General features: G+C 64.7%; 112 protein-coding genes and 1 tRNA gene (2 of these 113 running past the window's edge). 53 read left to right on the top strand and 60 right to left on the bottom strand.

The window, feature by feature from the left end; genetic code table 11:
- A protein-coding gene (locus tag AC3A43_RS12420; protein ID WP_487792841.1) for a putative Ig domain-containing protein crosses the window boundary here: on the bottom strand, positions 1-2,466 show its start. The gene continues 4,572 nt to the left of window position 1, outside the view; 2,466 of the gene's 7,038 nt are visible here — the first part of the coding sequence; the start codon lies at positions 2,464-2,466; its stop codon lies off the left edge, out of view.
- 212 nt (positions 2,467-2,678) lie between these two features.
- Positions 2,679-2,840, bottom strand: a complete 162-nt coding sequence (locus tag AC3A43_RS12415) for a hypothetical protein (RefSeq protein WP_487792840.1) — start codon at positions 2,838-2,840, stop codon at positions 2,679-2,681.
- A gap of 50 nt (positions 2,841-2,890) precedes the next feature.
- Between AC3A43_RS12415 and AC3A43_RS12410 the strand changes: the two genes are divergently transcribed.
- From AC3A43_RS12410 to ahpF, 4 genes are all read left to right on the top strand, one after another.
- A complete protein-coding gene (locus AC3A43_RS12410) occupies positions 2,891-3,925 on the top strand; it encodes a hypothetical protein (protein WP_487792839.1) in 1,035 nt (344 codons plus the stop codon).
- Between the two features lie 80 nt (positions 3,926-4,005).
- On the top strand, positions 4,006-4,389 hold the full coding sequence (locus AC3A43_RS12405) for a hypothetical protein (protein WP_487792838.1): 384 nt from the start codon (positions 4,006-4,008) through the stop codon (positions 4,387-4,389).
- 163 nt (positions 4,390-4,552) lie between these two features.
- Positions 4,553-5,116, top strand: a complete 564-nt coding sequence (gene ahpC, locus AC3A43_RS12400) for an alkyl hydroperoxide reductase subunit C (RefSeq protein ID WP_487792837.1) — start codon at positions 4,553-4,555, stop codon at positions 5,114-5,116.
- A 145-nt stretch (positions 5,117-5,261) separates the two neighbouring features.
- The gene (ahpF, locus tag AC3A43_RS12395; RefSeq protein WP_487793047.1) at positions 5,262-6,818 is read left to right on the top strand and encodes an alkyl hydroperoxide reductase subunit F; all 1,557 of its coding nucleotides are present in this window, start codon (positions 5,262-5,264) and stop codon (positions 6,816-6,818) included.
- A gap of 39 nt (positions 6,819-6,857) precedes the next feature.
- On the opposite strand, the gene AC3A43_RS12390 is transcribed toward ahpF, so the two are convergent.
- Positions 6,858-7,157: a TFIIB-type zinc ribbon-containing protein gene (locus AC3A43_RS12390; RefSeq protein WP_487792836.1), complete on the bottom strand. Its 300-nt coding sequence runs from the start codon at positions 7,155-7,157 to the stop codon at positions 6,858-6,860.
- Between the two features lie 357 nt (positions 7,158-7,514).
- Here AC3A43_RS12390 and AC3A43_RS12385 point away from each other — a divergent pair, with 357 nt between their 5' ends.
- Both AC3A43_RS12385 and AC3A43_RS12380 read left to right on the top strand, forming a co-directional pair.
- Positions 7,515-7,862: a hypothetical protein gene (locus tag AC3A43_RS12385; protein ID WP_487792835.1), complete on the top strand. Its 348-nt coding sequence runs from the start codon at positions 7,515-7,517 to the stop codon at positions 7,860-7,862.
- A gap of 282 nt (positions 7,863-8,144) precedes the next feature.
- Entirely contained in the window at positions 8,145-9,017 is an 873-nt protein-coding gene (locus AC3A43_RS12380) for an ROK family protein (protein ID WP_487792834.1), read from the top strand.
- 3 nt (positions 9,018-9,020) lie between these two features.
- Here the strand turns inward: AC3A43_RS12380 and hutC are convergent, their stop codons facing one another.
- Positions 9,021-9,701, bottom strand: a complete 681-nt coding sequence (gene hutC / locus AC3A43_RS12375; protein WP_487792833.1) for a histidine utilization transcriptional repressor HutC — start codon at positions 9,699-9,701, stop codon at positions 9,021-9,023.
- Positions 9,698-11,044 (bottom strand): formimidoylglutamate deiminase, encoded by a 1,347-nt coding sequence (locus AC3A43_RS12370; RefSeq protein ID WP_487792832.1) that lies wholly within the window; start codon positions 11,042-11,044, stop codon positions 9,698-9,700. Before AC3A43_RS12370 ends, hutC begins: the two co-directional genes overlap by 4 nt.
- Before the next feature lie 31 nt (positions 11,045-11,075).
- Here AC3A43_RS12370 and hutI point away from each other — a divergent pair, with 31 nt between their 5' ends.
- The 10 genes from hutI to AC3A43_RS12320 all read left to right on the top strand — a co-directional run bounded on the left by hutI (position 11,076) and on the right by AC3A43_RS12320 (position 20,879).
- Positions 11,076-12,287, top strand: a complete 1,212-nt coding sequence (hutI, locus tag AC3A43_RS12365; RefSeq protein WP_487792831.1) for an imidazolonepropionase — start codon at positions 11,076-11,078, stop codon at positions 12,285-12,287.
- Positions 12,284-13,816: a histidine ammonia-lyase gene (hutH, locus tag AC3A43_RS12360; protein WP_487792830.1), complete on the top strand. Its 1,533-nt coding sequence runs from the start codon at positions 12,284-12,286 to the stop codon at positions 13,814-13,816. Before hutI ends, hutH begins: the two co-directional genes overlap by 4 nt.
- Positions 13,816-14,619, top strand: coding sequence for an N-formylglutamate deformylase (gene hutG / locus AC3A43_RS12355; protein WP_487792829.1), 804 nt, complete (start codon positions 13,816-13,818; stop codon positions 14,617-14,619). The genes hutH and hutG overlap by 1 nt, the downstream gene beginning before the upstream one ends.
- Entirely contained in the window at positions 14,616-16,277 is a 1,662-nt protein-coding gene (gene hutU / locus AC3A43_RS12350) for a urocanate hydratase (protein WP_487792828.1), read from the top strand. Before hutG ends, hutU begins: the two co-directional genes overlap by 4 nt.
- A gap of 74 nt (positions 16,278-16,351) precedes the next feature.
- Positions 16,352-17,515: an acyl-CoA dehydrogenase family protein gene (locus AC3A43_RS12345; protein ID WP_487792827.1), complete on the top strand. Its 1,164-nt coding sequence runs from the start codon at positions 16,352-16,354 to the stop codon at positions 17,513-17,515.
- A gap of 4 nt (positions 17,516-17,519) precedes the next feature.
- Entirely contained in the window at positions 17,520-18,356 is an 837-nt protein-coding gene (locus AC3A43_RS12340; protein ID WP_487792826.1) for an HTD2 family dehydratase, read from the top strand.
- A 192-nt stretch (positions 18,357-18,548) separates the two neighbouring features.
- On the top strand, positions 18,549-19,073 hold the full coding sequence (locus tag AC3A43_RS12335) for a hypothetical protein (protein WP_487792825.1): 525 nt from the start codon (positions 18,549-18,551) through the stop codon (positions 19,071-19,073).
- A gap of 81 nt (positions 19,074-19,154) precedes the next feature.
- Positions 19,155-19,559, top strand: coding sequence for a hypothetical protein (locus AC3A43_RS12330; protein ID WP_487792824.1), 405 nt, complete (start codon positions 19,155-19,157; stop codon positions 19,557-19,559).
- Positions 19,560-19,566: 7 nt separating this feature from the next.
- Positions 19,567-20,301 (top strand): C39 family peptidase, encoded by a 735-nt coding sequence (locus AC3A43_RS12325; RefSeq protein WP_487792823.1) that lies wholly within the window; start codon positions 19,567-19,569, stop codon positions 20,299-20,301.
- An 8-nt stretch (positions 20,302-20,309) separates the two neighbouring features.
- A complete protein-coding gene (locus AC3A43_RS12320; protein ID WP_487792822.1) occupies positions 20,310-20,879 on the top strand; it encodes a hypothetical protein in 570 nt (189 codons plus the stop codon).
- A 95-nt stretch (positions 20,880-20,974) separates the two neighbouring features.
- On the opposite strand, the gene AC3A43_RS12315 is transcribed toward AC3A43_RS12320, so the two are convergent.
- Both AC3A43_RS12315 and AC3A43_RS12310 read right to left on the bottom strand, forming a co-directional pair.
- Complete coding sequence (locus AC3A43_RS12315) at positions 20,975-22,411, bottom strand: hypothetical protein (RefSeq protein ID WP_487792821.1); 1,437 nt, start codon at positions 22,409-22,411, stop codon at positions 20,975-20,977.
- Positions 22,408-23,088, bottom strand: coding sequence for a helix-turn-helix domain-containing protein (locus AC3A43_RS12310; protein ID WP_487792820.1), 681 nt, complete (start codon positions 23,086-23,088; stop codon positions 22,408-22,410). The genes AC3A43_RS12315 and AC3A43_RS12310 overlap by 4 nt, the downstream gene beginning before the upstream one ends.
- 358 nt (positions 23,089-23,446) lie before the next feature.
- On the opposite strand from AC3A43_RS12310, the gene AC3A43_RS12305 reads away from it, so the two are divergent.
- A complete protein-coding gene (locus AC3A43_RS12305) occupies positions 23,447-23,713 on the top strand; it encodes a response regulator transcription factor (RefSeq protein WP_487792819.1) in 267 nt (88 codons plus the stop codon).
- A 4-nt stretch (positions 23,714-23,717) separates the two neighbouring features.
- Here AC3A43_RS12305 and AC3A43_RS12300 read toward each other — a convergent pair.
- The 4 genes from AC3A43_RS12300 to AC3A43_RS12285 all read right to left on the bottom strand — a co-directional run bounded on the left by AC3A43_RS12300 (position 23,718) and on the right by AC3A43_RS12285 (position 25,460).
- Positions 23,718-23,794, bottom strand: a tRNA-Arg gene (locus AC3A43_RS12300).
- Positions 23,795-23,843: 49 nt separating this feature from the next.
- A complete protein-coding gene (locus AC3A43_RS12295; protein WP_487792818.1) occupies positions 23,844-24,311 on the bottom strand; it encodes a DUF1178 family protein in 468 nt (155 codons plus the stop codon).
- A gap of 2 nt (positions 24,312-24,313) precedes the next feature.
- A complete protein-coding gene (gene grxC / locus AC3A43_RS12290; RefSeq protein ID WP_487792817.1) occupies positions 24,314-24,574 on the bottom strand; it encodes a glutaredoxin 3 in 261 nt (86 codons plus the stop codon).
- 4 nt (positions 24,575-24,578) lie between these two features.
- Positions 24,579-25,460, bottom strand: coding sequence for a double zinc ribbon domain-containing protein (locus AC3A43_RS12285; RefSeq protein ID WP_487792816.1), 882 nt, complete (start codon positions 25,458-25,460; stop codon positions 24,579-24,581).
- Between the two features lie 24 nt (positions 25,461-25,484).
- Between AC3A43_RS12285 and AC3A43_RS12280 the strand changes: the two genes are divergently transcribed.
- Positions 25,485-26,336, top strand: coding sequence for a methyltransferase domain-containing protein (locus tag AC3A43_RS12280; RefSeq protein ID WP_487792815.1), 852 nt, complete (start codon positions 25,485-25,487; stop codon positions 26,334-26,336).
- Here AC3A43_RS12280 and AC3A43_RS12275 read toward each other — a convergent pair.
- Positions 26,333-26,761: a (deoxy)nucleoside triphosphate pyrophosphohydrolase gene (locus AC3A43_RS12275; protein ID WP_487792814.1), complete on the bottom strand. Its 429-nt coding sequence runs from the start codon at positions 26,759-26,761 to the stop codon at positions 26,333-26,335. The two genes, AC3A43_RS12280 and AC3A43_RS12275, sit on opposite strands and share 4 nt — an antisense overlap.
- 382 nt (positions 26,762-27,143) lie before the next feature.
- Between AC3A43_RS12275 and AC3A43_RS12270 the strand changes: the two genes are divergently transcribed.
- The gene (locus AC3A43_RS12270) at positions 27,144-27,314 is read left to right on the top strand and encodes a Flp family type IVb pilin (RefSeq protein ID WP_487792813.1); all 171 of its coding nucleotides are present in this window, start codon (positions 27,144-27,146) and stop codon (positions 27,312-27,314) included.
- Positions 27,315-27,413: 99 nt separating this feature from the next.
- On the opposite strand, the gene AC3A43_RS12265 is transcribed toward AC3A43_RS12270, so the two are convergent.
- The 5 genes from AC3A43_RS12265 to AC3A43_RS12245 form a co-directional block, all read right to left on the bottom strand.
- Positions 27,414-28,913: a M48 family metalloprotease gene (locus tag AC3A43_RS12265; protein ID WP_487792812.1), complete on the bottom strand. Its 1,500-nt coding sequence runs from the start codon at positions 28,911-28,913 to the stop codon at positions 27,414-27,416.
- Positions 28,914-29,049: 136 nt separating this feature from the next.
- The gene (locus AC3A43_RS12260; protein ID WP_487792811.1) at positions 29,050-29,997 is read right to left on the bottom strand and encodes an acetyl-CoA carboxylase carboxyltransferase subunit alpha; all 948 of its coding nucleotides are present in this window, start codon (positions 29,995-29,997) and stop codon (positions 29,050-29,052) included.
- Positions 29,998-30,006: 9 nt separating this feature from the next.
- Positions 30,007-30,930: a tyrosine recombinase gene (locus tag AC3A43_RS12255; protein WP_487792810.1), complete on the bottom strand. Its 924-nt coding sequence runs from the start codon at positions 30,928-30,930 to the stop codon at positions 30,007-30,009.
- Positions 30,923-32,743 (bottom strand): hypothetical protein, encoded by a 1,821-nt coding sequence (locus tag AC3A43_RS12250; RefSeq protein WP_487792809.1) that lies wholly within the window; start codon positions 32,741-32,743, stop codon positions 30,923-30,925. Before AC3A43_RS12250 ends, AC3A43_RS12255 begins: the two co-directional genes overlap by 8 nt.
- The gene (locus tag AC3A43_RS12245) at positions 32,740-33,138 is read right to left on the bottom strand and encodes a hypothetical protein (protein WP_487793055.1); all 399 of its coding nucleotides are present in this window, start codon (positions 33,136-33,138) and stop codon (positions 32,740-32,742) included. Before AC3A43_RS12245 ends, AC3A43_RS12250 begins: the two co-directional genes overlap by 4 nt.
- On the opposite strand from AC3A43_RS12245, the gene AC3A43_RS12240 reads away from it, so the two are divergent.
- Positions 33,086-33,571 (top strand): shikimate kinase, encoded by a 486-nt coding sequence (locus tag AC3A43_RS12240; RefSeq protein ID WP_487792808.1) that lies wholly within the window; start codon positions 33,086-33,088, stop codon positions 33,569-33,571. The genes AC3A43_RS12245 and AC3A43_RS12240 overlap by 53 nt on opposite strands.
- Positions 33,559-34,653 (top strand): 3-dehydroquinate synthase, encoded by a 1,095-nt coding sequence (gene aroB / locus AC3A43_RS12235; protein ID WP_487792807.1) that lies wholly within the window; start codon positions 33,559-33,561, stop codon positions 34,651-34,653. Before AC3A43_RS12240 ends, aroB begins: the two co-directional genes overlap by 13 nt.
- A gap of 70 nt (positions 34,654-34,723) precedes the next feature.
- Here the strand turns inward: aroB and AC3A43_RS12230 are convergent, their stop codons facing one another.
- Genes AC3A43_RS12230 through radA form a run of 4 tightly spaced genes read right to left on the bottom strand, consistent with a single transcriptional unit; the run spans position 34,724 to position 38,958 of the window.
- The gene (locus tag AC3A43_RS12230; protein ID WP_487792806.1) at positions 34,724-36,622 is read right to left on the bottom strand and encodes a cation:proton antiporter domain-containing protein; all 1,899 of its coding nucleotides are present in this window, start codon (positions 36,620-36,622) and stop codon (positions 34,724-34,726) included.
- Complete coding sequence (locus AC3A43_RS12225) at positions 36,619-37,047, bottom strand: iron-sulfur cluster assembly scaffold protein (RefSeq protein ID WP_487792805.1); 429 nt, start codon at positions 37,045-37,047, stop codon at positions 36,619-36,621. Before AC3A43_RS12225 ends, AC3A43_RS12230 begins: the two co-directional genes overlap by 4 nt.
- Complete coding sequence (locus AC3A43_RS12220; protein WP_487792804.1) at positions 37,044-37,586, bottom strand: CvpA family protein; 543 nt, start codon at positions 37,584-37,586, stop codon at positions 37,044-37,046. The genes AC3A43_RS12225 and AC3A43_RS12220 overlap by 4 nt, the downstream gene beginning before the upstream one ends.
- A gap of 10 nt (positions 37,587-37,596) precedes the next feature.
- Positions 37,597-38,958 carry a DNA repair protein RadA gene (gene radA, locus AC3A43_RS12215; protein ID WP_487792803.1) on the bottom strand — a complete coding sequence of 454 codons (1,362 nt, stop codon included), beginning with the start codon at positions 38,956-38,958 and terminating at the stop codon, positions 37,597-37,599.
- A 233-nt stretch (positions 38,959-39,191) separates the two neighbouring features.
- Between radA and fsa the strand changes: the two genes are divergently transcribed.
- The 3 genes from fsa (at position 39,192) to AC3A43_RS12200 (ending at position 42,337) form a co-directional block, all read left to right on the top strand.
- Entirely contained in the window at positions 39,192-39,842 is a 651-nt protein-coding gene (gene fsa / locus AC3A43_RS12210) for a fructose-6-phosphate aldolase (protein ID WP_248457362.1), read from the top strand.
- A 196-nt stretch (positions 39,843-40,038) separates the two neighbouring features.
- Positions 40,039-40,833, top strand: coding sequence for a crotonase/enoyl-CoA hydratase family protein (locus tag AC3A43_RS12205; protein ID WP_487792802.1), 795 nt, complete (start codon positions 40,039-40,041; stop codon positions 40,831-40,833).
- Between the two features lies 1 nt (position 40,834).
- The gene (locus tag AC3A43_RS12200; RefSeq protein ID WP_487792801.1) at positions 40,835-42,337 is read left to right on the top strand and encodes an acetyl-CoA acetyltransferase; all 1,503 of its coding nucleotides are present in this window, start codon (positions 40,835-40,837) and stop codon (positions 42,335-42,337) included.
- Between the two features lie 29 nt (positions 42,338-42,366).
- On the opposite strand, the gene amaB is transcribed toward AC3A43_RS12200, so the two are convergent.
- Complete coding sequence (gene amaB, locus AC3A43_RS12195) at positions 42,367-43,866, bottom strand: L-piperidine-6-carboxylate dehydrogenase (protein ID WP_487792800.1); 1,500 nt, start codon at positions 43,864-43,866, stop codon at positions 42,367-42,369.
- Positions 43,867-43,972: 106 nt separating this feature from the next.
- On the opposite strand from amaB, the gene acs reads away from it, so the two are divergent.
- Positions 43,973-45,943, top strand: coding sequence for an acetate--CoA ligase (gene acs, locus AC3A43_RS12190; RefSeq protein WP_487793046.1), 1,971 nt, complete (start codon positions 43,973-43,975; stop codon positions 45,941-45,943).
- 203 nt (positions 45,944-46,146) lie between these two features.
- Here the strand turns inward: acs and AC3A43_RS12185 are convergent, their stop codons facing one another.
- From AC3A43_RS12185 to AC3A43_RS12145, 9 genes are all read right to left on the bottom strand, one after another.
- Positions 46,147-47,334 (bottom strand): serine hydrolase domain-containing protein, encoded by a 1,188-nt coding sequence (locus AC3A43_RS12185; RefSeq protein ID WP_487792799.1) that lies wholly within the window; start codon positions 47,332-47,334, stop codon positions 46,147-46,149.
- 43 nt (positions 47,335-47,377) lie between these two features.
- A complete protein-coding gene (locus tag AC3A43_RS12180) occupies positions 47,378-48,109 on the bottom strand; it encodes a proteasome-type protease (RefSeq protein ID WP_487792798.1) in 732 nt (243 codons plus the stop codon).
- Positions 48,110-48,155: 46 nt separating this feature from the next.
- Positions 48,156-48,959: a transglutaminase family protein gene (locus AC3A43_RS12175; RefSeq protein WP_487792797.1), complete on the bottom strand. Its 804-nt coding sequence runs from the start codon at positions 48,957-48,959 to the stop codon at positions 48,156-48,158.
- Position 48,960: 1 nt separating this feature from the next.
- Positions 48,961-49,902, bottom strand: coding sequence for an alpha-E domain-containing protein (locus AC3A43_RS12170; RefSeq protein WP_487792796.1), 942 nt, complete (start codon positions 49,900-49,902; stop codon positions 48,961-48,963).
- Entirely contained in the window at positions 49,902-51,299 is a 1,398-nt protein-coding gene (locus AC3A43_RS12165; RefSeq protein WP_487792795.1) for a circularly permuted type 2 ATP-grasp protein, read from the bottom strand. The genes AC3A43_RS12170 and AC3A43_RS12165 overlap by 1 nt, the downstream gene beginning before the upstream one ends.
- A 246-nt stretch (positions 51,300-51,545) precedes the next feature.
- The gene (gene secA / locus AC3A43_RS12160; RefSeq protein WP_487792794.1) at positions 51,546-54,281 is read right to left on the bottom strand and encodes a preprotein translocase subunit SecA; all 2,736 of its coding nucleotides are present in this window, start codon (positions 54,279-54,281) and stop codon (positions 51,546-51,548) included.
- 109 nt (positions 54,282-54,390) lie between these two features.
- Positions 54,391-54,636 (bottom strand): hypothetical protein, encoded by a 246-nt coding sequence (locus AC3A43_RS12155; RefSeq protein WP_487792793.1) that lies wholly within the window; start codon positions 54,634-54,636, stop codon positions 54,391-54,393.
- Positions 54,637-54,767: 131 nt separating this feature from the next.
- Positions 54,768-55,400 carry an energy transducer TonB gene (locus AC3A43_RS12150; protein ID WP_487792792.1) on the bottom strand — a complete coding sequence of 211 codons (633 nt, stop codon included), beginning with the start codon at positions 55,398-55,400 and terminating at the stop codon, positions 54,768-54,770.
- Positions 55,401-55,405: 5 nt separating this feature from the next.
- On the bottom strand, positions 55,406-55,921 hold the full coding sequence (locus AC3A43_RS12145) for a hypothetical protein (RefSeq protein WP_487792791.1): 516 nt from the start codon (positions 55,919-55,921) through the stop codon (positions 55,406-55,408).
- Positions 55,922-56,031: 110 nt separating this feature from the next.
- Between AC3A43_RS12145 and AC3A43_RS12140 the strand changes: the two genes are divergently transcribed.
- Positions 56,032-56,835, top strand: a complete 804-nt coding sequence (locus AC3A43_RS12140; protein WP_487792790.1) for an SDR family oxidoreductase — start codon at positions 56,032-56,034, stop codon at positions 56,833-56,835.
- A 170-nt stretch (positions 56,836-57,005) separates the two neighbouring features.
- Here AC3A43_RS12140 and AC3A43_RS12135 read toward each other — a convergent pair whose 3' ends face one another.
- Both AC3A43_RS12135 and AC3A43_RS12130 read right to left on the bottom strand, forming a co-directional pair.
- On the bottom strand, positions 57,006-57,716 hold the full coding sequence (locus tag AC3A43_RS12135; protein WP_487792789.1) for a head GIN domain-containing protein: 711 nt from the start codon (positions 57,714-57,716) through the stop codon (positions 57,006-57,008).
- 43 nt (positions 57,717-57,759) lie between these two features.
- Positions 57,760-58,530: a head GIN domain-containing protein gene (locus AC3A43_RS12130; RefSeq protein WP_487792788.1), complete on the bottom strand. Its 771-nt coding sequence runs from the start codon at positions 58,528-58,530 to the stop codon at positions 57,760-57,762.
- Positions 58,531-58,654: 124 nt separating this feature from the next.
- Between AC3A43_RS12130 and AC3A43_RS12125 the strand changes: the two genes are divergently transcribed.
- The 5 genes from AC3A43_RS12125 to AC3A43_RS12105 all read left to right on the top strand — a co-directional run bounded on the left by AC3A43_RS12125 (position 58,655) and on the right by AC3A43_RS12105 (position 63,514).
- On the top strand, positions 58,655-59,131 hold the full coding sequence (locus AC3A43_RS12125; RefSeq protein WP_487792787.1) for a GreA/GreB family elongation factor: 477 nt from the start codon (positions 58,655-58,657) through the stop codon (positions 59,129-59,131).
- Positions 59,128-59,307 carry a hypothetical protein gene (locus AC3A43_RS12120; RefSeq protein WP_056368868.1) on the top strand — a complete coding sequence of 60 codons (180 nt, stop codon included), beginning with the start codon at positions 59,128-59,130 and terminating at the stop codon, positions 59,305-59,307. Before AC3A43_RS12125 ends, AC3A43_RS12120 begins: the two co-directional genes overlap by 4 nt.
- Positions 59,308-59,313: 6 nt before the next feature.
- Positions 59,314-60,492, top strand: coding sequence for a BaiN/RdsA family NAD(P)/FAD-dependent oxidoreductase (locus AC3A43_RS12115; protein ID WP_487792786.1), 1,179 nt, complete (start codon positions 59,314-59,316; stop codon positions 60,490-60,492).
- A gap of 66 nt (positions 60,493-60,558) precedes the next feature.
- Entirely contained in the window at positions 60,559-62,427 is a 1,869-nt protein-coding gene (locus AC3A43_RS12110; RefSeq protein WP_487792785.1) for a DEAD/DEAH box helicase, read from the top strand.
- 100 nt (positions 62,428-62,527) lie between these two features.
- Positions 62,528-63,514 (top strand): quinone oxidoreductase family protein, encoded by a 987-nt coding sequence (locus tag AC3A43_RS12105; protein WP_487792784.1) that lies wholly within the window; start codon positions 62,528-62,530, stop codon positions 63,512-63,514.
- Positions 63,515-63,543: 29 nt separating this feature from the next.
- On the opposite strand, the gene fghA is transcribed toward AC3A43_RS12105, so the two are convergent.
- From fghA to AC3A43_RS12035, 14 genes are all read right to left on the bottom strand, one after another.
- The gene (gene fghA / locus AC3A43_RS12100) at positions 63,544-64,392 is read right to left on the bottom strand and encodes an S-formylglutathione hydrolase (RefSeq protein WP_487792783.1); all 849 of its coding nucleotides are present in this window, start codon (positions 64,390-64,392) and stop codon (positions 63,544-63,546) included.
- A 100-nt stretch (positions 64,393-64,492) separates the two neighbouring features.
- A complete protein-coding gene (locus AC3A43_RS12095; RefSeq protein WP_487792782.1) occupies positions 64,493-64,639 on the bottom strand; it encodes a hypothetical protein in 147 nt (48 codons plus the stop codon).
- A gap of 13 nt (positions 64,640-64,652) precedes the next feature.
- Positions 64,653-65,150 (bottom strand): prolyl-tRNA synthetase associated domain-containing protein, encoded by a 498-nt coding sequence (locus AC3A43_RS12090; protein ID WP_487793045.1) that lies wholly within the window; start codon positions 65,148-65,150, stop codon positions 64,653-64,655.
- A 12-nt stretch (positions 65,151-65,162) separates the two neighbouring features.
- The gene (locus tag AC3A43_RS12085) at positions 65,163-65,543 is read right to left on the bottom strand and encodes a VOC family protein (protein ID WP_487792781.1); all 381 of its coding nucleotides are present in this window, start codon (positions 65,541-65,543) and stop codon (positions 65,163-65,165) included.
- A gap of 56 nt (positions 65,544-65,599) precedes the next feature.
- On the bottom strand, positions 65,600-66,469 hold the full coding sequence (purU, locus tag AC3A43_RS12080; RefSeq protein ID WP_487793044.1) for a formyltetrahydrofolate deformylase: 870 nt from the start codon (positions 66,467-66,469) through the stop codon (positions 65,600-65,602).
- Positions 66,470-66,477: 8 nt separating this feature from the next.
- Complete coding sequence (locus tag AC3A43_RS12075) at positions 66,478-66,861, bottom strand: VOC family protein (protein ID WP_487792780.1); 384 nt, start codon at positions 66,859-66,861, stop codon at positions 66,478-66,480.
- Between the two features lie 7 nt (positions 66,862-66,868).
- Positions 66,869-67,981, bottom strand: a complete 1,113-nt coding sequence (locus AC3A43_RS12070) for an S-(hydroxymethyl)glutathione dehydrogenase/class III alcohol dehydrogenase (protein WP_487792779.1) — start codon at positions 67,979-67,981, stop codon at positions 66,869-66,871.
- A gap of 465 nt (positions 67,982-68,446) precedes the next feature.
- Positions 68,447-69,826: an L-serine ammonia-lyase gene (locus AC3A43_RS12065; RefSeq protein ID WP_487792778.1), complete on the bottom strand. Its 1,380-nt coding sequence runs from the start codon at positions 69,824-69,826 to the stop codon at positions 68,447-68,449.
- A gap of 229 nt (positions 69,827-70,055) precedes the next feature.
- Positions 70,056-70,670, bottom strand: a complete 615-nt coding sequence (locus AC3A43_RS12060) for a superoxide dismutase (protein WP_487792777.1) — start codon at positions 70,668-70,670, stop codon at positions 70,056-70,058.
- 95 nt (positions 70,671-70,765) lie between these two features.
- The gene (locus AC3A43_RS12055) at positions 70,766-72,334 is read right to left on the bottom strand and encodes a cisplatin damage response ATP-dependent DNA ligase (protein WP_487792776.1); all 1,569 of its coding nucleotides are present in this window, start codon (positions 72,332-72,334) and stop codon (positions 70,766-70,768) included.
- Positions 72,331-73,344 carry a ligase-associated DNA damage response exonuclease gene (locus tag AC3A43_RS12050; RefSeq protein ID WP_487792775.1) on the bottom strand — a complete coding sequence of 338 codons (1,014 nt, stop codon included), beginning with the start codon at positions 73,342-73,344 and terminating at the stop codon, positions 72,331-72,333. The genes AC3A43_RS12055 and AC3A43_RS12050 overlap by 4 nt, the downstream gene beginning before the upstream one ends.
- Positions 73,344-74,771 (bottom strand): UdgX family uracil-DNA binding protein, encoded by a 1,428-nt coding sequence (locus AC3A43_RS12045; protein ID WP_487792774.1) that lies wholly within the window; start codon positions 74,769-74,771, stop codon positions 73,344-73,346. Before AC3A43_RS12045 ends, AC3A43_RS12050 begins: the two co-directional genes overlap by 1 nt.
- Positions 74,768-76,018 carry a putative DNA modification/repair radical SAM protein gene (locus AC3A43_RS12040; protein WP_487792773.1) on the bottom strand — a complete coding sequence of 417 codons (1,251 nt, stop codon included), beginning with the start codon at positions 76,016-76,018 and terminating at the stop codon, positions 74,768-74,770. Before AC3A43_RS12040 ends, AC3A43_RS12045 begins: the two co-directional genes overlap by 4 nt.
- A gap of 60 nt (positions 76,019-76,078) precedes the next feature.
- Positions 76,079-77,554, bottom strand: a complete 1,476-nt coding sequence (locus AC3A43_RS12035; protein WP_487792772.1) for a sensor histidine kinase — start codon at positions 77,552-77,554, stop codon at positions 76,079-76,081.
- Between the two features lie 280 nt (positions 77,555-77,834).
- Between AC3A43_RS12035 and AC3A43_RS12030 the strand changes: the two genes are divergently transcribed.
- Positions 77,835-78,629: a response regulator gene (locus tag AC3A43_RS12030; protein WP_487792771.1), complete on the top strand. Its 795-nt coding sequence runs from the start codon at positions 77,835-77,837 to the stop codon at positions 78,627-78,629.
- 6 nt (positions 78,630-78,635) lie between these two features.
- Here AC3A43_RS12030 and AC3A43_RS12025 read toward each other — a convergent pair whose 3' ends face one another.
- A complete protein-coding gene (locus AC3A43_RS12025) occupies positions 78,636-79,268 on the bottom strand; it encodes a sigma-70 family RNA polymerase sigma factor (protein WP_487792770.1) in 633 nt (210 codons plus the stop codon).
- A gap of 226 nt (positions 79,269-79,494) precedes the next feature.
- Here AC3A43_RS12025 and AC3A43_RS12020 point away from each other — a divergent pair, with 226 nt between their 5' ends.
- The 4 genes from AC3A43_RS12020 to AC3A43_RS12005 all read left to right on the top strand — a co-directional run bounded on the left by AC3A43_RS12020 (position 79,495) and on the right by AC3A43_RS12005 (position 82,371).
- Positions 79,495-79,725 carry a NepR family anti-sigma factor gene (locus AC3A43_RS12020; protein WP_487792769.1) on the top strand — a complete coding sequence of 77 codons (231 nt, stop codon included), beginning with the start codon at positions 79,495-79,497 and terminating at the stop codon, positions 79,723-79,725.
- Positions 79,725-80,357, top strand: a complete 633-nt coding sequence (locus tag AC3A43_RS12015) for a sigma-70 family RNA polymerase sigma factor (protein ID WP_487792768.1) — start codon at positions 79,725-79,727, stop codon at positions 80,355-80,357. The genes AC3A43_RS12020 and AC3A43_RS12015 overlap by 1 nt, the downstream gene beginning before the upstream one ends.
- Positions 80,358-80,435: 78 nt before the next feature.
- Entirely contained in the window at positions 80,436-81,614 is a 1,179-nt protein-coding gene (locus AC3A43_RS12010; protein WP_487792767.1) for a PQQ-dependent sugar dehydrogenase, read from the top strand.
- Between the two features lie 10 nt (positions 81,615-81,624).
- The gene (locus AC3A43_RS12005; RefSeq protein WP_487792766.1) at positions 81,625-82,371 is read left to right on the top strand and encodes an esterase/lipase family protein; all 747 of its coding nucleotides are present in this window, start codon (positions 81,625-81,627) and stop codon (positions 82,369-82,371) included.
- Between the two features lie 138 nt (positions 82,372-82,509).
- Here AC3A43_RS12005 and AC3A43_RS12000 read toward each other — a convergent pair whose 3' ends face one another.
- Positions 82,510-83,028: a GNAT family N-acetyltransferase gene (locus tag AC3A43_RS12000; RefSeq protein ID WP_487792765.1), complete on the bottom strand. Its 519-nt coding sequence runs from the start codon at positions 83,026-83,028 to the stop codon at positions 82,510-82,512.
- A 245-nt stretch (positions 83,029-83,273) separates the two neighbouring features.
- Here AC3A43_RS12000 and AC3A43_RS11995 point away from each other — a divergent pair, with 245 nt between their 5' ends.
- From AC3A43_RS11995 to AC3A43_RS11980, 4 genes are all read left to right on the top strand, one after another.
- The gene (locus AC3A43_RS11995) at positions 83,274-83,732 is read left to right on the top strand and encodes an RrF2 family transcriptional regulator (RefSeq protein ID WP_487792764.1); all 459 of its coding nucleotides are present in this window, start codon (positions 83,274-83,276) and stop codon (positions 83,730-83,732) included.
- On the top strand, positions 83,725-84,420 hold the full coding sequence (locus AC3A43_RS11990) for a class I SAM-dependent methyltransferase (protein WP_487792763.1): 696 nt from the start codon (positions 83,725-83,727) through the stop codon (positions 84,418-84,420). Before AC3A43_RS11995 ends, AC3A43_RS11990 begins: the two co-directional genes overlap by 8 nt.
- A gap of 389 nt (positions 84,421-84,809) precedes the next feature.
- A complete protein-coding gene (locus AC3A43_RS11985) occupies positions 84,810-86,102 on the top strand; it encodes a S41 family peptidase (RefSeq protein ID WP_487792762.1) in 1,293 nt (430 codons plus the stop codon).
- Positions 86,086-86,565 (top strand): MarR family winged helix-turn-helix transcriptional regulator, encoded by a 480-nt coding sequence (locus AC3A43_RS11980; RefSeq protein WP_487792761.1) that lies wholly within the window; start codon positions 86,086-86,088, stop codon positions 86,563-86,565. Before AC3A43_RS11985 ends, AC3A43_RS11980 begins: the two co-directional genes overlap by 17 nt.
- Here AC3A43_RS11980 and AC3A43_RS11975 read toward each other — a convergent pair whose 3' ends face one another.
- Genes AC3A43_RS11975 through AC3A43_RS11965 form a run of 3 tightly spaced genes read right to left on the bottom strand, consistent with a single transcriptional unit; the run spans position 86,566 to position 88,684 of the window.
- Entirely contained in the window at positions 86,566-87,048 is a 483-nt protein-coding gene (locus AC3A43_RS11975; RefSeq protein WP_487792760.1) for an N-acetyltransferase family protein, read from the bottom strand.
- Positions 87,045-87,437, bottom strand: a complete 393-nt coding sequence (locus AC3A43_RS11970) for an acyl-CoA thioesterase (protein ID WP_487792759.1) — start codon at positions 87,435-87,437, stop codon at positions 87,045-87,047. The genes AC3A43_RS11975 and AC3A43_RS11970 overlap by 4 nt, the downstream gene beginning before the upstream one ends.
- A complete protein-coding gene (locus tag AC3A43_RS11965) occupies positions 87,434-88,684 on the bottom strand; it encodes a threonine ammonia-lyase (protein ID WP_487792758.1) in 1,251 nt (416 codons plus the stop codon). The genes AC3A43_RS11970 and AC3A43_RS11965 overlap by 4 nt, the downstream gene beginning before the upstream one ends.
- 57 nt (positions 88,685-88,741) lie before the next feature.
- Between AC3A43_RS11965 and AC3A43_RS11960 the strand changes: the two genes are divergently transcribed.
- The 4 genes from AC3A43_RS11960 to AC3A43_RS11945 are packed head-to-tail and all read left to right on the top strand — an operon-like array spanning position 88,742 to position 93,723.
- Positions 88,742-89,620 (top strand): NAD(P)-dependent oxidoreductase, encoded by an 879-nt coding sequence (locus tag AC3A43_RS11960; RefSeq protein WP_487792757.1) that lies wholly within the window; start codon positions 88,742-88,744, stop codon positions 89,618-89,620.
- Positions 89,617-91,281, top strand: a complete 1,665-nt coding sequence (locus AC3A43_RS11955) for an amidohydrolase (protein ID WP_487792756.1) — start codon at positions 89,617-89,619, stop codon at positions 91,279-91,281. Before AC3A43_RS11960 ends, AC3A43_RS11955 begins: the two co-directional genes overlap by 4 nt.
- The gene (locus AC3A43_RS11950) at positions 91,271-92,554 is read left to right on the top strand and encodes an FAD-dependent oxidoreductase (protein WP_487792755.1); all 1,284 of its coding nucleotides are present in this window, start codon (positions 91,271-91,273) and stop codon (positions 92,552-92,554) included. The genes AC3A43_RS11955 and AC3A43_RS11950 overlap by 11 nt, the downstream gene beginning before the upstream one ends.
- 20 nt (positions 92,555-92,574) lie before the next feature.
- Positions 92,575-93,723: an alpha-hydroxy acid oxidase gene (locus tag AC3A43_RS11945; RefSeq protein ID WP_487792754.1), complete on the top strand. Its 1,149-nt coding sequence runs from the start codon at positions 92,575-92,577 to the stop codon at positions 93,721-93,723.
- A 135-nt stretch (positions 93,724-93,858) separates the two neighbouring features.
- Here AC3A43_RS11945 and creD read toward each other — a convergent pair whose 3' ends face one another.
- Positions 93,859-95,337 (bottom strand): cell envelope integrity protein CreD, encoded by a 1,479-nt coding sequence (gene creD / locus AC3A43_RS11940; RefSeq protein ID WP_487792753.1) that lies wholly within the window; start codon positions 95,335-95,337, stop codon positions 93,859-93,861.
- A gap of 164 nt (positions 95,338-95,501) precedes the next feature.
- Positions 95,502-96,251, bottom strand: coding sequence for a TorF family putative porin (locus AC3A43_RS11935; RefSeq protein ID WP_487792752.1), 750 nt, complete (start codon positions 96,249-96,251; stop codon positions 95,502-95,504).
- Between the two features lie 251 nt (positions 96,252-96,502).
- On the opposite strand from AC3A43_RS11935, the gene ispG reads away from it, so the two are divergent.
- A complete protein-coding gene (gene ispG / locus AC3A43_RS11930) occupies positions 96,503-97,654 on the top strand; it encodes a flavodoxin-dependent (E)-4-hydroxy-3-methylbut-2-enyl-diphosphate synthase (protein WP_487792751.1) in 1,152 nt (383 codons plus the stop codon).
- 59 nt (positions 97,655-97,713) lie between these two features.
- Complete coding sequence (locus tag AC3A43_RS11925) at positions 97,714-98,145, top strand: hypothetical protein (RefSeq protein WP_487792750.1); 432 nt, start codon at positions 97,714-97,716, stop codon at positions 98,143-98,145.
- 20 nt (positions 98,146-98,165) lie between these two features.
- Here AC3A43_RS11925 and AC3A43_RS11920 read toward each other — a convergent pair whose 3' ends face one another.
- Positions 98,166-99,062: a beta-1,6-N-acetylglucosaminyltransferase gene (locus AC3A43_RS11920; protein WP_487792749.1), complete on the bottom strand. Its 897-nt coding sequence runs from the start codon at positions 99,060-99,062 to the stop codon at positions 98,166-98,168.
- Between the two features lie 269 nt (positions 99,063-99,331).
- Here AC3A43_RS11920 and AC3A43_RS11915 point away from each other — a divergent pair, with 269 nt between their 5' ends.
- Positions 99,332-99,811, top strand: a complete 480-nt coding sequence (locus tag AC3A43_RS11915) for an N-acetyltransferase family protein (protein ID WP_487792748.1) — start codon at positions 99,332-99,334, stop codon at positions 99,809-99,811.
- A gap of 102 nt (positions 99,812-99,913) precedes the next feature.
- On the opposite strand, the gene AC3A43_RS11910 is transcribed toward AC3A43_RS11915, so the two are convergent.
- The 4 genes from AC3A43_RS11910 to AC3A43_RS11895 all read right to left on the bottom strand — a co-directional run bounded on the left by AC3A43_RS11910 (position 99,914) and on the right by AC3A43_RS11895 (position 104,063).
- Positions 99,914-101,020: a S41 family peptidase gene (locus AC3A43_RS11910; protein WP_487792747.1), complete on the bottom strand. Its 1,107-nt coding sequence runs from the start codon at positions 101,018-101,020 to the stop codon at positions 99,914-99,916.
- Positions 101,021-101,095: 75 nt separating this feature from the next.
- Positions 101,096-101,296, bottom strand: coding sequence for a hypothetical protein (locus AC3A43_RS11905; protein ID WP_487792746.1), 201 nt, complete (start codon positions 101,294-101,296; stop codon positions 101,096-101,098).
- Between the two features lie 7 nt (positions 101,297-101,303).
- A complete protein-coding gene (locus tag AC3A43_RS11900) occupies positions 101,304-102,437 on the bottom strand; it encodes an acyltransferase family protein (RefSeq protein ID WP_487792745.1) in 1,134 nt (377 codons plus the stop codon).
- Between the two features lie 93 nt (positions 102,438-102,530).
- The gene (locus AC3A43_RS11895) at positions 102,531-104,063 is read right to left on the bottom strand and encodes an acyl-CoA carboxylase subunit beta (RefSeq protein WP_487792744.1); all 1,533 of its coding nucleotides are present in this window, start codon (positions 104,061-104,063) and stop codon (positions 102,531-102,533) included.
- A 20-nt stretch (positions 104,064-104,083) separates the two neighbouring features.
- Here AC3A43_RS11895 and AC3A43_RS11890 point away from each other — a divergent pair, with 20 nt between their 5' ends.
- The 3 genes from AC3A43_RS11890 to AC3A43_RS11880 are packed head-to-tail and all read left to right on the top strand — an operon-like array spanning position 104,084 to position 106,310.
- On the top strand, positions 104,084-104,608 hold the full coding sequence (locus tag AC3A43_RS11890) for a thioredoxin family protein (RefSeq protein WP_487792743.1): 525 nt from the start codon (positions 104,084-104,086) through the stop codon (positions 104,606-104,608).
- Positions 104,609-104,618: 10 nt separating this feature from the next.
- Positions 104,619-105,398, top strand: coding sequence for an SDR family NAD(P)-dependent oxidoreductase (locus AC3A43_RS11885; RefSeq protein WP_487792742.1), 780 nt, complete (start codon positions 104,619-104,621; stop codon positions 105,396-105,398).
- Positions 105,399-105,407: 9 nt separating this feature from the next.
- A complete protein-coding gene (locus AC3A43_RS11880; RefSeq protein WP_487792741.1) occupies positions 105,408-106,310 on the top strand; it encodes a DMT family transporter in 903 nt (300 codons plus the stop codon).
- Positions 106,311-106,414: 104 nt separating this feature from the next.
- Here the strand turns inward: AC3A43_RS11880 and AC3A43_RS11875 are convergent, their stop codons facing one another.
- Positions 106,415-107,350 (bottom strand): L-threonylcarbamoyladenylate synthase, encoded by a 936-nt coding sequence (locus AC3A43_RS11875; RefSeq protein ID WP_487792740.1) that lies wholly within the window; start codon positions 107,348-107,350, stop codon positions 106,415-106,417.
- Positions 107,351-107,424: 74 nt separating this feature from the next.
- Between AC3A43_RS11875 and AC3A43_RS11870 the strand changes: the two genes are divergently transcribed.
- The 3 genes from AC3A43_RS11870 to AC3A43_RS11860 all read left to right on the top strand — a co-directional run.
- Positions 107,425-109,167, top strand: coding sequence for an acyl-CoA dehydrogenase family protein (locus AC3A43_RS11870; protein WP_487792739.1), 1,743 nt, complete (start codon positions 107,425-107,427; stop codon positions 109,165-109,167).
- 115 nt (positions 109,168-109,282) lie between these two features.
- The gene (locus AC3A43_RS11865; RefSeq protein ID WP_487792738.1) at positions 109,283-111,574 is read left to right on the top strand and encodes an EAL domain-containing protein; all 2,292 of its coding nucleotides are present in this window, start codon (positions 109,283-109,285) and stop codon (positions 111,572-111,574) included.
- A 720-nt stretch (positions 111,575-112,294) separates the two neighbouring features.
- Positions 112,295-112,619, top strand: the beginning of a protein-coding gene (locus AC3A43_RS11860; RefSeq protein ID WP_487792737.1) for a ribonucleoside-diphosphate reductase subunit alpha. The gene runs 1,628 nt beyond the window's last position; only the first 325 of its 1,953 coding nucleotides appear in the window; the start codon lies at positions 112,295-112,297; its stop codon lies beyond the right edge, outside the window.

Raw genomic sequence — 112,619 nt, 5'->3', positions numbered from 1 at the left:
GGCGTTGCCCGCCGCGACCGGCGTTCCCGACAAAGTGCCGTCCGACGCAAGCGTCAGCCCGCTGGGAAGCGTCCCTACGGTCACCGAATAGCGATAGGGGAAGACGCCGCCATCGGTCGTCAGGATCGCGCTATAGAAAACGCCGACCGTTCCGTTCGGTACAGTTTCGGGCAAAATATTGAGCAGCACGTCGTCGTTGATAATCGTCGCCGTCGCGGTACCGGTCGCGATGGTGACGTTCAACGCGCCCGACAAGACGGCGGTGAAGCTCTCGTCGCTTTCCGGAGTCGTGTCGCCAAGGATCGTTACCGGGAAACTCTTGGTTGTTTCGCCGGGCTGGAATTCGAAGGGTGCCGTGGTCGCATTATAGTCGGTACCCGCGATCGCCGTCCCGTTAGCGGTTGCAGCATCGATCGACACCGGCTGGCCGCTGGGTGCGTCGAGCGTAATCACGAAGTTCCGGACCGTGGCCCCGCTGTTGCCTTCGACCACCGAAAAGCCGTTGATCGAAACCGAGGGCACCGGATCGTCATTGACGATCACACCGCTGCCCTGTGACCCGTTGACGAACGCCCCGGTCACATTGGCGATATTAACAAAGAACTCTTCGTCGGGTTCGTTCAGCGCGTCGCCGTTCACGACGACGGTGAAGGTCGCGGATGTTGCGCCCGCCGGAATAACAAACCCGGTCTGGCTGTTGGCGACATAATCCTGACCCGCAAGCGCGACGCGGTTGGCGGTCGCGATATCGAGGGTGACGCCCCCCGTCGCGGCAGGCGCCGACAGCGTCAGAGTGAAGACCGCGTTGGTCGTCCCGCTATTGCCTTCGGTTACCGTGGCATTGCCGACCGCGATGCTGGGGAAATCGTCGTTGGTGATCGTGCCGGTCGCGCTCGCCGGCGTCCCGACGACATAGCCCGCGCCGGCGGCAAGGGTGATGATGACCGTTTCGTCGGGTTCGATCGTCCCGTCCGAATTGGGGTTGATGACAATCGTCTGGCTGGTTGCACCTGCGGCAATGACAACCGACGTTCCCGTCGAGGCATAGTCGCTGCCGTTAATCGCCGTTCCGCCCAGCGTGAAGTTCACGGTCAGCGCCGAGGTCGGTGCGGCGTCGAGCGCGACCGTATAGACCAGGTTCGGAGCGCCATTCTCCGGCGTGCTGGCCGGCGACACGGTGATCGTCGCGGTCGGCACATCGTCGTTGAGGATCGTTCCGGTCGCCGAAGCCGGCGCGCTGACGAGATATCCGGCACCTGTCGCAACGGTAAGGATGACCGTCTCATTGGCTTCGACGGCGCTGTCGGCGGTGGGATCGATCGTCACCGTGGCGGTGGTGGCATTGGCCGGAATCGTGACGGTGGCCACGCCGCCCGCATAATCGGTTCCCGACGTCGCGGTGCCCGACGCCGTGAGGTTGACCGACAAAGGACTGGCGCTCGCGGTGCTGCGCGTGACCGTATAGACCAGATTGGTCGCGCCATCTTCGGAAACCGACGCCGGTGCGACCGCGATCGACACGGTGGGCAGCGCGGCGACGTTGATCGTCAATATTTCGAGTTCGAAATAGGGCGCGTTTGACGGCGTACTGGCGTCGGTGACGCGCAATTGCACCGTGGCACTGCCGGTGGTCGCCGGCGTACCCGTTATCAGGCCGCTGGACGACAGGCTAAGGCCGAACGGCATTGGCGTGCCGGGTGGTTCGGTGGCATAGATATGGGGCGACAGGCCGCCGTTGGTCGCCAGTTGCGCGGATGCCGGAACGCCCGCGGCCAATGTTACGGTCGGCGTCGCCAGAGACAGGGAGGGGTTCTGCACCGAGCCCGAATAGCTTTTGACCGAAAAGGCACCCACCGAATCCTGCGACCGGACGCTGAAGGAATATAGCCCGCGTTGTGTCGGTGTACCCGACAGCGCGCCCGCGCTGCTCAGCGACACGCCGAGCGGGAAAGCTCCGCTGGCGAGCGAGTAGGTGTACGGCGCCGTTCCCCCGGTCGATGACAGGGCCTGGTTGAAAGGCGTGCCGGCGGTCAGCGTCGGCAGATTGGCCGGCGCCACGACGATCGCCGACGACGGCGGCGTGATCGTAATCGTGAACCGGATCCACCGCAGGTCCAGATCCTCCATCTCGAAGGTGTCCTGCGTCGCCGCGTTGCCATTGTGGGTATAGATCAGCACCGATTTTGCGGTGCTTGGTGGCACAAAATCCTGTCGGACGGTCGCCTGGCCATGCGAAGGCCCGTTCCGCGTCTGTGCAGGTCCGTTGCCGTAACCGAAATTATAGTCGTCGCAGTCGGTAATATCGATTTCGATCGAACCGCCATTGCCCACGGTCGCGGTCTGCGGCGGACAGGCGAGCGATGTATGCTGCGCGCTGGCGGGCTGCGAAATCAGTGCACCGACGAATATCAGGACCGCAATAGCGAACCAGCGCGCAATCAACGTACGCAAAACCAGCAATTTCATAATAACCCGTTCCCCGCAACGCTCGCCAATTAAACGAGGTCGCCCATACACCGGTCTAAAGCGGGGGCATGGGCGCCGCCAGAAGGTGCGATGTACCAGGTCATATTGGGGTTGGGGATGATCGAGGTCCGCGCTTCCGCCTTCATCGGCCGTTCCTTACATCGGGAATCATTGCAGATTCCTTTGAAGAGATGCGCTTGCGTGGCGGCAGTTCAGGCCCGGGCAATCCGGCGTTCGGCGCCATTGCCGAGGCAGACGGTCAACTCGTGGAACGGCCCCAGCTTTACCGCTCGCAGCCGGTACGAAGACGACATGAACCAGTGCACCGCAGAATTTGCGGCGCAGATTTCGACCCGGTACGTTGTACGCTTCACATGCGATTTGACAAAGGTGATCGCGCCAGGCTCTCCGCCAAAGGAAAACGATGCGTGCTCGATTGAATGCTCTTCGCCAAATTGCCGTTATTGCGATATTGTTTTTCTTAACGGACCCGGCGCAGGCCCAATATCCGTGCGGCAATGGTCCCGGCCCGGGCGAGGTCGTGGTCGGTCAGACGCCGGGCAGTCAGGCACACGCGCCGGTGCTGCTTTGCCAATATGTCGGTAGCGAGGGCAGCGCGGAGCCAGAACAGGAGGTGCGGCCGGTGCTGGCACCCATGGTCCCGAGCTATATGGCCGCCGCCTATCACATGGACACGTCAGCAGTCTGGATAACGAACGCACACTGGTCCGCCGATTCGGCGACGAAGCGCGTGATGAGCGCGTGCGCCGCAGCGATGGGGGGTGGCTGCATCCTCGGCGCCACGGTCTATGACGTGGGTCATATCGCGGTTGTGCACGATGCCATGGGGCTAACCTGGGTAAAGGGCGCACGCATCGATATGAAGCTGCCGTGGAATCAGCAGGACAATACCGTCGCGCCGAAGCAAGCGCTTCTGCTTTGCCTGGAAAGCTCTTTTGGCTGCGAGCTTTCGGACAAACGCGGTGGCGGGATTTTGCGGAGCAACCACGACCCCGGCACCGATCATTCCAAAGACTATTTTCCCGCAGGCCCGGTCAAACGGCATCATTGGATCATGGTCGCACGGCCCGATAAAACGGCGCCGGCCGCATGGCAGAACAAGAGCTGGCTTGATAGCGGAAAGCAGGATTCTGAGGGAGCGAGAAAGGCGCTGTTAGGACGTTGCCGTCAGGATTCCGGTGTCGCGTGCGCCATAACCGACTACGCGGCCAATGGCGTTCTTGTCCATTTTGTTGACGGCAAGGGCCAGAGCCACTGGACGAGCGCGGTAGCGGACCGCCCGGCACAGGAGGACAAAAAAAGGGGACGGGCGATGGATCGGACATCGATCGCGGCGCGTGTCGATCGCCTCTGCCTCCCGTCCATCAAGCCATGCCGGGTCGTTGCCACCTATGATGCCGCAACGCCACGGCTGGTCGTGATTGCCGATATTCCGTGATGCCGGGCTGATCCGCGCCAGGACGAACCACGCCGGCATCGATGCCCCTTCCGGGTCGGCCGGCGAATTCAGCCCGCCCCTTGCTGCTCATCGATTCCGGCAAAGCGAATGGCGGCGCCTGTTTCGATATGATATACGGTCCGCAAGCCTGCGTAACAGCCATGAGGTTGATTATGACGGACGAGTGGAGAGTTGACGATCTGGCGCTGTGCATCAGCCGCCATGGGCGATATCCGCCCGAGGTCCGGCCGGGCGCGGTGCTCACGGTGAGCGCCGTGTTGAACGACATGCCCGACGTGATCACCGATCATCAGGGGACCGCGCTCCGTTTCAAGGATGCGCCCGATCTGGGCCCCCGCGCCGCTTATTGCGCAAAGCGGTTCCGAAAGATCACGCCGCCGCCCGCGGATGCATTCGATCTCGAAATCATCGGCCTGATGAACGGCACGTCGGTGTCTTCCTAACCTCTGATTGCAGACGCAAACAGGGAGATTACCGGACGTTTCGGTTTGATTGATTTTTACGATAAGTCTCCGAGGAAGAATTGATTTGATGGCGGCCGCCTCATCTCATACCTGCCCCGTGCACTGACTTATTGCACCGCAACATAAAAGGACAAACTCTCCCATGGGTATCATCGGAAGCTCGATCAAGCCGTTCAACGCCACCTCCTACCATCAGGGCAAGTTTGTCCCCGTGACCGATGCCGATACCGCGGGCAAGTGGGCGGTTTTCTTCTTCTACCCCGCCGATTTCACCTTTGTCTGCCCGACCGAGCTCGAAGATCTCGCCAATCAATATGCAACGCTGCAGGGCCTCGGCGTCGAAGTCTATTCGGTATCGACCGACACGCATTTCAGCCACAAGGCATGGCACGACAGCTCGCCGGCGATCGGCAAGATCAACTATCATATGCTGGGCGACCAGAACCACGTTCTTGCCAACAATTTCGGCGTGCTGCGTGAAGATTCGGGCCTCGCCGACCGCGCGACCTTCGTCGTCGATCCCGACGGCGTGATCCAGGTGATGGAAATCACCAGCGAAGGCGTCGGCCGCAACGCCGAAGAACTCGTCCGCAAGATCAAGGCCGCGGTCTATGTCCGCGCCAACCCCGGCCAGGTCTGCCCGGCGAAGTGGGAAGAAGGCGCCGAAACGCTCGCGCCCTCGATCGAACTCGTCGGCAAGATCTAAGCCGCTTCGATCTGATTTGCAGGACCGGGCGGGCGGCGCTCGCCCGGTCTTCGCATCCCGACAATCAAGAATTTCATCGTCGTGCATCGCGCGGCGACTGCGGCTTCGTGCCCGAAGCCCTGCCCGAAAGGCTCTCCCCATGCCGATGCTCGACGCCAACACCACCGCCCAGCTCAAAACCTATCTCGGCAACCTTCGCCGCCCGGTCGAACTGGTCGCAAGCCTCGACGCCTCGCCCAAGTCGGCCGAGATGCGCAGCCTTGTCGAGGAGGTCGCGGCGCAGTCGGATCTGGTCAGCGCCCGCTTCGACGGCGAGGACGCGCGCAAACCCTCTTTTGCCGTCCGCGGCGACGACGGGCGGGCCGAAGCCGTGTTCGCGGGCCTGCCGATGGGGCATGAATTCACGTCGCTGATCCTCGCGCTGCTCCATGTCGGCGGCCATCCGCCCAAGGAAGACGCCGACCTGCTCGACGCCGTGCGCGCGCTCAAGGGTGACTTTGCGTTCGAGACCTTCTTCTCGCTGTCGTGTCAGAACTGCCCCGAAGTCGTGCAGGCGCTCAACATCATGGCGGCGCTCAATCCCAATATTCGCCACACCGCGATCGACGGTGGTCTGTTCCAGGACGAGGTCGAACGCCGGAAGGTCATGGCCGTACCGGCCATCTTCCTGAACGGCGAACCCTTCGCCCAGGGCCGGATGGACCTCGCCCAGATCGTCGCGCGGCTCGATACCGGCGCGGTGGCGCGCGCGGCCGAGAAAATCGCGGCGAAAGAACCGTTCGACGTGCTCGTCGTCGGCGGCGGGCCGGCCGGCGCGGCGGCGGCCATCTATGCCGCGCGCAAGGGCATTCGCACCGGCATCGTCGCCGAACGCTTTGGCGGGCAGGTGCTCGACACGCTGGGAATCGAGAATTTCATTTCGGTTCAGCACACCGAGGGTCCGAAGCTTGCAGCGCAGCTCGAGGCGCATGTGCAGGATTATGACGTCGACATCATGAACTTGCAGGAAGCGGCCGAACTCGTCCCCGGCGGCGCGTCGGGTCTGCACGAAGTGAAGCTGAAAAGCGGCGCCAGCGTGAAGGGCAAGACGATCATCCTGTCGACCGGTGCCCGCTGGCGCCAGATGGGAGTTCCCGGCGAGGCAGAATATCGCAACAAGGGCGTCGCTTATTGCCCGCACTGCGACGGTCCGCTGTTCAAGGGCAAGCGCACTGCGGTGATCGGCGGCGGCAATTCGGGCGTCGAGGCGGCGATCGACCTCGCCGGGCTGACGGCGCATGTGACGTTGATCGAATTCGACAACGAACTGCGCGCCGACGCGGTCCTGCAACGCAAGCTGCGCAGCTTGCCAAATGTGACAATCATCACGTCGGCGCTGACGACCGAAGTTCTCGGCAATGGAGAAAAGGTGGTCGGGCTGCGCTATCGCGATCGCGATACCAGCGACGAACATCGGGTCGAGCTCGATGGCATCTTTGTGCAGATCGGGCTGATCCCGAACACCGAATGGCTGGGAAGCGCGGTCGCGCTCAGCGATCGCGGCGAGATCGAAGTCGATGCAAGGGCCGCAACGAGCCAGCCCGGCATCTTCGCAGCGGGCGACGTCACAACGGTCCCCTTCAAGCAGATCGTCATCGCGATGGGCGAAGGGTCGAAATCCGCCCTGTCCGCTTTCGATCACCTCATCCGGTCAGGCGGCTGACAAAAGGCCGGACCGACAACGCCAGCCCGGCCCCTCATATCAGTCGAACAATTCTTCCAAAAACGATTTCCGCCGCTTTGGATAACCTTTGCCATAGCCCTGATGCTCGCGCCCCCATGATTGTCCGGCGGGCGGTTGCGCATAATTTTGCTGGTGGGGCGCGGGTTGCGGCGCAGGTTCAGGCCCGCGACTCCGCTCGATGATCTTGTCGAGCTCGCCGCGATCGAGCCAGACGCCACGGCACTGCGGGCAATAGTCGATCTCGACGCCCTGCCGGTCGCTCATGACGAGCGGAACCGCGCAAACAGGGCAAGGCATGCCGGCGCCGGGGTTCGTCATGCGCTTTTCCCTTCAACGAAACGTCGGCGCGATGAAAATATCGATGATTTTGCCATGTGCAAAACTCCCAAGAGGTAAGCCTATCGAGATCAGGATGCAGCCGCGAGATGGTGTTTGGCCGAGCCGACATCGAGAAATCTCGATGCGGTCCGACATCACGATGAGATCATCGCCAGAGGGGCCCGGCCCGCATCACCTATCTAAGCCTCCACGCCCGGCGTTCAAGGGAGAAGAACTGCAGATGGCAGTCAGATCGGCTCTTGCTGATCGAACGCTCGCCCGGCATGGTCGCCTTGGGGAGCTACCCGAAAGAGGTAGATGCCGCCGAAAACCGGGTTGCAACAGAGGAGGATGCCAATGAATGTCCCTGCCAGGGGCGACGCCGCAGCACGCGAGCGTCACCGGACTTTGGACTTCATCGGCCTTCGCGCGCACGCGACGGCCGTGGGGTTGATCCAGCTTTGCGAGGAATTGTTGAACGCGGGCGTATTGAGCGCCGATGGGCTCGACCGGATCAAGGACGCGATCTGTTCGGAACTGGCCGTCGGGAAACGAGCCCGCGTATCCGATCAACGCGAATTCGACGATATGCTGCGGCGCCGGATCGACGCGGTCTTTCCGCTCGCACCCGGTGAACCGGCGCGCGACCATGTGGGATCGCTGGAAGAATTCGAAGAGGCTCTGGGCGGTTACCACGGCGCCTGATTTTCGTCGGCAGGGCAAATGTTTATGCGAAAGCCACCGTTCGGGATGTTTGGCAAAGAGACAATGTGCGCACCAGGCTAAGCATCTGCAAAAAGAAGCTCTCCTATCGAACGGAGGAGGACGCACTCATTGCCATCTGGCGTTCTGAATTGCAGCTTCGGACATATCGATGCGACCGTTGCCGGCTGTTTCATTTGACGAGCCGGACGAAGGGCAAGCTTCTCCCTCGCTAGGGTGAAAGCCCGCCTCCACGGCGCCAATGCAACAGGGGATCGATCAGTGATGAGCGGCAAGATTGCGCTGATCGAATCGGGCGGAACCAAATTCATAGTCGGAGTGGGAAATGCAGCGCGCCGGATTTTTGCGCGGACACGAATCGACACGACCGTTCCCGAACGAACGATCCCTGCGGCTATCGCCTGGCTTCAGCAGCAGGGGGCCGAATATGCTGCGGTCGGCATCGCCTCCTTTGGTCCACTCGACCTTGATCGCGCTTCGCCGACATGGGGGCATGTTACCCGCACGCCAAAACCGCACTGGGGCAACGCCGATATCGCTGGCCCGTTCGTCCGCGCACTGAATTGCCCGGTCGTAATCGACACCGACGTCAATGGCGCAGCGCTCGCCGAGTGGAAATGGGGCGCCGGCGCCGGAACGAACGCGATGCTGTACCTGACGGTCGGGACCGGCATCGGTGGCGGAGCCGTCGTTGGCGGACAGCTGATCCATGGCGTCGGCCATCCGGAGATGGGCCACATCCGTATGCCGCGTCACCCCGCCGATACCGATTTCACCGGGCATTGCCCCTTTCACGGCGACTGCCTTGAGGGGCTGGCCGCGGGTCCGGCGATCAAGGCGCGCTGGGGGGCGTCGTTGTCCGATCTGCCGTCAGACCATATCGGCCACCAGATCATTGCCTGGTATCTGGCGCAGGCGTCGGCGACCTTCCAGGCGATCCTCGAACCCGCCCGGATCATCCTGGGTGGCGGCGTGATGGGGACGCCGGGGCTGATCGAGCGCGTCCGCGCCGAGGCCGTGGCCGCGTCGAACGGCTATTTCACGGGCGACCCCGAACAGGTGATCGTGCCGCCGGCCCTGGGCGACGATACCGGCCTGCTCGGCGCGCTGGCGCTGACCGGGATCGAGCCCGCCTGACACTCACGGTCCCGCGTTAAACTCGGCCACCAGATCGAAGCGATCGCCGCGAAACAGCTGCCGGACATGGGTCACTACCCGCCCCGCGCGCCACGTCGTGCGGTCGAGGTCGAGACAGGCCGCACCGGCGCCGATCGCAAGAATCCCAGCTTCCTTGCGCGTCGGGTTTACCGCTCGAATCACGTGCCGCGCCTGCGTCCACGGGATATGCCCGAGCAGCCATGTGCCCGGAGCGACCCTGGCAAAATCGGCGTCCGCCGCCTCGGGCACTTCGCCGAGCGCGATAAAGCGCCGTTCGAGCGCGAAGCCTTCGCCCGCAGCCATATGCACGCCCTCGATGCGCAGTGCGGGTCCGGGGCACAGGTCCTCGCCCGCATCCGCCCTCTCGACCGAGGTCAGGTCCCAACGATAGGCCTCGCCGCGCGCTGCGATAAGCTCGGCGAGATCGGGCACCGTCATCACCGCCGAATGGACCGGCGGATGCGCAACGAACGTCCCCGCCTTGCGGCGTCGTTCGACCAGCCCCGATGCGGCGAGTTCGCCCAGCGCCTTGCTGACCGTCGCGCGCGCGCAGCCATAGCGCGCGGCGAGTTCCTGTTCGGTCGGGACGCGGTCGCCGGGGCGCCATTCGCCCGACTGGATCGAGGCGGTGATCTCGTCGCGGATACGGCGCGCGGGGTTCATGCGAGCAGCCGCGCGACACAGGCGCGATAGGTGGCGCCGATCGTCTCGGCATCGATATGGCGGCCTTTTTCGACGCGCTTGAGGCCCGCGCGCCAGACGCTGTCGATTGCACCCGAGCGCGCCGCGAAGATCCAGCGGTCGAGCAAGGTCGCATCGTCGGTGCCGGCAAAAACGGGGTGATCAAGGTCGAGCGTGACGAGGTCGGCGGCGTGACCGACGGCAAGCCCCGCAGGCACATTCAAGGCCTGTGCCCCGCCCTGCACAGCGCGCGCGAACAGATTGGCGCCAACGAAGGGCGCCTCCTCATTCGCGAGCAGCGCGCGAGCGCGTTGCGCGAGACGCTGCGAATATTCGAGCGCGCGGAGTTCCTGCGCCGCGTCGACCAAGATATTGCTGTCGGTGCCGATCCCGAAGCGGCCGCCCGCGGCAAGATAATCGACCGCCGGAAAAATGCCGTCGCCCAGATTGCCCTCGGTGATCGGGCACAACCCCGCGACCGCTCCACTCGCGGCGAGGCGCCCGGTTTCCCGCGCGTCGAGATGGGTCGAGTGGATCAGGCACCAGCGTTCATCGACCCCGGCGTTGTCGAGCAACCATTCGACTGGCCGCGCGCCACTCCACGCGACGCAGTCGGCGACCTCCTTCACCTGTTCGGCGGCGTGGATATGCACCGGGCCCGTCGGCGACAATTCGAGCAGCGCCGCCAGTTCGTCGGGCGTCACGGCGCGAAGCGAGTGCGGCGCGACACCCATATTGGCGTCGCCGGAGAGCTTGGACCGCGATGCATCGAGCAACGCCGCAAAGCCGTCGACGTCGTTGAGGAAACGCCGCTGCCCCGCGCTCGGCGGTGCGGCGTCGAAATTGCCATGCGCGTAAAAGACGGGAAGCAAGGTCAGACCGATCCCGGTTTCACCGCTCGCCCGCACGATCGCGCCCGCCATCTCGGCAGGATCGGCATAGGCGGCGCCCGCCGGATCGTGGTGCAGATAATGAAACTCGCCGACGCGCGTGAAGCCCGTCTCGAGCATCTCGGCATAAGCCTGCGCGGTGATCGCCGCGACATCCTCGGGGGTCAGCCGGTCGAGGAAGCGGTACATGATCTCGCGCCAACTCCAGAAATTATCGTCGGGCCGACTGCGGCGCTCCGAAAGCCCCGCCATGCCGCGCTGGAAACCATGGCTGTGAACATTGCACAGCCCGGGCAGCGCAACGCGGTGACGATCGTCGCCCGGCTCTGCCGCAACGCCGGTTTCGATCGACGCGATCCGGCCGTCCGTGACAGCCAGCCGCACATCTTTCGCCCAACCATTGTCGATCCACGCACGTTCGAACCAGAGAGCCATCGTCTTCGTCCTCATATTATGTCTAGACATAATGGCGCATTCGAACGACACTGTCCAGATGGAGCAACGCTGGAAGAACGCCCGACTCGCAACGATGGCCGATGGTGACCTCGGCCTGATCGACGATGGCGTGGTGGACGCGAAGGACGGCCGGATCGTCTATGCCGGACCGGCCGATGGCGCGCCAACCGCAGCGGGAACCGTCCATGATTGCAAAGGCCGGCTGATCACCCCCGGCCTGATCGATTGCCACACGCACCTCGTCCACGGCGGCAATCGCGCGAACGAATGGGCGATGCGGCTGGCGGGCGCGAGCTATGAAGAGATTGCGCGTGCGGGCGGCGGCATCGTATCGACGATGCGCGCGACGCGCGAGGCGAGCGAGACCGATCTGGTCGAGTCCGCGCTACCCCGTCTCGATGCGCTGATCGCCGAGGGGGTTACGACGATCGAGATCAAATCGGGGTACGGCCTGTCGACCAAGGACGAACTCAAGATGCTGCGCGCCGCCCGCGCGCTTGCTGGCCAGCGGGATATCCGCGTCGAGCCGACCTTCCTCGGCGCGCATGCGCTGCCCCCCGAATATAAGGGCGACAGCGACGCCTATATCGATCTCGTCGTGGGAGAAATGATCCCCGCCGCCGCGCCGCTCGCGACCGCGGTCGATGCCTTTTGCGAAGGCATCGGCTTCTCGCCCGCGCAATGCGCCCGCGTGTTTGCGGCGGCGCAGGCACACGGCCTCGCGGTCAAGCTTCACGCCGAACAATTGTCCGCGCTTCACGGCAGCGCGCTCGCGGCGCTACACGGCGCGTTGTCGGCCGACCATCTGGAACATGCCACCGACGACGATGTTCGCGCGATGGCTGCGGCGGGCACCGTCGCGGTGCTGCTGCCCGGCGCTTATTATTTCATGCGCGAGACCCAGCTGCCCCCGATCGACGCGATGCGCCGCCACGGTACGCGCATCGCGCTCGCGACCGATTGCAACCCCGGCACCTCGCCGACGACTTCGCTGCTGCTGATGCTCAATATGGGCGCAACGCTGTTCGGACTGACCGTGGTCGAGGCGCTGCGCGGGGTGACGGTCCATGCCGCCGCCGCGCTCGGCCTCGGTGCCGAGATCGGGACGCTCGAGCCCGGAAAGGCCTGCGACCTCGCCATCTGGGACGTCACCGACCCCGCCGAGCTCGTCTACCGCATCGGCTTCAACCCGCTTCACCAACGTATCAAGGACGGACAATGATCATCACCCCCGGCGCCATGACGCTCGCCGACTGGCGCGCGATCTACGAAGGCGCGAGCGCGACGTTGAGCGCCGATGCATGGACCGCGATCGACGCGAGCGCCGCCGCGGTCGCGCGGATCGTCGCCAAGGGCGCGCCTGTCTATGGCATCAACACCGGCTTCGGAAAGCTCGCGAGCGTGCGCATAGCCGACGACGATCTGACGACGCTCCAGCGCAACATCGTGCTCAGCCACGCCGCAGGCACCGGTGCCCCCTCGCCCGTTCCCATTGTGCGGCTGATGATGGCGCTGAAACTCGCGAGTTTCGGCATGGGCGCGTCGGGTGTGCAGCGGACGACGGTCGCGATGATCGAAGCGATGCTGGCAAAGGGCCTGACTCCCGTTGTTCCGTCGCAGGGTTCTGTCGGCGCAAGCGGTGACCTCGCGCCCTTGTCTCACATGGCGGCGGCGATGATCGGCGTCGGAGCAATCGAAGTCGGCGGCAAAACCCTGCCCGCCGCCGACGCGCTCGCGCAGGCGGGCCTTGCCCCGCTCGACCTCGGCCCCAAAGAAGGCCTCGCGCTCCTCAACGGCACGCAGTTTTCGACCGCCAACGCGCTCGCGGGCCTGTTCCGCGCCGAAACCGTGTTCCGCTCGGCGCTGATCACCGGCGCGCTGTCGACCGAGGCCGCAAAAGGCTCCGACGCGCCCTTCGACGCGCGTATCCATGCGCTGCGCGGCCACGCGGGGCAGCGCGAGGTCGGCGACACGCTGCGCACATTGATGGCAGGATCGGCGATCCGCGCCTCGCATGCCATCGACGACCCGCGTGTGCAGGATCCATACTGCCTCCGCTGTCAGCCGCAGGTGATGGGCGCGGTGCTCGACCTGCTGCGGCAGGCTGCGACGACGCTCGGGATCGAGGCGAACGGTGTATCGGACAATCCGCTGATCTTCGCCGGCGCTGGTCCGTTTGGGGACGAAGCGCTGTCGGGCGGCAATTTCCACGCCGAGCCCGTCGCCTTCGCCGCCGACATGATCGCGATGGCGCTGTGCGAGATCGGTTCGATTTCCGAACGCCGCATCGCGATGCTCGTCGATCCCGCGCTCTCGGGCCTCCCCGCCTTCCTGACCCCGCGCCCGGGCCTCAACTCGGGCTTCATGATCCCGCAGGTCACCGCCGCCGCACTGGTCAGCGAGAACAAGCAGCGCGCCTATCCCGCCAGCGTCGATTCGATCCCGACTTCGGCTAATCAGGAGGATCATGTCTCGATGGCGGCGCACGGCGCGCGCCGCCTGCTCGAGATGGCCGACAATGTCAGCGCGGTGATCGGCATCGAACTGCTCGCCGCGTGCCAGGGCATCGACTTCCACGCGCCACTGAAATCGAGCGATGCGCTGGAGGCGGCGCATGAACATCTGCGCGCCAAGGTGCCGACGCTCGAAGACGACCGGCATTTCCATCCCGATATGGAGTCTGCCACCGCGCTGATCCGTTCGGGCAGCCTCGTCGCTGCGGTCCCGGCAGACCTGCCGGGCCTCGCCTGATGGACTGGCTGCGCGTCCATCGCGGCGACGCGCCGCTCGTGATCGCCTTCCCGCACGGCGGCACCGACCTCGCCGGGCTCGACGAGCAGTTCGTCTCGCTCTGGCATGCGCAGATCGACACCGACTGGTGGATCGCCGAGCTTTACGCCTTCGCTGCCAACCTCGGTGCGACGCTTGTCGCGACCGATATCTCGCGCAGCGTGATCGACATGAACCGCGATCCGTCGGGCGCTTCGCTTTACCCCGGGCAGGCGACGACCGAACTGTGCCCGACGACGACCTTTGACGGCGAGCCGCTCTATCGTTTCGACGCGCCGGACGAGGCCGAGATCATGCAGCGGCTGCATCTCTATCACCGGCCCTATCACGATACGCTGACTCAGGAACTCGACCGGCTGAAAGCCGCGCACGGCCGCGTCGTCCTCTACGACGCGCATTCGATCCGCAGCCACGTCCCGCGCCTGTTCGGCGGCGAACTGCCGCAATTCAACATCGGCACCAACGACGGCGGGACCTGTGCGCCCGAACTCGAAACCATCATCGCGAACATTTGCGCCGCGAGCGGCAGGAGCCACGTCGTCAACGGCCGCTTCAAGGGCGGCTGGACGACGCGCCACTACGGCCGACCCGACGACGGCATCCATGCGATCCAGATGGAGCTGGCACAGCGCGGCTACATGGCCGAGCCCGCTGAAATCACCCACGCCAACTGGCCCTCCCCCATCGATCCGACCCCCCCGATCCGGCCCGTGCTGGAGCAAGTGATCGCCGCGACCCTCGATTTTGCGAAAGGACAACAATGACCCGCCTCGATAATAGCCGCGTGATCCGCCCGGCAACCGGGACCGAGATCAGCGCGAAAAGCTGGCTCACCGAAGCGCCGATGCGGATGCTGATGAACAATCTCCATCCCGATGTCGCCGAAGCGCCGCACGAACTGGTGGTCTATGGCGGCATCGGCCGCGCTGCGCGCGACTGGGAGAGCTATGACAAGATAGTCGAAACGCTGAAGCGGCTCAATGACGATGAGACCCTGCTCATCCAGTCGGGCAAGCCCGTGGGCGTGTTCCGCACCCACACCGATGCGCCGCGCGTGCTGCTGGCCAACTCGAACCTCGTCCCCGAATGGGCGAACTGGGATCATTTCCACGAGCTCGATAAAAAGGGCCTGATGATGTACGGCCAGATGACCGCGGGCAGCTGGATCTATATCGGCAGCCAGGGCATCGTCCAGGGCACTTACGAAACCTTTGTCGAGATGGGCCGCCAGCATTATGGCGGCAGCCTTGCGGGCCGCTGGCTGCTGACTGCCGGCCTCGGCGGCATGGGCGGTGCGCAACCGCTCGCAGCGGTGATGGCGGGCGTGAGCTGCCTCGCGATCGAATGCCAGCCGAGCCGCATCGAAATGCGCCTGCGCACCGGCTATCTCGACAAGCAGGCATCGAGCATCGACGAGGCGATCGCGATGATCGAGGCGAGCCATGCCGAGGGCAAGCCTATATCGGTCGGCCTGCTCGGCAACGCCGCCGAAATCCTGCCCGAGATGGTCCGCCGCGGCATTCGCCCCGACCTGCTCACCGACCAGACCTCAGCGCACGACCCGGTCAACGGTTATCTCCCCGCGGGCTGGACCCTCGATGAGTGGTTTGCAAAGCGCGAGAGCGATCCGGCCGCGGTCGCCAAAGCCGCGAAAGCTTCGATGGCGGTACATGTTCAGGCAATGCTCGATATGCAGGCGGCGGGCGTGCCGACGACCGACTATGGCAACAACATTCGTCAGGTCGCGAAGGACGAGGGCGTCTTAAATGCCTTCGATTTCCCGGGCTTTGTTCCCGCCTATGTCCGCCCGCTCTTCTGCCGCGGCATCGGCCCGTTCCGCTGGGTGGCGCTGTCGGGTGATCCCGAGGATATCTACAAGACCGACGCCAAGGTGAAGGAGCTGCTGCCCGACAATAAGCATCTTCACAACTGGCTCGACATGGCACGCGAGAAAATCCAGTTTCAGGGCCTGCCCGCGCGCATCTGCTGGGTCGGGCTCGGCGACCGCCATCGGCTCGGCCTCGCGTTCAACGAAATGGTGGCGTCGGGCGAATTGAAAGCTCCCATCGTCATCGGCCGCGACCATCTCGACTCGGGCTCGGTCGCCAGCCCCAACCGCGAGACCGAAGCGATGCGCGACGGTTCGGATGCGGTCAGCGACTGGCCTTTGCTCAACGCCCTCCTCAACACCGCATCAGGCGCAACCTGGGTGTCGCTGCATCATGGCGGCGGCGTCGGCATGGGTTATTCGCAGCATAGCGGGATGGTGATCGTTGCCGACGGCACGCCCGAAGCCGCGAAGCGTCTCGAACGCGTGCTGTGGAACGACCCCGGCACCGGCGTGATGCGCCACGCCGACGCGGGATATGATATCGCAATCGATTGTGCGCGCGAGAAGGGCCTCGATCTGCCGAGCATCTAACGTTTGTTTCAGTTGCACCGAAACAGCTTCGCATTCTAAGGCTCTCCCCGACGATCAGGGGAGAGCCAGACGCCGTGTCCGAAGCCCAGCCGCAAAGCCATCCCGAAATCCGCGAAGCCGTGCGCCGCCTGTGCGCGGGCTTTCCCGGCGAATATTGGCAAAGGCTCGACCGCGACCGCATCTACCCCACCGAATTCGTGCGCACGCTGACCGAAGCGGGTTTCCTGTCGGTCCTGATCCCCGAGGAATATGGCGGCTCGGGCCTCGGCCTCGGCGCGGCGACCGCGGTGCTCGAGGAAATTCATCGTTCGGGATGCAATGGTGGCGCTTGCCATGCGCAGATGTACACGATGGGCACATTGCTCAAACATGGGTCGGAGGCGCAGAAGCAGGCCTATCTACCCGCCATTGCCAGCGGCGAGCTCCGCCTGCAAGCGTTCGGCGTGACCGAGCCGACTGCCGGCACAGACACTACGCGCATCCGCACCTTCGCCAAAAGGGTCGGCGACAAATATGTCGTCAACGGACAGAAAATCTGGATCAGCCGCGCCGAACATTCGGACCTGATGGTCCTGCTGTGCCGCACCACTCCGCGCGATGAATGCGCGAAGTCGTCCGACGGAATGAGCGTCTTGCTCGTCGATATGCGCGCGGCGCAAGGCAAGGGCCTTACCATCCGCCCCGTGCGCACGATGCTGAACCATGCGACGACCGAACTGTTCTTCGACGATCTTGAGGTGCCCGCCGCGAGCCTGATCGGCGAGGAAGGCAAGGGCTTTCGCTATATCCTGTCGGGCATGAACGCCGAGCGCATCCTGATCGCGTCCGAATGTATCGGCGACGGGCGCTTCTTCATCGACCGCGCCACCGCCTATGCCAAGGATCGCGAAGTCTTTGGCCGCGCGATCGGCGAGAATCAGGGCGTCCAGTTCCCGATCGCGCGCGCCTATGTCCAGATCGCCGCCGCCGCCGAAATGGTCGACAAGGCCGCGGGCCTGTTCGATGCCGGGCAGGATGGCGGGACCGAGGCCAATATGGCCAAGATGCTCGCATCCGAAGCGAGCTGGTATGCCGCCGACATGTGCGTGCAGACCCACGGCGGCTTCGGCTTTGCCGAGGAATATGACATCGAGCGCAAGTTTCGCGAGACGCGCCTCTATCAGGTCGCGCCGATCAGTACGAACCTGATCCTCAGCCACGTCGCGACCCACGCGCTCGGCCTGCCCAAAAGCTTCTGAGCCGATGGACGATTTTTCCGCCTGGGTGGGCCGCCGCGAAACGCGGCACGACACCGCCACCGCTGCGCCGCTCGCAGGCTTCGCCGCGCTGCTCGATCAGGACATGTCCGTCTGGAACGGCAAGGTTCCACCGCTCGGCCACTGGCTCTATTTCCTGCCCGACGCGCTTCAGTCGGCAATCGGCGCGGATGGCCATCCGCGCCGTGACGATAAAGGCTTGCTGCCTCCGGTCCCCCTCCCCCGCCGCATGTGGGCGGGCGGGCGCGTCGAATTTCTGTCGCCTATCCCCGTCGGTGCCGCGCTGACCCGCGTGACCACGATCGATGCGATCAAGCCCAAGCGCGGCGCGAGCGGCGACCTGCTGTTCGTAACGCTGCGCCACGAGATCACCGCCGACGGCGTGGCGGCGATCCGCGAGGAACAGGACATTGTCTATCGCGAACCTGCGACAAGCGCGCCAGCGCCAGCGCCAGACGCCCCAACCCGGGCCGAACCCGCCGACGCGGTCCGCCGCATCGTGCCCGACCCGGTGCTGCTGTTCCGCTACTCGGCGCTAACCTTCAACGCGCACCGGATCCATTACGATCGCGACTATGCCCGCGATGTCGAGGGTTACGCAGGGCTGGTGGTCCACGGCCCGTTGATCGCAACGCTGTTGATCGACCAGGCGCAGCGCATCGCACCCGACATCGCTCCGCGTCATTTCAGCTTCCGCGCCGAGGCACCATTGACCGACGGCGCACCCTTCGATCTTTGCTTCGTCCGAGCGGGGGACGGCGCACGGCTGTGGGCGCGCGATGCCGCAGGCCGGACGACGATGCGCGCCGACATGGCGGGCTGACGCCGGGCAAATCAACCCACCGAGATCATCTGGGTATTTCTCCACCCCCGACATTGCCAATTCGCAAAGCGGCCCCTGCGCCGACGGATCATGATCGCCTTGTTCGCACCGATGCGGACGGAGTCGGGGAGGATCCGCAACAGCAATGCCATTCGGCATCGCGCGCCATCCCCTTTTTTAAGGAGAGAAGTCATGATCAAGAAAGTCATGCTGGCGGTGTCGACGCTGGCGCTCGCCGCGACGGCCGCACCGGCCTTCGCGCAACAGAATCAGGACAATGACAACGCCACCAATGGCGCCGCAGGCGGCATCGGCAACGACACCACTGTCGTCAATGACCTGATCGACCTGTTCGTTCAGGACAATGCGGCCGACACCTTTTCGGACGACGATCAGGACAATGACGGCAATGGCTCGGGCAACGGCAACACGGCCGTCGTTGCGATCCAGGCGCTGACCGCGACCAACAGCAACAGCCAGCTCGACGAAGTCGTCGATCTGGACGGCGAAGACGGCACCGAAACGGCCGTTGGCTATAACAGCGGCGGCAACAACGTCAGCGGCAACGCTTTCGCGGCCTATGCCGGCATCCTCAATGCCGCCTGGAATACGGGCATCAACTCGAACGCCCAGGCAGCCACCAACATCGCGGCGCAAGGCACCGTCAGCTTCGGCGACAGTGCTCCGGCTGCTGCTGGCGGCGGCGACCCGGACTAATAAGTCCCCCCGGATGGCCGGCCCGGCACCACTGGCGGGCCGGCCATTTCCCGACGTTTCGCCCTCAAGGAGCGCCTAGTCATGAAACCCCCGATCGTCCCGGTCCTGCTCGTCCTGGCAGGCTTGTCCGTGCCTGTGTCGGCGCAGATGCCTCCCCCCGATGCGGCTCCGCTCGTAACCGAGGCCGTCCCGGTCGACGCCTTGGTGGTTCCGGCAATCGCGGTGCCGCTCGAGCGCAAATCGCCGATGCTGAACGATAACGAGCTTGAGACGCTGCGCGGTGGTCAGTCGCTCGTGATCACCAACCAGACGATGGAGTCAATCGTCAGCGGCAACGTGCTCAAGGGCGACTATACGGCAGGCGCGGTAACCCTGAGCGATTTCGCCCTGTCCAATTTCAACGGTGTCGGCAACCTGCTGATCAACACCGGCGCCCAGGTCAGTGCCCAGAGCGGCATGAACCTGACGATCAATCTGGGCGACTGAGCGCGCCATGCGGGCCCTGCGCACCTTGATCGCGGGCCTGCTGTGCGCTGTCGCCGCGGCGCCTGCCGCCGCCGAGGTCCGGCTGACCGGACCCGAAACCGGCGGCAACTATCAGCTTCATGTTATGACCTGGTGGGATATTCCGTTTCGTACCGTCGTTCGCCAGCGCTATGATTTCAGCTGCGGCTCGGCAGCGGTCGCGACCTTGCTCACTTATCATTATGGCGCTCCGACGTCGGAGGCGATGCCGTTCCGCGAGATGTGGAAACTCGGTGATCGCGAAGCGATCCGCAAGGTCGGCTTCTCGATGCTCGACATGAAAAATTATCTCGCGTCGCGCGGCTATCGCGCCGAGGGCTTTCGGCTCACAGCGGAGCAGCTCAAGCAAGTAAAGCGCCCGACGATCGTCCTGATGGACCTGAAGGGCTTCAAGCATTTCGTCGTGATCAAGGGGGTGCAGAACGATCGCGTGCTCACCGGCGATTCGGTGCTCGGCCTGAACGAATATTCGCTTAAGGATTTCGAAGAACATTGGAACGGAATCGCGCTGGCAATCGTCGAGGGCGGACAGAAGCGCCCTTCCTTCAATCTCGCCGGCGACTGGGGTCCCTGGTCGCAGGCACCGCTCGAAAAAGACGGGTCGCTCCATGTTTCGGCGGGCGACCTCACGAACCACCTCCCCCCCCAGTATCAGCTGTCGCCGCAGGTCCTGCTCGATGTGCGCGTCGGTACCGTGAAATGAGATTGACCATGTCCCCACGCTTTCTCCTCCTCCTCGCCGCTGCCCCCGCGCTGCTTGCAGCGAGCGAGCCGCCGGGCGACGATCCGCTTCTCGTTGCGGCGACGGTGCCGGACGAGGTTCTTGCCACGCAGCGGGGTGGTTTCGCCTTTCAAGGCATGGTGATCGCGTTTGGCGCTGACATCCGAAGCTTCGTGAACGACGAACTCGCATTGCGCACGGTCGTCAGCTGGACCCCGCAGGGGTCGACGATCGAGCGCTTCGTGTCGCCGGCGCTGACCGCGGTCGACGCGGCGCAGATCCAGGGCGGCATCCTGACCAGCGGCGGCATCACCATGCGCGTCGGCAACGAACAGGTGTTCCTCGCCAACAACGGCCAGACCGCCCTGATCCAGAGCACCGACGCGATCCAGAATGTGCTGATCAACACCGCAAGCAACGTCTCGCTGAACCAGCAGGTCGATGCCGTGCTCGACCTCAGCGGCTATGAAGGCTTCCGCGATGCACTGGCATCCACGCGAATGAGCGATGCGATCGGCGCCGTGATGGGCGCGCAGACGGTCGGCGCACTCGGCAACTGAACGACCCCCCGTCCCCGTTTCGACGGGGACGGTTCACCTAAGCCCCGCCTTTCGTTGGCGGGGCTTTCTTTATATTGGCTGGGTCAGCTTGGGAATTATAGCTTCCCGCCGAACGGCATGCGCAGCGTGATCGACACATCGGGCGCATCCTCGGTCACCCCGATTTCGAAGCCAAGGTTGATCACGTCGCGCTGCGTCAGGCGGTACGACATGCCGAAATTGAGCGAGCCGACGTGGAGATAGTTGGATTTCTGGTTCGTATCGCCGACTTCGGTCTTGGTCGGAAAGATATAATTATGCCGGTATCCGAGCGAGAAGGAGAAGCGCGGGTTGAGCGCGAACCCAAAGCCGATATTGGCCGAAACTGCATCGCCCGGATCGACGCGCCCGATCATCACGTCGCCGACCAGTTCGTTTACGTCGCGCGGAATGTGATAAAGATAGGCCACCCCGCCATAAATCACCGCGGGATCCGACGGCATCAGGAAATTGAGCCCTGGCTGAACCGCCCAGAAACCCGACCCGGTGGCCAGCCCGGTCGCAACGCCGAATTCGTCATAGCCGACTTCGAAGGGTCCTTTGCCCGTGTCCGATTTGACGCGCAGCGTCCCGACGAAGATCGGCTTTTGCCCGATCGGACGATTGAATTGATAGCGCAGCGAGAATTCGGCATCGCCAATTCCGTCCTCGCGCAGCGCGATCGACCGGACAATACCCTCATCGCGCTGCTGGACGACCTCGATCCGGTCGTTGCGATAAAGATAGGGTATTCGCACTTCGGCCTCGAGGCGGTCACTGATCCCGTAACGTAACGACGCTGTACCGACCAGCGTGTCGCGGTCGGCGTCGGTTGCCTCGATCAGGCCGATCTGGATGCCGGGGATCAGTTCGATTCCGCGGAAAACCAGGCGGTTGGTCGACGAGCGCGTATATTCGAAAGAGGGTTCGAAAATCAGATGGCCGGCGCGCGTCAGCACCCCCTGCCCTTCGGGAACCGCGGCAACACGCTGTTCGGGCGACTCGCTTGGTGGCGGCGCTTCGCCGACAGGCGCGTCGGGGAGTGCGACCGTGTCGCTGCCCACGCCGGGCAACGCCGGGCCGGGTCCGACGCCTTGTCCCATACCGGTTCCGCGGAAGAGATCGAGCGGTGCCTCGGCGAGCGCGAAGGACGATAGCCGATCGACCTGCGCCTGTTGGGTAATAAGCTGTCCCTGCATCTTCACTATCTGTTGCCGTTGCTCGGCCAGCATCACGTTTTGCTGATCGATCAGCGCGCGCTGTTCGGCAATGATCCGGCGTTGTGCGTCGATCTCGCTCTCGACGTTCGCAGCGGGCGGCGCGTCGGCAATTCCTGACGCCTCAGCAGCCGCATTCCAGGTCGGTGCGGTGTCGAGGAAGGGAAGCGTTTCGCACAGACATTCGAGAGCTGGGGCTTCATGCGCCTCGGCTTGCGCAGGCATGAAAACGGCCGACAGCCCGGCCGCCGCAACGCCCATATGGCGCAGTACGAGTGGGGACGACAGGTTGCTCATGCGCCCGCCTCCTGCCCGGAGAATGTTCGCCGCGGCCGTATGGCACCCATATGGTCGATCGCCACCCCCATCTCCTCGCCCGCGATCGCGCGCAGCCCGTCGAGGTCGACCAGCCGACACAATTGCGGCCCTTCCAGTTCGATCAGCCCCTGACGGACAAAGCCCGAGATCGTGCGGCTGACCGTATGGATGGTGAGGCCCAGATGATCAGCGATATCGCCGCGCGTCATCGGCAAGGGAATGCTGCCCAGCGAGGACAATCGTTTCGCCGCGATCAACAGAAACGCCGCCACGCGTTCATTGGCGTTGCGGCGGCCGAGCAGGAAGATGCATTGATTCGCGCTGTCCAGCGCACGTTCGAGCGCGCGGTTCTGCCCGAACGAATCGGGGTCGCCGTTCAGCGCCGGACGGCGGCTCAGGATCGTGTTAGTGACTGCTTCGGCCGCGGCGTCGCGCGACCCATATTCGACTCCGAAAACATCACCCTGATAGAAAAAACCCGTCAGCTGGCGGTGCCCGTCGACATGAAAATGACAGGTTCGGACGGTGCCAGAGATGACTTCGAACCAGCAATCGCCAGGATCGCCCTGCGAGAAGATGATCTCGCCCTTACGAAATTTTAGGATGGTATCCTGCGGTATAGACCCGCGCTGAAACTCTGCCGATAGACCTTGCACGCCACGTCTCCAATCTGGAATTGGTATTTGCGGCGACCCCATTTGCGAGTCTCATCTGCCTTTGCGCCTGACGAATCCATCCGGGTAAAGACCTAGGAATTCGTGTGTATGAATGGCGTAGCAAAAACACTTACGTAAATTTTCTTAGCATTTTCGAATAGATTTAGACTGAATTTCAGTAGTATAGACGTATTGGCACAGAAAGTGTCTGCATATACTTAATTAGCTTAGCTTAATTGCTAAACAGCGCGCAAAGGGATATCATCGAAGCCAGAGCAGGTGGGTTGCGGCGTTGCCGCACAAAAGATGCTCGTCGGTCGCACCGTGTCTACGCCTTGGGGTATCAGGGGATTGCGCCGTGCATCAAAACGCTTTGAACGTCGAACCGCATTTGACCTTTCGTGAGCATCAAATACTGGAATTGGTCGCTGTAGGCTGCTCGGCCAAGCAGATCGCGATCGAGATAAATATAGCGCCGCGAACCGTCGAACGGCATATCGAGAATGTGCGTCTGAAACTGAATGCCCGGAACCGGGCGCATCTGATTACCCAAGCCATGCATCTGGGGCTGCTGGTCATCGAAACGCCGTCGCCGGAAGAACCGACCCTCTTCGCACTCAAATGACCGGTGGTGCACCCGACTGGATTCGAACCAGTGGCCCCCAGATTAGGAATCTGATGCTCTATCCTGCTGAGCTACGGGTGCGCCGCCGTTCGTGTAGCGGCGGCGGATGCAAAGCGTCAATCGGGATGGGTCAATTGGTCGCCTCTGGCGGCACGATCGGCACGAGCAAAGGCATCGCGGCAATCCCGTCGTCGCGCAGCGCCTCTGCCTCCTCGGGCGAGGCCTGCCCGTGGATCAGCTTCTCGGCCGCACGCCCTTCGTGCATTGCGCGGGCGGCGTCGGCGAAATCGCGCCCCACCCATCGCGATTGCGGCAGCATTTCGGCCTGCTTCGCGGCGATATCCGCGAGCAGCTTGCGGACCAGTTCGGGGGACGGTCCGCCGGCATCGGACGGCTTGGCGGGCGTCTGAGCGATAGCCTGGCGGTTGGACTTGGCGCCGACCCGCGGCGCCATCACCGCCTTTTTGACATCGTCATCGCCGCACACCGGACAGGCAATCAGCCCGCGCGCCTGCTGGTCGGAAAAGCTTTCGCTGCTCGCGAACCAGGCTTCGAAGCGATGGTCCCCCACGGCGCAACAAAGGTCGAAGACAATCAAGCTCAGCCCAGCCCGAGCAGCGGATCGAGCCCGCCGCGTGCATCAAGCGCCGCCAGATCGTCGCTGCCGCCGACATGTTTGCCGTCGATGAAAATCTGCGGGACGGTGCGCGCGCCTCCCGCACGTTCGACCATCGCGTCAAACCCGGGCCGATCCATCGTCAGGTCGATTTCCTGATATTCGACGCCCTTGCGCTCGAGCAGCGCCTTCGCGCGCGAGCAATAGGGGCAAAGGAATTTGGTAAAAACTTCGATCTTGGCCATGCGGCTATCCTGTCATCTGTTGGTCTGTCATATCGGAATCCAACGAAGCAAAGTCAAATATGTTGCCCGTCATCAGCGCGTCCGGAACGACCCGGGCCCAGGTCAGCGCGGAAACCCGCGTCGCGCCGCTGCGACGTAAGGCGCGCGCAGCCGCACGCAGCGTTGCGCCGCTGGCATGGACGTCGTCGACCAGCACCAGATGCCGGCCCGCCACGCGCGTTTTTGCGTCACCCGCCAGCGCGAATGCCCCGGCAACGATGCGATCGCGTTCGCGCCGCCCTTTCCCGCGCAGCGATGCGGTCGCCTTGATCCTGAGCAGCAGATGATGGTCGCGCGGCGCGCCCGTGAGGCGCGCGAGTTCGTCCGCCACCAGCGCCGCCTGATTGAAGCCGCGCGACCAGAGCCGCCAGCGGTGCAGCGGGACCGGCACCAGCAGCATTGTGTCGGCCTCCCCCAGTGTCGCCAGCTGTCGCGCCATCAACTGCGCCATCAATCGGGCATGCCCTGTCCGCCGGCCATATTTGAGCCGCAGCGCGACGGTGCGTGCGACAGGACCATAAGCAAGCGCAGCGGGCGCGCCGTCGAACGGCGGCGGAGTCGCAAGGCACGCCCCGCAGGCGATCGGCGCGCCCGCGAGCGCGGTGGGAAGCGGGATCGAGCAGTGCAGACAGGACGGCCCGCCCATGAAATCAAGCGACGACCAGCAGGTCAGGCAAAACTGGCGATCTTCGCTGACGATGATGCCGCAACCGGGGCAGCGCGGGGGCAGCGCATAATCCACGATCGCACGCGCTGCGACGCGCAAGCCGCCGAACAACCTGCCGGTCGGCGCATCTTCTTTTCCGGCATCCCCCGTCGCACTCGCCATCCCCGACTTGTGAAGCATCGCCGGGGACGGCACAAGCGGCGCATGTCGCAATCCCCCCGCCCGCTTTTCTCTGCCGCCCGCCACCGTGCCCAGCGCGACCGCCTGGCGCGCCTTCCCGCATCCGCCAATTTCCTGGCGCCGATCATCGCCGAAACCCTGCTCGATCGGCTGGCGATGGTGACGCGCGAATTTCCGCGCGCCTTGCTCATCGGTGCGCATGATGGCGCGCTCGCGCACCATCTGCGCGCGCTCGGCACCGACCTGACCATCGCCGAGGCAGGACCGCGTCTTGCGGCCCAAAGCGGCGCCATCATGGTCGAGGCCGACGCCATCGACCTGCCCTTTGCCAGTTTCGACCTCATCGTCTGGCCCGGCGGGCTCGACAGCGTCAACGACGTTCCCGGCGCGCTTGTCCGCCTGCGCGCCCTGCTCGCGCCCGACGGCTTGCTGCTCGGCACCTTTGTCGGCGACGGCAGCCTCCCCCGGCTTCGCCGCGCGGTGATGACCGACGGGGTGCGGTCGATCGCGCGGCTGCATCCGCAGATCGACCTCGCCGCGATGGGCAATCTGCTCCAGCGCGTCGGCTTCACCATGCCCGTCGTCGACGTCGAGGCACTGACGGTGCGATATGGCGACTGGTTTGCGCTCGCGCGCGATTTGCGCGCCGCGGGTCTTTCCAGCCGCCTCGCACCCGCTCCGCCGCCACTGACGCGCGAAGAGTCCGTACGGATCGCCGCTGCTTTCGAAAGTCAGGCCGATCCCGATGGCCGCATCGGCGAAGCCTTCCGCCTTGTCCATTTCAGCGGCTGGGCGCCGCATCCCGACCAACCGCAACCGGCGCGGCGCGGCAGCGGCACCGCTTCACTCGCCGAAGCCTTAAAGCCGAAGACCTAGATCAACGCCTCCAGCAGGCCGATCAACGGCTTGTCGGCCGGCGGCATGTCGAGGGCGTGCAGTTCGACCGGACGCACCCAGCGCAGCGCGCTGGCGTGCTGCGCGACCGGCGTTCCACGCCATTTCCGGCATACGTATAACAGCAACAGCAGATGCTTGTCGCCGAGTGCCTCGCTCGCGAAACAGGCCGGCGCCAGGCAGGCATGATCGACATCGATTGCCAGTTCCTCGCCCAGTTCGCGGATCAACGCTTGCTCCGGCGTTTCGCCGGGTTCCAGCTTGCCACCCGGGAACTCCCACAGCCCGGCCATCGACAGGCCCTGGGGACGCTGCTGGACCAGCAGTCTTCCGTCGCGATCGACGAGCGCCGCCGCGACGACAATGAGCAAGCTTTTTGGCGGTTTTCCGGGTGTAAGCGCGGACAAATTATTAACCTTCCTGTGTGAATATGGGCACCCTCGGGAACTATAATTTCAGTCAGGGGTGGAACAATGCGAAAGTTTTACAGGCTGATGCGGTCGACCAGGGCCGCCACAGCCGTCGAATACGGGCTGATCCTGGCCCTTGTCTTTCTGGCGGCTGTCGTTGCCGTGGGCAATGTCGCCAATTCTACAACCAACATGTGGGGCAAGGTCTCAACCGCCGCCGAGACGAATATGTAGCGTTGCGGCGGCTGTCCCTTTTCAGGACCGCGGCTCCGCAGCGCCCTCGGCGCCATTAAGATTTTCAAAACCTATTCGCCCTAAACCCCCAGATGTTGACCAAGACCAGACCGTCAACAGGGTAAGTGAAATCAGGAGACCAGTCATGAAGTTCATCAAAAAGTTCGTCCGCAACACCGAAGCCGCCACCGCCATCGAATATGGCCTGATTGCGGCCCTGATCGCCGTCGCCGGCATCACCGCAATGGGCGCAGTCGGCAACAGCGTCAGCAACACCTTCACCGACGTTTCGTCGGAACTCGACAAGGAGCGTTAAGCTCATTGCCTCGCGCACCGCTTATCGCGATGCGCGGGCAAGTCGGAAAGGGCGGTGGAGCAATCCACCGCCCTTTTTCGTGCATCCTGTAAAAAGCCGCTACCGGCTGGCGTAAACGACGATCTTGACCTTCTGCCCGGGGGTCAGCCGGCTCGACGCGCTGAGCCGGTTGAGCACCTGAAACCGCTCAGCCTGATAATTGCTGTACGCCATCCGCCGGGCAAGGCTGGCCATCGTATCGCCGCGGCCGACGGTCACGACATCGATCCGCCGCGGCTTGATCGCCGCGGCTTCCGCGACGCTCAGGCGCCGGACGCTGTTGAACATCGAATTGAACGCGCTCGCGCCGCCAGCCTGTGTCAGCGTGACGAAATGGAACGCGCTGCTGCGCGAGAATTCATAAGCAAAAATGGTGACGTCGACCTGCCCCGACTGGGTGTTGACCCGCGCCGTCGAATAGGACGCCGGGATGCCGCCGACGGTGGTACGCTGGATCGCACCGGGGCTGATCGTCGCATTGCCCGCCACCGCCTTGAACGCGGCGGTGATATAGGCGTTCATGTCACCATTATATGGACCGGTCGTAAATTGCGCCTGGCCGCCGTTGCCGCTGATCGATACCGCGTCGACGCCATTTTGCATGCCATAGCCGTTTGGCACCGTAAATTTGAGCCGCAGGTCGGGATGCAGAAACTCATTGCCCTCGACCACACCCTGCGCGGGATCGTCGCCGTAAAGAATATTGTCCACCGACGCCAGAAAGGCCTCGGCATTACGCGTCCCGCCGCTTCCGCCAACGCGGCTCGCCAGCGTCTGCGCATTGCGGACGCGCGATGCGGGGTCGGGGTGCGTACTGGCCCACGCGGGCAGCGAGCGCGCATCGCCGCCCGAAAGCCGCGCGTCGAGGGTCGTCTGGTTGGCGAGACTCGTCAGCATCGTCGACAGCGCCAGCGGGTCATACCCCGCGCTGCGCAGATACTGGACGCCAAGCTGGTCGGCCTGCAATTCCTGGGCGCGCGAAAAGCCGAGTGTCGCCATTTGCGCAACCTGCATCGAATTATTCTGGAGCAACCCGCCAAGCCCGCCGAGCAGGCCGCCATTGTCGCCGATCGCGCCGCCCAGCACCGCGCCGAGGACGCCGAGAATCTGGTTGCGCGTCGCCGCCGACTGGCGCTTTTTGCTGTGCTGCGCAGCGACATGGCCGACCTCGTGCCCGAGCACCCCCGCCAGTTCGGCCTCGTCGTTCATCAGCGCCATCAGTTGCCGCGTGACATAGACATAGCCGCCAGGGATCGCGAACGCGTTGTTCACCGGCGAGTTGAGCAGGGTTACGGTGAAATCGCTCGGAGAGCGCGACAGGCCCGACTGGACCGCGATATTCTGCCCGATGCGGTTCACATAGGTCGCCTGCGGCCCGTTATAAGCACCGCCGAATTCGGCCATCAGCTGCGGGTGCGCGTCGGTGCCCTGCTTGCGTTCGGCCGGCGAAATATTCGTCGCGGTCTTGATCGCCTTCAACTGCGCGTCGGCGGCGCCGGCGACCGCAATTCCGCCCATCGCCAGCATCGCTGCCAGTCTTTTTCCGGTCTTCCAGCTCATCGAAATGCCTCCCACTCTATTCTTTGGTCAGGGTATCCCCGTCGCACGACAACGCAAGCCACGCGGTGAATCGCGGTCGGCCGATTTTCGAAAAGGGAACGCGATAACCCGCGATCGGGTTCCACGAGAGCCGCGTCTAAGCGCGGCCCATCGCAAGGAATTTTTCCTCGCGCGCGGCAAGGATCTTGTCACGCGGCAGGCCCGACAAAGCGTCGAGTTCCTGCGCAATCGCGTCGCCCAGCGCCGCAATCGCGACTTCGGGGGCACGGTGTGCGCCACCGACGGGTTCAGGGACGATCCGGTCGATGACTTTCAGGCCCATCAAGTCCTGCGCCGACATCTTCATCGCCGCGGCGGCATCGGCCGCCTTGTCCGACGTGCGCCACAATATCGACGCGCAGCCCTCAGGCGAAATCACCGAATAGACCGCATGTTCAAACATCAGCACGCGGTTCGCGGCCGCGAGCGCGATCGCGCCTCCCGAGCCGCCCTCACCCACGACCGCGGCGACCATCGGCACGCCCAGCGCAAGGCACTGCTCGGTCGAGCGCGCAATCGCCTCGGCTTGCCCGCGCTCTTCGGCCTGAATGCCCGGAAACGCGCCCGACGTGTCGACGAGCGTGACGACGGGCAGGCCGAAGCGGTCGGCAAGCTGCATCAGGCGGATCGCCTTGCGATAGCCCTCGGGCTTTGCCATCCCGAAATTATGCTTCATCCGCGACGGGATATCGTCGCCCTTTTCGTGGCCGATGACCATGACGCGGCGGCCGCGAAAACGCGCCATCCCGCCCAATATCGCCTGATCGTCGCCGAAATTGCGGTCGCCGGCGAGCGGCATCCAATCGTCGAACAGGCCGGCGACATAATGTTTGAAATGCGGACGGTCCGGGTGGCGCGCGACCTGCGTCTTTTGCCAAGGCGTCAGTTTTGAATAGATTTCGCGCAGCAATTTCGAGGACTTATCCTCGAGCCGGGCGATATCATTGTCGATGTTGAGCGTGGGATCGTCGCCCATTTCGCGCAGTTCGGCAATCTGGCGATCGAGCGCCGCGACCTGTTTTTCGAAGTCCAGAAAGGCTGTCATAGGGGAGCGCTAGGACGATGGCGTCTCAAGGTCAACGCTGGCTGTACGGTCGGGCATCTGCGCGAGCGGGTGACGGCGGTTGACCAGTTCGACGAGGCGGCGGCTGTCGACATGGGTATAGATTTCGGTCGTGGCGATATCGGCGTGGCCGAGCATCAGTTGCAGCGCGCGCAGATCGGCTCCCCCCTCGAGCAAATGGGTCGCAAAGGCGTGGCGCAGGACATGCGGGCTGATCGCGGTCGGATCGAGCCCGGCGCGCGCCGCCAGCTCGCGCAGCATCTGGAACAGCCGGACGCGCGAGATATGCGCCTTGCCCGATGGGAACAGCCACGGCGACGCATCGGTCAGAAGCGGCAACCAGCGATCGAACGCATCGCGCGCGCGCTCGGACAGCGGCACCAGCCGCTCCTTCTCGCCCTTACCGCGGACGATCAGATATTCGCGTTCGCCGGCGACAGCCCGCCGCGGCAGCGAGACCAGCTCGGTCGCGCGAAGCCCCGAACCGTAAAGCAGCTCGAGCAGTAACAGCATGCGCACGGCATTGGCAGGCGCGGCCTCGCCGTCGGCCTCCCCGCCCGCCTGCTCGAACAATCGTTCGACGTCCGAGTGCGTCAGGATTCGCGGCAGCGGACGACGCGTTGCTGGCCGCGCGATATCTAGCGCCGGATTGTCGGCGCGCTCGCCTTCATCGAGCAAGAAAGCGAAGAACTGGCGCAGCGCCGACAATTTGCGTGCTGCGCTGCTCGCGGCCAGCGACTGATAATCCGCCATTAATTTGCGCAAGGCGGCCGCATCTGCCTCGAACAGCGGCCCCTTGCCCCACTCGGCCGCCTGCTCCAGATCGCGGCGATAGGCGGCCAGCGTATTGCGCGAGGCCCCGCGTTCAGCCGCCATCATTTCGAGAAAGCGGTCGATCAGCGCTTCGTCAGACACGCACCAACGCTTCGGCGGCGATCATCCGCGCTTCGGCCGCAAGCCCCACCTCACGCAGCGCCCGGACAATATAATAGAGATGATAGGGCGGCACATTCGACCATTCGCCCTGCATTCCCGCTGCCGCAAGCAAGGCGACCATCCCCGGCTCGCGGCGCTCGGCCGCCGCCATGATCGCACGCGACCAACGCGTCTGCTTGCCAAGGTCGACCTCCAGATCGCTCGCCGCCGACGCTGCCGCGCTCGCATCGAGCCGTCCAAGACCGGCGAGACCCGCCAAGAGGAACTTCGACCGCAGCGCATCGGCGCTGTCGTCGTCGCCCGCAAACTGTCCGACCGCGCCCGCGCTCATGCCCGTAAGCGGCCGCGGCGACCCCACGGCGAGCACGCCCCACGCCCGGCTGCCGATCGAAACGGTCGGGACCCATGCGATGGCATTTTCGTCGTAACCGCCAGCGAGCATCGATCCCATCAGCTGCCAGGGGTCGGCCCCGACATCGGTATTGGCTGGCAAAGCCGCCGCGGCGCGCGCGGTGGCGACCATCGCGGCATAACGCTGCGTCGGGTTGCCCGTGTCCGTACCCCAAAGGCGCTCCATCGCCGCATAACGATCGACGCCGCTTGCGAAGCGAAACGCACCGCGAAGCTGGTCGGTCTGGTTTGCGAGCGCCTCGGCGGGTTCTTCCTCGCTCGCCGCGGCGCTCAACAGCGACACATAGGCCTCGCTCGACAACACGCCGCGCGCGGCCGCTTCGGGCGCCGCGGCGACACGGCTTGCCATATCGGTCATGGGCGCCAGCACCGCCCAGCTTTTGATATTGGATGGCGCCGATGTCCGCAGCGCCTCGGGAACCGGGATCGCAGTCGCGGTGGCCATACCGAAACGCCAGCTCGTCAGACGGTCGACATTGTCCCACTCGATCGTCGTCGAGCGGCGGCCGCTGCCCGTCGCGCCGAGCACGCGTTCGGCGAGCAAGATATCGAAGTTCGAGATTTTGCCGCTGGACCGCACCCGGCCGATCGCCCAGCCCGCAGGGCCCGCTTCGCCCGACAGGCCCGAACAGATCGCGGCCGACAACCGCCATGCCTGCTCGTCGCCATGGGCGAGGCCTGCAGGCACATAGGGGCACATCCCCGCCGGATCGGCATTGGCAAGATAGGTCTGCTGTGCCGCGGCGACGAGGCGCGGGCTCGCGCGATCATAATCGACCGACTGGACGATCCAGCGCGCGGCAATCGATTCGCCCATGCGAAGCAGCAGCGAGGCGCGATCGGCCGCCAGATCGGCGCCGTTGATCGTGACCGGCGTATCGATCGCCGAGGCGAGCGAGCGGCGAAGCAATATCTGGCCCCAGCGCGATGCGAACTGGCCATTGGTCTTGCGCATGATCGCGGCGGCATATTGGCCGCGCACGCCGAATGCATCGGGAGCAAGCCCGCCGGTTTCCGGGGTCAGCGGCCCGATGCGGGTGAGCAGGCGGCGCGCACCGGGCGGCAGGTCGTATTTCAGCCCGCCCGATGCGACCTCCTCGCCTTCCTCGGCATCCTCGCCCTCTTCGGCGGACGCGCTCACGGTGGTGGTGCTCAGCGTCGGGGCAACCGGCGGCGGCGAGGCGCCATTTTTGGGGGTCGAGCCGGGTGTCGGCGTCGCACTGGGCGACGGCGTCGGCGACGGGCGCGGAGCGGGCGTGTCGGCGGGGTTGCCGAAGCCTTCGGGCAACAGCGATTCCTGCGCGAGCGCGGGCAGTACCAGCGCGGCGGCCATGGCGGTTCCCGACAAGCCCAGCGTGAGCGACAGTGTTTTCATCTTCATTGCGGTGCGCTTTCGGCAATCTTGTCGGTCACGTCCACCTCAATCGTTCGCGGCTCGATCGGCCGACCCAGGAACAGCAGGAACAGAAAGAAAGCCACCAGAACCAGCGCCAGCACGATCAATCGTGCAATCCAGCGCCCTTTTCCCGATCTGCCTTTCGCGCGCAATGTCCAATGCCTGCCGTTCGTCCCATTACGCGCGTGCAGCAAAAACATTGTCCCGCGCGCCTTGGGCGGTATAGCCGCGCGCACCATGTCGCGAAACCCGAAAAGCCCGGGCCCAATTTCTTCTGGGGCCATCCCCGCGTCGATCCGCGAACGGTCGATCGTGCTCGTGGGGCTGATGGGGTCCGGGAAATCGACGATCGGCCGCCGTCTCGCGCAAAGGTTGGGCATGCGGTTTGCCGATGCCGACGACGAGATCGAACGCGCCGCCGACACGACGATTTCGGATATTTTCGCCAGGTTCGGCGAGGCGCATTTTCGCGATGGCGAGCGGCGGGTGATCGCGCGCCTGCTGGCGGGCAAGCCGATGGTGCTCGCGACCGGCGGCGGCGCCTTTATCAACGACGAAACGCGCGCGCTGATCTTGCAGGACAGCCTCTGCATCTGGCTCGACGCCGATATCGCAACGCTGGTCGAGCGCGTCGGACGCCGCAGCCATCGCCCGCTGCTCAAGAACCGCGACCCCGGCGAAGTGCTGCGCGAGCTGGCAGCGGTCCGCAACCCCATCTATGCCGAGGCGCATCTGCGCATCAGTTCGGCGAGCACGCCGCACGACCATACGGTGCGCAACATTCTGGAGGCGCTGTCGCAATGGAAAGCCTGACCGTCGAACTCGGCAGCCGCAGTTACCCGATCCTGATCGGCGATGGTCTTATTCGCGGCATCGGCGAGCATGTCGCACCGTTGCTCAAGCGCCCGCGAACGATGATCGTCACCGACAGCCATGTCGCCGAACAATATCTGGTCCCGCTCGGCACCGCGCTGGGGATAGAGAGCATATCCTTCTCCTCCTTCGTCCTCGAACCCGGCGAAGGCACGAAGAGCTGGGCCGGCCTGGCGCGCCTGACCGAATGGCTGATCGGCGAAGGCGTCGAGCGCGGCGACCATGTGATCGCCCTCGGCGGCGGCGTGATCGGCGACCTCGTCGGTTTTGCGTGCAGCATCGTCAAGCGCGGCTGCAACTTCATCCAGGTGCCGACCACTTTGCTTGCGCAAGTCGACAGCAGCGTCGGCGGCAAGACCGCGATCAACGTCGCCGCGGGCAAGAATCTGATCGGCGCCTTTCACCAGCCCGCGCTCGTCGTGATCGATCCGACGACGCTCGAAACGCTGCCGCGCCGCGAACTTGGCGCTGGCTATGCCGAAGTCGTAAAATATGGCCTGATCGACGACGCGGACTTCTTCGCCTGGTGCGAGGCGCACGGTGCCGCCCTGCTCGCCGGAGACAGCGCGGCTCGCCACAAGGCGATTTCCCACAGCGTCGCCGCCAAGGCGCGCATCGTCGCGGCCGACGAGCGCGAAACGCAGGACATTCGTGCGTTGCTCAACCTCGGCCACAGCTTCGGCCATGCGCTCGAGGCCGAGACCGGCTATTCGGACCGGCTGCTCCATGGCGAGGCGGTCGCGGCGGGCATGGTGCTCGCGCACCAATTCTCGGCCGCGAAGGGCCTCTGCTCTGCCGAAGACGCGGCGCGCGTCCGCGACCATCTGGCCAGCGTCGACCTGCCGCACAGCCTTGCCAGCGCGGGCGTCAACACCGACGGCGCGACTTTGGCCGGCCATATGGCGCACGACAAGAAGGTTCGCGGCGGAAAGCTGCCGCTGATCCTGACGCGCGGCATCGGACAGAGCTTCGTCACCGAAGACTATGGTCTTGAGGCCGTCGCGGCCTTTCTGGACGGGTAAGGCGCCCACTGCCGATCCCGATCTCATTGGGTAACCCCCACCGCGCGTCTTTGGAGCGGCGGCAGGGTAGCTAGCTTTCGCCCGTCAGGCCCATTGCTTCATTTTCTTCGCGGGCAGCTTTTGCCGCGAGCCGCTTGCGACGGAATGTCTCGAGCACGCTGTCGGCCTCGCGCCCGCCGCCCGGCTTGAACCGATGGTCCATGCCCGCCGAAATATCGCCTTCGTCGATCTGTGCCTGCAGCCGCGTCTCGTCGAGATGGCGGAGCGCCGCCTCGACATCGTCCATCTCGCGCGGATCGACTTCCAGGTGGCGAAGCGCGCTTAACCCCATCGCAATCGAACTTTCGAACACTTCGCGGACGACCCCGTCGATCCCCGCCCCTTCGACCGCCAGCAATTGCCGCCGGTCGAACACGCGCATCAAGATCTTCGCGTGCGGAAAGGCATCGACGATCGGCTTCATCGCCGCGGCATCGACCGACGCATCATCCATGCAAAAGATGATCAGCCGCGCCTCTTCGGCCCCCGCGCGGCGCAGCAGGTCGATGCGAAGCCCGTCGCCGAAATAGACTTTGGTGTCGAAGCGGCTCGACAGCTCGATCTGGCTCGGCTTCTTGTCGATCAGCGTCACCGAGCATGCGACGCCGTGCAGCATCTGCGACACGATCTGGCCGAACCGTCCATAGCCGACGATGATCGCCGACCCGCGCGGCGCGCCCTCGGGATCGTCCATGTCAAACGGCTCGGCGGCGGGTGAAAATTCGAGGTTGCGCGCGAACAGCATCAGGAACGGCGTCGTCACCATCGACAACGTGACCACCGCGCTGAACAGGCTCGCCGCCTCGGGCTGGATCAGCAGCGCATCGGCGGCCTGCGCAAACAGCAAGAAGCCGAATTCGCCGCCCTGGCTGAGCAGCAGCCCGAGCCCGAGCGCGACTGGCCACGGTTTCCCGAACAGCTTCACGATCAGCGTCAGGACGACGACCTTCACGGCGACCAGCCCGAGCGCGAGGCCGAGCACCATCAGCGGACGTTCCAGAACCGCGCCGACATCAAGCACCATGCCGACAGCGAGGAAGAAGAGGCCCAGCAGGACGAGGCGAAACGGCTCGACGTCCGATTCGATCTCGTGCCGATAAGGCGAATCGGCGAGCATGACGCCCGCGATAAAGGCGCCCAGCGCGGTCGACAGATGCAGGCTGTGCATCAGCGCGGCGCTCGCCAGGATGGTGAGCAGGCCGACGACGACGAACAATTCGCGCTCGCCGTAACGGCCGATGATCCGGAGCAACGGATTGACGACGAAGCGGCCCGCAAGAACCAGGACGATGATCGCCCACACCGTGAAGAACGCCATCTTCCACCCCGACGGCGCCGAAGGATCGGCTGGCGCGCGCGACAGCACCGCGATGATGGTGATCATCGGCACGATCGCCAGATCCTGAAACAGCAGGATCGAGAAGGCCTTCTCGCCAAAGGGCGAATTGATCCGCCCCGAGCTTTTGAGGCCGGGCAACACCTGCGCGGTCGACGACAGTGCCAGCGGCAAGCCGAGTGCCAGCGAAGCCGCGGGGCTGAACCCCAGAGTCAAATGGATGAGCCCCGTTAGCACCAGCCCGGTGATCACGACCTGCGCCATGCCGAGCCCGAAAATCGCGCGGCGCATCTGCCACAGCCGGTTCGGCGAGAGTTCAAGTCCGACGAGGAAAAGCAGGAAAGCGATGCCAAGCTCGGCAAAGGCAAGCTTCGATTCGCCGCCCCCGACAAGCGCTAGGCCGTGCGGCCCGACAACCGCGCCCGCGATCAGGTAACCGAGCACGGCGCCGAGGCCGAGGCGGCGGAAAATCAGCACGAACAAGGTCGCGACCCCCAGCAGGATCGCGCCCTCGACCAGCGCGGTATCGGTTGCGGTTTCGGCTACCTTTTCAGCCGCTTCCGAAGCCGCCGCGGTGAGCGTGAGCAGGGTCATGCGGCCGCGGCCCGCTCCTCGAGCGCCGCAATCGCGGCGTCGAAGGGCAGCAGGATCGCGCCGTGTCTCGCGGGATAATCACGCGCCGGCGCAAGCAGGTCAAAGCCCGGCCAGTCGGGCTGGCCGCCCGTGCCCCCGAACCAGCCCGCGATCGCGGCGCGCGCATCGCGCAGATCGGCAAGGCTGCGTCCCCGCGCATGGCGCGCCAGCAGCGCCGCCGACGCCTGCCCCAGCGCGCACGCCTCGACATGCATGCCGACATGGGTGACACGGCCGGCGTCATCGGTGTCGAGGTCGAGGATGATGGCACTGCCGCACAGCGGTGCGCGCTTGCTCACCCGGAAACGCGCATCGGGATTTGGCAGATGTTCGGCGGTCGCGACCGCCAGCGCCAGAATATCGCGATTATAGAGCGGCGCACTCATGGCTTGTCTTTGCCGGCTTCAGCTTCGGCCTCGCGCGCTTCGGCGCGGCGATCGGCGATCACCTTGCTCATCGCGGTGCTGGTGGCGTTCAGCGCCGGATAGGTGCGGCTGTCGGTTATCCACGCCGGACGCTGCGCATTGCCATAGCCGATGTCGTAAAGCAGCGAGACGAGCATGAAACCGATCGAGGCGATCAGCAGGCCTTTGACGGCGCCGAACCCAGCGCCCAGCCCACGGTCGAAACCGCCGACCAGCGATGCGCGGCTGCGCTGTCCCATGGCGCGCGATCCCCATTTGGCAAATGCGAACACGCCGCCGAAGAGCAGGACGAAAGCGAGCGCCGCAGCGCCGCCTTCGGTCCCGACCCAGCCCGCGAGCAGGTCGGTCACCAGCGGGTGAAAAAACCGCACCGCCGCAATCGCCAGGACCCAGGCGAGCAGCGTCGTCAGTTCCTGCACGAGGCCGCGCGAAAAACCGAGTACCGCGCCGCCGCCAACCAGCACCAGCACGACGATATCCAGAGCCGTCAAACTTCCCATTTTGCGGTCGCTAGTCGCGACCGAGCATCAGGTCAACGAGTTCGCCGAGGCGTTCGAAACCGGTGACCGAGATCCCGCCGACCGCTTTCATGCCCTTCGGCCCCCAACCGCGCGAGAAACCAAGCTTCGCCGCCTCACGCAGCCGCAGCCCATCGTGCGAAACCTGCCGCACTTCGCCCGACAGCGACAATTCCCCGAACACGATGGCGTCGGCGGGCACCGGACGTTCGCTGAACGCCGATATCAGCGCCGCCGCGACCGCCAGATCGGCGGCGGGATCGGTCAACCGGTAACCGCCCGCGATGTTGAGATAGACCTCAGCGGCGCCCATTTGCAGCCCGCAGCGCGCTTCGAGGACGGCGAGCACCATCGCGAGCCGCCCGCTGTCCCAGCCAACCACCGCTCTCCGGGGAGTCGCGCCGCTCGCCAGCCGCACGGTCAGCGCCTGCACCTCGACCAGCACCGGCCGTGTGCCTTCCAGCGCCGGAAACACCACCGAACCCGGCACGTCGCGGCTGCGATCGGTCAGGAACAGGCTCGACGGGTTCGAAACCTCGCCCAGCCCTTCTTCGCCCATCGCGAAGACGCCGATTTCGTCGGTGCCGCCAAAGCGGTTCTTCACCGCGCGCAGGATACGATATTGATGGCTGCGCTCGCCCTCGAACGCCAGCACGGTGTCGACCATATGTTCGAGCACGCGCGGTCCCGCGATCGTCCCGTCTTTGGTGACATGACCGACGAGCACGATCGCGGCGTCGCTATCCTTGGCATAGCGGATCAGCTCCTGCGCACTCGCGCGGACCTGGCTCACTGTCCCCGGCGCACTGTCGATCAGGTCGCTGTGCATCGTCTGGATCGAATCGATCACGACGAAATCGGCGGTCTGCCGGTCGAGCGTCGCAAGGATATCGCGCACCGACGTCGCGCTCGCCAGCGCGACCGGCGCGTTGCCGAGCCCCAGCCGCTGCGCGCGCAGCCGCACCTGCGCCGCCGCTTCCTCGCCGCTGATATAAACGACCGACTTGCCCGCCTGCGCTAGCCGCCCTGCCGCCTGCAGCAAAAGCGTCGACTTGCCGATCCCCGGATCGCCGCCGATCAGCGTCGCCGACCCGGCAACGAACCCGCCACCCAGCGCGCGGTCGAACTCCGCAATTCCGCACAGCATCCGCTCAGGCATCTTGCTCTCGGCATCGAGCGATTCGAGTGCGATCGTGCGCCCGCCCTTGCTCAGGTCGTGCTTTGCCGAAAAGACCGTTTCGCCAGCCTCCTCGACCAGCGTGTTCCACTCGCCGCAATCGGCGCACTGCCCCTGCCAGCGATAGGTGGCGGAACCGCAATTCTGGCAGACATATTGACGTTTCGCTTTGGCCATAGCTCGCGCTTAATAGGAACAAAGAAAGAACTCCAGTGCTTTCCTTGTTCGTCATGCCGAACTCGATCCGACGTTCATCACCGCCCGGTCGTCATGGACCCCGGATCAAGTCGAACGAGCCACGAGTCTCGTTCGAGGGTGACGAAAGACGGTGAGGACGGTTCAGTTTTCTCCGCCGTTGCTCTAGGGCGATGGCCAACCCGAATCACCTTCCCACAGGAAAGCCCCGCGCCATGAAATTCTTCGCCGACACCGCCGAAATCGCCGACATCCAGGAACTCGCCGCGACCGGCCTGCTCGACGGGGTCACCACCAACCCGTCGCTGATCGCCAAGTCGGGCCGCGATTTCAAGGAAGTGACGAAGGAAATCTGCGCGTTGACCACCGGCCCCGTATCGGCCGAAGTCGTCGCGCTCGACCATGCGACGATGATGAAAGAGGCCGAGATCCTCCGCAAGATCGCGCCGAATGTCTGCATCAAGGTGCCGCTGACGATTGACGGGCTCAAGACCTGCAAGGCGCTGACCAGCGACGGCACCATGGTCAATGTCACGCTCTGCTTCTCGGCAGCGCAGGCGCTGCTCGCGGCGAAGGCCGGCGCGACCTTCGTCTCGCCCTTCGTCGGCCGTCACGACGACAATGGCTTCGACGGGATGCAGCTGATCTCCGATATCCGTCTGATCTACGACAATTACGGCTATGAAACCGAAATTCTCGTCGCGAGTGTGCGCCACGGCATCCATGTGCTCGAGGCCGCCAAGATCGGCGCCGACGTGATGACCGCACCACCGTCGGTGATCAAGGGGCTGTTCAAGCATATCCTGACCGAAAAGGGCATCGAAGGCTTCCTCGCCGACTGGGCAAAGACCGGCCAGTCGATCTGATAAAACTTCCTCCCTGTGGCACAGCCATGGGGAGGTGGCAGCGCGCAGCGCTGACGGAGGGGCCAAGGCGCGAACGTCCCCGCCCCTCCGCCATCCTGCGGACGGTCCCCCTCCCCATCGCCGCGCGACAGGGAGGATTACAGTTGACGTAAACGTCAACCAACCGCGATACTCCCGCCAAAGGGAGAGATTCGCGATGACCGACACCACCATCCTCACCGAACGCCGCGGCCATATATTGATCGTCACGATCAACCGGCCCGAGGCGCGCAATGCGGTCAATGCCGCGGTCCACATCGGCATCGGCATCGCGCTCGAAGAAGCCGAAGCAGACCCTGAAATCCGCGTCGTCTTGATCACCGGCGCGGGTGACAAAAGCTTCTGTGCGGGCGCAGATCTCGTCGCGCTCTCTCGCGGCGAAAGCCTCTATCCCGACGATCCGGCGCAGCAGGCGTGGGGTTTTGCCGGCATGGTGTCGCACCCGATCTCGAAGCCGATCATCGCTGCGGTCAACGGCTTCGCTTTTGGCGGCGGCTGCGAGATCGCGCTGATGAGCGACATCATCATCGCCGCCGACCATGCGCAATTCGGGCTGCCCGAGGTCAAGGTCGGACTGTTCGCCGCGGCGGGCGGCGCGTTCCGCCTCGCCCAGCAACTGCCGCGCAAGCTCGCGATGGAATATATGCTGACCGGCGACCCGATCCCCGCGGCGCGCGCCGCCGAGTTCGGGCTCGTCAACCATGTCGTCCCGCTCGCCGACCTGCTGCCCACCGCGATCGCACTCGCCGAAAAGATCGCCGCCAACGCGCCGCTGTCGGTGCAGGCGTCGAAACGCGTCGCGCTTGGCATCGACGACGGCCGCATCGCCGCCGACGCGCCCTATTGGGAGCATAACACCCGTGAGCGCGGCGTATTGATGCGCAGCGAAGACGCCCGCGAAGGCCCGCTCGCCTTCGCACAGAAGCGCAAGCCCGAGTGGAAAGCCCGCTGACATGACGATGACCGACCCTGAGCGTATTCCCGTCATCATCGGCGTCGGCCAGATTAACGACAGGCCAGAAGACCCCGATCAGGGACTGGATTCGCTCGGGCTGATGGTCGCGGCGTTGAAGGTCGCAGCAGAAGATGCGGGCGTATCGCTGGCTGAAATCGACAGCCTCGCGATCGTCGACCAGATCAGCTTCCACAGCCTCGGCAAGCTGTGCGATCCGCTCGCCGCCGCGATCGGCGCCACCCCCGCGATCAACTATCAATCGGCGGCCCCCCATGGTGACACCCCGGTGCGCCTGCTCAACGAGGCCGCGAACCGCATAGGCGCGGGCGAGGTCAAACTCGCCGCGATCGTCGGCGCCGAGGCGCTGCGCACCGCCGCCGGCCGTGCCGCCAAAGCCGCGAGCGGTGAGGACAAAAGCTATAACGCGATCCGCAAGGTCGCGACGCGGCGCGAGCCGAACTATGCGCAAGCCCACGGCCTCGCCGCGCCGGTCGACGTCTATCCGCTTTACGAGAATGCAACGCGCGCCGCGTGGAACCAGAGCCTTAAAGAAGCGCAATTCGAAAGCGCCGAAATCTGGTCGCGCTTTTCCGAAGTCGCTGCCGCGAACGACGGCGCGTGGATCCGCAAGCCCGCCTCGCCCGAGGACATCCTCAGGGTCGACGAGCGCAACCGGCCGATCGCCTTCCCCTATTCGAAGCTGATGGTCGCCAATTCGTCGGTCAATCAGGGGGCGGGCTTTATCGTCGCCAGCCTCGCCGAAGCGCGCCGCCGCGGGATCGCCGAAGACCGGCTGATCTACGTGGGCATGGGCGCCGCGGCGAAGGAGCCCGCCAGCATACTCCACCGCGACCGTTACGACGGCAGCGTCAGCATGGAGACGTCGATCGCGCGCACGCTCGAACTCAATGATATGGCCGCCGGCGATTTGGATTTCGTCGAACTCTACAGCTGCTTTCCCTGTGTGCCCAAAATGGCGCGGCGTATCCTCGGCTGGCCGTGGGATCGCCCCGCGACGGTGTTCGGCGGCCTCACCTTTGGCGGCGGCCCGATCGCCAATTATATGAGCCATGCCATCGTCTCGATGGTCGACAAACTGCGCGGCGAAGGCCGTTATGGTTTCCTGTTCGCCAACGGCGGCTTCGCGACCGACAATCATTGCATCATATTGGGAAGCCAGCCGATCGCGGCGGCAAGTTTCCCGCAGGATTTCGACTATCAGGCCGAAGCCGAGGCGAAGCGCGGCCCGGTGCCCGGCCTGGTCGAGGATTATGCGGGTCCGGCGACGATCGAAAGCTATACGATATTCTACGGACGCGACGGCGCGCCGAAGGCCGGCGTTGTCGTGGCGCGCACGCCCGCGGGGGATCGTACGCTGGCACATGTCGATGTCGGCGATGCCGCGATGCTGGCGTTTCTGACCGACGGCACGACGGAACCTGTCGGAACGGGAGGACAGATCGTCGCGCTCGAAGACGGCTTCGGCTGGCGCGCAGCCTGATCTCCCCTCCCGCAAACGAGGGGAACAGGTCAAATGTCGAACGAAACCCCCTGCGCCAGCGGCAGCGCGTCCGAGTAATTCAGCGTGTTCGTCGCGCGCCGCATATAAGCCTTCCAGCTGTCTGACCCCGACTCGCGTCCGCCCCCCGTTTCCTTCTCGCCGCCGAACGCGCCGCCGATCTCGGCGCCCGAGGTGCCGAGATTGACGTTGGCGATCCCGCAGTCGCTCGCGACCAGAAACCGTTCGGCTTCGCGCATGTCGGTGGTGAAGATCGCCGACGACAGGCCGGCGGCGACGTCATTGTGCAGGCCGATCGCCGCATCGAGGTCGTAGTAGCGCATGACGTACAGGATCGGCGCAAAGGTTTCTTCGAGCACCAGGCCAATCTGCCCCGGCATTTCGACCAGCGCGGGCTTCACATAAAAGCTGGCCCCCGCACCGACCCGCTCGCCGCCATGAACGACGCCGCCCGCACCCTTGGCGGCGATCAACGCCGCTTGCATCGCCTCATAGGCCGCACGGTCGATCAGCGGTCCGACGAGCACCTCGCCGTCCAGCGGGTTGCCGATCGCAACGCTCGCATAGGCCGCCTTCAGCTTGGCGACGAAGCCATCGTAAATGCTGTCGTGCACGAACAATCGCCGCGTCGTGGTGCACCGCTGCCCCGCGGTCCCCATCGCCCCGAACGCCACCCCGCGCAGCGCAAGCTCCAGATCGGCCGAGGGCCCGACGATCGCGCCATTGTTGCCGCCAAGCTCGAGGATCGCGCGCGCAAAACGCTGCGCCAACCGCGGCGCCACCGCGCGTCCCATCCTTGTCGACCCGGTCGCCGACACCAGCGCGACGCGCCTGTCGTCGACCAGTGCCTCGCCGACTTCGCGCCCGCCGATCAGCAATTGCGACAGCCCTTCGGGCGCATCGCCGAACCGCGCCACCGCCCGTGTGAAAATCGCCTGGACGCCCAGCGCCGTCAGCGGCGTCTTTTCGGAAGGCTTCCACATGACGCTGTTACCGCAAACGAGTGCCAGCGCCGCATTCCACGCCCACACCGCAACCGGGAAGTTGAACGCCGAAATGACCCCGACAGGTCCAAGCGGGTGCCAGACCTCCATCATTCGGTGCCCCGGCCGTTCGGTTGCGATGGTGAGGCCGTAAAGCTGGCGCGAAAGCCCGACCGCAAAGTCGCAGATGTCGATCATCTCCTGCACTTCACCCGCGCCCTCGGACGGGATTTTTCCGGCCTCGATCGTTACCAGCTTGGCCAGATCGTCCTTCGCCGCGCGCAATTCCTCGCCCCACAACCGCACCAGCTCGCCGCGCCGCGGCGCGGGTATCTGGCGCCAGGCGCGGAAAGCCGCACTCGCCCGATCGATCGTTTCGTCGATCGCCGCCGCGTCTGCGACCCGCACCATGCCCAGCTGCTCGCCGGTCAGCGGCGTTGCCGACGGCATCGACCCCTCGGTCCACAGCGCGCGGTCGACGCCCAGCCTGTCGAGAAGCGCGCCGGTCTCCTGGCCCAGTTGAACCATCGTCTGTCCCTTCATAAACGCCTTCGCGCCTTGCAACTTGTGGCTCGCGGGTTATCGCAGCGGGCGAACAATGCAAACCCGAATGGGAGAGTCGCCCGTGTCTGAACTGCAGCCATCCGAATTGCCGCCGTCCGAGCCCTTTGTTGCCGTTCCGGCCGATGCCGCGGCGAACACGCATTGCAGCGCCGCCGATTATGATCGGCTCTATGCGCAGAGCATCGCCGATCCCGACGCCTTCTGGGCAGAACAGGCGAAACGCATCGACTGGATCACCCCGCCGACAAAGATCGGCAACTGGTCCTATGATCCGGTCGAGATCAAATGGTATGAGGATGGCGTCCTCAACCTCTGCCACAACGCCGTCGACCGCCATGTCGCCGCGGGTCACGGCGACCGCACCGCGATCATCTTCGAACCCGACGCCCCCGACGGCGAAACGCGCACGATCAGCTACGCCGCGCTGCTCGCCGACGTCATCCGCTTCGCGAACACGCTGAAGAAAATGGGCGTCCAAAAGGGCGACCGCGTCACCATCTATATGCCGATGATCCCCGAAGGCGCGGTCGCGATGCTCGCCTGCGCGCGGATCGGCGCGGTCCACAGCGTCGTCTTCGGCGGCTTCTCGCCCGAGGCGATCCACGGCCGGATCGAGGATTGCGCGAGCGACTGGGTGATCTGCGCCGACGAAGGTCTGCGCGGCGGCAAGCATGTGCCGCTGAAAGCCAATGTCGACAAGGCACTCGAGCGTGTCGATGTGAAGGCGGTGCTCGTTATCGCGCACACCGGCGGCGATGTCGCGATGAAGGAAGGGCGCGACCATTGGTACGACGCGCTCTCGGCCGATGTCGGCAACACCTGCCCGTGCGAGCCGATGAATGCCGAAGACCCGCTGTTCATCCTCTACACCTCGGGCTCGACCGGCAAGCCCAAGGGTGTGCTCCACACCGTCGGCGGCTACAGCGTGTGGACAGCCAGCACCTTCTATTATGGCTTCGACTATCGCCCCGGCGAAATCTTCTGGTGCAGCGCCGACATCGGCTGGGTCACCGGCCACTCCTATGTCGTCTATGGCCCGCTCCAGAATGGCGCGACGACCTTAATGTTCGAGGGTGTGCCCAATTATCCTGATCACGACCGTTTCTGGCAGGTCGTCGACAAGCATCGCGTCAACATCCTCTATACCGCCCCGACCGCGATCCGCGCGCTGATGCGCGAGGGCGACGATTATGTGACGCGCCACGACCTCAGCTCGATCCGCCTGCTCGGCAGCGTCGGCGAGCCCATCAATCCCGAGGCGTGGCGCTGGTATCACCAGCTCGTCGGCAAGGGCCGCGTTCCGGTGATCGACACATGGTGGCAGACCGAAACCGGCGGGATCATGATCACCACCCTTCCCGGCGCGCATCCGATGCAGCCGGGCAGCGCAGGGCGCCCCTTCTTCGGCATCCGCCCTGAGCTCGTCGATGCCGAGGGCGCCGTGCTCGTCAATGAACAGACCGGTGGCGCGGCCGAAGGCAATCTGTGCATTACGCACAGCTGGCCGGGTCAGGCGCGGACCATCTACGGCGACCATGGCCGTTTTGCCGAGACCTATTTCTCGACCTACAAGGGCAAATATTTCACCGGCGACGGCTGCCGCCGCGATGCCGATGGCTATTGGCGGATCACCGGGCGCGTCGACGATGTCATCAACGTCTCAGGGCACCGCATGGGCACTGCCGAGGTCGAAAGCGCGCTCGTGCTGCACGATCTTGTCGCCGAGGCGGCGGTCGTCGGTTTCCCGCACGACATCAAGGGTCAGGGCATCTACGCCTATGTGACGCTCAATGCGGGGGTCGAGCCGACCGACGAGGTCGCCGCGGCGCTGAAACAGCAGGTGCGTACCGAGATCGGCCCGATCGCGACCCCCGACCATATCCACCTGACGCCGGGCCTGCCGAAGACCCGCTCGGGCAAGATCATGCGCCGCATCCTTCGCAAGATTGCGGAGAATGATTTCGGGTCGCTGGGCGATACGTCGACGCTTGCCGATCCGGGCCTGGTCGACGGATTGATCGAAGGGCGGAAGAACCGGTAACGCACCCCTTCCCCCTCGATGGGGGAAGGATACGCAGCCTTGCCACGAATGTGGCTAGGCGAAGTTGGATGGGGGTGAGGGTGCGTCCATGCACCGTCACTTCAGGACGACACCACACCCCTACCGCTGCAACTAGCCAGCAAGCTGGCAAGTTTCGCTGCCTCCCCCATCAAGGGGGAGGTGGTTGATGGCTCGATGGCATCCTATTCCGCCAGCGCCTCGCACAAGCGATCAGTCGCGAGCGCAATCCGCGATTCCGCCGTATCGCGATTGGCAGGACTGTTCTGAACCCCGCGGGTTTCGGTGTTAAACGCCAGCAGGCTCCCGACCCCTTGCCCGGGACAAAAGCTCAGATAAGCCCGAAAGCCGTTCTGGTCGCCATTGTGCCCGACGAACCGCACCGCGGCGCGGCGGTCAATGAAGAAGGACAGACCGCTCTCGGTCGTCTTCGACATCCGGCCCTGCGTGAAGTCCTCACCCGCCGAAATCTGCGGCACCCACATTTCCTCAAGTGACGACCGCTTCAGCACCAGGTCGAATTCGGGCTGGCGCGCCGGATCGCCAAGCAGGAACACCGCATATTTGGCCATATCGGGCATCGGGGCGTTGAGCCCGCCGTTCGATACCGTCACCCCGGTATCGACATCGAACGGCGCGGCGACCCGCCGGCCATCCTTGATGGTATAGCTGTGCGACCGGTGCGCCAGCAGATGCGGCGGTGTGCGGTCGAAATAGCTGGCGTGCATCGCCAGCGGCTTCAGGATATATTTGTCGACATAGACTTCATAATCTTCGCCCGACAGACGCTCGATGACCTGGCCCAGATAGACGATGCCGGGATTAGAATAGCCAAAGCGCGTGCCGGGTTTGAACTCGACCTGCGTATAAGGCAGCATCGCCGCGAGCTGCGGCCAACCCTTCGGCTCGAACGGCTGCCAGTCATGGTCGCGCCACGGCCACGTCCCGCTGCGAAATCCCGCGCTGTGGCTCATCAGCTGGCGCAGCGTGATCGCGCCCGTGTCGCCATAAGGGTTATGCACGGCCGCCAGTTCCGGAACATACCGGACGATCGGATCGTCGAGCGAAAGCAGACCGCGATCGCGCAATTGCATGATCGCGATCCCCGTCATCGTCTTGGTGATCGACGCCCAATGATAGATCGTCCGGGCATCGACCGGAACATGCGCATCGGCATCCTGCTCGCCCAGATGATCGGCGGCGACGGTCTGCCCATCACGCACCACATAAAAACTGCTGCCGACGATGCCCGACCGGCTCAATTCGGCCCGGTGCAGTTCGCGAAAATCGCGCAGCGCCGTATCGAAGCCCGACTCTTCCGCCGCGGCCGGGCTGGCCATCAAAAACAGTGCGACAGCAAACCAGCGCGACATGGCGACCCTTTCGCATACATTAGCGGGACCGCCCCGAGGACGATCAGAAATGAAAGTCGGGCAACTCGGCCAAGGCGATCCCCAGCGCTTCGGCCCAACCGTCGGCGACGCTCTCGAAATAGGGATCATTCCGCTCGAAACGCCGTTCACGCACCGTCGTATAATCGTCGCGCTCATGGATCTTGAGGTCGATCGGCAAGTCGACGCCGGCGTTCGCGCGGATCGTCGAATCGAACGAAACGCACAGCAGCTTCACCGCATCCTCGAACGACATCGCAGGATCGTACGAGCGCACGATGATCGGCCGGCCGTATTTGGTCTCGCCGATCTGGAAGAAAGGGTTGTCCTCGCCCGCCTCGATGAAATTGCCTTCGGGATAGATCAGGAACAGCCGCGGTTCAGCACCCTTGATCTGCCCGCCGATGATCAGCGAGGCGCGGAACAGCGACTCCGCCGCCGGCCCCTCGGGATTGTGGCGCATCACGATGTTGCGCAGCGTTTCGCCGACCAGCGTCGCAATCTGGAACATCGACGGCGCTTCGAGGATCGACGGGTGGCGGTCTTCGGGCGCCTTGGTGCGTTCGTCGAGCAGGCTGACGACCGCCTGCGTCGTTGCCAGATTGCCCGCCGACATCAAGGTGATCACGCGCTCGCCCGGCACGTGCCAGCTGCGCATTTTGCGGACCTGGGCGATGTCGTCGACACCCGCGTTGGTGCGGGTGTCCGACATGAACACCAGCCCTTTGTTCAAACGCATGCCTACGCAATAAGTCATCGAATCCCGTTTCCCCGCCCCGGAAAGTCCTGATCGTCCAGTCCGCTTATTGCTGGACCTGCAATTGAACAACCAGATTTTCCCGCGCTGCGCCATAGCGCATGCCGCGAACAGGGGCGGCATCGCGGTAATCGAGCCCCGTCGCGACGCGGATATAACGCTGGTCGGGCGAATGGCCGTTGCTGACGTCGAAGCCGATCCAGCCGATATGGTCGAAATGCGCCTCCGCCCACGCATGGGTCGCGTCCTGCTGCGTCCGGTCGTTCATCATCAGATAGCCCGAGACATAGCGCGCCGGGTGCCCGAGGTGGCGCATCGCGGCGATGAAGATATGGGCATGGTCCTGACACACCCCGCCCTCGCTGCCCAGCGCCTGTTCAGCCGTCGTTTCGGCATCGGTAAAGCCGATCCGGTACGCCAGCCGGTCGATGATCAGCGCCGACAAAGCATGCGCGCGCTCGATCTCGCTCGCATGGTCGCGGCCGAGCTGCGCGGTCAGCGCGCGCACCTGCCGCCCAACGCGCGTCAACGGCGTTGGGCGCAGGAAGGTCCACAGCGGCATCGCACCACGGTGCGGCCCGATCACGCCGTCCCAGGTTTCGAGTTCGATCGCGCCGTGGCAGCGGATGACGAGCTCGGTCGTCCCGCCATGCACCGCGATCAGATCGACGCCATTGCCGTGATGATCGGTGTAATGCAGTTGCTGCGCCCCGCCCTCGATGTCGATCGCCCAGTCGAGGATGCGCTGCTGCCCCGGCCGGTCCTTCGGCGTCAGTTTGAGCTGCTGCAGCGCATAGCTGACCGGCGCATCATATTGATAGCGGGTGGTGTGTTCGACGCGCAGTTTCATGTCATTCCACAAACCGGTAGTCGCGCTCGATCTGCCGCGCGAGCGCGGCGTTGGCGCGAAGGAAAGAGGTCACATATTGGTGCAGCCCGCCATCGAAGATCGACTGGATCGGCCCGGCGAGCTTTTCGTGAGCGAGGCTGTGCGCCAGCCGCCACGCCTCGGTCTCCTCGCCATAATGGCGTTGGAGCTGCGCCAGATTATCCTCCATCCGGTCGCCGCAAAAGGCGAGGCTGCGCGGCATCTGTTTATAGAGGATCAGGAATTCGGCGATCTTCAGCGCGCTGATCTCCGCCCCGTACAGCCAGCGATAGGCGCGGTGCGCAGATACTGATCGCAGGATCGTCTCCCACTGCACATTGTCGATCGTCGTGCCGATATGCGCGACCGACGGCAGCAGCAGATAATATTTGACGTCGAGGATGCGCGCGGTGTTGTCGGCGCGTTCCAGAAAGGTACCGAGCTGCACAAAATTATATCCGTCATTGCGCAGCATCGTGCCGTTTAGCGATCCCCGAACATAGGCACTTTGCTGGCGGATCGTCGCGAGCACGTCGGGCAGATCATCCTCGCGCACCGGCCGCTTGAGCAGCGCGACGAGCGTCATCCAGCTGGTGTTGACCGCCTCCCATGTCTCGCGGGTCAGCGCGGTGCGCGCGGTGCGCGCATTGTCGCGCGCCAGCTTGATAACCGAAAGGATGCTCGACGGGTTCGCCGAATCGCGGAGCAAAAAGTCGATCACGCGCGCCGAGCTATAATCGCCGTGCGCAGCCTTGAACGCCTGGTTGACCCCAGCGGTGACGAGCACCGATTTCCATTCGGCGGCCGCGGTGCTCGAGCGGGTCAGCGCGATGCGAAAGCCCGCGTCGATCAGTCGCGCATTATTCTCGCTCCGTTCAAGGTAGCGCGCCATCCAGAAGAGGCTGCCCGCGGTCTTGCCCAGCATCAGTCTTCCAATACCCAGGTGTCTTTGGTGCCGCCGCCCTGACTGCTGTTCACGACCAGCGACCCCTTGGTCATTGCAACGCGGGTCAGTCCCCCCGGGGTGATCGTGATCCCCTGCGGCGACATCAACACGAAGGGGCGGAGGTCGACATGACGCGGCGCCAGCCCTTTCTTCGTGAAGATCGGCACGGTCGACAGCGACAGCGTCGGCTGCGCGATATAATTGCCCGGGTTCGCTTCCAGCTTGGCGCCGAACGCCGCGAGTTCCTTCTTGCTCGCCGCGGGACCGACGAGCATCCCGTAACCGCCCGACCCATGGACTTCCTTGACCACCAGCTCGGGAAGCCGATCGAGCACCTCGCGCAGATGCTCGGGGTCCGAGCAGCGCCACGTCGGCACATTCGGCAGCAACGCCTTTTCGCCCGTATAAAATTCGATGATGTCGGGCATGTAGCTGTAGAGCGCCTTGTCGTCGGCGATGCCGGTGCCCGGCGCGTTGGCGATGGTGATGCCACCAGCGCGATAGACGTCCCAGATGCCCGGCACGCCCAGCATCGAATCGGGACGGAAGTTCAGCGGATCGAGGAAATCGTCGTCGACGCGGCGATAGATGACGTCGATCGCCTTATATCCCTGCGTCGTGCGCATCGCGACGCGCCCGTCGACTACGCGCAGGTCATGCCCCTCGACCAGCTCGGCGCCCATATGGTCGGCGAGGAAGCTGTGTTCGTAATAGGCGCTGTTGTGGATGCCCGGCGTCAGCACCGCGACGGTCGGCGTGCCGCCGCACGCGGGTGGCGCGCACGCCGCGAGCGATTTCAGCAGGTTGATCGGATAGTCGCTGACCTCGCGCACCGGCACTTTCGCGAACAGCTCGGGAAACATCTGGAGCATCGTCTCGCGGTTTTCGAGCATGTACGACACGCCCGACGGGGTGCGCGCATTATCCTCGAGCACATAAAATTCATTGGCCCCGGTGCGCACGATGTCGGTACCGCTGATGTGCGTATAGATGCCGCCGGGCGGATCGAGCCCCATCATCATCGGCAGAAAGGCGACGTTGCCCGCGATCAGCTCGGTCGGGACGCGCCCCGCGCGCAGGATCTCCTGCCGGTGATAGATATCGTAAAGGAAGGCGTTAAGCGCGCGCACGCGCTGTTCGATGCCGCGCGACAGGCGGCGCCATTCGCTGGCGGAGATGATACGCGGCACGACGTCGAACGGGATCAACCGCTCGTCGGCGTCGGCAGCGCCATAGACGTTGAAGGTGATCCCGGTGGTGCGGAACAGCGCTTCGGCTTGCTGCGCCTTGTGCTGGATGCGCGCTGCTTCCTCGGCCTCGAACCACCCGCAATAATCTTGATAGGGCGACCGGGTTTCGCCCTCATGGCTCGTCATTTCATCGAAAAAGGAAATGCGCCTACCCTTTCCACGCAACATGCCAACTTCTACCACGCGCCCGACGTATTCGGCCTGCGCGGCGCATCCTGTTCCAGCTGCTGCGTCACTTGCCGACTGCTTGGCCGTCAAGCTTATGCACGCGATGCTAATCGCGCCCGCGCGGCTTGGCAAGCGGGCTCGTGAAGCACGGTGTTACCGTAACATCAAGGACTTGCCGCGCGCCCGAAGGCGCGCGGCAGCGCGTCAGATCGCACCGTGGCAGTGCTTATACTTACGGCCCGACCCGCACGGGCACGGCGCATTGCGGCTGATGTCGAGCGCCGCATAGGGATTCTCGCCATCGGGCAGGTCGGGGCGCGGGATCTGCATAGGCGGCAGCGTATTGGCAATCACGCCCAGATCGCCGCCGTCGATGTCGGCGCTGTTGTCCTCGCCCGTGAACGGGTCGATGTGCGTCGTCAGGAAGTCGGGCAGATCGGGCAGCGGCATCGCTTCGGGCTCTTCGAAGCGCAGGTCGATGCGCGCGACGGTGCGCGTCACATCCTCGCGGATATTCGACAACATGCGCTCGAACAGGGCAAAGGCTTCCTGCTTATATTCGTTGATCGGCTGCTTTTGCGCATAGGCGCGCAGGAACACGACCTGGCGCAGCGCGTCGAGCGTAGCGAGATGCTCTTTCCAATGATGGTCGAGCGTCTGGAGCAGCACCGATTTCTCGATACCCTTCCACGTCTCCTCATCGACCAGTGCCGCCTTTTCGGCCGCGACCGCATCGGCCAGCGCCTGAATGCGCTCCTCGAACATTTCGGCGTCGACCGCATCCTCTTCCATCCATGCGTCGATCGGGGGCGACAGGTCGAGGATATTCTCCACCCGCTCCTTCATCTGCTCGATGTTCCACTGCTCGGGATAGCTTCCCGGCGGGCACGCGTCGGCGACGATCGCGTTCACCGTCTCGGCGCGCATCGCCAGCATCACCTCGTCGACGGTCTCGCTGTCGATGATCTCTCCGCGTTGTTCATAGATGACCTTGCGCTGGTCGTTCATGACGTTGTCATATTCGACGACCTGTTTGCGGATGTCGTAATTGCGCGCTTCGACCTTCTTCTGCGCGGTCTCGATCGCCTTCGACAGCCACTTCGACCCGATCGCCTCGCCATCCTCCAGATTCTTGTTCATCATCTTCGAAAACAGCGTGTCGGGACCAAAGATGCGCAGCAGGTCGTCGTCGAGACAGAGGTAGAATTTCGACAGACCCGGATCGCCCTGACGCCCCGAACGGCCGCGCAGCTGATTGTCGATGCGGCGGCTTTCGTGGCGTTCGGTCGCGAGCACGAACAGCCCGCCCGAAGCCAGCACCGCCTCGCGTTCGGCGGCGACTTCGGCGTGGATACGCGCGATGCCGGCCTCGCGCTCGGAGCCGTCGGGCAAATCCTTCAACTCGTCGTCGATGCGGAATTCTTCGTTTCCGCCCAGTTTGATGTCGGTGCCGCGGCCCGCCATGTTCGTCGCGATCGTGACCGCTCCGGTGCGACCCGCCTGCGCGACGATATGCGCCTCGCTTTCATGGAAACGCGCGTTCAAAACGCTGTGCGGGACGTTTTCCTTTTCGAGGAAGGACGACAGGAGTTCGGACTTTTCGATCGACACGGTGCCGACGAGCACCGGCTGGCCGCGCTCGTTCGCTTCGCGGATCGTCTTGGCGATCGCACCGAACTTGTCGGTGATATTCTTGTAGAATTCATCCTCGTCGTCCTGCCGCGCGATCGGGCGATTGGTCGGGATGTTGACGACATTCATCTTGTAGATGTCGAAAAATTCGGCCGCTTCGGTCGCCGCGGTGCCCGTCATCCCCGAAAGCTTGGGGTACATGCGGAAATAATTCTGGAAGGTGATCGACGCGAGGGTCTGGTTCTCGGGCTCGATCTGCACGCCTTCCTTGGCCTCGACCGCCTGATGCAGGCCATCGGACCAGCGGCGCCCGTCCATCATGCGGCCGGTGAATTCGTCGATGATCACGACCTTGCCGTCCTTGACGATATAGTCGGTATCGATGCGGAACATCACGATGGCCTTCAGCGCCTGATTGACGTGATGGACGACCTGCGTGTTCTCGATGTCGTAGAGATTGTTGCCCTGAAGCAGCCCGGCATCTTCGAGCAGCCGCTCGACATGCTCGGTACCGTCTTCGGTCAGGTTGATCGACTTCGACTTTTCGTCCTTCTCATAATCATCCTCGGTCAGTTTGTGGACGACCTCGTTGACGCGGATATAGAGTTCGGACTTGTCGTCGGTCGGCCCCGAAATGATCAGCGGGGTACGCGCTTCGTCGATCAGGATCGAATCGACCTCGTCGACAATGCCGAAATTGAAGGTGCGATGGACCATCTGCTGACGGTCGAACTTCATATTGTCGCGCAGATAGTCAAAGCCGAGCTCGTTGTTCGTCGCGTAAGTGATGTCGCTGTTATACGCATCGCGGCGCTGCATCTCGTTGAGGTTCGGGACGATGATCCCGGTGGTCAGTCCCAGAAAACCATAGACGGTGCCCATCCATTCGGCATCGCGGCGGGCGAGATAGTCGTTGACGGTAACGACGTGAACGCCCTTGCCCTCGAGCGCGTTGAGGTAACAGGGCAGCGTCGCCATCAGCGTCTTGCCCTCACCCGTCGCCATCTCTGCGATTTCGCCGCGATGAAGGACGACGCCGCCGACCATCTGCACGTCGAAATGGCGCATACCCAGTGTACGGACCGCCGCCTCGCGCACCGTTGCAAAGGCTTCCGGAAGAATGTCGTCGAGCGTTTCGCCTACGGTCAGGCGATCGCGGAATTTCTGCGTCTGCGCCTGCAATGCGGCGTCATCGAGCGCCTGCATCGCGGGTTCGAAGGTGTTGATCTTGTCGACGATCTTGCGGATCGAGGCGACATAACGGTCGTTGGACGAGCCGAACAGGCTCTTGGCAAGGCCAGCAAACATGGATTTTCCCTCGGGATTAGAATGAAATGGCGCCGCTCAGCGCGACGCGGATATATGAAAAAGGCCCCACGATGAGGCGGCGCCCTCGAAAAGGCGCGGGACGTTCACGCTATTCGAGCGCGCGATCGCTGCCGGTGAGCAGGCCGGGAAGATGCGGCGGGGCCGCCTTGCGCGGCTTGCCACCGCCGCTCGCAACGCGCCGCGTCGGCGCGGTGGCCGTCGGACGGCGTTCAACCTCGCTGGTCTCCGCCTTGCCCGCCGTTTCGGCGAACATGACCAGAGCCCCCATCGCCGCCGGTACGGCAGGCGCGGCAACGGCCCGGTCGGCGGTAGCCAGACCGGTCAGTAATGCCAAAAGGGTCAGCAATAGCCGCAAGAATCGCCCCTCATACCGTTCGGAGCCCAGATTATTGCGCCCCGTTCCCTGAACATAGGGTGAAAGCCGCGCGACGTCTAGGGTCTGCAACGTGAATTCAGGGAACCACCTTAGGACGCGATATCGTCTATGGCGACTTCGATATTGACGCGATAGCGCCGCGCCAGCGGCTGGCCTTCCTTGTCGCGCGCGGGCTGATATGGCGCCATTCGCTGGATTTCGCGGCAGGGATCGGTCGCCCCCGCGTCTCCGCCGGCAAGGTCCGCGAGGCCTTCGACACGCCCCTGGCACGCGATGACCGCGCCATGCGCATCGACGGTATATGCGACCGTCATCTGCCCCGGGCTGGAGAATGGGAGCGGACCGGGCGCCGCGTCGGGAATGCTCCAACGCACGCGGTTGCTATATGTGCCGCCGACCGGTTTGCCGGCAGCGTCCTTGCCCGGCTGGAAACGCGCGCGCAGCATCGCCAGGTCGCACGTCGTCGTATCGAGGTCGACATGGCCGCTACTCGAAACAATCTCGCATTTTTGCACCTGGCCGGTCGCGTCATAGGTCAGGCGAAAGCCCGTCGTCCCCTCGCGCCGTTCGCGCATCGCGCGCGCCGGATACTCGCCGCGCGTCACCCAGGTCGCGGGATTGGTCGCGGGCGCACCGGGCTGCTCAAGCCCGGCGCGCTCTGCTGGCGGGGCTACTTTTTCTGGCGCCGCAAGCGCCGCCATCACGATCGTCAGCAACATCATCGGCGCTATTCCACCCCCGGGTTCAGGCCCTTCACCTCCAAAAGAAAGCTCTTGGGCTTTTTAAACAATTTGCTCTCGCGGTCGACCTTCAGCCCGGAAATTTCAGCCAACTCCATCACGAAATGAACGCAGTTATATTTGTTCAAGCTGTAGCTCGGCTGCTTGCGGTCACGCCATTCGGCGACCTTTGCCATCAGCCGCGCATAGGTTGCATCGTCGATCGTCACGTCGAACTGGCGATCGCTCTTGGCGATATAGTCGGGTTTCGAGGTCTGCACCTCGCCCCTCACCGATCCGAACAGGATCGCCGGGCTCACCGACGTTGCGGTAAAGCCGTAATTGGCGTCGACCACCTCGCCCGTCGCGTCGATCTTGCCCTTCAGCACGACGAAGGCATGCGGAAAACGGTCGCCGAAATCATGGCTGTAAAAACTGACGACCACCTCGGCACGCGCCGGGGCGGTCAGTCCGGCGCACAGGAGCAGCAGGGACAGGAGGATCAATCGTACGCCGCGGGTCATCGCCGCTCTCTTAGCCAGCGGCACTTCGATTTGCCAAGCCGCGATTGCCGCTTGACGTGAACGTCAGCTTCGCATCATGTCCCGCTGACATGAATGTAAGGAGAGGCCCTATGGCACGGAAGGCGATTTTCATCACCGGCGGCGGATCGGGCATCGGCCGCGCCGTTGCGCGCCATTTCGCCGGGCAAGGCTGGTTCGTCGGCATCGCCGACGTCAACACTGCCGGGATCGATGAAACCGCCGCCTTGCTTCCGGCGGGTGCCTCGTCGCGCCACGTCATGGACGTACGCGACCGCGACCAGTGGAACGCCGCACTCGACGTCTTCGCTTCGCAAAGCGGCGGCCGTCTCGACGTATTGTTCAACAACGCCGGCATCGGCACCGGCGGCCAGTTCGCCGACACGCCGCCGGCCGAAGCCGACCGGCTGATCGCGATCAATTTCGGCGGCGTCGTCAACGGCATCTATGCCGCGCTGCCGCTCCTCCGCGCGACCCCGGGATCGACGATCCTCAACACCGGATCGGCATCGGGATTCTACGGCGTCGCCGGTCTCGCCATCTACTCGGCAACCAAATTCGCAGTCCGCGGCCTGACCGAGGCGCTCGAAATCGAATTCGCCAAGCATGGCATCAAGGTGCGTTCGCTGATGCCCGGCTTCATCGACACGCCCTTGCTCGACCAGGTCAGCGCCGACAGCAACGAACCCGCGCGCAATCGCCTGTCACAAAGCGGGTTCGAGATTGTCCCGGTCGAGCGCGTCGCCGAGGCGGCGTGGGCTGCGGTTCACGGCAGCGAGGTGCACACTACGGTCGGCAAGATGGCCAAGCGGCTGTCACGCCTCGCGCGCTGGTTCCCCGGACTGATCGTCCGCCAGTCGAAGAAGATCGACGCTCTGGGTAATGCGGGGCACTGAGCCCTTCGAAGCGCAGGGTCCAAGTCCGCTTTTGGAAGCGGACGTTGCATAACCAAATTTCGTCATCCCGGATTTGATTCGGGATCCACTGCGGCGCTGAAGTCATGGACCCCGGATCCGGTCCGGGGTGGCGATGATGGACAGGTCTGCTTCTGGTCGTTCTCTGTCGATTATTTTGCCGGCCCGCAGGTCACCGACCCGCTGCCGACATTGCGCACGGTACAAACCGGCTTGCCGAGCACCACGGTCTTGCCGATTCCGCGCGAAGTGATCGCGGCGCTTTTGACCGCGCGCAATATGTGATCGCCCGCGCCTTCGCTGTCGCTGATCAATTCGTCGACGGTCAACGCGCCGGCATCAACCATGCCCGCGCCCGACAAGGTCATCTGCGCGTTTTTCGCGGCGCCGGCGAGGGTCATGGTGCCGTTGCCGATCATCGCGACCTGCAACCGATCGGCGCTGATCTGTCCGACGGTCAGCCGTCCGGGTCCGCGAATGCCGACCATCGCGCGCTGTCCCTTCAATTTGTCGATCTGTAGCGACCCCGCGCCCGCAAGCGTCGCCGAGCGCAGGTTGGCGGCATAGACACGAACCGTCACCGGCCCGCGCGGCCCGCGGCGCTTTTCGTCGCCCGCGAACTGACGTTCGCTGATCACCAGCCTGCCGCTAGCCGCTTCGACGCTCAGGCGGTCGAGCGCATCCTGCGGCCCGGTGGCGACGGCGCTGACGGGTGCCCGCGTCACGACCTCGACCGTCACATCGGCGGTCACGTCAATCGCCTCGAAACTGGTCAGGCCATATCGCTTCTCCGCCCCTGATGCGGAACCGGCGGCAAGCAGGGCGGCGGCCGCGATCGCGGCGCATCTGTGGACAAGCGTCATGGTGCCGCCTTACCCGCTTCGGGCAGGCGGCACCAGCATGGCATCATTTGCAGGTCGCGGTGCCCGAACCCATCTGACGCGTCGAACAGGTCGCCCCGCCGCCCAGCGTTACATCGCCCGATCCAAGGATGCGGATGTCGGCCTTGCCGGTCGCCTGCGCGTCGATATTGCCCGACCCGGTCACCGACACCTCCAGCGTCGTCGCAACCAGCCCTTCGGCATCGATATCGCCCGAACCCGTGACGCTGAGCTCGCCCGACCCGATTGCGCCGCCGCGAATCTCGATATCGCCCGATCCCGACACGGTGACGTCGGCACGTTTTCCGGTCAGCTTGGCCACCTTCAGGTCGCCCGATCCGGTCACCACCGCCTCGACCGCGTCGCCATCGACATTGTCGGCGTCGATCGTTCCCGACCCGGTCAGGCGCACCTTGGCCAACCTCGGAAGGGTAATCGCGATATCGATATCATCATCGTCGTCGTTGCTCGAAAGGCTAAAACCCTCACGCTTGCGACCGATCGACAGGTCTGGTCCGTCGAGCTTGATCTCGAGCCGGTCAAGCGCCTCCTTGCGTCCGCGCGCGGTGATCGAGAAGGCGTCGCCCTGACGGATGGTGACATCATCGGGACCCGCGACCTCGACAGCGGTGAAGCCGGTAAGGTCATAGGATTGGGTCGTTATCGGACCAACATGAGCCGGCGCGCCGGTTTCGCTTTTGCCTTGCTTGTCGCCGCCTTTGTGATCGGCGCCGTTGCACGCCGTTACCGTCAGCCCCAAAGCCAGCGGCAAAACCGCCATCGTCCAGTTACGCATTGCAAATCTCCTCTGTATTGCTCGCATAACACACATTCGCCGGACCTGTCCAGAGCGCCTGCCATCTTGTCGCCACCTTCGGCGCGCAGGGGGCGGGTTTCCTCTTCAACCAGCGAGCCAGACCATGAGCGTAGCCTTTCGCCGCGAGAGCGACGACGAGCACAAGGAACCCGAGTTCGAGCTGCCCATCGCGGTCGGCCCGAATCTCGTGACCCCGCGCGGGTTGCGTCTGCTCGGCGAGGAGGTCGCGCGGCTCGAAGGCGAAATTGCAGCGGCCGCCGACGAAGACGCGCGCAAGAAATTGCAGCGCCGCCTGCGCTATTTCCATACACGCCAATCCACGGCGGACGTCCAGGCACCGCCCGCCGACGGCAGCGTCGGCCTTGGCAGCCGCGTGACCTATTGCCTGAACAAGGCCGAAAAGACGATCACCATCGTCGGCGGTGACGAGGCCGACCCGGCGCTTGGGTTGATCGCCTTTTCCGCTCCGCTCGCCCGCGCGCTGATGGGCGCCGAGGCGGGCGAGGGCGTCGAATATCAGGACCGCGAGGACGCGATTACTATCCTTGCCGTCGAGACCGACCCGGAGACGCAGGCATGAAAGACAAGTTCGAACGCCACAAACAGCCGTGGACACCCGCCGAAATCGACAAGCTCCACACGCTTGCCAAGAAAGGCATGCCGCTGAAGTCGATCGCCAAAGCGCTCACCCGTAGCGAGGAATCGGTGAAGGCCCGGGCCAAGGCCGACAGCCTTCCGATCGCAAAGCTGCACTGAGCCATCATGTCAACCAATGAATTTGATGCCATCGTGCTGGGTGCCGGCGCGGCCGGGCTGATGTGCGCCGCGGTCGCGGGGCAGCGCGGCCGCCGCGTGCTGCTGCTCGATCATGCCGATCAGGTCGGCAAGAAAATCCTGATCTCGGGCGGCGGGCGCTGCAACTTCACCAATGTGAACACCGCGCCTGACCGATTCATCTCGGCGAACCCGCATTTCGCCAAATCGGCGCTCGCCCGCTACACGCCCGCCGACTTCATCGCGCTCGTGAACGCCTACGGCATTGCGCATCACGAAAAGACGCTCGGTCAGCTCTTCTGCGACGGATCGGCGAAGCAGATCGTGGCGATGCTGCTCGACGAAGCGGCAAAAGGCGGCGTCGATGTCCGTACCGGCCAGCCCGTGAGCGACGTCTCCCACGCAGACGGCAAATTCACCGTCCGGTTCGGCGACGCCAGCTTCACCGCTTCCAGTCTGGTCATCGCCACCGGCGGGCCGTCGATTCCCCAGATGGGCGCGACCGGCTTCGCTTATGATCTCGCGCGCCAGTTCGGATTGAAGGTCGTCGAGCCGCGCCCCGCGCTGGTCCCGCTGACATTAGGCGGCGACGATGTCCTGTTCCGCGAATTGTCGGGAATCGCCGCACCGGTCGAAGCGCGCGCGGGCAAGGCCGCCTTTCGCGAAGCCGCGCTGTTCACCCATCGCGGCCTCTCGGGGCCCGCGATCCTGCAGATCAGCAGCTATTGGCGCCACGGTGAACCCGTGACGATCGACCTCCTCCCCGATGCCCCGCAAGGCTGGCTTCTCGAGGCCAAGCGCACCCGGCCGCGCGCCACCGTGCGCGCCGCGCTGGGTGCCTTGCTTCCTGACCGCCTCGCCGAAACGCTCGCCGAACGCCTCGCGCTTCCCGGCGAACTCGCCGCCCAGACCGACCGCAAACTCGCCGACGCCGAGTCGCGCCTCGCACGCTGGACTTTCCACCCCAACGGCACCGAAGGCTTTGCCAAAGCCGAGGTCACAATCGGCGGAATCGCTACCGCCGGACTGTCGTCGCAAACAATGATGGCCAAAACCGTTCCAAACCTCTATGCGGTCGGCGAGGCCGTAGATGTCACAGGGTGGTTAGGCGGCTATAATTTTCAATGGGCCTGGGCTAGCGGACACGCTGCCGGACAGGTGATTTAAGCCCATTGAGCCCCTTTCTGTCGGCCTGTCACCGCACCGGTGACCGCCTAATCTATTGAGATAAAAATGCCTTTCGAAAATCTTTCCCCCGTCCTTTCGGACGCCCTTGTCGCGCGCGGCTATGAAGCGCTCACCCCCGTCCAGACGCAGGTCAGCGAAGATCAGGCCAAGGGCCGCGATCTGCTCGTTTCTGCGCAGACCGGGTCGGGCAAGACCGTCGCGTTCGGCCTCGCAATGGGCGACGAACTGCTCGAAGACGGCCGTATGCCCTACGCGACCTCGCCGCTGGCGCTGATCATCGCGCCGACGCGCGAACTCGCGTTGCAGGTCAGCCGCGAACTGAGCTGGCTTTACGCCAAGGCCGGCGCGCGCATCGCGACCTGCGTCGGCGGTATGGACGCCAGCAAGGAACGCCGCGCGTTGGGCCAGGGCGTGCAGATCGTTGTCGGCACCCCGGGCCGTCTGCGCGATCATCTCGAACGCGGCGCGCTCGACCTCTCAGCGCTGCGTGTCGCCGTCCTCGACGAAGCCGACGAAATGCTCGACATGGGCTTTCGCGACGACCTTGAGGAAATCCTCGACGGCACCCCCGCGACTCGCCGCACCCTGCTCTTCTCCGCCACGATCCCCAATCCGATCGTTCAGCTCGCCAAGCGGTATCAGAAAGACGCGCTGCGCATTTCGACTGTTGGCCAGGACCGCGGCCATGGCGACATCGCCTATCAGGCCGTCACCGTCGCCCCCGCCGATATCGAAGGCGCGGTCGTCAACCTGCTCCGCCTGCACGACGCCGAAACCGCAATGTTGTTCTGCGCGACGCGCGATAACGTCCGCCGTCTCCACGCCAGCCTAGTCGAACGCGGTTTCGCCGCGGTCGCCTTGTCGGGCGAGCATAGCCAGAATGAGCGCAACGCCGCGCTGCAAGCGCTCCGCGACCGCCGCGCCAAGGTCTGCGTCGCGACCGACGTCGCCGCGCGCGGTATCGATCTGCCGACGCTCAGCCTCGTCATCCACGTCGAAATCCCGCGCGATGCCGAAGCGCTCCAGCACCGTTCGGGCCGCACGGGCCGCGCCGGCAAAAAGGGCACCGCGGTCATCATCGTCCCCTATCCGCGCCGCCGCCGCGTCGACGGCATGCTGCGCGGTGCACGGATCAATGCCGAATGGATGGAGGCCCCCACCGCCGCCGACGTGCGCAAGCGCGACCAGGAGCGGTTGATGGAGAAGCTGCTTACGCCCGTCGAGCATGAAGCCGAAGATATCGAACTCGCGCAGCGCCTGATGGCCGAGCGTACGCCCGAGGACATCGCCGCATCGCTCGTCCAGGCGCACCGCGCGCTGATGCCGCCGCCCGAGGATCTGCTCGACAACAGCCCGCGCGGCCGCGACACCGCCGGCCGACCCGAGCGCGGCGAACGCTTCGAACGTCCCGAACGCGGCGCCGGTGGCGATCAGCGCGAAGGCTTCGAAGACAGCGTCTGGTTCCGCCTCAACATCGGCCGGCACCAGAATGCCGATCCGCGCTGGATCCTGCCTTTGCTCTGCCGCCGCGGCCATGTGAGCAAGAACGAGATCGGCGCGATCCGCATCGGTCCCAAGGAAACGATGTTCAACATCCCGCGCGCGATCGCCGACCGCTTTGCCGAAGCCGTCGTGCGCAGCGCCAACGAGGATGGCGAGGACGACAGCGGCGTCTCGATCACCCCCGCACCCGACGGCCCGAGCTATCCGCCGCGCCGCGACAAGGCCGGCCATGGCGGCGGCCATAGCGGCCCGCGCGATGGCGCCCCGCGCAGCACGCTTGGCCGCGCGCCCGGCGGTGACCGTGGTTTCGGCGATCGTCCGCGTGGCCCTGGCGGCCCGGGCGGCAAGCCCACCGATCGCTACAAGCCCAAACCCTTCGGCCAGCGCAGCCCGCGCCGTCCGTCGAAATAAGCTATAAACCCCTCCCCTTCGCGGGAGGGGCTTTCATCGCACCGCCCTTGCGCTCGCCTGCCCGGCCCACCAGATGGACCGGACAGCAGGAGACAGGCGCATGCAAGCGATCGAAGCCTTTATCGAAAGCCAGGGCGGACCCGAGGTCATCGACTGGCGCGAGGTGACGCTCGGCGAACCCGGCCCCGGCCAGGTCCTGCTCCGCCAGACTGCGGTCGGGCTCAACTATCTCGACACCTATCATCGCGACGGCACCTACCCCATCCCCCTCCCCAGCGGGCTTGGCGTGGAATCCGCCGGCGAGGTCATCGCGGTCGGCCCTGACGTCCACGGCATCCAGCCCGGCGACCGTGTCGCCACCTTCGGCCCCGAGCGCAATGCCTATGCCAGCGCGCGGCTTGTCGGCGCTGCATCGCTGTTCAAGCTCCCCCCCGATATCGACGATGAAACCGCCGCCGCCGCGCTGCTGAAAGCCTGCACGGTCGAGATGCTCGTCGAACGCTGTGCGAAGGTTCAGGCGGGGTCGCCCGTGCTCGTCCATGCCGCCGCGGGGGGCGTCGGGCTGATCCTCGTCCATTGGCTGAAGGCGATCGGCGCGACCGTGATCGGCACGGTCAGCACGGAAGCCAAGGAACATGCCGCGCGCGAGGCCGGCGCCGACCATGTCATTCGCTACAAGGAAGACGACGTCGCAGCGCATGTCCGCGAGATCACCGACGGTCAGGGCGTGCCCGTCACCTTCGACGGCATCGGCATGGCAACGTGGGAGGCTTCGCTGAAAGCCACCGCGCGGCGTGGGCTGATCGTCAGCTATGGCAACGCCGGCGGGCCGGTCACCGGCGTGAATCTGGGCGTCCTCGCCCAGCATGGGTCGCAGTTCGTTACCCGGCCGACCCTTTTCGACTATTATCTCCACCCCGGCGAACGCGCCGCCGGCGCGGCGCGCGTGTTCGAAATGATCGCGTCGGGTGCGGTGAAGATCACCGTGGGTCAGCGGTATGGGTTGCAGGATGCGGCAAGAGCGCATGCCGATTTACAGGCCGGACGGACGACAGGGTCAACGCTGCTGATTCCGGAGCATAATTAATTCCCCTTCCGCCGGCGGGAGGGGAGCTGTCAGGCCTTCAACCGCTCCGCGTGCCACGCGACATGCTCGGCCAAAAAGGTCGAGATGAAATAATAGCTGTGGTCATATCCCGGCTGCATCCGGATGGTCGCCTTTTGCCCGGCCAACTCGCACGCCTCGACCAGCAAATGCGTCTTGAGTTGCTCGGCCAGAAAATTGTCCGCATCACCCTGATCGACGAGCAGGTCGGGCACGCGCGCTCCGCCCGCGATGAGCGCGCAGGCGTCGTAAACGCTCCACGTTTCGCGATTGGCGCCCAGATAATTGCCCAATGCCTTCTCGCCCCACGGGCATTGCAGCGGCGCGACGATCGGTGAAAAGGCGGATACCGACTTGAAACGGTCGGGGGTGCGCAGCGCGACCGTCAGCGCGCCATGCCCGCCCATCGAATGGCCGGTGACCCCCTGTCGCGTCATGTCGGCGGCGGCGAATTCGCGCAGGATCAGCGACGGCAGTTCGTCCTCGACATAGGAGCGCATCCGGTAATTGGCCGCCCATGGTTCCTCGGTCGCATCGACATAGAAGCCGGCGCCCAGCCCGAAATCCCATGCCGCGTCGGGATCGTCGGGAACGCCGTCGCCGCGCGGACTGGTGTCGGGCGCGACGAAGATCACGCCCTGTTCGGCGCAGGCGGCGCGATATTCGCCCTTCTCCATCACATTGGCGTGGGTACAGGTCAGTCCCGACAGGTACCAGAGCACCGGCAGTTTGGCGCCCGGTTCATGATCGGGGATGAACACGGCAAAGGTCATGTCGGTGCCCGTCGTCGTGCTGGCATGCCTGTACACGCCCTGCGTGCCGCCATGGCTGCGAACGGTGGAGAGGGTTTCTATGGTCATACGGCCTTGTGCCGCGCACGCCCGAACCGTGCAAGCCCGCCGTCCTCGCAGACGACGATCCACATGCTCGAACGGCGAGACGCCCCGCGCTTAAGTCGCTTTACTCGCGGTCGACGCGGGCGCCGTCATGATCCTCGCCCGGGAAATAACGGACATGGGCATCAAGGTCCTTTTCGGCGTCGTCGCGGTCGTCGCGCGCGGCGCCTTCCCATTCGTGCGAATCGCATTTGGCGCGATATGTCGTCATGCTTGTCCTCCCCCTACGGCTGGACCGGTATTGCGGCCACCACCGGATGATGCCCCCAATTGCGCAACAGGTCCAGTATCGCACTGCCGGCCAAGCCAAGCGTCGCGGTGTTGCGGAGCGGATGGACGTTGACCGTCCGGGCCACTGCCAGCGCCTCGTCGAGCACCACCGTGATGCTGCCGGGCAGGGCGTTGATCGCCGCGAGCGGCGTCACCGACCCCGGCGTGATGCCGAGCAGCCGCTCCATATCCTCGGCCTTGCCAAAGCTGACATGCTTGCACCCGATCGCGCCGGGTAAGGCCTTCAGATTGACGCGCGCATCCGACGGCACGGTGACGAGCCAAAAGGCGCCGCCCTTGTCCTTCAGGAACAGATTCTTGGTGTGCGCTCCCGGCATCGCGGCGTGTACCGCATCGCTCTCGGCCACGGTAAACACCGCGTCATGCTCGTGCGCGGCGAAGGGGATTGCAAGCACGCCCAGATCGGACAGCAATCCCGCTTCGCCTCGCATCATTATATCAGTTCAGACGACGCGGTGGAGCGCGCAGAGCTTGTTGCCCGACGGATCGCGCAGATAGGCGAGGTAAAGCTGGCCGAAACCCCCTTCGCGCACGCCCGGCGGGTCCTCGATCGAGGTGCCGCCAGCCGCAACGCCGGCGTCGTGCCAGGCCTTCGCCTGCTCTGGGCCTTCCATCGCAAAGCCGATCGTGCAGCCGTTGCCCACCGTTGCGGGCTCGCCATCGATCGGCGCCCCGACCAGAAACAGCCCGCCATTGTGCATATAGATCAGGCGGCCCTTGTCGTCGGTGATCGCGGGCTTGCCACCGATCGCCTGGAAGGTCGCGTCATAGAATTTCTTGGCGGCTTCAATGTCGTTCGCCCCGACCATATTGTGACTGTACATCGCCTTGTCGCTCCTCTTGTTTTGGTTGCGAATCGGAACCTATCTTGTTCCCGCGGCTAGCGGAAGACCACCGTCTTGCGTCCGTCGATCAAAACCCGCTGTTCGGCGACCCACCGCACCGCGCGTGCCAGCACCTGCGCCTCGGTATCGCGGCCGATGCGGATCAGCTCCTCGACCGAATCGCGGTGATCGACACGCTCGACCGCCTGTTCGATGATCGGCCCTTCGTCGAGGTCGCTCGTCACGAAATGCGCGGTCGCGCCGATCAGCTTGACCCCGCGTTCGTGCGCGCGGTGATAGGGCTTGGCGCCCTTGAAGCCGGGCAGGAAACTGTGGTGAATGTTGATGCAGCGCCCCGAAAGCTTCGCCGACAGATCCTGCGACAGCACCTGCATATAACGCGCGAGCACCAGATGCTCGGCGCCGGCATCGGCCATGATCTGCAGGATCGCCGCCTCTTGTTCGGCACGATTGGCATCGCTGACCGGCAGGTGATGGAATGGCAGGCCGTGCCATTCGGTCAGCCGCCGCTGATGCTCGTGGTTCGACACCACGGCGGCGATGTCGATCGCGAGGTTCCCCGTCGACCAGCGGTGGAGCAGGTCGTTGAGGCAATGGCTGCCCTGCGACACCGCGATCACGAAGCGCGGTTTGACCTGGCTGTCGCTGATCCGCGCTTCCATCGCGAACCGCGCGACGATCGGCGCAAAGGCCGCTTGCACAGCGGCCAGCTCGCCGGGAAAACGCGGCCCTGCCCCACGAAATTCGACGCGCATGAAAAAGCGCCCCGAATCGAGGTCGGCATATTGCTGGCTGTCGAGGATGAAGCCGTCGCGTTCCGCGAGCAGCCCGGTGACCGCCGCCACGATGCCGACGGCATCGACGCAGCTGAAGGTCAGGACAAAGACCGGCTCACCCTTTTCCATCTTTTCCATCAGGCGATCCGGTGCGTCGCGCACAGCTTGTTGCCGGCGGGGTCGCGCAGATAGGCGAGATACAGCGTCCGCCCCTCGGTTCCATGGCGGACGCCCGGCGGATCTTCGATCGTCGTGCCGCCGTTCGCCGCGCCCGCCGCGTGCCATGCGTCGACCGCTTCGGTCGACGCGGCGGCGAACCCCAGCGTTCCGCCATTTGCGCCATTTGCCGTTTCGCCATTCAGCGGCTTCGTGATCAGAAAGCGCCCCCCGGCGTGCGAATAGATCAGCCGGCCCCATGCATCGACGGCGCCCGGCGGAACCCCGAGCGCGCCCAGCGCTGCGTCGTAGAAACGGCGCGAGGCTTCGATATCGTCGGCGCCCAGTGCGACATGGCTGAACATCGCGGCCTCAGAAGACCACGACGGAACGGATGGATTCGCCCGCGTGCATCAGGTCGAAGCCCTTGTTGATCTCCTCAAGCCCCATGACGTGGGTGATCATCGGATCGATCTCGATCTTGCCGGTCATATACATGTCGACGATCTTGGGCACGTCGGTGCGGCCCTTCGCGCCGCCGAACGCGGTGCCGCGCCAGTTGCGCCCGGTGACCAGCTGAAAGGGACGCGTCGCGATTTCCTTGCCCGCCTCAGCCACGCCGATGATGATCGAAGTGCCCCAGCCGCGGTGGCAGGCTTCCAGCGCGGTACGCATCACGTCGGTGTTGCCGGTGGCGTCGAAGGTATAGTCGGCGCCGCCGTCGGTCAGCTGGACGATCGCGGCGACCGTGTCTTCGCGGCTCATGCCCTTCGTATTGAGGAAGTCGGTCATCCCGAACTTGCGGCCCCATGCTTCGCGGTCGGGGTTGATGTCGACGCCGATGATCTTGTCGGCACCCGCAAGCCGCGCGCCCTGGATCACGTTGAGCCCGATACCGCCGAGGCCGAAGACGACGACGTTGTCGCCGACCTGCACCTTCGCGGTGTTGATCACCGCGCCGACCCCGGTGGTGACGCCGCAGCCGATGTAGCAGCTCGACTGGAACGGAGCATCCTGACGGATTTTCGCGACCGCAATCTCGGGCAGCACGGTGAAGTTCGAGAAGGTCGAGCAGCCCATATAATGGAAGATCGGCTGGCCCTTGTAGCTGAACCGCGTCGTACCATCGGGCATCAGCCCCTTGCCCTGCGTCGCACGGATCGCGGTGCAGAGGTTGGTCTTGCCGCTGAGGCAGCTTTTGCACTGGCGGCATTCGGGGGTGTAGAGCGGGATCACATGGTCGCCGGGAACGACGCTCGTCACCCCGGCGCCGACCTCGCGCACGATGCCGGCACCCTCATGGCCGAGTACGCTCGGGAAGATGCCCTCACTGTCGAAGCCGTCGAGCGTATAGGCGTCGGTGTGACAGATCCCCGTCGCCATGATCTCGACCAGCACTTCGCCCGCCTTCGGGCCTTCGAGGTCGAGTTCGACGATCTCGAGCGGCTTCTTTGCTTCGAATGCAACGGCGGCACGGGTCTTCATGGCGGGTCTCCTTCTCGGCGCTCCCAATCAGGCAAACGCGGCGGCAATGCAAGATGCTCCTGATCCTCCCTGTGACCGAAGGTCATGGGGAGCGGGACCGCCGCGAAGCGGTGGTGGAGGGGCGGCAAAGTCGCGCCAAAGGCCCCTCCGTCAGCGCTTCGCGCTGCCACCTCCCCATCACTACGCGACAGGGAGGATTTTGTCGGTACTTCGCCTTGGCCCTTAAGGAGACAAAAGACTCGCACGCACAGCGCAGAACTGTCTCCTTTGTCGCCTTAAGCAAGGCGCGAATATCGACGAGGTCAATGAGCGGGACCGCAGGCTGGCACAGCGCAATATTGTAGGAAAGCACCATCTGCCGGTCACCTTCCCTTCATCGCCGCCCCGGACTTGATCCGGGGTCCATGCCTTCAGCGCCGCCGTAGATCCCGGATCAAGTCCGGGATAGCGATGGTGAGGGTGCGCTCAACACTCCACCACGCTGACGGCAAGCCCGCCTTTCGACGTTTCCTTATATTTGTCGCGCATATCACGCCCGGTCTGCAGCATCGTCACGATCACGGTGTCGAGGCTGACGACATGCGTGCCGTCGCCGATCATCGCGATGCGGCTGGCGTCGATCGCCTTGATCGCGCCCATCGCATTGCGTTCGATGCACGGGATCTGCACCAGCCCGCCGATCGGATCGCAGGTGAGGCCGAGGTTATGCTCCATGCCGATCTCGGCAGCATTCTCGACCTGCGCGTTGGTGCCGCCCAATGCGGCGGTCAGTCCCGCCGCCGCCATCGAGCAGGCGACGCCGACCTCGCCCTGGCAACCGACCTCGGCGCCCGAGATGCTCGCGTTGCGCTTGTACAATGCGCCGACCGCGCCGGCGGCGAGCAGGAAGGTGCGAACCCCCGCGTCGTCACCGCGATAGCCGCGCCGGTAGAAACGGATGACCGCCGGTATGATCCCCGCCGCGCCGTTGGTCGGCGCGGTGACGACCTTGCCGCCTGCGGCATTTTCTTCGTTCACCGCCATCGCCCACAGGTTGATCCAGTCCATCATCGCGAGCGGATCGGTCAGATTCTGTTCGTGGCGGTTGCGGATGTCGGCGGCGATCTGCGGCGCGCGGCGCTTGACCTTGAGCCCGCCGGGCAGGATCCCGGTGCTGCAGCAGCCCGCCTCGATCGAGGCGTCCATCGCGCCCGCGATCGCATCGAGCCCCGCCTCGACCTCTTCGAGGCTGCGGTGCGCGAGTTCATTCTCGAGCATCATTTCGGCAAAGCTCTTGCCCGACGCCGCGCCCATGCTGAGCAAATCGGCGCCCGAGGTGAAGGCGTAGGGCAGTTCGACCTCGTCCTCGGCGCCGCGGCTGTTGCGTCCCGCCTCGTCCTCGTCGACGACGAAGCCGCCGCCGATCGAGAAATACATCCGCTTGGCAAGGATTTCGCCGTCGCTGTCGCGCGCGGTGAAGCTCACCGCATTGCTGTGAAAGGGCTGGCGCTGGCGCATCTGGAAATGCAGGTCGCGCGCCGGCTGGAAGCGCACCCGCTGGCGGCCGAGCAGGTAAAGAAAGCCTTCGCTTTCCGCCCGGTCCCAATGCGCCTTGATCGCGGCGAGGCTGGTCGATGCGGGGATTTCGCCGGCCAGCCCCGCGACGATCGCGGTGTCGGCGGCGTGGCCCTTGCCCGTCAGCGCGAGCGAGCCATACAGGTCAGCTTCGACATGCACGGTCTTCACGAGCAACGCCTGCTCGTCGAGCCAGACCGTGAAACGCCGCGCCGCAACCATCGGACCCACGGTGTGTGAGCTCGAAGGTCCGACGCCAATTTTGAAAAGTTCGAAAAGGCTGATCGTCATGGCGGCCCTATAGGAGAAGCGCCGGCATCGGGATAGGCCCGGGCGGGCCAAAAACTTCCCCCTTGATGGGGGAAGGATACGCAGCCTTGCCGCGACAGCGGCTAGGCGAAGTTGGATGGGGGTGAGGGTGCGGCGTAGCCCGAGGCCGAGCCCGCACCCCCTCCGCTGCGACTAGCGAACAAGTTCGCAAGTCTCGCTGCCTCCCCCATCAAGGGGGAGGGGTTCAAGATCAGGCCGGATAGGTCCAGGTCGTGTCGCGCGCGAAATTCTCCGCGGCGAAATCCCAGTTGAGCAGTTCATCGACCACCGCATCGACATAGGCCGGGCGCAGATTCTTGCGGTCGATATAATAGGCATGTTCCCACACATCGACGACAACGAGCGGCTTGATGCCCGCTGTCAGCTCGGTGCCGGCGTCATGCGTGTCGGTGACCGACAGCGTGCCGTCGCGCGAGACAAGCCAGGCCCAGCCCGACGCGAAATGGTTGACCGCGGTTTCCTTGAGCTTCTTCTTCAGCTCGTCCACCGAACCGAAATCGCGTTCGATCGCGGCGAGCAGGTCGCCCGTGGGCGCAGTCTTTTCCGGGCTCAGACTGTTCCAGTAAAAAGCGTGGTTCCACGACTGAGCCGAGTTGTTGAAAAGACCCTTGTTTCCCGCGCCCTCGGCGTGGTGGACGATTTCCTCAAGCGGCTTGTCGGCCAGTTCGGTGCCTTCGATCGCCGCGTTGACCTTGTCGACATAAGCCTTGTGATGCTTTCCATGATGCGTCGCGAGCGTGTCGGCCGAAATATGCGGCTCGAGCGCGTCCTGCTTGTAGGGCAGCGGGGGAAGAGCGATCGTCATGGCAGTCCATCCTTTTTATAGAGGGTTTGGGGCCTTTAACTCGGTATCGACCCCACCGGTTGCAACCCCGCGACGGCAATTTTTCCGGTGACCGCTCAAGTCACCATCGCCTGAAGCGTTGCGATCCGGTCGGCCTCTTCGGCGGGCTTGTCGCGCCGGATCCGCGAAATGCGCGGGAAGCGCATCGCGAGCCCCGACTTGTGGCGCTTGCTGCTGTGGATCGAGTCGAAGGCGACTTCGAGCACGAGCGACTTTTCGACCTCGCGCACGGGGCCGAAGCGATTCAGCGTGTTGTCGCGCACGAACTTGTCGAGCCATTTCAGTTCCTCGTCGGTGAAGCCCGAATAGGCTTTCCCGACGGGCAGCAATTCACCCGCATCAGACCAGCAGCCGAAGGTATAGTCCGAATAAAAACTCGCGCGGCGGCCGTTGCCGCGCTGCGCATACATCATCACGCAATCGGCGGTGAGCGGGTCGCGCTTCCACTTGTACCAGAGGCCCGCGCGCCGCCCGGCGACATAGGGCGCATCGCGCCGCTTGAGCATCACGCCTTCGATCGCCGCATCGCGCGCACCCGCGCGGCGTTCGGCGAGATCGTCGAAATCCTTCGCGTCGATCACCTGCGACAGGTCGAAATGGCTGTCGGCAAGGCGCGGCACAAACGCCTCCAATTGCCGCCGGCGTTCGGTCCACGGCAGGCCCCGCAGGTCGTTGCCGTCGACCGCGAGCAAATCATAGACCCTTACGAAGGCCGGATAGTCGGCAAGCATCTTCTTCGACACGACCTTGCGTCCCAGTCGCTGCTGCAGCGCGTTGAAGCTCGCCGCCTCACCGCCCTGCACCTCGCCGCGCACGAGCAGTTCGCCGTCGATTACCGCGTCCTGGTCGAACGCCGCGACCAGCTCGGGAAACGCGCCGCTGATCTCCTCGCCGCCGCGGCTGTAGATGCGCGTTTCGGCGCCGCCACGGACGATCTGGACGCGGATGCCGTCCCATTTCCATTCGGCGGCATAGTCGGCAAGGTCGACGCTCGCCTCCTCGAGTGGATGTGCGAGCATGAAGGGGCGGAAGAAAGCGACGTCTTTGAGGTCGGGCCGCTCCGCTCGCCCCTCGCCCCACGCAAACAGCGGCGCATAGGGCGGCGCGATCGCGTGCCACAGCTCCTCGACATCGTCGACGGGCACATCGAACGCCTGCGCGAACGCCTGTTTCGCAAGCCGCGCCGACACCCCGACGCGCATGCCGCCGAGCGCGAGCTTGAGCACGGCATAGCGTCCATCGGCGTCGAGGCGATCGAGCAGCGACGCGACGACAGCGGGGGCGTCGCTACGAGAAGCCGCCGATAGCGCGTCCACCGCTTCCGAGACGCTGAGGTCCGCCTTCGCGCCCGGTGCCTCGGGCCAGAGCAGGGCCGCGGTCTCGGCCGTATCCCCGACGAAATGCCGCGACAGCCGGAACAAGTCCTCATCGACCCGCGTCGCGAGCAAGGTTCGCACCGTTCCCGCCTTCACCGCCGGAAAATCAAGACTCTCGGTCAGCGCCGCAATCGCCCAGCCGCGATCGGGATCGGGGGTATGCCGCAGATAATCGACGATCAGCGCCAGCTTGCTGTTTCGCGAGCGCGTGTAGATCAGTCGGTCGATCAGGGCTGCGAAGCGCTTCACGCCTCCTCCTCCAGATCGCGGCCCACCAGATGCAGCGCGCGGGCTTTGCGTTGATGCAGCTCGCACCAGCGCAGCAGCCCATCCTCGCTGCCATGGGTGATCCAGCTTTCCTTCGGATTCACCTCCGAAATAGTCGTCGTCAGTTCGTCCCAGTCGGCATGGTCCGAAATGACGAGCGGCAGTTCGACCATCCGCTGCCGCGCCCGCTGGCGCACGCGCATCCAGCCCGACGCCATCGCGGTCAACGGATCGGGCAGCCGCCGCGACCAGCGGTCGTTCAGCGCCGAGGGCGGTGCGAGGACGATCTGCCCCGCCATCTCGGCCTTGTCGGTTTCTGAAACCAGCCGCAGTTCGCCAAGATCGACGCCATGCACCGCATAAAGCTGGCACATCTTCTCGAGCGCGCCGTGGATATAGATCGGCGCATCCCACCCCGCGCCGCGCAATTCGGCGATCACCCGCTGCGCCTTGCCCAGCGCATAGGCGCCGACGAGCACCGAGCGATCGGGTTCGGCCCGCACGGCGCCGATCAGCTTGGCGATCTCGTCGGCGGTCGGCGGATGGCGAAACACCGGCAATCCAAAGGTCGCCTCGGTGACGAAGATATCGCACGGCACAACCTCGAACGGCGCGCAGGTCGGATCGGAGCGCCGCTTATAGTCGCCGGTAACGACGATCCGCGCGCCCCGATATTCCATCAATATCTGCGCGCTGCCGAGCACATGTCCGGCGGGATGGAAACTGAACCGCACTCCGCCGCGCTCGAAGCCGTCGCCATATTCATACGCCTGATTGTGACTCGCCTCGACATCGACGCCATAGCGCAGCGCCATGATCGCGAGCGTCTCGGGGGTCGCGAACACCGCGCCATGGCCGCTGCGCGCATGATCGGCATGGCCGTGCGTCACCGCGGCGCGCTCGACCGGGCGCGACGGGTCGATCCACAGGTCGGCGGGCTTGACGTAGATGCCGCTCGCATGCGGTTCGATCCAGGATTTACCCTTTGCCATCAGGCGGCGAGTTCCCGTGCGTGGATCAGGTCGGCAACAAACGCGCTGCGTTCCTCGGCGGCGCGTTCGCGGTCGGGCAGCCGCAGCAGGAAGGAGGGATGGATCGTCGCGATCAGCTTGGCGCCGTCCTCCAGATCATGCACCGCGCCGCGCATCGACGCGATGCTTGCGCTTTTACCCGTCACGCCGCGCAGCGCGCTACCGCCCAAAGTGACGATCAGGTCGGGTTTTACCAACGCGCGCTCCTTGCCGAGCCACCAGCGACAGATGTCGATCTCGCCCGCCGTCGGATTCTGGTGCAGGCGGCGCTTGCCGCGCGGTTCGAATTTGAAATGTTTGACCGCGTTCGTGAGGAACAGGCGCGTGCGGTCGAGCCCTGCCTCCTCCAGCGCCTCGTTCAGCACCTGCCCGGCGGGTCCGACGAACGGCCGTCCCTCCAGATCCTCGCGGTCGCCCGGCTGCTCGCCGACAAGCATGATGCGCGCAGTCTTCGGCCCCTCACCCGCCACAGCCTGCGTCGCGTTGCAATGGAGCGGGCAGCGCGTGCAGCCGCCGACAGCGCGCGCGAGTTCATCCAGCGTGTCGATATCGTCGGTCAGGGCCAGTTCGTCGGGCACGCGCGTCCGCCATTTCTCGGTTCGGGGATTTGCCAAAGAAACGGCCGCTGCGCGCATGCGTTCCACCCGCGCCTCCGCACCGGCGAGCAAGGGCGCGATATCCTGCGCCTCGGGCAGGTTCTTCCAGTATTTCTTCGGCATTTCGGCGCGCATCGCGTCGATCTTCACCCGCGCGGGATTGAAGATCGCGCCATAATAGGTGCGCCACTGATCCTCGACCACATCGCTATCCGGCACTTCGTCCTTCGTTCCGGCTGCGCCATAGCTGAGCGTTTCGTCCTGCCAGATCGCGCGCGCGTCGGGCGTCACGATCGCCCAGTCCATGCCGTAGAAGCGGCGCTGGAAAAAGGGCGCGGTCAGCCGCAGGATGCGGTGCGATGGCTCGAACCAAGCCGCGAAACTCTCGCGCCCCGCCTCTTCGCCGAGCCGCCGGAAGCGCACGAAGGCGTGCATCTTGTGCACGTCGCGGCGGATCGCCTTGTCGGCCTTCATCAACCAATCGACATCGGCGTCTGTCCGTCGCGCCAGCAATTGCCGGTCGGTCGCTGCGCGCCAGATGATCCGGTAGAGCCGCGCCGGAACTTCAGAATCGCGGACACAAATCACCCGCTCAGCAATTTCCAGTAATTCGCGCGGCAACGAAACCGCACCTCTGGTCGTCGCGGCGGCCTCCACCCCAAATAACGATGCCCCCTCGTCATTGCCGCGCCAGCTTACATCCTCGGGCGCCACGCCATCCACGAGCAGTCCGCGCGCAGCGCTTCGCCATTCGGCGAAATCGCCGGGCTCGTTGAGGACGACCTCTCTCACAGCGCGAGCACCAGCTGTTCGGGCGGCGGCGCAAAGCGCGCGCGCAGGTCGGCGCTGTCGGTCAGCATCCCCGGCCGCCAATCGAGCGCGACGACAAAGGGCAGCAGTTTCTTCACCGACGCGGTCAGCTTCGCCAGATCGCCGAGCCGCAGCTTGCCCAACCGCCGCGCCGCGACGATGCGGTCGACCGCGCGCGTACCGAGCCCCGGCACGCGCAGCAGCAGCTCGCGCGGGGCGCGGTTGATATCGACCGGAAACGCCTCACGCCGCATCAGCGCCCAGGCCAGCTTGGGATCGATCGTCAGATCGAGCATCCCGCCGCTCGCTCCCTCCATGATTTCGGCGCGCTCGAAGCCATAGAAACGCAACAGCCAGTCGGCCTGATACAGCCGATGTTCGCGCATCAGTGGCGGGCGCACCGGGGGCAAATCGCTGCTCGCGTCGGGGATCGGACTGTACGCCGAATAATAGACGCGGCGAAGCTGATAGCCCGAATAGAGGTTCGTCGCGGTCTTGAGGATGTCGTCATCGCGCGACGCGTCGGCGCCGACGATCATCTGCGTCGATTGCCCCGCGGGGGCGAAACGCGGCGGTATCGCCTTGCCGATCAGGCGGCTTTTGGCGGCGTCGATCGCATCGTCGGCACCGACGCGCACCGACGCCATCGTTTTGCGGATCGTCTCGGGCTTTTTCTCGGGCGCAAAGCTTTGCAATCCGGCCTCGGTCGGCAGTTCGACATTGGTCGACAGCCGGTCGGCGTAAAGGCCCGCGAGCGCGATCAGGCCGGGGTCGGCCCCCGCAATGGTCTTGAGATGGATATAGCCCTGGAAATGATGCTCTTCGCGCAGGATGCGCGCGACCTCGACCAGTTGCTCCATCGTGTAATCTTCGGATCGGATGATCCCCGACGAGAGGAACAGGCCTTCGATATAATTGCGCTTGTAGAAATCGAGCGTGAGCCGAACGACCTCCTGCGGACTGAAGCGCGCACGCTCGACATTGCTCGACGCGCGGTTGATGCAGAAGCGACAGTCGTAGATGCAGAAATTCGTCAGCAATATCTTGAGCAGCGAGATGCAGCGGCCGTCGGGGGCATAGCTGTGGCAAATACCCATGCCCTCGGTCGACCCGATGCCTCTGGTGCCCGTCGAGTCGCGCGTCACCGTCCCCGACGAGGCGCAGGACGCGTCATATTTGGCGGCATCGGCCAGAACGGCGAGCTTTTCCAGAATCGGTTTAGCGGACATGCCCCATGCCTAACATGGGAACATATAAAGAACAAATATCCTCGGTTAAGTTGTCGCGCTTTACGCGTCGCGCCACCGGGCGGGCAGCGCAATCTCGACAACAAGGCCCGTCGGCTCCCAACGCCGCTCGATCGTGCCGCCCAGATTGTTGCGCACGCTGCGCTCCATCAACAACGTGCCGAAACTTGTCCGGTCGGGGGGGCCGATCAAGCCAGTGCCGCCGCTCTCGGTCCAGATAAGGCGGAACATGCGCGCCTCGCTGCCTTCGTCGTCCTGCGACCAGCTGACGTCGACACGTCCCGCATCGACGGTCAGCGCGCCATGCTTGACCGCGTTGGTCGCCAGTTCGTTGAAGAGCAGCGCCATCGCGACGAGCGCATTTTCGGGAAGCAGCAGATCGGGGCCCGACCAGCGGATACGCGGGAAGGCCGCTTCGACCTCGCGCATCAGCGCATGCATCGACCCGGTCATGAAATTGGCGCCGAGCAGGACATTCTGCGCGCGATTGAGCGCGTCGAGCCGGCTGCTGATCCGTTCGACATAATCGTCGACGTCGGTTGCCGCATGGCGGGTCAGCGAGATGATCGCGCTGACCGTCGCGAACAGGTTGCGCATCCGGTGATGCAGTTCACGCATCAGCAGGTTGGCATTTTCCTGCCGACTCTTCTGCTCGGTAATATCGATGCTGACCCCGGTCAGCATCGCATCGTTCGACCGCACATCCCAGTCGCCGCGCACCGCATTCCAGCGCACGCCTCGCTCGGGATTCAGGACGCGATACTCGGCGGAATAAGGGGTGCCATTCGCGACCGCTTCCTTGAGGATCGCGCGTAGCGTCGCCCGGTCGTCGGGATGGACGAGGTCGAAAAACCCGTTGCCGGTTGCAAGCATCGCCTGGAATTCGGAGCCCCATAGTTCGGCGCCGGCGCCCTGCGTAAGCAGACGATCGGTCCGGGGATCATATTGCCATGCTGCGATGCCCGAAAAATCGAGCGCGCGTTCCAGCGTACGGCGCGCCTCGTCGCGCTCGGCACTGATCCGGCGCAGATCGGCTTCGGCCATGATGATCCCGGCGAAATCTTCGAGCCGCGTCAGCTCGCCCTCGGTCAGCGCTTCGCGCTCTTCGCGATCGATGATGCAAAGCGTACCAAGGATCGACCCGTTATAGGCGCGCAACGGTACTCCGGCATAGAAGCGGATGTGAAGATCGCCGGTGACCAGCGGATTGTCGTGAAAGCGGGGATCGCCGGTCACATCGGTCACCATCACGGGCCGGTCTTCGGCGATGACATATTGGCAGAAGCTGATTTCACGCGGGGTTTCGGGGGTGTCGAGGCCATAGGCCGATTTGAACCATTGCCGGCAATCGTCGACCAGCGACACGAGCGCGATCGGCGTGCGATACAGATCGGCGACCATTTTCGTCACGCGGTCGAACGCCTGTTCGGGCGGGGTATCCATGATGCGATATTCGCGAAGCGTGTCGAGGCGCAGCTTTTCGGCGCGCGCAGCTGCTTCGTCGTCCCCGTCTGCCAAATGCCGCCCCTCGCTGCCTTGCGATGCCGATGGCCCCGCATCGCTCATTTCCCCGGGGCGCCGCTCTGCCATGAATATGGTCCCTGTAAAAGCATGCTTGCCAGACGATAGGAAAGTGGCGTTATTCCACTCACTTACACCATGGCATCTTCGCGTCCCGGCTGACTCTACGCTCCAAGGCGCGACAAGTTGCAGCCCGCCACGCGGCTTTTCGGCTCATGATGCGGGAACCGACCCGCGCCGGGACGCGTATGATGACTCTCAAGAGGGAGCAATATGAATGACATTGGGTGAAGAGCTTCGCGGACATCTTCCCTTCCTGCGCCGTTACGCGCGGGCTTTGACGGGCAGCCAGCAACATGGCGACAATTATGTCCATACCACCCTCGAAGTCATCGTTGCCGCACCGGACGAATTTCACAGCGGCGACGGCACGCGGATCGACCTCTACCGCAATTTTCACCGCATCTGGGAAAGCGCCTATATCGATGAGGGTGAAGACGGCGATGACGGCGAACATCCGCTCGTGCGCGCCGCGCACCAGCGCCTTGTCCAGATCACCCCGCTCGGACGGCAGATCCTGCTGCTCACCGCGCTCGAAGGCTTTTCGGTCGAGGAAGCCGGCCTGATCACCGGCACCGACGGCGTGACCGTCGAAACCCTGCTCGCCGATGCGGTCGGTGAACTCGACCGCGAATCGCGCACCTCGGTGCTGATCATCGAGGACGAACCGCTGATCGCGATGGAACTCGAACAGATCGTGCGCGACCTCGGCCACCACGTCGCAGGCATCGCGACGACGCATGAGGATGCCGTTGCGGCTTTCGAAAGGACCGACGCCGGGCTCGTCCTCGCCGACATCCAGCTCGCCGATGGATCATCGGGGATCGATGCGGTGCAGGATATATTGGCGATTGCACCCGTGCCCGCGATCTTCATCACCGCCTTTCCCGAAAGGCTGCTCACCGGCGGCCGGGTCGAGCCGACCTTCCTGATTTCGAAGCCGTTCCGCGAAAACACGGTGCGCGCTGCGATCAGTCAGAGCCTGTTGTTCACGCCGCAACTCGCGGCATAAGGCGCGTTATTCCCCTACGGGGCCGTTCGCGGTCAGCTGGTCGACATTGTCCATGATCGTGCGAAATGCCTCGCTCGACGGCATGACGTCGGTGCTACGCCGCGGCATTTCACCGCTCTCCAATATCGTCTGGAGCGCAGCGCGGCCGCGCGAGACGCGGCTTTTCATCGTGCCGACCGCGCAGCCGCAGATCGCCGCGCCTTCTTCATAGGATAGCTGCCCCGCGCCGATCAGCACCAGCGCCTCGCGCTGGTCGACCGGAAGCAACAGCAACGCGCGCTGGACGTCGGCGAGGTGAAGGCTGTCGTCCTGATCGTCGGGTGCGACGAGCAGCCGCTCGGCAGCCTGTTCATCATATTCGGCGGTGAATTTCTTGCGCCGCATCTGCGACAGGAAACAGTTGCGCAGGATGACGAAAGCCCAGCTTTTCATGCTCGCCGGGCCCGGCACATATTGCGCGCGCGCCTTCCACGCCTTCAACATCGTTTCCTGAACGAGGTCGTCGGCCTGATCGGCGTTGCCCGTCAGGCTGCGCCCGAACGCACGCAGGTGCGGCAACATCGCCGCCAATTCCTGCTTGAAGCTGGCATCGTCAAGCGGTTGGGGGTCGAGCCTTTGGGGCGTTTCGTCGCTAGTCACACGGTCCTGATCACTTGGGCGCCCTGAAGCGTCGCTGAATGGATATAGGGCTTAGCCGGTTGAATCCCTTATGGGAACCGAAAGCGCATTCAGAGAGCCGTAAGCACCTCCCCGCACCCGGCGCTGTGCTTTCGCCGCAACACCGTTCGTCGAAAAAACCAACAGTGCGGGAACCCGCAGCCGTTTTCCTCGTTGCTCCTCCATGGCTACGCAAGGCAACAACCGGATGAACGGCAAGGGCACCCCGCACCCGATGACCGATACATCGCATCGAAACCAGGGAAGCTTTCCCGGCACGAACGGCGATCATTGGCACCGAACGCTGACCGGCAGACAGGCGCCCGAACCGGTGAGCGCAAAGTTGCGCATGATTTATGGCAAAGTCGTCGCGGAACAACTGCCCGACAATATGCTCGATCTCCTCTCGCAGCTCGATCAGAAAAGCCCGAAGCAATAATGACCGGCCCCACCGCTGCGGCCGAGCCGCAGGCAGAAACCCTGTCGGACGGCGAATTCAAGACGTTGCTCGCGGGCGTCATTCCGCATCTGCGCGCCTATGGCCGCAGCCTGTCGGGCAACCCCGATCTCGCCGACGATCTGACGCAGGACACGATGGTCAAGGCGTGGGCCTCGCGCGAGCGGTTCGAGCGCGGGACGTCGATCAAGGCGTGGACCTTCGTCATCCTGCGCAACACCTTCCTGTCGCAGATGCGCCGGAATAAATTCGTCGGCGAATATGACGAAACCGCGGTCGAACGCACGATGTCGACCCCCGCCAGTCAGGAAGACAGCGGCGAAATGGCCGACCTGCAACGCGGCCTGATGGAATTGCCGCAGGATCAACGCGAGGCGCTGATCCTCGTCGGCGCGGGCGGCCTGTCCTATGAGGAAGCCGCGAGCATCTGCGACTGCGCGCTCGGCACGATGAAAAGCCGCGTGTCGCGCGCGCGCGCCGCGCTCGAAGAAATCATGAACAGCGGTCAGTTTTCGCAAAAGCGCGCCGACGCGCCGCCCGCGAGCGAAGCGGTCGATGCGATCATGGACAGCGTCGAGACGATCACCGCACGGCGCGAGGCGGCAAGCCGCTAAGGTCCGCTACCCCTCTCGACTTTGCCGCGCGACCACGCCAGATGGATGCACCCTTCCCCAGCAAAGCGAGCCCCCCCGATGAAAAATCTGCCGCATCTTGCCCTGATCGCCGCGCTTACCGTCGCCGCCTGTTCGGCCGCGCCCGCGTCGACCGAAGCCGCGCCCGCCGACACGGGCAAGCTCGACGCCTCGGGCGCACAGCCCGCAACGCCGCTCGCCGACGCGCCGTTCACGGTCAAGGACGTCGCCAGCTTCAACGAACCCTGGGCGATGAGCTTTGTCCCCGGCACGCGCGCTGCGCTGATCACCGAGCGATCGGGCAAGCTCAAACTCTGGCAGGAAAACGGCCCGACGCTCGACGTCGCGGGTGTTCCCGCAGTTGCCTATGGTGGCCAGGGCGGTTTCGGCGACGTCATCGTCGCCCCGGACTTTGCGACCAGCGGCACGGTGTATCTTAGCTGGGTCGAGCCCGGCGCCGGAAAGACCTATGGCGCGGTCGTCGGCAAGGCGAAGCTGAAACAGGGTGCAGCACCGGCGCTCGAGGGGCTTCAGATCATCTGGAAACAGGACCCCAAAGTCACCGGTCAGGGCCATTTCTCGCACCGTCTCGCTTTCTCGCCCGACGGCAAATATCTCTTCATCGGATCGGGCGAGCGCCAGAAATTCACGCCCGCGCAGGATATGACCGCCAACCTCGGCAAGGTGCTGCGGCTCAATCCCGACGGCAGCGTCCCCGCCGACAATCCCTTTGTCAGCGAAGGCGGGGTGACGGCGCAAATCTGGTCGCTCGGCCACCGCAACATCCTCGGGCTCGCCTTCGACGGCACCGGGAAGCTGTGGAATCAGGAAATGGGTCCGAAGGGCGGCGACGAGGTCAATCTCGTCGAGGCGAAGGCCAATTACGGCTATCCGATCGTGTCGAACGGCGACCATTATGACGGCAAGGATATCCCCGATCACCCGACGCGCCCCGAATTTGCGGCGCCGAAGCTCTGGTGGAACCCCTCGGTCTCGCCCGCCGGTCTCGTCTGGTACGATGGCGATCTGTATCCGGGCTGGAAGAACAGCCTGTTGATGGGCGCGCTGTCGGGCGAAGGACTGGTCCGCATGGCGGTCGATGGCGACAAACTCCACAAGTCCGACCGGTGGAATTTCGGCCAGCGTATCCGCGAGGTCGAGGTTCGCGACGACGGGTCGGTGTGGCTGCTCACCGACGGCGAGAACGGCAAGCTGGTGAAGCTCGTCCCGAAACGGTAAAGGCGGCCGCATGATCCGCGGTCTCCTCACCCGGCGCGCTGAATGGCCCGCACGCATTCCCGATCCCGACGCCCTGCCGCCGCTGAAGCTGCTGTGGCGCGAGATCGGGTCGCTGGCGCGCGCGATGTCGGGACGGATCCGCGCGATGCCGCCCGAGCCGAACCCCGACAGCGAGCATCCGCCGGTGATGGTCCTTCCCGGATTCCTGTCGGGCGACTGGGCGACCAAGGCGCTGCGCGCCGATCTCCGCCGGTCGGGCTTTCGCTGCTACGCCTGGGGCCTTGGCTTCAATCGCGGCGCCACCCCCGACATCATCGAGCGCATCGACACCCGCGTCCAATGGATCATCGACCGCACCGGCTACGCCCCCGCGCTCGTCGGCTGGAGCCTGGGCGGCATTTACGCGCGCGAATATGCCAAGCATCACCCCGGCAAGGTCGCGCGCGTCGTGACCCTCGGCTCCCCCTTTTCGGGCAGCCGCCGCGCCAACCGCGCCTGGCGGCTCTACCACCTCGTCGCACGCCACCCGGTCGACAATCCGCCGATCGACTTCCACCCCGCACCGCGCCCCGAAATGCCCACCTTCGCGCTATGGTCGAAGCATGACGGCGTCGTCGCGGTGAGCAGCGCGCGCGGCCAGCCGCACGAAAGCGACCGGCAGGTCGAGGTCGACTGCGGCCATATGGGCTTCGCCTATGCTCCCACGTCGGTCGCCGCGATCGTCAAAGCACTGACCGAAGAGGTTGTACCCGACTAAAATCCTCCCTGTGGCGAAGCCATGGGGAGGTGGCAGCGGCGCAGTCGCTGACGGAGGGGCTTTAACGCGGCCCCTCCACCATCCGCTACGCGGACGGTCCCCCTCCCCATCGCTTCGCGACAGGGAGGATCCAGTTCGTCAGCAAACGTCTATGCGATAAGCGGGCGCCGCCCGCCACGACATCAACATCCGCCCAGGACGCTTTCCCGCGCGCCCCGTCGACACAAAGCCGATCCGGCGCAGCAACGCGCGCGACCGCTCATTGTCGGGGTGGCATTCGGCGACGATCGAACAGCCCGGCCGCGACGACGCGAGCGCCGCGACGACCGCGCGCACCGCCTCGGTCGCGAAACCCTTGCCGCGCGCACGGGCGGCGAACCAATATCCGATCTCATATTCCTGTCCGAGGCGGCGATGAACGCCGATCACGCCGTTGAGGTCGAGGCCGCTTTCGTCGCGCACCGCGTGAAACACGTCGCCGCCGCCCGAACCCGCGATCAGCGCGCGGGCGTCGGCTTCGGTAAAAGGCGCGGGCAGGAAATGGACCTGCGACGTCACCGTCTCGTCGGTGATCGCGGACAGCGCACGCGCATCGTCGGCAAACAGCGGCGTGATGCGGCAATGGTCGGTCGACAGGGCAAGCAAGGTATCGGTCATGTCGCGTCTTCTTCAAAAAGCGCACGCCGTGACGGGGGGTGGTGGTGTGATGATGACCATTCGCCTTGTCCGAACACGGCGGCGATGGTCACAGGTGATGCCATGCCGCTCCTATGTAAAGGAGCGCCAATACGCCTTGAATCGCAGGGATTGGTCGTTGGTCATCGCGGGCAGGCCTAACAGCGCCGCGCGGCACGATCAAGTCCCGCCTTGACGATGGCGCTTCATGCACTATTTAAAGTTACATGAAACGCGACAGCCGACTCTCGGGCGTGCTCCACGTCCTCCTCCACATGGCCGAACAGCGGGCGCCGATGACGTCGGACCAGTTAGCCAAAGCGATGCAGACACATCCCGTCGTGATCCGCCGCATTCTCGGCGGGCTGCGCGATGCGGGCTTCGTGCATAGCGAAAAGGGCCATGGCGGCGGCTGGACGATTGCACAGGATCTTGCGGCGATCACGATGCGCGACGTCTATGACGCGATCGGCCGGCCCAGTCTGATGGCGATGGGCAACCGCACCGAAGCACCCGGTTGCCTCGTGGAACAGGCGGTCAACGCCGCGCTCGACACCAGTTTTCAGGAGGCCGAAGCGCTGCTGCTGGCGCGTTTCGGCGAGGTGACACTTGCCCGGCTTGCGGCCGATTTTCACGCACGCATGGCCGCGCGATCAAACCACATACAGGAGCATATCCATGGCTGAAGGCGCCCGGCATTTCCTCGACAGCTTCAAGGACCCGGCGGCGGTCGCGCGCTACACCGACGGGCCGCGGCGCTTCGTGCCCGGTCTCGACGGCCTGCACCGCATGACCGGGCTGCTGCTCGCCGAGCGCGTCCCCGATGACGCGCATATCCTCGTCCTCGGCGCGGGCGGCGGGCTCGAACTGAAAGCGATGGCCGACGCGCATCCGGGCTGGCGCTTCACCGGGGTCGATCCCGCGAAGGCCATGCTGGATCTCGCCGCAACGGTCATGGGGCCGGACGCCGGCCGTGCCGAGCTGATCGAGGGCCTTATCGACGACGCGCCCGCCGGCCCGTTCGACGGCGCGACCTGCCTGCTCACGCTCCATTTCCTCGCCGTCGAAGAGCGTATCCGTACCATCGCGGAAATCCGCAAGCGGCTGAAACCCGGCGCGCCCTTCGTCGCCGCGCATGGCAGCTTCCCGCAAGAACCGGCGACCCGCGACCGCTGGCTCGACCGCTACGCCGCCTTTGCCATCGCCTCGGGCGGGGACCGCGATCAGGTCGCAAAGGGGCGCGAGGCGGTCGCGACCCACGTCGCGATGCTCAGCCCCGAAGCCGACGAGGCCGCGCTGCGCGCCGGGGGGTTCAGCGACGTCGAACAATTCTACGCCGCCTTCACATGGCGGGGTTGGGTGGGGTACGCGTGAGGGCGGCTAACGACCATTTCCGGACGAAAAGCCCTCTCCCTTTGGGAGAGGGTTGGGTGAGGGTGAGTGGAGTTTCGTAAAGCGCGGTTTTCGCGGTCGAAGGGCGATCCCCTCACCCAACTTCGGCTAGGTTGCTTTGCAACCAAGCCTGCATATCCCTCTCCCGACGGGAGAGGGCGAACGTCTGCCTCCCACCCCAAAACCGACATCATCGCCGGAATCTGACCTCCATCACGCTTCGCTCCTCGCGCGCGCCTGCCCGGTTGCTGCCCTCAAAAATCCATCATGCCCTCTTGTGTCACAGATTATTACAATATATTGCGCAATATATTGTATAAAACGAATCACAGGCAGGAAATCGGATGAACAACAAGCGCTGGAGCCTTTTTTTGACCGCTGCGACCCTGTGGCTGGCGCCCGCCGCCGCCGCGGACGAAGCCCCGCTCACCGCAGCCGACAGGCGCGCGGTGGTCGAGCAGCTCGGCCAGACGCTCGAGGCAAATTATGTCTATCCGGACAAGGCAAAGACCATCGCCGCGACCTTGCGCCGCAACCTCGACGCCGGCGATTATGACGCCGCGTCCGACCGGAGCACGCTTGCGAGTGAGCTGACCGACGATCTGATTGCCGCGAGCAACGACCTGCATTTCTCGGTGGGGGTCGATCCCGAATGGGTCGCCAGCTACGCCGCGCGGCAGGACCCCGTCCGCGCCGCGGCGCTGCGCGAGGACGAACGGCGCAACGAAGCGCGGCGGAATTTCGGCTTTGCCGGCCTCCGCTACCTCGACGGCAATATCGCCTATGTCGACCTGACGCATTTCGCCGACCCCGAACTCGGATATGATGCCGCCGCCGCCGCGATGCGCTTTATCGAAAATGGCGACGCGGTGATTTACGACCTGCGCTACAACAATGGCGGTTATCTCGAGATGGCGCAGCTGCTTGCGAGCCAGCTCTTCCGCGGCGACAAGGATCAGGAGCTGTTCGATTATTATTATAGCCTCGACGGCCGCCGCGTCGAACGCGGCCAGTGGGTGCTCCCCGCGCTGCCCGCGAAACGCCTGACCGGAAAACCCGTCTATGTCCTCACCGGGTCGACGAGCTTTTCCGCCGCCGAATGGTTCGCCTACACGCTGAAAAAACTGGGCCGCGCGACGCTGGTGGGCGAGCGCACCGCGGGCGGCGCGCATCCGGTCGATCGCAAGCCCGTCGGCCGCGATTTCTTCCTGCAGGTGCCGATCGGCCAGATCCGCGACCCCGTCGACCGCGGCGATTTCGAGGGACAGGGCGTCACGCCCGACCATCTGGTCGCCTCGGCCGACGCCCTCGCGGTCGCGCACCGCCTCGCGCTCGCCGATCTTGTAAAGGCCGACCCGGCGAAACAGGCCGACGCCGACTGGTTCGCGCCCGAGCTCGCCGCGCACCCCCAACCGTCGATCGCCGCGCTCAAGGCGATCGCGGGCCGCTACGAAGGTCGGCGCATCGACCTCGTCGGCGGCAAATTGCTCTACACCTGGCGCGAACGCCTCCGCCTGACGCTCGAGCCGCTTCCGGGCGACCTGCTGGCGATCGAGGGGGTGCGCGATTTCCGCTTCCGCGTCGTGCGCAAAGGCGGCAAGGTCGCCGGGCTTGAACGCATCGACCGCGACGGAACAACCCAGATTTATGCCCGCCTCGACTGACATCTCGACCGATCTCGACGACATCTCGTTCCTCGGCCGCCTCAGCGAAGCGTTGAGCCAGCGGATCGAGGAACAGACGCGTCCGTTGTTCGACGCCGCCGGCATCATCGTTCCCGTGCGGTCCTGCTCGCTGCTCACGGCACTCGCAGAGGCCGGCGAAGCCTCGGCCGCCGACCTCGCACGCGCGCTCGGCCAGTCGCACCAGCTGGTCGTCCAGAAATGCCCCGCGCTGCTCCGCCTCGGCCTGATCACCCAGCACGCCGACCCCGCCGACGCACGGCGCAAGATTTTCCGGCTGACCGAAGCAGGCCACGACCAGCTTCGCCGCATCGACGCGTATAGTCTGCGGATAACCGACGTCTATCGCACCCTCTTCGAAGAGGTCGGCGACGTTCATGGCGCGATACTGAAGGCGCTGAACGCGCTCGCCGCCAGGCCGCTGAGCGAACGCATCAAGGAATAGTCAAAGCGTCCGGAACATCACCAGCGCATCGACAAAACCCTCCGCCGGATGCTCGAACGCGCCCGGCAGGCGGCCGACCACCTCAAACCCCAACGACCGCCACAGCCCCACCGCGCGGACATTGCTGCTGACGACGAAGTTGAACTGCATCGCGCGAAAACCGCGCGCCTTGGCATGGTCGATCGAGTGCAGACCCATCGCCCGCGCAACCCCGCGACCCGTCGCCGCAGCGCCCGTCACATAGCCTGCGTTGGCGACATGCGCGCCGCCACCCGCCTGATTGGCGCGCAGATAATAGGTGCCCAGAATGGTGCCTTCATCCTCGGCGACGAATGTCTCTTTGTCGGTTCCAAGCCAGTAAGCGATCGCCTCGCCCTCGGCCATATCGCGATCGAGCGTATAGGTCTCTCCCGCGCGGATCATGGGCTCGATGATCGCCCAGATCGCGGCGGCATCGGCGGGAGTGGCGGGACGGATGATCACGTCGAAAAAGGCGCGACAATGTCATCGGTAACCCGCAACGGCCGGCCGCTCGCCTTGTCGAGCAGTGCCCACACCGTTCGCGCCCGCACATGCACTTTGCCGTCGGCGCCGGTAAATTCCATGAAGCGGTCGAACTTCGCGCCTTGCGGTTTGTCGGCGACCCATGTCCGCGCGGTCACCGTCTCGCCCGGACCAAGCGCGCGCAGATAATCGATCTCGTGCCGCACGACGACCCAGATATAGGCGTCCTTATGGCTTTGCGGCGCCGCAGCGTCCCAATGGCCCGTCGCGACCTGCTGAATCCACTGGACCCATACGGCATTGTTGACATGGCCCAGCTCGTCGATGCTCTCGGGCGTCGCGACGAGGTCGAGCGTGAACTCCCTCAAGCCAATTCCACCGTCGTCACCATATAGCCCGCATCGCGGAGCGCCGCGACGAGGCTGTCGAGATGTTCGCGGTCGCGCGCTTCGCATTCGATGTCGGTGATCAGCCCCTTCGCGGGCAGCGTCGTGAAGATGCGCTGGTGATAGATTTCGATGATGTTGACCTGTTTCTCGTCGAACAGTTTCATCACCTTGAACAAAGCGCCCGGCCGGTCCTGAAGCCGGATGCGCAGGCGCGCGATGCGGCCCGACCGCGCGAGGTCGCGCAGCAGCACATTGGCGAGCAGGCGTGTGTCGATATTGCCGCCGGTGAGCACCAGCCCGACCTTCCGTCCAGCAAATTCCTCGGGGTGCGCGAGCATCGCGGCGAGCCCGGCGGCGCCCGCGCCCTCGACCACCGTCTTTTCGATCTGGAGCAGCAGGCTGACCGCGCGTTCCAGATGACGCTCGGCCACCAGCACGATATCGTCGTTCAGATCGGCGACGATCTTGCGCGTATATTCGCCCGGCTGCTTGACCGCGATCCCCTCGGCGAGCGTGTCGCCCTCGCACGCCATGTCGACACCGTTGAGCTCGGCATACATCGACGGATAGAGTTCGGCCTGCACGCCGATCAGGCGTATGTCATTCTTGATCCCGCGCGCCGCGGTGCCCATGCCGGTCAGCAGTCCGCCGCCGCCGATCGGGACGATCAGCGTGTCGATTTCGGGAACATCCTCGAGCATTTCGAGCGCGACCGTGCCCTGCCCCGCGGCGATATGCGGATGATCGAACGGGTGGACAAAGGTCAGCCCACGCTCTTTTTCCAGAACGCGCGCATGCGCCGAGGCATCGTCGAACTTCTCGCCGAACAGCACGATTTCGGCGCCATGGCTTGCGGTTTGCGACACCTTCACCTGCGGCGTCGTCTGCGGCATCACGATGGTGACCGGGACCCCCAGGCGCTTGCCATGATAGGCTAGGCCCTGCGCATGATTGCCCGCCGACGCCGCGATGACGCCCCGCGCGCGCTGCTCGGGATCCATCAACAACAGTGCGTTGAGGGCACCGCGTTCCTTATACGCCGCGGTGAACTGCAGATTTTCGAATTTCAGCCACACTTCGGCGCCGACCATCTCGGACAAGGTCTGCGAATGCAGCGTCGGGGTGCGGACCACCGACCCGTTAATTCGCTCCGCCGCCGCGCGCACATCGTCCAATGTGATCGCCGGAAAATCGGCGGCGGGCGTCAGGGTGAGTTGATCTGTCATAACGGCAAGCGCCGTAGCCCATCTGGCGCGCGAAGCAAACAATGCTATGGACCGCGAATGAGCGAACAAAAATTGCGTATCAGCTTCATCGGAACCGGCGTCATGGGCGGACCGATGGCAGGTCACCTCGTCAAGGCGGGTCACGACCTCACCGTCTACAACCGCACGCGCGCCAAGGCCGACGCCTGGGTCGCGCAGCACGGCGGAACGGCGGCATCGACGCCGGCCGAGGCCGCGCGCGACGCCGACGTCGTCCTCACCTGCGTCGGCAACGACGACGATCTCGCGCAAGTGACGCTCGGCCGCGACGGCGCATTCAGGGCGATGCGGGGGGGCGCGCTGTTCGTCGACCACACGACCGTCTCCGCCCGCATCGCACGCCAGCTTTCGGTCGAGGCCGACGGACTCGGGCTGCTCTGCGTCGACGCCCCCGTCTCGGGCGGCGAAGCGGGGGCGCAGAACGGCACGCTCTCGATCATGTGCGGCGGCACCAGGGACGCCTTCGCCGCGGCCGAACCGGTGATGCAGGCCTATGCCGCGCGGATGGTGCATATCGGCGGCCCCGGCGCGGGGCAGACGACCAAGATGGTCAACCAGATTGCGATCGCCGGGGTGATCGAGGGCCTGTCCGAAGCGCTGCGTTTCGCGCAGGCGTCGAAACTCGACACCGACAAGGTATTCGAAGCCGTCTCGGGCGGCGCCGCGGCGAGCTGGCAGATGCTCAACCGCTGGGGCACGATGGCGAAGGACGAATTCGACTTCGGCTTCGCGGTCGACTGGATGCGCAAGGATCTCGGCCTCGCGCTCGATGAGGCCCGTTCGAACGGCGCGACGCTGCCCGTCGCCAGCCTCGTCGATCAATTTTATGCCGATGTGCAAAAGGCCGGCGGCGGGCGAAAGGACACAAGCTCGCTCGTGACGAGGATTCCGAAGTGAAACGCCTGATCGTGACAGCGCTCGCGCTGACCCTCGCCGCCCCCGCGCACGCCGACACGCTCGTCGACAATGTCAACGGCATCACGCTCGACAAGGACGGCAAGCTTGTCCGCTTTACCGGGCTGGTCATCGACACGCAGGGCAAGGTCAAGCAACTGCTCGACCGCAAGGACAAGCGCCCCGAACGCCCCGATTTCAAGGAGGACGGCAAGGGCCGGACTCTGATCCCCGGGATGATCGACGCGCATGGGCACGTCATGGGGCTGGGCTTCCAGCTGATGCTGCTCGACCTCAGCGGCACCAACAGCCTTGCCGAAGCGCAGGCGGCGATCCGCAAATATGCCGCCGACAATCCCGAAATGCCGTGGATCATCGGGTCGGGCTGGAATCAGGAAAAATGGGGCCTCGGGCGTTTTCCGACCGCCGCCGACCTCGACGCCGCGGTCCCGAACCGCCCCGTCTGGCTGGAACGCGTCGACGGCCATGCCGGCTGGGCGAACAGCGCGGCGATGACCGCCGCGAAGATCACGCCCGCGAGCAAGTCGCCCGAGGGCGGCCGCATCGAAATGGACGGCGGCAAGCCGAGCGGGGTTTTCGTCGACGCGGCGATGAGCCTGGTCAACAGCGCCAAGCCCAAACCGCTCGCGCGCGACCTCGACCGCGCGCTCTATCTCGCGCAGCAGAAATTGCTCGAACAGGGCATCACGACGATCGCCGACATGGGAACGACGATCGAAGAATGGCAATCCTATCGCCGCGCGGGCGACAAGAAACAGCTCGCGGTGCGGATCCTCAGCTATGGCGGCGACATCGACAATATGGCGATCATCGCGGGCAGCGAACCGACGCCCTGGCTCTATGACGACCGCCTCCGCATGGTCGGGGTGAAGCTCTACCTCGACGGCGCCTTGGGCTCGCGCGGCGCGTGGCTGAAGGCACCGTATAGCGATGCACCGGGACAAAAGGGCCTGCCGCTCCTCACCCCCGCGCAGCTGCGCAACAAAATGGTCCGCGCGTCGATGGACAAATTTCAGGTCGCGATCCACGCGATCGGCGACGCCGCCAATGCCGAGGCCCTCGACGCGATCACCGACCTCACCGCCGACCTGCCCGGCGAACGCCGCTGGCGCATCGAGCATGCGCAGATCATCGACCCCGTCGACATCCCGCGCTTCGCAACGCTCAAGGTCATCGCCTCGATGCAGCCCGTCCACCAGACGAGCGACCGCGTGATGGCCGAAGCGCGCCTCGGCCCCGACCGTCTGAAGGGCGCCTATGCGTGGCGCAGCCTTGAAAAAGCCGGCGTCCGCCTCGCCTTCGGCTCCGACGTGCCCGTCGAAAGCGCCAACCCCTTCCCCGGCATCGCCGCCGCAATCTCGCGCACCGACGCCAAGGGCGAACCCTTTGGCGGCTGGCGTCCCGAGGAGATCGTGACGCGCGAAACCGCGCTCGACGGCTTCACGCGCACCGCGGCTTTCGCCAGCTTTGCCGAGGACCGCATCGGCACGCTGATGCCCGGGATGCGCGCCGACTTCCTGATCGTCGAGGCCGATCCGATGCTCGCCAGCCCCGACGAGATTCGCCGTATGACCCCGCTCGAAACCTGGATCGGCGGCTATCGCTATTACAAGAAAAGCGAGGGCGCGACCGTTGGCCGCTGACGTTCCGCCCAAGAACGTACACACGCGGCGTGCGCTGCTGACCGGGCTCGCCGCGCTGCCCGTGGCGGCAGCCGCCGCGGCTGCCGAACGCAAGGAACGCAAGCCGAAGAAACGCAAACCCGCCAAGCCCAAGGTTCAGCATGTCGACGTCGCGATCATCGGCGCGGGCGTCTTCGGCGCATGGACCGCGTGGCACCTGCTGCGCGCCGGCAAGAGCGTACGCCTGTTCGACGCCTATGGCGCCGGCCACGTGCGCGCATCGTCGGGCGGCGAAAGCCGCGTCATTCGCATGGGGTACGGCGCCGACACCATCTATTCGGAGATGGCGCGCGACTCGCTCAAATATTGGAAGGACCTGTCCGACAGCGCGAGCGCGCCGATCTTTCACAATACCGGCGTACTCTGGTTCGCGCCGCAGGGCGATACCTACACCGCGCAATCGCTCGCCTGGCTGCAGGCGAATCGCGTCGGACACGAGCATGGCGACGTCCGCTGGCTGCAGGACAAATATCGCCAGATGCAATTTTATCAGGGCGAAACCGGCATCCTCGAAACCGAAACCGGCGCGCTGATCGCGGGGCGCGGCGTGCAGGAACTGATCGCCGACGCGCAGATCGAGGTCGAACGCGTCGTCATGCCCGCGCCGCTCTTTTCAAAGCGGATCAAGAAGCACACGCTGCCCGACGGCGGCACCGCCGATCACCTCGTCTATGCCGCCGGTCCATGGCTCGCCGAGCTTTTCCCGCAGCAGCTGATGAACAAGATCGTCGCGACGCGGCAGGAGGTCTATCATTTCGGCGCGCCGCAGGGCGACATGCGCTTTGCCCCGCCCGAGCTTCCGGTGTGGGCCGACAACAGCAACGGCGGCATCTTCTATGGCATCCCCGACCTTGAAGGCGCCGGGTTCAAGATCGCGATCGATCGCCATGGTCCGGTGATCGACCCCGACACGATGGAGCGGCAGCTTAGCCCGGCGGGCATCGCCGAGGCACGCGCCTATCTCACCCGTCGCTTCCCCGGCCTTGCCAATGCTCCGCTGATCGGCGGACGCGTCTGCCAATATGAGAATAGCTCGAACGGCGATTATCTGATCGACCGCTTTCCAGGGCAGGAACGCGTCTGGCTCGTCGGCGGCGGATCGGGGCACGGGTTCAAGAACGGCCCCGCGGTCGGCAAGCGCGTCGCGGCGCACATTCTCGATGCGAACCTCGCGATCGAACCGCGATTCAGCTTTGCGACCAAGGGCACGGCCGCGGCGCGGACGGTTTTTTAGGATAGAAGACGGGGACTGAGGTGCGCCTGACCGACTGCCATAATATCGACGATTTCCGCGCGCTCGCGAAGCGCCGCCTGCCGTGGCCGGTGTTCGACTATATCGACGGCGCCGCCGACGACGAGGTCACCCGCCGCCGCAACCGCGCGGCCTTCGACCAGTGCGACCTCATCCCGCGCGTCCTCGCAGGGGTCGAAAGCGTCGACATGAAGACGACGCTGTTCGGGCGCGAGATGGCGATGCCGCTGTTCCTGTCGCCGACCGCGCTCCAGCGCCTGTTCCACTGGCAGGGCGAACGCGCCGTCCTCCGCGCCGCCGCGAACGCGGGGACGGTCGCGGGCATTTCGAGCCTCGCGACGATCAGCCTCGCCGAAGCCGGCGCGCTCACCGACGGGCCCAAGCTCTTCCAGCTCTATGTCCACCACGATGAGGGGCTGAACAAGGCGATGCTCGACGCTGCACACGCCGCCAAATTCGACGCCGTCGCGCTCACCGTCGACACGATCGTCGGCGGCAACCGCGAACGCTGCCTGCGCTCGGGCTTCACCTCGCCGCCGCGTTTCACCGCGCGCAACATGCTGAGCTATGCGATCAAGCCCGGCTGGGGGCTCAATTACGCGCTGCGTGAGAAGTTCAGCCTGCCCAACCTCGCGACCCACGTCTCCGAAGGGTCGAGCGTGCCGAAATCGGTCGCCGAATATTTCACCTCGATGCTCGACCAGAGCCTCGACTGGAAACGCGCCGAGGCGATCCGCAAGCAATGGGACGGCCCCTTCTGCCTGAAGGGCATCGCCGCGGTCGAGGATGCGAAGCGTGCGGTCGACATCGGCGCGACCGCGATCATGGTGTCGAACCATGGCGGGCGCCAGCTCGACGGCAGCATCTCGCCCTTCGACGCGCTCGCCGAGATCGTCGATGCGGTCGGCGACAAGATCGAGGTGATCTGCGACGGCGGGATCACGCGCGGCACGCATGTACTGAAAGCGCTGTCGGTCGGAGCGAAGGCCTGCTCGGGCGGGCGCCTTTATCTCTACGCGCTCGCCGCGGCGGGCGAGGATGGAGTGAGCCGCGCCATCGCATTGCTGCGTGCCGAGATGGAGCGCGGCATGAAATTGATGGGGGCCAAGACCCTGTCGGATCTCGGCCCCCAAAATCTGCGCTGGCGGTAAAAACATCCTCCCTGCGGCGAAGCCGTGGGGAGGGGGACCACCGAAGGTGGTGGAGGGGCCGCAACCTCGCGGCCCCTCCGTCAGCCCTGCGGGCTGCCACCTCCCCATCGCTGCGCGACAGGGAGGATCAGCAGGTCAGGCCACCGCCACCTCATCCTTCTTGCCGATCCCGCTCCAGTCGATGCTCCGCGTCATGTACATCACCCCGGCAAGGGCAAAGAACATCAGCACAGACCCGATGAGCAGCGAGTAAGCCTCAAGGTTCAGCAGCACATAAAGCAGCGCATATAGCCCGATCAGCAGCGCCGCGAGGAAGCGCGCGCGTTTCCAGCTCTTCAGCACCGCCGCGCTATAGAAAGCGAGCAGCCCGATGATCGCCGCCGACGCCAGCATATAGGCGAAGGTGAAGCCGATCACCTCGGCAAAGGCGAGCAGCAACACGAAGAACAGCACCAGCGCAACGCCCGTGAGCAGATACTCCGCCGGTGCCACGCGCGCGCCCGCAATGATGTCGAACATCAGGAACGCGACGAAGGTGAAGCCGATGAACAGGAAGCCATATTTGATGCTGCGGTCGACCTGGCTGTAAAGATCGACGGGCTCGATCAGGCTGATCGCGACCGCCTTCGCGGTGCCGCCCGACGCCTCACCCGTGCTACCGTCCGCCATGGCGGCGACCTCGGGCGGCATGGGCTCGGTATAGGCGTTGCGCGGGCCATAGCTGGTCGCGACCGGCGGCGACAGGTCGCCGGTCAGCACCTGCGCCTGTCCCAACGCAAGATTCGGGATCGCATAGGTCGCGGTGAAGCCGCTTTCTTTCACATCGCGCTTGGCGGGCAGGAAATCGCCGCCGAAGCTCGGGTTCGGCCAGCTCGATTTGACCGTCCAGCGCGTGTCAACGCCGCGCGGGATCAGCTTGAAGTCGCCCAGCCCGCGCACTCCGATCTTGTAATCGACCTTCAGCGGCGCCGCCGCGGTCCAGTCGACGAACGCGAAGGTGCCCGAATTGCCGGTCGACAGCAGCCCCTTGCCCGGCTGAAGCGCGAGCGGGGTCCCGTTGACCGCGACGCTGTTGCCATCGACCAGCCCGCGCGCATCGCTGACGCCGAGGCGGACTTCGGCGCGATCGAGCATCAGCGCTTCACGCGCGACGCCAAAACGCGCGATATCGGCGGGCAGCACGAAATTGGCGCTCCCCGAAATCTGGCTTTCGTAAACGACGGTTTCGTAAATCGCCTTCTTCCGCTTCTCGGGCTTGATCACGACATCGGCGCTGTTCGATTGCGGCGAGAGATAGAGGTTGCGGATCGTGTTGACCGTCCGCGTCACGTCCTTGCCATTTTCGGTGACCGTGTTCGTTTCGGTGGCGCGATAGGGGATGACGATCACCGGTCCGGCGATCGTCTGTTGCCCGCCCCAGCCCTGCCCGATCGAGGCCTGCGCGGTCTGCGCCTGCTGCTGGCGATCCCAGAGCAGGCCATAGATCATCAAAAGGGGAACCATCAGCGCGACCGCGATCAGCACCGCGATGACCAGTTTGACGCCGGGACTTCGCTCGCTTCGTGCTGGAGGATTTGGGGACGGGACGGGAGGAACGGAAACGCTCTGAGTCATGGGGGATACTCTCCGCTGCTTCAACTGGTCGACGAATTTGCACGGTTCGTCGATGCGGTCAAGCGCGATGCGACAGGCCGCTCACCGGCCTTTCGCGCACGAAAAAGGGGGCGGCCTCCCCCGAAGCCGCCCCCTTAGTGCGTGGTCGCTGACCCGTCAGGCTGTCAGAAAGACGCGCCCAACGTAAAGACCACGGTTGGATCGTAAAGTGTATCGAGCGCCTTCACGCCCGACTTTTTGACGTCGGTGTCGATATATTGCACCGTGAACGTCAGCGGACCGGCGGGAACCGACGCACCGACCGACCAGTCGACATATTTGCCGTCAGGCGACACGAGGCCCAGCGAACCGTCGTTGTAACCGATGCCCGCGGTCAGCGTCAGCGGCGTATTGGGCACGCCAAAGCCGGCACCGAGGTTCAGATAGATGTTGTCGTCGTCGCCGAGCGAGTTCTGCTTGGGCGCATAAGCCACCATGCCGGTGACCGAAACGGGCCCGATATCGTGCGACAGCTTGCCGATGCCTTCGAAATAGTCGGTCGGGGCGCCGCCATCATTGCTGCCAGGATAGGTATAATAGGTCACGCCAAGGTCGACCGTCGTGCCCGACGCGATCTCGGTGTTGAAGCCCGCGTAAAGGTCGAGTTCGAATTTGCCATAGGCATCGCTGTCGGGAAGCGACGAACCCCAGACGCCGGCGTAGAGGCCGCTTTCATGGCTGACCGTCAGCGTCGGCTGGACAGCAACCTTTTCGTTCGACAGCGAAATGCCGCGGAAGCGATAGTCGGTGGTGACCGCAATGCCGCCCGAAAGCGTGAACGGGCCGCTGGCTTCTTCTTCCTGGGCGAAGGCGGGCGTCGACAGGGCCGACGCGGCGAGCAGCATGCCGAAACACGCTTTGGTAAGAAACTTCATGGGTGATCCCCCTAATAAAAATACGGATCGTCCCAGCCTGCCGTGCGTGTTCACGCCTCTTGGTACGGGCCTGTAACGACGAACGCCTCCGAAATTGCCGATTTTGTTGCAATGCACAAACGAAAATTGCGTGCGGCGGCGAATCCGCGTCAGACTGTGTCTTTCGTGCAACAACCGCTTGCGCTTTGCCAAGCCGCCCGCGGACGGCTAAAGAGCGGCGCATATCTCCCCCTTTTGTCGAGCACGCACATATGAGCGATCACAATCCCGGCCTGCGCCCCTGGCGCGATATTGCGCGGCGCACATCGCGTCAGATCATGGTTGGCGCGGTCCCCGTCGGCGGCGGCGCGCCGATCAGCGTGCAGACGATGACCAACACGCTGACCAGCGATCCGGTCGCGACGATCGACCAGATTCGTCGCTGTGAGGAAGCCGGCGCCGACCTGATCCGCGTCTCGTGCCCCGACACCGAATCGACCGCCGCGCTCGGCAAGATCGTTCGCGCGTCGCGCATCCCGATCATCGCCGACATCCATTTCCACTATAAGCGCGCGCTCGAAGCCGCCGACGCGGGCGCGGCCTGCCTTCGCATCAACCCCGGCAATATCGGCAGCAGCGAACGCGTCGGCGAAGTCGTCCGTGCAGCAAAAGCAAATGGCTGCGCGATCCGCATCGGCGTCAACGCCGGCAGCCTCGAAAGGGATCTGCTCGAAAAATATGGCGAGCCGTGCCCCGAGGCGCTCGTCGAAAGCGCGCTAGACCATATCAAGCTGCTGCAGGATCACGACTTCCACGAATATAAGGTCGCGGTGAAGGCGAGCGACGTCTTCCTTGCGGTCGCCGCCTATGCGCAGCTCGCCGACGCGGTCGACTGCCCGCTCCACCTCGGCATCACCGAGGCGGGCGGACTGATCGGCGGCACCGTCAAATCGGCGCTCGGCATCGGCAACCTGCTTTGGGCCGGGATCGGCGACACGATCCGCGTATCGCTCTCGGCCGAACCCGAGGAAGAAGTCCGCGTCGGTTACGAAATCCTGAAATCACTCGGCCTGCGCACCCGCGGCGTCCGCGTCGTCTCCTGCCCCAGCTGCGCGCGCCAGGGCTTCGACGTCATCCGCACCGTCCAGGCGCTCGAAGAAGCGCTCGGCCACATCAAGACCCCGATGTCGCTCTCGGTCCTCGGCTGCGTCGTCAACGGTCCCGGCGAGGCGCGCGAAACCGACATCGGCATCACCGGCGGCGGCAACGGCAAGCATATGGTCTTCCTTTCGGGGGTCACCGACCATCATGTCGAAGACGCCGACATGATCGCGCATATCGTCAAGCTGGTCGAAGCGAAGGCGGCCGAGATCGACGCCGGCAATTCGGTGAGCATGGACACGCTGCACGGCAAGGCGGCGTAAAGCTTTTTACATCGCTGTCAGCAAAGATTAGCCTCGCTCCATTCTGATGGAGGCAAGACATGTCCGCCAAGCCCGACGCCCTTCACCGCCTCGCCCAGCTCCTGCTGCTCATCGCCGCGGCCACGACGATCGCCAATGGCGCCTTCATGCTCGTCAAGCCGCTCGACTGGTATGTCTTCGTCCCAACCGTCGTCACCACCGGCCCGCCGAACGCACATTTCATCCGCGACATCGGCCTCGCCTATCTCGGCTCGGGGCTGATCCTGCTCTATGCGGCCGCGAACCCCGTCCGCCGCTGGCGCGCGGCCATCGTCGGCGGGTTATGGCTGACGCTCCACGGCCTGCTCCATATCTATGAGGTCGCCGCCGGAATTTGCGGCCCCGCGACCTTCTGGGCCGACGCCCCGGCGGTGATCGGCCAGCCGCTCCTTATATGGATAGCGCTCACGATCATCCTTGTCCGCGGGCGAGCGGCGGCGGGCGCGAACTAACGCACCCGCCGCGCGCGGGATCACGCCGCTTCCAGTGCCCGATCCTGTGGCGCTTCGGGCGCCTCCGCGACATAGACATTGCCCGCCGGCGTTTTCAGATGCGCCTCGAGCAGGTCGAAGATCGCCGAATCCTCCTCCGCGTCGAACTTGCGCGCAAACAGGTCTGGGCTGAGCTTCAGGCGCAGCGCATCGGCCGTCACGAATGTCCGCGGGCGCAGCTTGATGTCGCCGTCGGGCACCCAGTCGATCGTGCGCAGGTCATCGTTCATCACCTCGCCCTGATTGGCGCTGTTCATCATCAGCGTCTGGAAAAAGGCTTCGTCGGGAATAAAGCTGCGGCGATAGAAAGCCTTGAAGCGCTCGGCACCGGGATTGTGGACCGCGAACTGGCAGAAGCTGCGCGTCACCGCTTTCCACTGCGTGCCGATATAGGGCGTCGCGCCCTTCAGGAAGGCCCGCGGCAGGCCGGTTCGGAACATGCGGCCAAGGGCCTCGACGAACATATGGCTGACGCGGTTCATCGTATCGGGCCGGATCTCGCGCTGGTCGAGCGCGCGGATATATTGGCGGCGCGGATTGGCGCGCAGGAAGCTCTGGATATAGGCTTGCGACTTCAGCGGGAAATCCTGCCCGCTCAGGTTGATATAATGGGTCCAGCTGCGATTCATTTTCAGCAGCTTGGCCATCCCGCGCAGCTCGGCGTCGACGAGGCTGTACCCGCCCCAGAGCGCCTTTTTCGATTCGATGATCGCCACCCCCTGAAAGGGTTTCAGGAACGCCGCGATGTCGGCAGCGAACGCGGGGCCCGACCCTTTGTCGACATGGATCACATAGCTGTTTCCGGGGGCATAGATCGCATGGAACATCCGCTTGAACTGTTCGGGGAAGCGGTGGAGGAGGATGAAATAGCCGATCATAGGGGCATGCCTTTCGGATCGCCGATCCGGGCTGTCAGCTCACCGGAATCACGATCATTTTCCTGTCCCGGAAAACCCAATCAAAATCATTCTGATCGATAGGAGACAATGCCCGACAGGTGGCCTGCTGCGTTGCGACGCGGCCTGGTCCAGTGGCATCGCTTCCATATGGGGGGCCGGCGGGCGATTGTAAGGGCGCCCGCCATTGCCCATCGGCATGCACCGCCGCTAAGGGACGGAAACGCCACTCTCTTTACAGGATAATCCGCGTGACCCTCTCGATCCGCCCCGCCGCGCCCGCCGATCTGCCGCTGATCGCGCAGTTCATCCGCGACCTCGCCGACTATGAAAAGCTCGCGCACGAGGTTCGTTTCGACGAGGCAAAGCTGGGGGAGAAACTCTTCGGCCCGCGTCCCTATGCCGAAGTGGTGATCGGCGAACTGGACGGCGCGCCGCAGGGCTTCGCGCTTTTCTTCCATAATTTCTCGACCTTCGAGGGACGCCCCGGAATCTATCTGGAGGATCTGTTCGTCCGCCCCGAAGCACGCGGATCGGGGCTCGGCAAGGCGCTGCTCGCGCATCTGGCGGGTCTCGTCGTCGAGCGCGACTGCGCGCGGCTCGAATGGTCGGTCCTCGACTGGAACGCCCCGGCGATCGGCTTCTACCAGAGCCTCGGCGCGAAACTGATGGACGAATGGACCGTGATGCGCGTCGACGGCGATGCGCTGACGACGCTGTCTGCGTCGTAACCAAAATCCCGTTCGCATCGAGCGAAGTCGAGATGCCCCACGGCCGTACATGCCTTCGGGGTGTCTCGACTTCGCGCGAAACGAACGGAATTATGACGTTGCCTATTTCCGCGGCTTGCGCCGTTCCATCGGCCAGCTCGGCATATGCGCGTCAGAGAGTTTCTTCGCCTCGCCTGCTTCGATCCCAAGGTCCGTCAGCACCCGCACGAGCGCGTCGGCGGGCGCCACCGCGATGTCGGGCTGCACCCCGTCGCCTTCCCAATCCTTGCCGGTCACCGGGTCATAGGTGCGACCGACCGGGATGAAGGCGTCATAGCCGCCGCCCAGATCCGCGCCGAACCCGAAATGATTGGCGCCCGCGGTCGGCGCGCCGACCAGCGTGCCGCGCCCGCTATGCTTCATCGCGAGCGAGAAATGCTCGGCCGCCGACGCGCTCGCGCCCGACGTCAGCACATAGACTTTCGCATCGCGCAGCCGCGCGTCGGCACATGGCGTCGCCCAATGTTCGCGCGACACCATGCCGGCATCGCCCGTCACCGTCCGCAGTGAAGCCAGTCCGGCAATCGGTGAGCCGCCGCGCGCATCGACCGACGACCGCGTCGCCATCGTCACCAGCCGCGTCGGCTCGGCAAACAGCCAGGGGAAGATCGCGTCCATCTGATCGAGCCCGCCGCCATTATGCGTACGAATGTCAAAGATGATCGCCCTGGCGTCGGCATGGTCCGCCATGAACTTCGCGGCCTGTGCCGTCACCGACGCATCCTGGGGGAAAGCGTTGAAGCGCACGAAGGCAATGCCGGGTGCGATCCACCCGGCCTGCTCGACCGGCACCTTCGGCAGACGGCGAACGGGCGCGGCGGCACCCGGCGCCGGAGCGGACGCAGCAGGCGCACCTTCAGGCGTGCGCAGGCGCAGATGCCCGTCGGGCGATACTGCGGCCACATCCTTGTCGATGGCCTGCCCCAACGCCTCGCCGGTCAGTTTGGCATAGCGGCCCGCTGCAATAGCCGCACGAAGCGCCGCAGCATAACGCTCGCCGATTTCGGGATAGACGTAATCGCGTTCGAGCAATGCGGCATAATTTTCCGCAATCTGGTCGGCGCTGACCTCATCGGCGGCCATCGCCGAAGACGGCGCGACAATGGGCAAGGCCGTCATGCTCGCGGCGAACAGCAAGGCAGGCAAAATACGCGAAGAACGAATCATCATACACTCCATCCAGCCCCGGCGGGATCAAGTGTATCATATAAGCAATACAGATCAACTACGTTCGTAGTCGATCACCTAGCGCTTTCGTGCAAACCAGATCAGCACGATGCCGACGACCGCCAGCACCACGCCGTTGCGGGTCCATGTCGTATCGCCCAGCATGAAGCTGCTCGCCGGCCAGCGTATGATGTCGAGGCCCTGCAGCGCCCACAATCCGCCCACCAGCACCATCGCCACTCCGACGATCGCAAGGATGCCCTTCAATGCCCCCATCATGCTCTCCCTATGTGCGCTGCAATCCGATCAGCGGCCGCAGCCAGCCGACGTTGCGCCCGATGGAATAGAAAAGCCAGCATCCCGCGACGGTCGTTGCGACGAGGATCGCGAAAGACGGCAGCGCCGCGACGTTCGCCCCCAACAGATACCAGCCCACCACCACGATGATCGTCTGGTGGACGATGTAAAAGGGGAACACTGCCTCGGCGAGCATCGTGCGCCGCGGGTGATCGTGGTTCCAGTAACGGTCGGCGATGCCGAGCAACGCCACGATCGTCATCCAGCCGTTGACCAGCCGCGCCAGATGATAGGGCGGAAACACCCAATCGGGCGCGACCATGTTGCCCGGCCAGGTCCACTCGATCCACGCAACCGGTACGAACGCCAGCAGCGCGAGCAGCAGCGCAACCTTCCAATATCGTGCGACCGTCTCGAACAGAACCGGTCGCACGCGAAGCAGCCAGCCGACGAAGAAAGGCACCAGATAATGAAGATGCGACGGCCCGTCGTCGAACAGCGCATGCGTCTCGTCATGCGTGGGAAACAGGACATAGACCAGCGCCCACAACGCCAGCGGCGCAACGAGCATTCGCCACCCGCGCAGCGCCCCCGCAGCGACGCTCGTGATTTTCATACGCGCCGACTCCGGGATCAGCGCGAGCAGCAATGCCGCAAACATCGTATAAACCCACAGATACACGACGAACCACAGGTGTTGCCATGTCGGCAGGATAATCCCGTCGAGCGCGCCGAAACGGAAATAGTCGCGGGTCCAGAAATGCAGGAAGCCGTGGGAATAGCCGTGCTGGCCGACAAGTTCGATCCACGGCTGCGGCGGAATGATGAAAATGATCCCGAAGGCGAGCGGGATCAGCAACCGCGCACTCCGCGACCGAGCAAAGGCGCCGCTGCCGCCGAGCTTCGCAAACAGCGCCGCGCTCGCATAGCCTGAGACGAGGAACAGCAGCGGCAGCCGCCAGCTATTGCTCGCGAGCATCGGGATAGTTACCCAGTCGAGCGGCTCGGCAATCTTCACATGCCAGCCCCACGGGACGAAATACATGCCGATATGATAGAGGATCAGCAGCGCGAAGGCGCCGATCCGCAGCCAGTCCATGCCGTAATGGCGCCTCGCACTCATCGCCGCGCTCCGCCAATAAATAGGGACAGTCCCCATTTAATTCGCGCCATAGCTCCAACCCATAAGCTGCTCCCGATTAAATGGGGACTGTCCCTATTTATTGCCCCCGCGGTCAAGCACCCGCCAGGCCAGTTCGGCAAATTCGCACAGCAACGGCCGCGTATCCCTCGGATCGATAATATCCTCGACCCCGAATTTCTCCGCCGTCCGGAACGGCGAGCGCACCCGGTTCAGCCGCTCGCGGATCGCCTCCAGATGCGCCGCAGGGTCGTCCGCGGCCTCCAGCTCGCTCTTGTACGCGACCTCGACCCCGCCCTCGATCGGCAGGCTGCCCCAGTCTCCCGACGGCCAGGCAAAGCGATATTGGAAACGTTCGGCGTTCGACATCGCGCTTCCTGCGATCCCGTAAGCGCGCCGCACCACCACCGACGCCAGCGGCACCGTCGCGCGGTAGATCGCGTTCATCGCCTGCACGCCGTACCGGATCGTCCCCGTCCGCTCGGCCTCGCCGCCGATCATGAAGCCCGGATTGTCGACGAGGTGGACGATCGGCAGGCGGAACTGGTCGGCCATCTTCACGAACCGCTCGGCCTTTTCGCTCGTCTTCGCATCCCACGATCCGCCGAGATATGTGGGATCGCTCGCCAGCACCGCGACCGGATAGCCGTCGAGCCGCGCAAAGGCCGTAATCACCGCCCGCCCCCAGCGCGCGCCCATCTCGAAGAAGCTGCCCTGGTCGAACACCGCGCCGGTAATCCGCCGCATCGAATAAACCTGCTTCGCCTCGCGCGGCACGACCGACAGCAAGCTTTCGTCGCGCCGGTCGACCGGATCGCTACATGACGTCCGGGGCGCGCGGTCGTGGATCGACGAAGGCAGATAGGACAGGAACCGCCGCGCCGCCGCAAACGCTTCGGCCTCGCTTGCGACCTCATCGTCGACGACGCCATTGCGCGTATGGACGTCGGTGCCGCCCAATTCCTCGCGGTCGAGCGTATCGCCGATCGCCGCCGCGACGGCGGGCCCCGCCGCGAACAGCTGCGACAGCCCGCGCACCATGATGCTGTAATGGCTCGCGACGACGCGCGCCGCGCCGAGTCCCGCCGTAGGCCCCAGCGCCAGTGCAACCACCGGCACCGTATCGAGATTGGCGATGATCTCATGCCACCCCGGCACGTGCGGAATATAGGTATAACCCATATCCTCCAGCGTCTTGACCGACCCGCCGCCACCGGTGCCATCGATCATCCGGATCAGCGGCAGGCGATATTCATGCGCCATTGCCTCGCACTGGACGAATTTGCGGTGCAGCGCCGCATCGGCCGCGCCGCCGCGTACGGTGAAATCGTCCGCCGACGCCACCACCGGCCGGCCGTCGATATTCGCGCGCCCGAAAATGAAATTGCTCGCGGCCAGATCTTCCAGCTCGCCATCGGGGCCATAACGCCCGCGCCCGGCGATCTTGCCGATCTCGCGAAAGCTGCCCGCATCGACGATGCCCGCGATCCGCGCCCGCGCGTCCATCTTTCCCCGACTGTGCTGCCGCGCGACCTTTTCCTCGCCGCCCATCTTCTCGGCCATCGCGCGGCGTTCGCCCAGCTCGTCGATCTCTTTTTTCCAGCTCATGGAGCGAAGGCTATCTTACGTTGACGGAAACGTCATCCGAAACCTATCGTCGGCAAATGACGCGCCCGATCACCCTCGCCCTTGCCGCCGTACTGCTTGCGATCACCCCCGCCGCCGCAAGCGAAAGACGCACGATCCCCGGCGTCGAGGATGCCTATAAAAGCACCGCCTTCATCGCCGATCCGATGCCCGCGATCGACGCCGCGCTCGCGAACGCGAAGCAATCGGGCAAGCCCGTTCTGCTCGTGATGGGCACCGGCGGCTGCCACGACAGCGCCTGGCTCGCCAATTTGATCGCCACCGAACGCTTCGCGCCCGTCCGCGATCGCTACGAGATCGTCTATGCCGACATCGGTATGCCGCACATCCGCGGCTGGGGCCGCAATCCCGAGGTCGCCAAACGCTTCGGTTTCAAGATCAAGGGCACGCCGACCGTCGCGATCCTCGACGCGAACGGCACCGTCCTCAACCGCAAGGACGCGTCCAAATGGCGCAACGCCGCAAGCCGCAGCGACGACGATATCTATAACGAACTGATGGGTTAGGGAGAGAGCGATGGCCGAGATGAATCTTGCGGGGCGCGTCGCGCTCGTCACCGGCGCCTCGCGCGGAATCGGCCGCGGCATCGCGGTCGGGCTCGCCGAAGCCGGCGCCGACGTCGCGGTGAACTATACCCGCGGCGAACAGGAGGCCGCCGAAACCGTCGCCGCGATCGAAGCGCTCGGCCGCAGGGCGAAAGCCTATCAGGCCTCGGTCACCGACGAGGCCGCCTGCGCCGCGATGGTCGCCGGTATCGAGGCCGATTTCGGGCCAATGTCGATCCTGATCAACAACGCCGGCATCGCCAGCCGCGGGCTGTCCGTGGCCGACACGACCCCCGAGGAAGTCGACAAACTCTTCGCCGTCCACGCCGCCGGCCCGCACCGCCTGTCGCGCCTCGCACTCCCCCAACTTCGCACCCACGAACGCAGCGACATCATCGTCATCTCGAGCATCGCGACCTATGTGAACTCGCCGAACGGCGCGCCCTACACGATGGCCAAGGCCGCAGGCGAAGCGCTCGCGCTCACCCTCGCCAAGGAGGAGCTGAGCAACGGTGTCCGCGTCAACATCGTCGCCCCCGCGCTGACCGTCAGCGACATGGGCGAAAAACTCTCGCGTGCGATCACCGGCAACGCGGACATCCACCATCTCGACACCAAAATGCCCTTCGGCCGCGTCGCCGTTCCCGCCGACGTCGCGGCGGCAGTGGTCTGGTTCGTGAGCGATGCGAACAGTTATTGCTCGGGCCAGAAACTCAATATCGACGGCGCGGGACAAGCGACCTTCCGCTAAGGCGCACTCATGCGTCCCGATTCGGCCTCTCCCGTCATCCCCTTCCTGATCGCGTGCGCGGGCATTGCGACCTTTTCGGCGATGGATGTTCTGATGAAGGGGCTGTCGATCGATATCGGCGCCTATAACGCCGTGCTGTGGCGCACCGGCGCCGGCTCGATCCTCAGCGGCGCGCTCTATTTCGCGTCGCGCCCCGCAATGCCCGACCGGGCGACGTTGCGCATCCACGCGGTGCGGTCACTTTTCGTCGCGGGCATGGCGGTCAGCTTCTTCTGGGCACTCGCGCGTCTGCCGATGGCGGAAGCCATCGCCATTGCCTTCATCGCGCCGCTCGCAACGCTCTATATGGCGGCGATCTTTCTCGGCGAACGCATCGGACCGCGCTCGATCATCGCGTCGCTACTCGGCATCATCGGGGTGATCGTCATCGTCGCCGGCAAGCTCGGCCGCGGCGACTATGCGCCCGAAGCCCTGTGGGCAGTCGGCGCGGTGTTCGGTTCGGCGCTGCTCTACGCCTATAACCTCATCCTCGCGCGGCGGCAGGCCAAAATGGCCGAGCCGCTGGAGATCGCCTTTTTCCAGAATGGCTTCGTCGCGTTGATCCTTGCGATCGGCGCGCCGTGGTTTCTGGCAGTCCCTGGCGGCGATCAGGCGCTTCCGCTCATCGGTGCCGCTTTTCTGGCGGTGACGTCGCTGCTCCTGCTTAGCTGGGCTTATGCCCGCGCCGAGGCGCAGATCCTCGCGACCACCGAATATACCGGCTTCCTGTGGGCGATGCTGTTCGGCTGGATGTTCTTCGACGAAGCGGTCACCTGGCCGACGATCGCCGGGGCGGTGCTGATCGTTATCGGTTGCCTGATCGTCGCACGAAAAACCCCGCAACTCGATCCGATCGAACCGGCGGCGGCCTGATCTTCTCCCCTCCCATTTATGGGAGGGGTCGGGGGAGGGCATGTCGGAGAGGGCGCCGGCCGAAACGGGCCCTCCCCTAACTTCTCCCGCAAGCGGGAGGGGGACTACACCGCCGCGCGCATCAGCCGATCGTTGATCGCCGCACCCAAGCCATCCCGCGGAATCGCCGCCACCGCGATTTTCATCTTCGCGCTCGCCGCCCCCGCGTGGAGCGCATCGAACAAATGCGCCGCCGCTTCGGTCAGGTTGCCGCGCGCGCTCAATTGGTAATCGCCAGCGACCGAACCGAATCCGATCCCGAACTCATCGCCCGCAAAATCCTCCGCCCCTAATCGTACCGGCTTGCCCGGCGCATAATGGCTCGCCAGCATCCCCGGCGCGACAATCTCCGCCCCCTTCACCCCGGTTACGGCAAGCCCGCTCGCCACAGCCAACATGTCGGCGGTCACCGGCCCCGGCCGCAGCACCTCGACCGCACCGTCCTTCACCCGAGCGATCGTCGATTCCACCCCCGCCGTGCAGGGCCCATCGTCGATGACCAGCGCAATCCGCCCCTCCAGCGTCGCGAGCACATGCTCGGCCTTCGTCGGGCTAACCCCCCCGCTCGCATTGGCGCTTGGCGCCGCCAGCGGCGCGCCGGTTTCGGCAAGCAACGCCTGCATCGCGCGATGCCCCGGCACCCGCAGCGCAATCGTGTCCAGCCCCGCCGTCGCAATACTCGCTACCGGACAATCTGCGCCGCGCGGCACCACCAACGTCAGCGGCCCCGGCCAGAACTCCGCCGCCAGCGCGCGTTCGACTGCACCAAATACGCCTAGCCGCTCGGCCGCCGCCAAATCGGCCACGTGCACGATCAACGGATTAAAATCGGGGCGCCCCTTCGCTGCATAAATGCGCGCGACCCCTTGCGCGTTGCGCGCGTCGGCGGCGAGGCCGTAAACGGTTTCGGTCGGCACCGCGACTGGCTGACCCTGCGCGACCAGCTCCACCGCGCGCGCAATGGCGTTCGCATCGAACGGAGTGATGTCGGTTATCGCCATAGTGGAATTTGACCGCGAGCCATGCCGCGCTATAGCGCCCGCGCAACGATATTCACCAGGAAAGTCGGCCCTCCATGACCTACACGCCGCCCACCACCGAACAGCTCTTCGTCCTCGATCACATCGCGCGCATCGACGCGATGGCTGCGCACGACAAATTCGCCGCCGCAACGCCCGACATGATCGAGGCGATCGTGAATGGCATCGGCGAGTTCGCAGCCGAGGTTTACGCGCCGCTCAACCGCGTCGGCGACGTCCAGAACCCGAAATGGGAAGACGGCAAGGTCACGATGCCCCCGGGGTTCAAGGAGGCGTATCAGCAGTTCGTCGACGCCGGCTGGGGCAGCATCGACGGTCCCACTGCTTATGGAGGACAGGGCCTGCCCTTCACTCTCGCGACCGTGATCATCGAGGCGCTCGGCACCGCCGACATGGGCTTTACCCTTTGCAACATCCTGACCCCCGGCGCGATCCACGCGCTGATGGCCTATGGCACCGCGGAACAGCGCCAGACCTGGCTGCCCAATCTGGTCTCGGGCGCGTGGAACGGCACGATGAACCTGACCGAGCCCGCCGCGGGCAGCGACGTCGGCGCGCTGCGCTCGACCGCCGAACTCGTCACCGAGGGCGAGCACGCCGGGCTCTACAAGATCAAGGGCCAGAAAATCTTCATCACCTTCGGCGAGCATGATCTCACCGACAATATCGTCCATCTCGTTCTTGCGCGCACGCCGGGCGCGCCCGAGGGAACGCGCGGCATCTCGCTCTTCCTCGTCCCCAAATACCGCCTCGATGCCGACGGCAAGCCGACGCATTCGAACGGCGTCCACTGCGCCTCGATCGAACACAAGCTCGGCATCCACGGCTCGCCAACCGCGGTGATGGTCTATGGCGAGGACGAAGATTGCCTCGGCGAGATCGTCGGCGCCGAAATGGGCGGCATGCGCGCGATGTTCGTGATGATGAACAACGCCCGTCTGATGGTCGGCTGTCAGGGTGTCCAGATCGCCGAGCGCGCGACGCAGCAGGCGCAGCGCTTCGCCGCCGAACGCGTCCAGTCGGCACTCGCGGGCGGCACCGACCGGACCCCCGTCACCATCGACCAGCACCCCGACGTCCGCCGCATGCTGTGGCGGATGCGCGCGCAGACCGAGGCGGCGCGTGCGCTCGTCTATTATGCGTCGGCGCAGACCGATTTCGGCAAATTGGGCGACGAAGCCGCCGCGATGCGCGCCGAAATCCTGATCCCGCTGGTCAAGGCACATGCGACCGACATCGGCTGCGAAGTCGCAAGCCTGGGCATTCAGGTCCATGGCGGCATGGGTTTCATCGAGGAAACCGGCGCCGCGCAGCATTATCGCGACGCCCGCATCGCCCCGATCTACGAAGGCACCAACGGCATTCAGGCTGCGGACCTTGTCGGGCGCAAACTTGGCATGGCGGGCGGCGATCTCGTTCGCGGGCTGATCGACGATATCGCCAATGGCGCCGCCGATTTCCCCGAATTGCGGCAGCTTGTCGACGCCTGCCGCGCAGTCACCGACTGGATGGTCGGCGCGAACACCGCCGACCGTCTCGCGGGCAGCTATCCCTATCTCACGATGCTGTCGACCGCGACATGTGGCTGGTTGATGGCGCTCCAGAACAAAGCCGCGCGCGCCGCGCTCGATGAAGGCAATGGCGATCGCGCCTTTCTCGAAGCGAAAATCGCCTCGACGCGCTTCTATCTGCAACAGATCGTCCCCGCGGCGACCGGCCTCGCCGCCTCGGCCCTCGCTGGCGACGCTGCGTTGGAGCCGCTGCCCGCCATCGCCTGAAACGGACGGAATCCTGCGCCTTGCGCTGCGCCGCACGGCGCAGGACTTTGTTCATGATTAACGCGATGATAACCATCTGAAGCTAGTCACGTCCGGCAATCTTGCGGAGACGTGCGTGCTGAAGCTCGGACAGAAGATGATCGTCAGTTGGCGGGCCCTCGTGCTTTCGCTGCTGCTGAGTCTCGTCGTCGGCATCACCGGCGTCGGTGAGTTGCCCGATCGCCTCATCGCCATGGCCACCAGCCGCGTCGCCTATCGCGATGTTTCGGGCGATATCGTGGTGGTCGGCATCGACGATCGCACTTTGGCTGAATCGCATGGCGGCGAGTTCACACGGCACGATCATGCCCGCCTGATCGGCGCCATCGATCGCGCCGGGCCGAAGCGCCTGTTCATCGATTTCGACTATGAACGTCCCGACAATAACGGGGGCCTGGAAAGCGTAAGCGCGGCGGTACGCAATATGCAGGACCGGGTCGTGCTCGCCGTCCCGACGCGATCGGTGCCCGGCTCCGACCGGCTCGTTACCATTTTCCCCGATGCCTCTTTCGGCGATCGGGCCCAGCGCGCCAGCATCGCGTGGGAATATCAGTTCTGGCAGGTATGGGACGTCCCGTTGATGTACCTTGCAGATGGTAAATTGCTGCCCAGTTTCTCGGCCATCATGGCGGGCAAATCGGGGCAAGCGCCGTCGCAGTTTCGCATCGATTTTTCCTATCGGACCTCCAGCATCCGCCAATATAGCGCGATCGACGTGATCGACGGCACGGTCGGCGCGAAAGAACTGGCGGGCAAGGACGTGATCTTTGCGCCCACGGCCTCGCGACTTGAGGATCGTCATTATTTGCCGGGGCACGACATGGTGCCCGGCGCCTATATCCATTTGATCGCCGCCGAAACGCTGCGCCGGGGCAATCCGGTCAACCTCGGCTGGTTGCCGCCACTGGGCCTCGCGCTGCTTCTGACGCTGCCCATGCTGATGCGCCGCAGCAACCGATGGTTCAGCCTCGTCGGACTGGCGGTCGCCGTCCTCCTCGTCGTGTCGCAGCTGCTGCTCGCAACCCAGCTTGTCACGGTTTCCACTGGCACAGGCCTCTTCTTCCTCGTCGCCGTCGGCTCCAACGTGGCGCGTGCCCGGCGCCGCAATTCGGCCCAACGCGAAAACCCCGTATCGGGTCTGCCGAATTTCGAAGCGCTGCGTTCGCAGTCGCCATTTGGCAGCGCGACTGTGGTCGCGGCCAAGGTGGTGAATTTCGACGATCTCGCCGCATTCATTCCCGGCGACGGGATCGCCAAGCTTGTCGAACAGGTGACGCGCCGCCTTCAGCTCGCATCGCAGGGCACGATGCTGCACCACGATCTCGACGGGACCTTCGCGTGGCTCGTGCCCTATTATCAGCACAGCCAGATCGAAGGGCAGCTCGCGGGTCTCGCCGCGCTGTTCAATGCGCCGCTGACGATCGGCGAACTGCGCGTCGACGTCGCGATCGCTTTCGGGGTTAATGACGAGTTCGAGGGATCGAACGCGCAGCGCCTCGCCGCGGCGCTCGTCGCCGCCGAGCGCGCGATCCGCACGCGCTCGCTGTGGACCAAATATACCTCGCGCCAGAAGGAAGACGCCGGCTGGCAGTTGAGCTTCCACTCGCAGCTCGAAGACGCACTCACCGGGGGTGACATCTGGGTCGCGTTCCAGCCGCAATATGAAATCGCGACGCAGAGGCTGGTGGGGGTCGAGGCGCTCGCGCGCTGGACCCACCCGACGCGCGGCCCGATCCCGCCCGACGAATTCATCGTCCAGGCCGAAAAAAGCCAGGACATCTATCGCCTGACGTTGTTCGTCATGGATCAGGCGATCCGCTCGGCCGCGCAGCTCCACGAGCGCGGCGCGCATATCAACATGTCGGTCAACCTGTCGGCGAGCCTGCTCGACCACAGCGATCTCGTCGGCACGATCCGCGTGATGCTGACTGCGCATCACCTGCCGCCCGAGATATTGACGATCGAGATCACCGAAACCGCGCAGATCGAAAACAGCCGCCAGGCGCGTCAGACGCTGGCGCAGCTCCGCCGCACCGGCATCCGCCTGTCGATCGACGATTATGGAACCGGCCAGTCGAACCTCGAATATCTGACCGAGATCGAAGCCGACGAGATCAAGATCGACAAGCGATTCGTGATGACCATGCGCGATTCGCAGCGGAACCTCGAAGTCGTCAAATCGACGATCGATCTGGCGCACCGCCTGGGCGCCGTCGCGGTCGCCGAAGGCATCGAAGACGGCGAGACCATGGCGCTTCTCGAGACTCTCGGGTGCGATGTCGGCCAAGGTTATCATCTTGGAAAACCTCAACTGTTTTCCGAGCTCATCGCGACGCTCAACGCCCTTCCCCAGCACCGCACGGGGTAGCTGCCAAACTGGCAGCAATCGATATAGTTAAGACTCGATTTACCTTACTAATTAAGGTATATGCTTCGTTAACTGTTCCTCGTGGGCAGTGCGACAGGAGATTTATCATGGGTTGGTTTTGGCGATTCATGGGCGGCGGCGGCACTGACAGCGGTGGCGGTTCGGCTTGACCCGAATTTGAGTTAGAGATCGGGCCTCGGCATCGCCGGGGCCCTTTTTCTTTGCCCGGCGTCGACGCGCGGACCTGATGCCAAAACCGCCCGCGCCTGCTCCGCTCGCCGTTTTCCGCAGCGGTCATCCCGGCGTCCATCGCGCCGCTCGGCAAGCCTGAAATTTCCATCTTGGCGCATCTGCGTCGCTTCTCCGCGCAAACCCGCGGAAAGGCTGGCGTGTCGCCTCGCGCTCGCCCATCGGCCGCGACGAGACGAATCAAATTATCGACGAACTGAGTCCCCATATTGTCATTTACCGTATTGCATCGTCGCGCCGACGTGGCACTATAGGTGGTGGGTCGACCACGGGGGCACCCCAAGAAATTGTATCAGGCTGCAAGTGGCGGATTTCCGTCGTCCATCCCATATGGACACGGGAAAACCCTTCTTGCGCCAAAAATAAGTGCCCCGTGGACAGGTTTAGATGCTAAGACCGGGGCTTCGCCCTGAGTCGAACAAGACAGGAACAAAGCGCACCGGGTGCGCGTTCAAATCGGGGGCGAATTCGATGGATTTTCGGGAAACGGAACGGGTGGAGACGAGCGACGTGGCGACGATGGAACTGACGAAAAATGACGCTCCGGTGGCACCCGAATCGAAGGGCGAATCGGTTGCCGACGCAGCGCCAACGGCAAAGCTCAACGACAGCAGCGAGGCGAAGGTCCACGCGCGTCGATTCGACGTCGTGACCGACAAGAGCCGCGATGCGCTGCTCACCGACTTCGGCAAGGAAACGCTCGAGGATCGCTACCTGCTCCCCGGCGAATCGTACCAGGATCTCTTCGCGCGCGTCGCGTCGGCCTATGCCGACGATCAGGAGCATGCGCAGCGCC

Source organism: Sphingopyxis sp. Soil_C_28 (assembly GCF_057657055.1).
The sequence above is the reverse complement of the archived record's forward strand: the minus strand, read 5'-3'. Positions and strand labels throughout refer to the sequence as shown.

Excerpts from the sequence above, each read along its gene's own strand:
- ispG (WP_487792751.1), top strand. The coding sequence starts at position 96,503 with ATGAGCGATCACAATCCCGGCCTGCGCCCCTGGCGCGATATTGCGCGG.
- AC3A43_RS11980 (WP_487792761.1), top strand. The coding sequence starts at position 86,086 with ATGCCCGCCTCGACTGACATCTCGACCGATCTCGACGACATCTCGTTC.
- AC3A43_RS12320 (WP_487792822.1), top strand. The coding sequence starts at position 20,310 with ATGTCCCCACGCTTTCTCCTCCTCCTCGCCGCTGCCCCCGCGCTGCTT.
- secA (WP_487792794.1), bottom strand. The coding sequence starts at position 54,281 with ATGTTTGCTGGCCTTGCCAAGAGCCTGTTCGGCTCGTCCAACGACCGT.
- AC3A43_RS12040 (WP_487792773.1), bottom strand. The coding sequence starts at position 76,018 with ATGTCCGCTAAACCGATTCTGGAAAAGCTCGCCGTTCTGGCCGATGCC.
- AC3A43_RS12340 (WP_487792826.1), top strand. The coding sequence starts at position 17,520 with ATGGACGATTTTTCCGCCTGGGTGGGCCGCCGCGAAACGCGGCACGAC.
- AC3A43_RS12145 (WP_487792791.1), bottom strand. The coding sequence starts at position 55,921 with ATGACCCGCGGCGTACGATTGATCCTCCTGTCCCTGCTGCTCCTGTGC.
- hutI (WP_487792831.1), top strand. The coding sequence starts at position 11,076 with ATGGCGCATTCGAACGACACTGTCCAGATGGAGCAACGCTGGAAGAAC.
- fsa (WP_248457362.1), top strand. The coding sequence starts at position 39,192 with ATGAAATTCTTCGCCGACACCGCCGAAATCGCCGACATCCAGGAACTC.
- AC3A43_RS12005 (WP_487792766.1), top strand. The coding sequence starts at position 81,625 with ATGATCCGCGGTCTCCTCACCCGGCGCGCTGAATGGCCCGCACGCATT.
- AC3A43_RS12170 (WP_487792796.1), bottom strand. The coding sequence starts at position 49,902 with ATGCTGGGCAAGACCGCGGGCAGCCTCTTCTGGATGGCGCGCTACCTT.
- AC3A43_RS12020 (WP_487792769.1), top strand. The coding sequence starts at position 79,495 with ATGAACGGCAAGGGCACCCCGCACCCGATGACCGATACATCGCATCGA.
- AC3A43_RS12225 (WP_487792805.1), bottom strand. The coding sequence starts at position 37,047 with ATGAGTGCGCCGCTCTATAATCGCGATATTCTGGCGCTGGCGGTCGCG.
- AC3A43_RS11960 (WP_487792757.1), top strand. The coding sequence starts at position 88,742 with ATGAGCGAACAAAAATTGCGTATCAGCTTCATCGGAACCGGCGTCATG.
- AC3A43_RS12185 (WP_487792799.1), bottom strand. The coding sequence starts at position 47,334 with ATGTCGCGCTGGTTTGCTGTCGCACTGTTTTTGATGGCCAGCCCGGCC.
- AC3A43_RS12380 (WP_487792834.1), top strand. The coding sequence starts at position 8,145 with ATGAGCGGCAAGATTGCGCTGATCGAATCGGGCGGAACCAAATTCATA.
- AC3A43_RS11965 (WP_487792758.1), bottom strand. The coding sequence starts at position 88,684 with ATGACAGATCAACTCACCCTGACGCCCGCCGCCGATTTTCCGGCGATC.
- AC3A43_RS12050 (WP_487792775.1), bottom strand. The coding sequence starts at position 73,344 with ATGGCAAAGGGTAAATCCTGGATCGAACCGCATGCGAGCGGCATCTAC.
- AC3A43_RS12140 (WP_487792790.1), top strand. The coding sequence starts at position 56,032 with ATGGCACGGAAGGCGATTTTCATCACCGGCGGCGGATCGGGCATCGGC.
- amaB (WP_487792800.1), bottom strand. The coding sequence starts at position 43,866 with ATGGTTCAACTGGGCCAGGAGACCGGCGCGCTTCTCGACAGGCTGGGC.
- AC3A43_RS12410 (WP_487792839.1), top strand. The coding sequence starts at position 2,891 with ATGCGTGCTCGATTGAATGCTCTTCGCCAAATTGCCGTTATTGCGATA.
- AC3A43_RS12250 (WP_487792809.1), bottom strand. The coding sequence starts at position 32,743 with ATGAAGATGAAAACACTGTCGCTCACGCTGGGCTTGTCGGGAACCGCC.
- AC3A43_RS12200 (WP_487792801.1), top strand. The coding sequence starts at position 40,835 with ATGACGATGACCGACCCTGAGCGTATTCCCGTCATCATCGGCGTCGGC.
- AC3A43_RS12265 (WP_487792812.1), bottom strand. The coding sequence starts at position 28,913 with ATGAGCTGGAAGACCGGAAAAAGACTGGCAGCGATGCTGGCGATGGGC.
- AC3A43_RS12315 (WP_487792821.1), bottom strand. The coding sequence starts at position 22,411 with ATGAGCAACCTGTCGTCCCCACTCGTACTGCGCCATATGGGCGTTGCG.
- AC3A43_RS12230 (WP_487792806.1), bottom strand. The coding sequence starts at position 36,622 with ATGACCCTGCTCACGCTCACCGCGGCGGCTTCGGAAGCGGCTGAAAAG.
- AC3A43_RS12335 (WP_487792825.1), top strand. The coding sequence starts at position 18,549 with ATGATCAAGAAAGTCATGCTGGCGGTGTCGACGCTGGCGCTCGCCGCG.
- AC3A43_RS12060 (WP_487792777.1), bottom strand. The coding sequence starts at position 70,670 with ATGACGATCGCTCTTCCCCCGCTGCCCTACAAGCAGGACGCGCTCGAG.
- AC3A43_RS12070 (WP_487792779.1), bottom strand. The coding sequence starts at position 67,981 with ATGAAGACCCGTGCCGCCGTTGCATTCGAAGCAAAGAAGCCGCTCGAG.
- fghA (WP_487792783.1), bottom strand. The coding sequence starts at position 64,392 with ATGACCATAGAAACCCTCTCCACCGTTCGCAGCCATGGCGGCACGCAG.
- AC3A43_RS11870 (WP_487792739.1), top strand. The coding sequence starts at position 107,425 with ATGACCTACACGCCGCCCACCACCGAACAGCTCTTCGTCCTCGATCAC.
- purU (WP_487793044.1), bottom strand. The coding sequence starts at position 66,469 with ATGGAAAAGGGTGAGCCGGTCTTTGTCCTGACCTTCAGCTGCGTCGAT.
- hutU (WP_487792828.1), top strand. The coding sequence starts at position 14,616 with ATGACCCGCCTCGATAATAGCCGCGTGATCCGCCCGGCAACCGGGACC.
- AC3A43_RS11895 (WP_487792744.1), bottom strand. The coding sequence starts at position 104,063 with ATGAGCTGGAAAAAAGAGATCGACGAGCTGGGCGAACGCCGCGCGATG.
- AC3A43_RS12065 (WP_487792778.1), bottom strand. The coding sequence starts at position 69,826 with ATGACGATCAGCCTTTTCGAACTTTTCAAAATTGGCGTCGGACCTTCG.
- AC3A43_RS12120 (WP_056368868.1), top strand. The coding sequence starts at position 59,128 with ATGAAAGACAAGTTCGAACGCCACAAACAGCCGTGGACACCCGCCGAA.
- ahpC (WP_487792837.1), top strand. The coding sequence starts at position 4,553 with ATGGGTATCATCGGAAGCTCGATCAAGCCGTTCAACGCCACCTCCTAC.
- AC3A43_RS11885 (WP_487792742.1), top strand. The coding sequence starts at position 104,619 with ATGGCCGAGATGAATCTTGCGGGGCGCGTCGCGCTCGTCACCGGCGCC.
- AC3A43_RS11910 (WP_487792747.1), bottom strand. The coding sequence starts at position 101,020 with ATGATGATTCGTTCTTCGCGTATTTTGCCTGCCTTGCTGTTCGCCGCG.
- AC3A43_RS11925 (WP_487792750.1), top strand. The coding sequence starts at position 97,714 with ATGTCCGCCAAGCCCGACGCCCTTCACCGCCTCGCCCAGCTCCTGCTG.
- AC3A43_RS12110 (WP_487792785.1), top strand. The coding sequence starts at position 60,559 with ATGCCTTTCGAAAATCTTTCCCCCGTCCTTTCGGACGCCCTTGTCGCG.
- AC3A43_RS11920 (WP_487792749.1), bottom strand. The coding sequence starts at position 99,062 with ATGATCGGCTATTTCATCCTCCTCCACCGCTTCCCCGAACAGTTCAAG.
- grxC (WP_487792817.1), bottom strand. The coding sequence starts at position 24,574 with ATGGCCAAGATCGAAGTTTTTACCAAATTCCTTTGCCCCTATTGCTCG.
- AC3A43_RS12075 (WP_487792780.1), bottom strand. The coding sequence starts at position 66,861 with ATGTTCAGCCATGTCGCACTGGGCGCCGACGATATCGAAGCCTCGCGC.
- AC3A43_RS12085 (WP_487792781.1), bottom strand. The coding sequence starts at position 65,543 with ATGTACAGTCACAATATGGTCGGGGCGAACGACATTGAAGCCGCCAAG.
- AC3A43_RS12135 (WP_487792789.1), bottom strand. The coding sequence starts at position 57,716 with ATGACGCTTGTCCACAGATGCGCCGCGATCGCGGCCGCCGCCCTGCTT.
- aroB (WP_487792807.1), top strand. The coding sequence starts at position 33,559 with ATGGAAAGCCTGACCGTCGAACTCGGCAGCCGCAGTTACCCGATCCTG.
- AC3A43_RS12090 (WP_487793045.1), bottom strand. The coding sequence starts at position 65,150 with ATGCGAGGCGAAGCGGGATTGCTGTCCGATCTGGGCGTGCTTGCAATC.
- AC3A43_RS12010 (WP_487792767.1), top strand. The coding sequence starts at position 80,436 with ATGAAAAATCTGCCGCATCTTGCCCTGATCGCCGCGCTTACCGTCGCC.
- hutG (WP_487792829.1), top strand. The coding sequence starts at position 13,816 with ATGGACTGGCTGCGCGTCCATCGCGGCGACGCGCCGCTCGTGATCGCC.
- AC3A43_RS12205 (WP_487792802.1), top strand. The coding sequence starts at position 40,039 with ATGACCGACACCACCATCCTCACCGAACGCCGCGGCCATATATTGATC.
- AC3A43_RS12165 (WP_487792795.1), bottom strand. The coding sequence starts at position 51,299 with ATGACGAGCCATGAGGGCGAAACCCGGTCGCCCTATCAAGATTATTGC.
- AC3A43_RS12240 (WP_487792808.1), top strand. The coding sequence starts at position 33,086 with ATGGGGTCCGGGAAATCGACGATCGGCCGCCGTCTCGCGCAAAGGTTG.
- AC3A43_RS12260 (WP_487792811.1), bottom strand. The coding sequence starts at position 29,997 with ATGACAGCCTTTCTGGACTTCGAAAAACAGGTCGCGGCGCTCGATCGC.
- AC3A43_RS12000 (WP_487792765.1), bottom strand. The coding sequence starts at position 83,028 with ATGACCGATACCTTGCTTGCCCTGTCGACCGACCATTGCCGCATCACG.
- AC3A43_RS12095 (WP_487792782.1), bottom strand. The coding sequence starts at position 64,639 with ATGACGACATATCGCGCCAAATGCGATTCGCACGAATGGGAAGGCGCC.
- AC3A43_RS11880 (WP_487792741.1), top strand. The coding sequence starts at position 105,408 with ATGCGTCCCGATTCGGCCTCTCCCGTCATCCCCTTCCTGATCGCGTGC.
- AC3A43_RS12130 (WP_487792788.1), bottom strand. The coding sequence starts at position 58,530 with ATGCGTAACTGGACGATGGCGGTTTTGCCGCTGGCTTTGGGGCTGACG.
- AC3A43_RS12270 (WP_487792813.1), top strand. The coding sequence starts at position 27,144 with ATGAAGTTCATCAAAAAGTTCGTCCGCAACACCGAAGCCGCCACCGCC.
- AC3A43_RS12385 (WP_487792835.1), top strand. The coding sequence starts at position 7,515 with ATGAATGTCCCTGCCAGGGGCGACGCCGCAGCACGCGAGCGTCACCGG.
- AC3A43_RS11935 (WP_487792752.1), bottom strand. The coding sequence starts at position 96,251 with ATGAAGTTTCTTACCAAAGCGTGTTTCGGCATGCTGCTCGCCGCGTCG.
- AC3A43_RS11990 (WP_487792763.1), top strand. The coding sequence starts at position 83,725 with ATGGCTGAAGGCGCCCGGCATTTCCTCGACAGCTTCAAGGACCCGGCG.
- hutH (WP_487792830.1), top strand. The coding sequence starts at position 12,284 with ATGATCATCACCCCCGGCGCCATGACGCTCGCCGACTGGCGCGCGATC.
- AC3A43_RS11905 (WP_487792746.1), bottom strand. The coding sequence starts at position 101,296 with ATGATGGGGGCATTGAAGGGCATCCTTGCGATCGTCGGAGTGGCGATG.
- AC3A43_RS12220 (WP_487792804.1), bottom strand. The coding sequence starts at position 37,586 with ATGGGAAGTTTGACGGCTCTGGATATCGTCGTGCTGGTGCTGGTTGGC.
- AC3A43_RS12330 (WP_487792824.1), top strand. The coding sequence starts at position 19,155 with ATGAAACCCCCGATCGTCCCGGTCCTGCTCGTCCTGGCAGGCTTGTCC.
- AC3A43_RS12280 (WP_487792815.1), top strand. The coding sequence starts at position 25,485 with ATGTCGCAATCCCCCCGCCCGCTTTTCTCTGCCGCCCGCCACCGTGCC.
- AC3A43_RS12105 (WP_487792784.1), top strand. The coding sequence starts at position 62,528 with ATGCAAGCGATCGAAGCCTTTATCGAAAGCCAGGGCGGACCCGAGGTC.
- hutC (WP_487792833.1), bottom strand. The coding sequence starts at position 9,701 with ATGAACCCCGCGCGCCGTATCCGCGACGAGATCACCGCCTCGATCCAG.
- AC3A43_RS12180 (WP_487792798.1), bottom strand. The coding sequence starts at position 48,109 with ATGACTTATTGCGTAGGCATGCGTTTGAACAAAGGGCTGGTGTTCATG.
- AC3A43_RS12015 (WP_487792768.1), top strand. The coding sequence starts at position 79,725 with ATGACCGGCCCCACCGCTGCGGCCGAGCCGCAGGCAGAAACCCTGTCG.
- AC3A43_RS12150 (WP_487792792.1), bottom strand. The coding sequence starts at position 55,400 with ATGATGTTGCTGACGATCGTGATGGCGGCGCTTGCGGCGCCAGAAAAA.
- AC3A43_RS12125 (WP_487792787.1), top strand. The coding sequence starts at position 58,655 with ATGAGCGTAGCCTTTCGCCGCGAGAGCGACGACGAGCACAAGGAACCC.
- AC3A43_RS12030 (WP_487792771.1), top strand. The coding sequence starts at position 77,835 with ATGACATTGGGTGAAGAGCTTCGCGGACATCTTCCCTTCCTGCGCCGT.
- AC3A43_RS12115 (WP_487792786.1), top strand. The coding sequence starts at position 59,314 with ATGTCAACCAATGAATTTGATGCCATCGTGCTGGGTGCCGGCGCGGCC.
- AC3A43_RS11875 (WP_487792740.1), bottom strand. The coding sequence starts at position 107,350 with ATGGCGATAACCGACATCACTCCGTTCGATGCGAACGCCATTGCGCGC.
- creD (WP_487792753.1), bottom strand. The coding sequence starts at position 95,337 with ATGACTCAGAGCGTTTCCGTTCCTCCCGTCCCGTCCCCAAATCCTCCA.
- AC3A43_RS12390 (WP_487792836.1), bottom strand. The coding sequence starts at position 7,157 with ATGACGAACCCCGGCGCCGGCATGCCTTGCCCTGTTTGCGCGGTTCCG.
- AC3A43_RS12325 (WP_487792823.1), top strand. The coding sequence starts at position 19,567 with ATGCGGGCCCTGCGCACCTTGATCGCGGGCCTGCTGTGCGCTGTCGCC.
- AC3A43_RS12245 (WP_487793055.1), bottom strand. The coding sequence starts at position 33,138 with ATGCCCAACCTTTGCGCGAGACGGCGGCCGATCGTCGATTTCCCGGAC.
- AC3A43_RS12175 (WP_487792797.1), bottom strand. The coding sequence starts at position 48,959 with ATGAAACTGCGCGTCGAACACACCACCCGCTATCAATATGATGCGCCG.
- AC3A43_RS12285 (WP_487792816.1), bottom strand. The coding sequence starts at position 25,460 with ATGCTTCACAAGTCGGGGATGGCGAGTGCGACGGGGGATGCCGGAAAA.
- AC3A43_RS11995 (WP_487792764.1), top strand. The coding sequence starts at position 83,274 with ATGAAACGCGACAGCCGACTCTCGGGCGTGCTCCACGTCCTCCTCCAC.
- radA (WP_487792803.1), bottom strand. The coding sequence starts at position 38,958 with ATGGCCAAAGCGAAACGTCAATATGTCTGCCAGAATTGCGGTTCCGCC.
- ahpF (WP_487793047.1), top strand. The coding sequence starts at position 5,262 with ATGCTCGACGCCAACACCACCGCCCAGCTCAAAACCTATCTCGGCAAC.
- AC3A43_RS12370 (WP_487792832.1), bottom strand. The coding sequence starts at position 11,044 with ATGGCTCTCTGGTTCGAACGTGCGTGGATCGACAATGGTTGGGCGAAA.
- AC3A43_RS11900 (WP_487792745.1), bottom strand. The coding sequence starts at position 102,437 with ATGAGTGCGAGGCGCCATTACGGCATGGACTGGCTGCGGATCGGCGCC.